The 113,528-nt window shown below is 69.3% G+C and carries 94 protein-coding genes, 1 tRNA gene and 2 riboswitches (2 of these 97 only partly in view); of the genes, 47 read left to right on the forward strand and 48 right to left on the reverse strand.

Going from position 1 to position 113,528, the window contains the following annotated elements:
• Positions 1-434 carry the 5' portion of a 6,7-dimethyl-8-ribityllumazine synthase gene (locus ASF94_RS00715; RefSeq protein ID WP_056660086.1) on the reverse strand. Its footprint begins 103 nt before the window's first position, so the window shows 434 of its 537 coding nt (coding positions 1-434); its start codon is at positions 432-434; the stop codon falls past the left edge of the window.
• A 123-nt stretch (positions 435-557) separates the two neighbouring features.
• A riboswitch (FMN riboswitch) is annotated at positions 558-726 on the reverse strand.
• A gap of 240 nt (positions 727-966) precedes the next feature.
• Between ASF94_RS00715 and ASF94_RS00720 the strand changes: the two genes are divergently transcribed.
• Positions 967-1,161 carry a DUF2905 domain-containing protein gene (locus ASF94_RS00720; protein ID WP_056660732.1) on the forward strand — a complete coding sequence of 65 codons (195 nt, stop codon included), beginning with the start codon at positions 967-969 and terminating at the stop codon, positions 1,159-1,161.
• Positions 1,162-1,310: 149 nt separating this feature from the next.
• Here the strand turns inward: ASF94_RS00720 and otsA are convergent, their stop codons facing one another.
• The 4 genes from otsA to ASF94_RS00740 all read right to left on the reverse strand — a co-directional run bounded on the left by otsA (position 1,311) and on the right by ASF94_RS00740 (position 6,729).
• On the reverse strand, positions 1,311-2,723 hold the full coding sequence (otsA, locus tag ASF94_RS00725; RefSeq protein WP_056660087.1) for an alpha,alpha-trehalose-phosphate synthase (UDP-forming): 1,413 nt from the start codon (positions 2,721-2,723) through the stop codon (positions 1,311-1,313).
• On the reverse strand, positions 2,720-4,531 hold the full coding sequence (locus ASF94_RS00730; protein ID WP_056660735.1) for a glycoside hydrolase family 15 protein: 1,812 nt from the start codon (positions 4,529-4,531) through the stop codon (positions 2,720-2,722). The genes otsA and ASF94_RS00730 overlap by 4 nt, the downstream gene beginning before the upstream one ends.
• Before the next feature lie 137 nt (positions 4,532-4,668).
• Positions 4,669-5,406 (reverse strand): trehalose-phosphatase, encoded by a 738-nt coding sequence (otsB, locus tag ASF94_RS00735; RefSeq protein WP_056660090.1) that lies wholly within the window; start codon positions 5,404-5,406, stop codon positions 4,669-4,671.
• Positions 5,407-5,484: 78 nt separating this feature from the next.
• Positions 5,485-6,729, reverse strand: a complete 1,245-nt coding sequence (locus tag ASF94_RS00740) for a multifunctional CCA addition/repair protein (RefSeq protein WP_056660093.1) — start codon at positions 6,727-6,729, stop codon at positions 5,485-5,487.
• 74 nt (positions 6,730-6,803) lie between these two features.
• Between ASF94_RS00740 and ASF94_RS00745 the strand changes: the two genes are divergently transcribed.
• Positions 6,804-7,256: a hypothetical protein gene (locus tag ASF94_RS00745; protein ID WP_056660096.1), complete on the forward strand. Its 453-nt coding sequence runs from the start codon at positions 6,804-6,806 to the stop codon at positions 7,254-7,256.
• Between the two features lie 130 nt (positions 7,257-7,386).
• Here the strand turns inward: ASF94_RS00745 and ASF94_RS00750 are convergent, their stop codons facing one another.
• The 3 genes from ASF94_RS00750 to ASF94_RS00760 all read right to left on the reverse strand — a co-directional run bounded on the left by ASF94_RS00750 (position 7,387) and on the right by ASF94_RS00760 (position 9,245).
• Positions 7,387-7,710 (reverse strand): NIPSNAP family protein, encoded by a 324-nt coding sequence (locus tag ASF94_RS00750; protein WP_056660100.1) that lies wholly within the window; start codon positions 7,708-7,710, stop codon positions 7,387-7,389.
• A gap of 4 nt (positions 7,711-7,714) precedes the next feature.
• The gene (locus ASF94_RS00755) at positions 7,715-8,407 is read right to left on the reverse strand and encodes a glutathione S-transferase family protein (protein WP_056660103.1); all 693 of its coding nucleotides are present in this window, start codon (positions 8,405-8,407) and stop codon (positions 7,715-7,717) included.
• 265 nt (positions 8,408-8,672) lie between these two features.
• Positions 8,673-9,245 carry a 5-formyltetrahydrofolate cyclo-ligase gene (locus ASF94_RS00760; RefSeq protein WP_056660106.1) on the reverse strand — a complete coding sequence of 191 codons (573 nt, stop codon included), beginning with the start codon at positions 9,243-9,245 and terminating at the stop codon, positions 8,673-8,675.
• Between the two features lie 14 nt (positions 9,246-9,259).
• Between ASF94_RS00760 and ASF94_RS00765 the strand changes: the two genes are divergently transcribed.
• Positions 9,260-11,242 carry a lytic transglycosylase domain-containing protein gene (locus ASF94_RS00765; RefSeq protein WP_056660108.1) on the forward strand — a complete coding sequence of 661 codons (1,983 nt, stop codon included), beginning with the start codon at positions 9,260-9,262 and terminating at the stop codon, positions 11,240-11,242.
• A 102-nt stretch (positions 11,243-11,344) separates the two neighbouring features.
• Here the strand turns inward: ASF94_RS00765 and ASF94_RS00770 are convergent, their stop codons facing one another.
• From ASF94_RS00770 to ASF94_RS00805, 8 genes are all read right to left on the reverse strand, one after another.
• A complete protein-coding gene (locus ASF94_RS00770; protein WP_056660111.1) occupies positions 11,345-12,028 on the reverse strand; it encodes a Fe2+-dependent dioxygenase in 684 nt (227 codons plus the stop codon).
• 85 nt (positions 12,029-12,113) lie between these two features.
• Positions 12,114-14,483, reverse strand: coding sequence for a catecholate siderophore receptor Fiu (locus tag ASF94_RS00775; protein WP_056660114.1), 2,370 nt, complete (start codon positions 14,481-14,483; stop codon positions 12,114-12,116).
• A 393-nt stretch (positions 14,484-14,876) separates the two neighbouring features.
• Positions 14,877-15,464, reverse strand: a complete 588-nt coding sequence (locus tag ASF94_RS00780; RefSeq protein WP_235505195.1) for a cytochrome b/b6 domain-containing protein — start codon at positions 15,462-15,464, stop codon at positions 14,877-14,879.
• Positions 15,451-15,732: a PepSY domain-containing protein gene (locus ASF94_RS00785; protein ID WP_056660117.1), complete on the reverse strand. Its 282-nt coding sequence runs from the start codon at positions 15,730-15,732 to the stop codon at positions 15,451-15,453. Before ASF94_RS00785 ends, ASF94_RS00780 begins: the two co-directional genes overlap by 14 nt.
• Positions 15,733-15,815: 83 nt before the next feature.
• The gene (locus ASF94_RS00790; protein WP_056660120.1) at positions 15,816-16,499 is read right to left on the reverse strand and encodes a Fe2+-dependent dioxygenase; all 684 of its coding nucleotides are present in this window, start codon (positions 16,497-16,499) and stop codon (positions 15,816-15,818) included.
• Entirely contained in the window at positions 16,493-17,719 is a 1,227-nt protein-coding gene (locus ASF94_RS00795) for an alpha-hydroxy acid oxidase (protein WP_082492875.1), read from the reverse strand. The genes ASF94_RS00790 and ASF94_RS00795 overlap by 7 nt, the downstream gene beginning before the upstream one ends.
• Before the next feature lie 154 nt (positions 17,720-17,873).
• A complete protein-coding gene (locus tag ASF94_RS00800) occupies positions 17,874-20,201 on the reverse strand; it encodes a TonB-dependent siderophore receptor (protein ID WP_056660123.1) in 2,328 nt (775 codons plus the stop codon).
• Positions 20,202-20,477: 276 nt separating this feature from the next.
• Entirely contained in the window at positions 20,478-21,437 is a 960-nt protein-coding gene (locus ASF94_RS00805; RefSeq protein WP_056660125.1) for an MBL fold metallo-hydrolase, read from the reverse strand.
• 210 nt (positions 21,438-21,647) lie between these two features.
• On the opposite strand from ASF94_RS00805, the gene ASF94_RS00810 reads away from it, so the two are divergent.
• A complete protein-coding gene (locus ASF94_RS00810; protein ID WP_056660129.1) occupies positions 21,648-22,865 on the forward strand; it encodes a class I SAM-dependent rRNA methyltransferase in 1,218 nt (405 codons plus the stop codon).
• A 6-nt stretch (positions 22,866-22,871) separates the two neighbouring features.
• Here ASF94_RS00810 and ASF94_RS00815 read toward each other — a convergent pair whose 3' ends face one another.
• Entirely contained in the window at positions 22,872-24,341 is a 1,470-nt protein-coding gene (locus ASF94_RS00815) for a sensor domain-containing diguanylate cyclase (RefSeq protein WP_082492876.1), read from the reverse strand.
• Positions 24,342-24,581: 240 nt separating this feature from the next.
• Here ASF94_RS00815 and ASF94_RS00820 point away from each other — a divergent pair, with 240 nt between their 5' ends.
• The 23 genes from ASF94_RS00820 to thiC all read left to right on the forward strand — a co-directional run bounded on the left by ASF94_RS00820 (position 24,582) and on the right by thiC (position 52,578).
• Positions 24,582-25,670: a GTP-binding protein gene (locus ASF94_RS00820; RefSeq protein ID WP_056660132.1), complete on the forward strand. Its 1,089-nt coding sequence runs from the start codon at positions 24,582-24,584 to the stop codon at positions 25,668-25,670.
• A gap of 356 nt (positions 25,671-26,026) precedes the next feature.
• On the forward strand, positions 26,027-26,524 hold the full coding sequence (gene dksA / locus ASF94_RS00825; protein WP_056660134.1) for an RNA polymerase-binding protein DksA: 498 nt from the start codon (positions 26,027-26,029) through the stop codon (positions 26,522-26,524).
• A gap of 80 nt (positions 26,525-26,604) precedes the next feature.
• Positions 26,605-28,497 carry an STAS domain-containing protein gene (locus ASF94_RS00830; protein WP_056660137.1) on the forward strand — a complete coding sequence of 631 codons (1,893 nt, stop codon included), beginning with the start codon at positions 26,605-26,607 and terminating at the stop codon, positions 28,495-28,497.
• A 91-nt stretch (positions 28,498-28,588) separates the two neighbouring features.
• The gene (gene hslV, locus ASF94_RS00835) at positions 28,589-29,134 is read left to right on the forward strand and encodes an ATP-dependent protease subunit HslV (protein WP_056660140.1); all 546 of its coding nucleotides are present in this window, start codon (positions 28,589-28,591) and stop codon (positions 29,132-29,134) included.
• Between the two features lie 127 nt (positions 29,135-29,261).
• Positions 29,262-30,608, forward strand: a complete 1,347-nt coding sequence (gene hslU, locus ASF94_RS00840) for an ATP-dependent protease ATPase subunit HslU (protein ID WP_056660143.1) — start codon at positions 29,262-29,264, stop codon at positions 30,606-30,608.
• Positions 30,609-30,871: 263 nt separating this feature from the next.
• Positions 30,872-31,300 (forward strand): division/cell wall cluster transcriptional repressor MraZ, encoded by a 429-nt coding sequence (mraZ, locus tag ASF94_RS00845; RefSeq protein ID WP_056660146.1) that lies wholly within the window; start codon positions 30,872-30,874, stop codon positions 31,298-31,300.
• 8 nt (positions 31,301-31,308) lie between these two features.
• Positions 31,309-32,238, forward strand: a complete 930-nt coding sequence (gene rsmH / locus ASF94_RS00850) for a 16S rRNA (cytosine(1402)-N(4))-methyltransferase RsmH (protein WP_056660149.1) — start codon at positions 31,309-31,311, stop codon at positions 32,236-32,238.
• A 49-nt stretch (positions 32,239-32,287) separates the two neighbouring features.
• A complete protein-coding gene (ftsL, locus tag ASF94_RS00855) occupies positions 32,288-32,623 on the forward strand; it encodes a cell division protein FtsL (RefSeq protein ID WP_056660152.1) in 336 nt (111 codons plus the stop codon).
• Positions 32,620-34,368 (forward strand): penicillin-binding protein 2, encoded by a 1,749-nt coding sequence (locus ASF94_RS00860; RefSeq protein WP_056660155.1) that lies wholly within the window; start codon positions 32,620-32,622, stop codon positions 34,366-34,368. Before ftsL ends, ASF94_RS00860 begins: the two co-directional genes overlap by 4 nt.
• The gene (locus ASF94_RS00865; RefSeq protein ID WP_056660159.1) at positions 34,365-35,873 is read left to right on the forward strand and encodes a UDP-N-acetylmuramoyl-L-alanyl-D-glutamate--2,6-diaminopimelate ligase; all 1,509 of its coding nucleotides are present in this window, start codon (positions 34,365-34,367) and stop codon (positions 35,871-35,873) included. The genes ASF94_RS00860 and ASF94_RS00865 overlap by 4 nt, the downstream gene beginning before the upstream one ends.
• Positions 35,870-37,333 carry a UDP-N-acetylmuramoyl-tripeptide--D-alanyl-D-alanine ligase gene (gene murF / locus ASF94_RS00870; RefSeq protein ID WP_056660162.1) on the forward strand — a complete coding sequence of 488 codons (1,464 nt, stop codon included), beginning with the start codon at positions 35,870-35,872 and terminating at the stop codon, positions 37,331-37,333. Before ASF94_RS00865 ends, murF begins: the two co-directional genes overlap by 4 nt.
• Positions 37,327-38,508 carry a phospho-N-acetylmuramoyl-pentapeptide-transferase gene (mraY, locus tag ASF94_RS00875; RefSeq protein WP_056660165.1) on the forward strand — a complete coding sequence of 394 codons (1,182 nt, stop codon included), beginning with the start codon at positions 37,327-37,329 and terminating at the stop codon, positions 38,506-38,508. The genes murF and mraY overlap by 7 nt, the downstream gene beginning before the upstream one ends.
• Positions 38,505-40,607, forward strand: coding sequence for a UDP-N-acetylmuramoyl-L-alanine--D-glutamate ligase (gene murD / locus ASF94_RS00880; RefSeq protein WP_235505196.1), 2,103 nt, complete (start codon positions 38,505-38,507; stop codon positions 40,605-40,607). The genes mraY and murD overlap by 4 nt, the downstream gene beginning before the upstream one ends.
• Positions 40,604-41,896, forward strand: a complete 1,293-nt coding sequence (gene ftsW, locus ASF94_RS00885) for a putative lipid II flippase FtsW (protein WP_056660168.1) — start codon at positions 40,604-40,606, stop codon at positions 41,894-41,896. The genes murD and ftsW overlap by 4 nt, the downstream gene beginning before the upstream one ends.
• Positions 41,897-42,058: 162 nt before the next feature.
• On the forward strand, positions 42,059-43,129 hold the full coding sequence (gene murG / locus ASF94_RS00890; protein WP_056660171.1) for an undecaprenyldiphospho-muramoylpentapeptide beta-N-acetylglucosaminyltransferase: 1,071 nt from the start codon (positions 42,059-42,061) through the stop codon (positions 43,127-43,129).
• Positions 43,126-44,559: a UDP-N-acetylmuramate--L-alanine ligase gene (murC, locus tag ASF94_RS00895; protein ID WP_056660174.1), complete on the forward strand. Its 1,434-nt coding sequence runs from the start codon at positions 43,126-43,128 to the stop codon at positions 44,557-44,559. The genes murG and murC overlap by 4 nt, the downstream gene beginning before the upstream one ends.
• Complete coding sequence (locus tag ASF94_RS00900; RefSeq protein WP_056660177.1) at positions 44,556-45,557, forward strand: D-alanine--D-alanine ligase; 1,002 nt, start codon at positions 44,556-44,558, stop codon at positions 45,555-45,557. The genes murC and ASF94_RS00900 overlap by 4 nt, the downstream gene beginning before the upstream one ends.
• Complete coding sequence (locus ASF94_RS00905; protein WP_082492877.1) at positions 45,554-46,432, forward strand: cell division protein FtsQ/DivIB; 879 nt, start codon at positions 45,554-45,556, stop codon at positions 46,430-46,432. Before ASF94_RS00900 ends, ASF94_RS00905 begins: the two co-directional genes overlap by 4 nt.
• A 15-nt stretch (positions 46,433-46,447) precedes the next feature.
• Positions 46,448-47,677, forward strand: coding sequence for a cell division protein FtsA (gene ftsA / locus ASF94_RS00910; RefSeq protein WP_056660180.1), 1,230 nt, complete (start codon positions 46,448-46,450; stop codon positions 47,675-47,677).
• Between the two features lie 188 nt (positions 47,678-47,865).
• Positions 47,866-49,095 (forward strand): cell division protein FtsZ, encoded by a 1,230-nt coding sequence (gene ftsZ, locus ASF94_RS00915; RefSeq protein ID WP_056660182.1) that lies wholly within the window; start codon positions 47,866-47,868, stop codon positions 49,093-49,095.
• Between the two features lie 176 nt (positions 49,096-49,271).
• Positions 49,272-50,195 carry a UDP-3-O-acyl-N-acetylglucosamine deacetylase gene (gene lpxC, locus ASF94_RS00920; protein ID WP_056660185.1) on the forward strand — a complete coding sequence of 308 codons (924 nt, stop codon included), beginning with the start codon at positions 49,272-49,274 and terminating at the stop codon, positions 50,193-50,195.
• Positions 50,196-50,219: 24 nt separating this feature from the next.
• Entirely contained in the window at positions 50,220-50,396 is a 177-nt protein-coding gene (locus ASF94_RS21495) for a hypothetical protein (protein WP_200932991.1), read from the forward strand.
• A gap of 74 nt (positions 50,397-50,470) precedes the next feature.
• Positions 50,471-50,578, forward strand: a riboswitch (TPP riboswitch).
• A 134-nt stretch (positions 50,579-50,712) separates the two neighbouring features.
• Positions 50,713-52,578 carry a phosphomethylpyrimidine synthase ThiC gene (gene thiC, locus ASF94_RS00925; protein ID WP_056660188.1) on the forward strand — a complete coding sequence of 622 codons (1,866 nt, stop codon included), beginning with the start codon at positions 50,713-50,715 and terminating at the stop codon, positions 52,576-52,578.
• A 54-nt stretch (positions 52,579-52,632) separates the two neighbouring features.
• Here the strand turns inward: thiC and ASF94_RS00930 are convergent, their stop codons facing one another.
• Positions 52,633-54,183 (reverse strand): methyl-accepting chemotaxis protein, encoded by a 1,551-nt coding sequence (locus ASF94_RS00930; protein ID WP_235505198.1) that lies wholly within the window; start codon positions 54,181-54,183, stop codon positions 52,633-52,635.
• A gap of 382 nt (positions 54,184-54,565) precedes the next feature.
• On the opposite strand from ASF94_RS00930, the gene ASF94_RS00935 reads away from it, so the two are divergent.
• Positions 54,566-56,209 carry a methyl-accepting chemotaxis protein gene (locus ASF94_RS00935; protein ID WP_056660191.1) on the forward strand — a complete coding sequence of 548 codons (1,644 nt, stop codon included), beginning with the start codon at positions 54,566-54,568 and terminating at the stop codon, positions 56,207-56,209.
• A 232-nt stretch (positions 56,210-56,441) separates the two neighbouring features.
• Complete coding sequence (locus ASF94_RS00940) at positions 56,442-56,921, forward strand: RcnB family protein (RefSeq protein WP_056660194.1); 480 nt, start codon at positions 56,442-56,444, stop codon at positions 56,919-56,921.
• A gap of 54 nt (positions 56,922-56,975) precedes the next feature.
• Here ASF94_RS00940 and ruvC read toward each other — a convergent pair whose 3' ends face one another.
• Genes ruvC through ASF94_RS00955 form a run of 3 tightly spaced genes read right to left on the reverse strand, consistent with a single transcriptional unit; the run spans position 56,976 to position 59,370 of the window.
• Positions 56,976-57,524: a crossover junction endodeoxyribonuclease RuvC gene (gene ruvC, locus ASF94_RS00945; RefSeq protein ID WP_056660197.1), complete on the reverse strand. Its 549-nt coding sequence runs from the start codon at positions 57,522-57,524 to the stop codon at positions 56,976-56,978.
• 58 nt (positions 57,525-57,582) lie between these two features.
• Positions 57,583-58,590 carry a phosphatidate cytidylyltransferase gene (locus tag ASF94_RS00950; RefSeq protein WP_056660200.1) on the reverse strand — a complete coding sequence of 336 codons (1,008 nt, stop codon included), beginning with the start codon at positions 58,588-58,590 and terminating at the stop codon, positions 57,583-57,585.
• Between the two features lie 3 nt (positions 58,591-58,593).
• Positions 58,594-59,370 carry a 1-acyl-sn-glycerol-3-phosphate acyltransferase gene (locus tag ASF94_RS00955; RefSeq protein WP_056660744.1) on the reverse strand — a complete coding sequence of 259 codons (777 nt, stop codon included), beginning with the start codon at positions 59,368-59,370 and terminating at the stop codon, positions 58,594-58,596.
• A gap of 282 nt (positions 59,371-59,652) precedes the next feature.
• Between ASF94_RS00955 and ASF94_RS00960 the strand changes: the two genes are divergently transcribed.
• Positions 59,653-60,681, forward strand: a complete 1,029-nt coding sequence (locus ASF94_RS00960; protein WP_082492879.1) for a tripartite tricarboxylate transporter substrate binding protein — start codon at positions 59,653-59,655, stop codon at positions 60,679-60,681.
• A gap of 246 nt (positions 60,682-60,927) precedes the next feature.
• Positions 60,928-61,773: an IclR family transcriptional regulator gene (locus tag ASF94_RS00965; RefSeq protein WP_082492880.1), complete on the forward strand. Its 846-nt coding sequence runs from the start codon at positions 60,928-60,930 to the stop codon at positions 61,771-61,773.
• 97 nt (positions 61,774-61,870) lie between these two features.
• On the opposite strand, the gene mtgA is transcribed toward ASF94_RS00965, so the two are convergent.
• From mtgA to ASF94_RS00985, 4 genes are all read right to left on the reverse strand, one after another.
• On the reverse strand, positions 61,871-62,605 hold the full coding sequence (mtgA, locus tag ASF94_RS00970; RefSeq protein ID WP_056660750.1) for a monofunctional biosynthetic peptidoglycan transglycosylase: 735 nt from the start codon (positions 62,603-62,605) through the stop codon (positions 61,871-61,873).
• A 67-nt stretch (positions 62,606-62,672) separates the two neighbouring features.
• Positions 62,673-63,530, reverse strand: coding sequence for a shikimate dehydrogenase (gene aroE / locus ASF94_RS00975; protein ID WP_056660753.1), 858 nt, complete (start codon positions 63,528-63,530; stop codon positions 62,673-62,675).
• Between the two features lie 349 nt (positions 63,531-63,879).
• Positions 63,880-64,740, reverse strand: a complete 861-nt coding sequence (locus ASF94_RS00980) for a TonB family protein (protein ID WP_056660203.1) — start codon at positions 64,738-64,740, stop codon at positions 63,880-63,882.
• A 37-nt stretch (positions 64,741-64,777) separates the two neighbouring features.
• On the reverse strand, positions 64,778-66,862 hold the full coding sequence (locus ASF94_RS00985) for a ribonuclease catalytic domain-containing protein (RefSeq protein ID WP_056660206.1): 2,085 nt from the start codon (positions 66,860-66,862) through the stop codon (positions 64,778-64,780).
• Positions 66,863-67,009: 147 nt separating this feature from the next.
• On the opposite strand from ASF94_RS00985, the gene ASF94_RS00990 reads away from it, so the two are divergent.
• Complete coding sequence (locus tag ASF94_RS00990; RefSeq protein WP_056660209.1) at positions 67,010-68,620, forward strand: Wzy polymerase domain-containing protein; 1,611 nt, start codon at positions 67,010-67,012, stop codon at positions 68,618-68,620.
• Positions 68,621-68,639: 19 nt separating this feature from the next.
• Here the strand turns inward: ASF94_RS00990 and ASF94_RS00995 are convergent, their stop codons facing one another.
• Positions 68,640-69,227 (reverse strand): YqiA/YcfP family alpha/beta fold hydrolase, encoded by a 588-nt coding sequence (locus ASF94_RS00995; protein WP_056660212.1) that lies wholly within the window; start codon positions 69,225-69,227, stop codon positions 68,640-68,642.
• Between the two features lie 256 nt (positions 69,228-69,483).
• On the opposite strand from ASF94_RS00995, the gene rodA reads away from it, so the two are divergent.
• Positions 69,484-70,650 (forward strand): rod shape-determining protein RodA, encoded by a 1,167-nt coding sequence (rodA, locus tag ASF94_RS01000; RefSeq protein ID WP_056660215.1) that lies wholly within the window; start codon positions 69,484-69,486, stop codon positions 70,648-70,650.
• A gap of 32 nt (positions 70,651-70,682) precedes the next feature.
• Here the strand turns inward: rodA and ASF94_RS01005 are convergent, their stop codons facing one another.
• Positions 70,683-72,080, reverse strand: a complete 1,398-nt coding sequence (locus tag ASF94_RS01005; protein WP_056660218.1) for an amidase — start codon at positions 72,078-72,080, stop codon at positions 70,683-70,685.
• Between the two features lie 176 nt (positions 72,081-72,256).
• On the opposite strand from ASF94_RS01005, the gene tldD reads away from it, so the two are divergent.
• The gene (tldD, locus tag ASF94_RS01010; RefSeq protein ID WP_056660221.1) at positions 72,257-73,717 is read left to right on the forward strand and encodes a metalloprotease TldD; all 1,461 of its coding nucleotides are present in this window, start codon (positions 72,257-72,259) and stop codon (positions 73,715-73,717) included.
• A gap of 118 nt (positions 73,718-73,835) precedes the next feature.
• On the opposite strand, the gene ASF94_RS01015 is transcribed toward tldD, so the two are convergent.
• The gene (locus tag ASF94_RS01015; RefSeq protein WP_056660224.1) at positions 73,836-74,852 is read right to left on the reverse strand and encodes a hypothetical protein; all 1,017 of its coding nucleotides are present in this window, start codon (positions 74,850-74,852) and stop codon (positions 73,836-73,838) included.
• A 442-nt stretch (positions 74,853-75,294) separates the two neighbouring features.
• Between ASF94_RS01015 and ASF94_RS01020 the strand changes: the two genes are divergently transcribed.
• On the forward strand, positions 75,295-76,416 hold the full coding sequence (locus ASF94_RS01020) for a 3-deoxy-7-phosphoheptulonate synthase (RefSeq protein ID WP_056660227.1): 1,122 nt from the start codon (positions 75,295-75,297) through the stop codon (positions 76,414-76,416).
• Positions 76,417-76,496: 80 nt separating this feature from the next.
• Complete coding sequence (locus tag ASF94_RS01025) at positions 76,497-76,808, forward strand: hypothetical protein (protein WP_056660230.1); 312 nt, start codon at positions 76,497-76,499, stop codon at positions 76,806-76,808.
• Between the two features lie 40 nt (positions 76,809-76,848).
• Here the strand turns inward: ASF94_RS01025 and mpl are convergent, their stop codons facing one another.
• Complete coding sequence (gene mpl, locus ASF94_RS01030) at positions 76,849-78,261, reverse strand: UDP-N-acetylmuramate:L-alanyl-gamma-D-glutamyl-meso-diaminopimelate ligase (RefSeq protein ID WP_056660233.1); 1,413 nt, start codon at positions 78,259-78,261, stop codon at positions 76,849-76,851.
• A gap of 193 nt (positions 78,262-78,454) precedes the next feature.
• On the opposite strand from mpl, the gene ASF94_RS01035 reads away from it, so the two are divergent.
• The 7 genes from ASF94_RS01035 to ASF94_RS01065 all read left to right on the forward strand — a co-directional run bounded on the left by ASF94_RS01035 (position 78,455) and on the right by ASF94_RS01065 (position 85,324).
• Entirely contained in the window at positions 78,455-79,057 is a 603-nt protein-coding gene (locus ASF94_RS01035) for a hypothetical protein (RefSeq protein WP_056660236.1), read from the forward strand.
• Positions 79,058-79,077: 20 nt separating this feature from the next.
• The gene (locus tag ASF94_RS01040) at positions 79,078-79,638 is read left to right on the forward strand and encodes a TlpA disulfide reductase family protein (RefSeq protein WP_056660239.1); all 561 of its coding nucleotides are present in this window, start codon (positions 79,078-79,080) and stop codon (positions 79,636-79,638) included.
• 111 nt (positions 79,639-79,749) lie between these two features.
• Positions 79,750-80,199 (forward strand): acetyl-CoA carboxylase biotin carboxyl carrier protein, encoded by a 450-nt coding sequence (gene accB, locus ASF94_RS01045; RefSeq protein ID WP_056660242.1) that lies wholly within the window; start codon positions 79,750-79,752, stop codon positions 80,197-80,199.
• Positions 80,200-80,207: 8 nt separating this feature from the next.
• Entirely contained in the window at positions 80,208-81,557 is a 1,350-nt protein-coding gene (accC, locus tag ASF94_RS01050) for an acetyl-CoA carboxylase biotin carboxylase subunit (protein ID WP_056660245.1), read from the forward strand.
• A gap of 135 nt (positions 81,558-81,692) precedes the next feature.
• Positions 81,693-82,595, forward strand: coding sequence for a 50S ribosomal protein L11 methyltransferase (prmA, locus tag ASF94_RS01055; RefSeq protein WP_056660248.1), 903 nt, complete (start codon positions 81,693-81,695; stop codon positions 82,593-82,595).
• 71 nt (positions 82,596-82,666) lie between these two features.
• The gene (locus ASF94_RS01060; protein WP_056660251.1) at positions 82,667-84,373 is read left to right on the forward strand and encodes a zinc-ribbon and DUF3426 domain-containing protein; all 1,707 of its coding nucleotides are present in this window, start codon (positions 82,667-82,669) and stop codon (positions 84,371-84,373) included.
• A 27-nt stretch (positions 84,374-84,400) separates the two neighbouring features.
• Positions 84,401-85,324, forward strand: coding sequence for a carbohydrate kinase family protein (locus ASF94_RS01065; RefSeq protein ID WP_056660254.1), 924 nt, complete (start codon positions 84,401-84,403; stop codon positions 85,322-85,324).
• Between the two features lie 97 nt (positions 85,325-85,421).
• Here the strand turns inward: ASF94_RS01065 and ASF94_RS01070 are convergent, their stop codons facing one another.
• The 8 genes from ASF94_RS01070 to ASF94_RS01105 all read right to left on the reverse strand — a co-directional run bounded on the left by ASF94_RS01070 (position 85,422) and on the right by ASF94_RS01105 (position 95,809).
• A complete protein-coding gene (locus ASF94_RS01070; RefSeq protein WP_056660756.1) occupies positions 85,422-86,141 on the reverse strand; it encodes a hypothetical protein in 720 nt (239 codons plus the stop codon).
• 180 nt (positions 86,142-86,321) lie between these two features.
• Positions 86,322-87,497 (reverse strand): ribonucleotide-diphosphate reductase subunit beta, encoded by a 1,176-nt coding sequence (locus ASF94_RS01075; protein WP_056660257.1) that lies wholly within the window; start codon positions 87,495-87,497, stop codon positions 86,322-86,324.
• 138 nt (positions 87,498-87,635) lie between these two features.
• Positions 87,636-90,587 (reverse strand): ribonucleoside-diphosphate reductase subunit alpha, encoded by a 2,952-nt coding sequence (locus ASF94_RS01080; protein WP_056660260.1) that lies wholly within the window; start codon positions 90,585-90,587, stop codon positions 87,636-87,638.
• Between the two features lie 374 nt (positions 90,588-90,961).
• The gene (gene ampD / locus ASF94_RS01085) at positions 90,962-91,549 is read right to left on the reverse strand and encodes a 1,6-anhydro-N-acetylmuramyl-L-alanine amidase AmpD (protein ID WP_156382375.1); all 588 of its coding nucleotides are present in this window, start codon (positions 91,547-91,549) and stop codon (positions 90,962-90,964) included.
• Positions 91,539-93,041, reverse strand: coding sequence for a sigma-54 dependent transcriptional regulator (locus ASF94_RS01090; protein WP_056660265.1), 1,503 nt, complete (start codon positions 93,039-93,041; stop codon positions 91,539-91,541). The genes ampD and ASF94_RS01090 overlap by 11 nt, the downstream gene beginning before the upstream one ends.
• Before the next feature lie 15 nt (positions 93,042-93,056).
• Positions 93,057-94,760 (reverse strand): nitrogen regulation protein NR(II), encoded by a 1,704-nt coding sequence (locus ASF94_RS01095; RefSeq protein WP_235505201.1) that lies wholly within the window; start codon positions 94,758-94,760, stop codon positions 93,057-93,059.
• A 19-nt stretch (positions 94,761-94,779) separates the two neighbouring features.
• A complete protein-coding gene (locus ASF94_RS01100; RefSeq protein WP_056660268.1) occupies positions 94,780-95,007 on the reverse strand; it encodes a PP0621 family protein in 228 nt (75 codons plus the stop codon).
• 4 nt (positions 95,008-95,011) lie between these two features.
• Positions 95,012-95,809 carry an inner membrane protein YpjD gene (locus ASF94_RS01105; RefSeq protein WP_056660271.1) on the reverse strand — a complete coding sequence of 266 codons (798 nt, stop codon included), beginning with the start codon at positions 95,807-95,809 and terminating at the stop codon, positions 95,012-95,014.
• Positions 95,810-95,895: 86 nt separating this feature from the next.
• Here ASF94_RS01105 and ffh point away from each other — a divergent pair, with 86 nt between their 5' ends.
• Positions 95,896-97,281 (forward strand): signal recognition particle protein, encoded by a 1,386-nt coding sequence (gene ffh / locus ASF94_RS01110; RefSeq protein ID WP_056660274.1) that lies wholly within the window; start codon positions 95,896-95,898, stop codon positions 97,279-97,281.
• Positions 97,282-97,490: 209 nt separating this feature from the next.
• On the opposite strand, the gene mdoH is transcribed toward ffh, so the two are convergent.
• The 11 genes from mdoH to ASF94_RS01165 form a co-directional block, all read right to left on the reverse strand.
• Positions 97,491-99,539: a glucans biosynthesis glucosyltransferase MdoH gene (gene mdoH, locus ASF94_RS01115; RefSeq protein WP_056660277.1), complete on the reverse strand. Its 2,049-nt coding sequence runs from the start codon at positions 99,537-99,539 to the stop codon at positions 97,491-97,493.
• A 289-nt stretch (positions 99,540-99,828) separates the two neighbouring features.
• Entirely contained in the window at positions 99,829-101,241 is a 1,413-nt protein-coding gene (locus ASF94_RS01120; RefSeq protein ID WP_056660280.1) for a sigma 54-interacting transcriptional regulator, read from the reverse strand.
• A 14-nt stretch (positions 101,242-101,255) separates the two neighbouring features.
• Positions 101,256-101,942 carry a hypothetical protein gene (locus tag ASF94_RS01125; protein WP_235505203.1) on the reverse strand — a complete coding sequence of 229 codons (687 nt, stop codon included), beginning with the start codon at positions 101,940-101,942 and terminating at the stop codon, positions 101,256-101,258.
• Entirely contained in the window at positions 101,932-103,380 is a 1,449-nt protein-coding gene (locus ASF94_RS01130; RefSeq protein ID WP_082492882.1) for an ATP-binding protein, read from the reverse strand. The genes ASF94_RS01125 and ASF94_RS01130 overlap by 11 nt, the downstream gene beginning before the upstream one ends.
• Before the next feature lie 32 nt (positions 103,381-103,412).
• The gene (gene miaB, locus ASF94_RS01135) at positions 103,413-104,756 is read right to left on the reverse strand and encodes a tRNA (N6-isopentenyl adenosine(37)-C2)-methylthiotransferase MiaB (RefSeq protein ID WP_056660283.1); all 1,344 of its coding nucleotides are present in this window, start codon (positions 104,754-104,756) and stop codon (positions 103,413-103,415) included.
• Between the two features lie 123 nt (positions 104,757-104,879).
• Positions 104,880-105,320 (reverse strand): hypothetical protein, encoded by a 441-nt coding sequence (locus ASF94_RS01140; protein WP_056660767.1) that lies wholly within the window; start codon positions 105,318-105,320, stop codon positions 104,880-104,882.
• Between the two features lie 119 nt (positions 105,321-105,439).
• Positions 105,440-105,516: transfer RNA gene (locus ASF94_RS01145), tRNA-Met, on the reverse strand.
• 25 nt (positions 105,517-105,541) lie between these two features.
• Positions 105,542-106,321, reverse strand: coding sequence for an enoyl-CoA hydratase (locus tag ASF94_RS01150; RefSeq protein WP_056660286.1), 780 nt, complete (start codon positions 106,319-106,321; stop codon positions 105,542-105,544).
• Between the two features lie 73 nt (positions 106,322-106,394).
• Entirely contained in the window at positions 106,395-108,170 is a 1,776-nt protein-coding gene (locus ASF94_RS01155) for a M61 family metallopeptidase (protein ID WP_056660289.1), read from the reverse strand.
• 271 nt (positions 108,171-108,441) lie between these two features.
• Complete coding sequence (locus ASF94_RS01160) at positions 108,442-109,194, reverse strand: DsbC family protein (RefSeq protein WP_056660770.1); 753 nt, start codon at positions 109,192-109,194, stop codon at positions 108,442-108,444.
• A 64-nt stretch (positions 109,195-109,258) separates the two neighbouring features.
• Positions 109,259-110,413 (reverse strand): FAD-dependent monooxygenase, encoded by a 1,155-nt coding sequence (locus ASF94_RS01165; protein ID WP_056660292.1) that lies wholly within the window; start codon positions 110,411-110,413, stop codon positions 109,259-109,261.
• 130 nt (positions 110,414-110,543) lie between these two features.
• On the opposite strand from ASF94_RS01165, the gene ASF94_RS01170 reads away from it, so the two are divergent.
• The 3 genes from ASF94_RS01170 to ASF94_RS01180 form a co-directional block, all read left to right on the forward strand.
• Positions 110,544-111,425, forward strand: coding sequence for an MOSC domain-containing protein (locus tag ASF94_RS01170; RefSeq protein ID WP_056660773.1), 882 nt, complete (start codon positions 110,544-110,546; stop codon positions 111,423-111,425).
• A gap of 115 nt (positions 111,426-111,540) precedes the next feature.
• Positions 111,541-112,635 carry a redox-regulated ATPase YchF gene (ychF, locus tag ASF94_RS01175; protein ID WP_056660295.1) on the forward strand — a complete coding sequence of 365 codons (1,095 nt, stop codon included), beginning with the start codon at positions 111,541-111,543 and terminating at the stop codon, positions 112,633-112,635.
• A 50-nt stretch (positions 112,636-112,685) separates the two neighbouring features.
• Positions 112,686-113,528, forward strand: the 5' portion of a protein-coding gene (locus ASF94_RS01180; protein WP_056660298.1) for an HPP family protein. Its footprint extends 306 nt past the window's final position; only the first 843 of its 1,149 coding nucleotides appear in the window; the start codon lies at positions 112,686-112,688; the stop codon falls past the right edge of the window.

Below are 113,528 nucleotides of genomic sequence, written 5' to 3' on the forward strand. Positions count from 1 at the left end.
AAATAGTCGCGGTGCTCGGAATGCTCGTGGAAGTTGTGGGGCGTGAGCACCACCGACAGCACCGGCACGTCGGTGTCGATCTGCACGTCCATCAGCGCGCTCACGACCGCCTGGGCGACGAAATCGTGGCGGTAGATGCCGCCATCGACGACCAGCGCGCAGCCGGCGATGGCGGCGTACCGGCCCGAGCGCGCCAGGCGCTTGGCATGCAGCGGGATCTCGAAGGCGCCGGGCACCTTGAAAACATCCACCTGGTCGGAAGGAATGCCCAGCGCGGCCAGTTCGGCCAAGAAGCCCGCCTGGGCTTCGCCCACGATCTCGGCGTGCCATGAGGCTGCGATGAACGCATAGCGCTTGCCTGCGCCCCCGGGGGGTGGGCTGGCATCGCTGCTGGGGGAAAGAACGGAGAAAGGAAGGTCTTGGAGCTGACTCATGGTTGCCTACGGATGCCGCAGCTGCGGCGGATGGACCAGAATCAGGGCGCACGATCCCTCAGCGCGCCGACGACGCCGCAACCATCCCGGAGGACGTGCGGACACCCATGGCACCTGGCAGGTTCGCGCTCTCTTGCATCCGGACTGTGACCGTCGGCCCCGGAATCACACCGGGTCTGCTGACCCCGCCGGCGCAGACGGCTAGCGGGCGCTCGCGGGCTCGTGCGGATGGAGGAAGCCTCCGTTCGCCATGACCGCCGGTGGGGAATTCCACCCCGCCCTGAGAACGCTTTTCCGGCCTCCTGCGCGAAACGAAATCGCGTCGGTAGGCCGGAGCGGCAATTCTAGGCCACGGGCCCAGGTGGATGCGGTGGTGGTGTCTTGTCCACGTCGGGTGCTGCAGCTTCTCCTTCCGGTGGCTACGAGCCTGGGTCTCGCCCGTCATGGTTTCGACCTCCACCCGCTGAGCGGGAAGGCATTGCGCGGCAGCGTCCGGCCCCGGGTCGACTCTCGCCCCACCTACACTCCCCGCATGCTGCGCTGGTTTATCGTCGTCTTCCTGGCCCTCATGTGCATCAGCTGGCTGTCGCCGCTGTTGCGGCGGATCGGGTTCGGGCGGCTGCCGGGGGATTTCCGGTTCCGGCTGGGCGGGCGCGACTGGGATGTGCCGCTGGCGTCCACGCTGCTGCTGAGCTTCGTCGCCAGCCTGATCGCCAAGTGGATCTGAGCGGGCAGGGCGGCCAGCCGCAAGTCGAGCGCCCCGGCCGCTACGTCAGTGGGCTTTCCGGAAGGTGCTCTGGGCGGATGGCCGGGTGCTGCCCTGCTGCAACGGCCATGCCGGCCCGGCGTGGTGCCACCGCACGGGGCCCCGGCGCCTCAGGACCGTATCGCCAGGTGGCTGCGGTCGTCGTCCTCGCCAGCATCGGCCAGCGCGGCCAGATAGGTCTTGCGCCACCAGTGCACGTCGTGTTCGCGGATGCGTTCCATCAGCCGCTGGTGCCGGCGCTGGCGTTCGGCCAAGGGCATCTGCAGCGCGGTCTGGATGCTGTCGGCCATGCCCTGCGTGTCGTACGGGTTGACCAGCAGGGCTTCCTTCATCTGCTCGGCCGCGCCTGCGAAGCGCGACAGCACCAGCACGCCCGGGTCTTCGGGGTCCTGCGCGGCCACGTATTCCTTGGCGACTAGGTTCATGCCGTCGCGCAACGGCGTGACCAGGCCCACGGCGGCGGCGCGGCACAGGCCCGGCACGCGCTTGCGCGCCACGGTGCGGTGGATGTAGCGCAGCGGCATCCAGTCCAGGTCGCCGAAGTCGCCGTTCACGGCGCCGCACAGGCCCTCCAGCTCGGTGCGCAGGTCGGCATAGGCATTCACGCTGTCGCGCGAGGGCGAGGCGATCATGATCATCGTCGCGCTGTGCTGGTTCTCCGGGTAGCGCGACAGCAGCTCGCGGAAGGCGCGCACGCGCTGCGGAATGCCCTTGGAGTAGTCGAGCCGGTCCACGCCCAGCAGCAGGCGGCGGCGGGAATATTCCTCGCGCATGGCGGTGAAGGTGTCCATCGCCTCGGGGGCCTCGGTCAGCCGCGTGAATTCGTCCACGTCGATGCCGATGGGAAACGCCGCCACCTGCACCGTGGCGCCGAAGGCGCGCAGGCGCTGGGCGCCGACCGACTGTGCGTCGGCCTCCTTGTCGAGGTAGCGGATGAAGTGGGCGACGTCGGCCTCGCTCTGCAGGCCCACCAGGTCATAGGCGAAGAAGGAGCGCATCAGCCATTCGTGCTGCGGGATGGCCGCCATGATGAGCGGCGGCGGCACGGGAATGTGCAGGAAGAACCCGATCTTCTGGCGGCAGCCCAGCGCACGCAGCTCCGCCGCCAGCGGGATGAGGTGGTAGTCGTGCACCCAGATGGTGTCGTCTTCCTTCAAGAGCGGCAGCAGCTTGCGCGCGAACATCTGGTTCACGCGCCGGTAGCCGGCGATGTAGCCCGCGTTGAAGTCGGCCAGGTCGAGCCGGTAGTGGAAGACGGGCCACAGCACGCTGTTGCTGTAGCCGTAGTAGTAGCTGTCGTGGTCCTCGCGGCACAGGTCCACCGTGGCCAGCGTCACGTTGCCGGCCTGGCGGGTGTGCAGCGTGCCCTCGCCGGGCAGGCCGTCCTCGGTGACGGTGCCGCTCCAGCCGAACCAGAGGCCGCCGGTCTGGTTGAGCGTTTCGCCCAGCGCCACGGCCAGGCCACCGGCGGCGGGCTTGCGGGGGTCGGCCAGGCGGTTGGAGATGACGACGAGGCGGCTCATATGACGGTGTCCCAGGGGGCGGAAAGGCGCATGGCGGCGTTGATGATGCCGACCATGGAATAGGTCTGCGGGAAGTTGCCCCACATCTCGCCGGTCTCGGCGTGCGTGTCTTCCGACAGCAGGCCCAGCGGATTGCGGGCGGCCAGCATGGCCTCGAAGATCTCGCGCGCCTGGCTGCGGCGGCCGATGCGCGCGAGGGCGTCGATGCGCCAGAAGGTGCAGATGTTGAAGGCCGTGTCGGGCTTGCCGAAGTCGTCGGCCGCCTCGTAGCGGCGCATGTAGGGGCCGTCGCAGAGCGACACCTCCATCGCGTCCACCGTGCTGACGAAGCGCGGGTCGCGCGGGTCGATCAGGCCCACCTCGGCCATCAGCAAGACGCTGGCGTCCAGCTCATGGCCGCCGAAGCTCTCTGCGAAGGCCTGGCGCTTGTCGCTCCAGGAACGGGTGAGGATCTCTTCGCGCATGCGGCTGGCGTGCGCCCCCCAGTGGTCTGCGCGGTCGGGCAACCCCAGCTTGGCGGCGATCTTTGCCAGCCGGTCGCAGGCCGCCCAGCTCATCAGCGCGGACGAGGTGTGCACCCGGGCGCGGGTGCGCAGCTCCCACATGCCCGCGTCGGGCGTGCCGTAGACGCGCACGGCCAGCTCGCCGATCTGTTCCATGCGCGTGAACTCGGCTTCGCCCGCCGGGTGCAGCAGGCGCTTGTCGTGGAAGGCCTGGGCGGCGCCCAGGATGATGTTGCCGTACACGTCGTGCTGGAAGTGCTCGGCCGCTTGGTTGCCCACGCGCACCGGGCCCATGCCGCGATAGCCCTTGAGGTGGGGCACGAAGAATTCGGGCAGCTCGCGCTCCAGTCCGATGCCGTAGAGCGGCTGGATGTGGCCCTCGCTGGCCTCGGCCACCACGCTGCTCAGCCAGCGCAGGTAGTCCTCCATGGTCGCCGTTTCCGACAGGCTGTTGAGCGCGCGCACCACGAAGAAGGCATCGCGCAGCCAGCAGAAACGGTAGTCCCAGTTGCGGCCGCTGTGGGCCGATTCGGGAATGCTGGTGGTCATGGCCGCGACGATGGCGCCCGTGTCTTCGTAGAGCGAGAGCTTGAGGGTGATGGCCGCGCGGATCACCGCTTCCTGCCATTCCAGCGGCAGCGCCAGCCGCTGCGTCCACTGCCGCCAGTAGGCCACGGTGTCCTGCTCGTACGAGCGCGCCGTGTCGGCGATGCCGGCGGGCAGGGCCTCGTCCGCGCCCAGCAGGAAGTTGTATTCGCGGGACAGCACGAAGGGCTGGCCCGACAGCACGTGCGACACCGGCGCATCGGTGTTGAGCCGCAGCGTCAGCGCCGCGCCGACGAAGCGCACGTGGTTGCTGCCGCGCGTGATCTCCGGCTGCTCGCTGCCCCAGCCGTAGCGCACGTTGGCGGTCACGCGGATGCGGGGCGAGCCCTTGACCGGCCGCACGCGCCGCACCAGCAGCATGGGGCGGAAGAAGCGCGAGCGGGCGTAGAAGCGCGGCGCGAAGTCGGTGATCTCGATGCTGTTGCCGGCCTGGTCGGTGAGCTGGGTGCGCAGCACGGCCGTGTTCGGCTCATACCACTGGCGGCTTTCGACCTGGTTCTCCAGCTCGATGGCGAAGCGGCTGCCTTCCTCGCCCGGCTGGATCAGCGCGTTGAAGACCGGGTCGCCGTCGAAGCGCGGCATGCACGACCAGACGATCTGGCCCTGCGCGTCCACCAGCGCGCTGATGGAGCAGTTGCCGATCATGCCGAGCTGGAGCGAGCCCTCGATGGGCGGCGCGAAGGTGGCCGGCCGCGCCATGGGCTGGACGGGCAGGCCGCGCATGGCATCGGCCAGCGGCAGCGCGGGCTCGCCCAGGGCGCGGGCGTCCGCCGTCGTCGGCGGCTGCGAGGGCGAGGAAGCGCTTGCGGGCGCGGAGTCTTCGGGGGGCGTGGTCGTCATGCGGGAAGTCCCTGGGGAGAGGCCATCTGAAAAATCCATTCGCGCAGCTCGGTGGTGTCGGTGCAGCGGGCCTGGGCCTGGGTTTCGCCCGGCCCGACCTTGACGCCGATGCCGCCCAGCGCCCGCACGGCGGCGAAGCCGTGTTCATCGGTCACGTCGTCGCCCGCAAAGACGGGAATGCGGCCCTGGAACGGTGCATGGCGCATGAAGTCGGCAATGGCGCGGCCCTTGTTGGGGCCGGCGGGCTTGATCTCCAGCACGCACTTGCCCTGCAGCACCTCCAGGCCCGGCGCCTGGGCCAGCGCATGGTCGACGGCCGAGCGGCAGCGCGCTTCCAGCTCGGGCGCCTGTCGATAGTGCAGCGCGACGCCGGCGCTCTTGCGTTCCAGCACCAGCGCGGGGTGGCGGTCGAGCATGGGCTGCAGCACGCTCAGCACGGGCGCCAGGTCGGGTGCCGGCACGCCGCGTTGCACGCCGTCCGCCAGCCGGTACTGGGCGCCGTGTTCGGAGGCCAGCGGCAGCTGCAGCGGGCTCAGGAAGTGGTCGATGTCGGCGCGGGTGCGCCCGGTGGCGATGGCGAGGGCGCCGCCCAGGTAGCCGGAGAGGGTGCGCAATGCGGGCACCACGCCGGGGTGGACCTGCACCGCATCGGGGTGCGAGGCGATATCGGCCAGCGTGCCGTCGAAGTCGAGAAAGAGCGCATGTCGCGCCGTCAGCAACGGGGGCTTTTGCATCGGCGGAACCTTAGCAAAATGCTTGCCGCGGCCATGTAGGCCGGCGGCTACTGTCCAGGCAGCGGCGCGGTGCGGGCGCTACTGCGCCGCTGCGAGATGCGCCTGCAGCGCGGCAGTCCGGGCGCGCCGGATGGCCTCGCCCACCTGCGGCCCGGTCATGCCGGCCTGAGCCGCCTGCGCGGCGATGGGGGCAGTGGCCACGGCCCGGGCGGCAGCCAGCGCCGCCGCCAGCCGGTCGCGCTGCGGATAGGGCGCTTCCTCGAAGCCCAGCCGGCCGCGCGCATCGCATTCGCAGGCCAGCAGCACGTCGGCGAAGCGCTCGGGCTTGCGCAGCGCGTCGCAGCGCTCCAGCAGGCGCAGCAGGGCGGCGGCGTTCAGTTCGCCGCTGCGGTGGATGTTGCCGTGCTCGCGGGCCACCACGTCGGCCGTTTCGCGGCAGTCCACCGGCACGCGCAGGCGCTCGGCTACGCCTTGCAGCAGCCGGGCGCTGCGCATTTCATGGCCTATGTGGCGCGGCAGCACGTCGGCGGGTGTGGTGCCCTTGCCCAGGTCGTGCGTGAGGCAGGCGAAGCGCACGGCCAGCGGCGCCTGCAGCCGCGCGGCCATGTCCAGCACCATCATCAGGTGGATGCCGGTGTCCACCTCGGGGTGGTATTCGGCGCGCTGCGGCACGCCCCAGAGCCGGGCGACCTCGGGCAGCAGCACGGCGAGCGCGCCGCAATCCCTCAGCACCTCGAACATGCGCGAGGGGCGCGCTTCCATCAGCCCGCGCGCCAGTTCCTGCCAGACGCGCTCGGGCACCAGGTGGTCGGCCTCGCCGTCCTCCACCATCTCGCGCATCAGCTGCAGGGTTTCGGGCGCGACGCTGAAGTCGGTGAAGCGCGCGGCGAAGCGCGCCACGCGCAGGATGCGCACCGGGTCTTCGCGGAAGGCGTCGGTCACATGGCGCAGCACGCGGGCTTCAAGGTCTCGTACGCCGTTGTAGGGATCGAAAAGGCCCGCAGCGCTTGATCCGTCTGTGCTGGATGCTATCGAATTGATAGTAATGTCGCGGCGTGACAGGTCTTCTTCCAGCGTCACGTCGGGCGCGGCGTGCACGGTGAAGCCCCGGTAACCGTGGCCGCTCTTGCGCTCGGTGCGGGCCAGGGCGTATTCCTCGCGCGTCTCGGGGTGCAGGAAGACGGGAAAGTCGCGCCCCACGGGCAGGAAGCCGCGTGCTTCCATGTCGGCCGGCGTGGCGCCGACGACGACCCAGTCGCGGTCATGAATGGGGCGGCCCAGCAACCTGTCGCGCACCGCGCCGCCCACCAAATAGATCTGCATGCGGGCAGTGTAGCCAGGGGCTTGCCTATAGTCGGGAGCTTTCTCGCCCAGCGACCCTTGCGCCTTCCATCGCCATGACCCTGCCTCCGCTCACCATCGCCCAGCTGAATCCCGACGGCAGCCTGCCCATTCCTGCGCCGGCGCCCCCGGCGGTGGACGCCGCCGCCGAGGCCGCCCAGGCGCAGCTGCGCCTGGAGGAATTGCAGGAAAAGCTCGACGCCCTGCAGGCGGTGCTGGACAAGCCGCTCAGCGCCATCCTGGCCGAGCAGGCCCAGGCGCAGGAGGCCGCCACCGCCTGGGACGCCTTCGGCGCCATGTGGATGCTGTCGCAGCGCGCCATGCGCCGCGTGGCGATGGACCTGGCCGCCGCCCAGGGCGTGAGCGAGCAGGAGGTGGTGCAGCGCGCCATGGCGCACGCGCGCAGCGTGCTGAACGTGGAGGACGAGGACCTGGGCGGCAGCGTGGCCCCGGCGCAGCTGGCGCACATCGCACGGCACAAGGCGTTCCTGCGCAAGCAGTTCCGGTGAGGGCCGAAGATCAAAGAGAAGGTGGCGCGGGCACTGCTGCTGGCCCGGTGACGGCCCATTCGCCATGGGCTTGCCGGAGGGCTGGCCAACCCAGGCTTCGACCCCTCGGCCGACGCGGCACAGGCCCCGCTCAGTCCGAACCCACGCCCTCGAACACCGGCCGGAAGAAGCTGCGCTCGTAGCTCACGATGCAGCCCGTCTCTTCGGCATAGCGGAAGGCCGCCTGGCACTCCGCGTCCTCCATCGACCGCTGCCGGTACACCTCGTAGGCGGCCAGGCTGTCGAAGGTGAAGAGGGCCAGCGCGATGTTGTTGGCGCCTTCGCTCGGCATGAAGTAGCCGTGGTGCCTGCCGCCGAATCTCTCGACCAGCGGAATCCACAGCCGTCCGTAGTGCTCGAACTCACGCAGCTTCGCCGTGTTCAGCACGTAGCGCAGGTAGATAGTGACGGCCATGGCCTCAGCCCCGCCCGCCGCGCAGGCGATAGGGTTCCTCGAAGTCGCGGAAGTCGTTCTCGGCCAGCGCACCCTGCACCCAGGCCTGCACGCCGGGCAGGGCCATCACCCGGTCCACATAGGCCTGGATGTGCGGCGGCAGCGGCAGCGCGTAGGTGACGAGGCGGGTGCACACCGGGGCGAAGAACGCATCGGCGACCGTGAAGCCGCCGAATAGCATCGGCCCGCCGTGCGCGTCCAGCAGCTGCGTCCACAGGCTGACCAGCCGGGCGACGTCGGCACGCACGGCGGCGTTGTCGCGCCAGAGCAGCGCGCCTGTGCCCTGCAGGCGCGCCTCGATGTTCATCGGGCAGGCACCGCGCAGGCCGGTGAAGCCGCTGTGCATTTCGGCGCAGGCGCTGCGGGCCACGGCGCGCGCGCGGGCATCGGCCGGCCAGAGGGCGCGGTCGGGAAAGCGCTCGGCCAGGTATTCGGCGATGGCCAGCGTGTCCCACACCACCAGGTCGCCATCGACCAGCGCCGGCACCTTGCCCGTAGGCGACACGGCGGCGATGCGCTGCTTGAAGGCCGAATCGGCCGCGAAGCTGTCGAAGCGCACCAGCACTTCCTCGAAATCGATGCCGGCCTGGCGCATCAGCACCCAGGGGCGCATGGACCAGGAGGAGTAGTTCTTGTTGCCGATATAGAGCTGGAGCATGGCGGGCTTTTCAGAAAGGAGAGTGACGAGCCCAGTCTAGCCAGGCCGTGCCACGCCAGTGATGCATTGCGCAGCCCCGTTTGATGCCTGGGGCGCATCATCCCGGTCGGCCCCCGTCCTTGAACCGTCGAGCGGCCGCGGAGCAGGCCAAGCCAGTGCAACCGCGGAACTGGCTCTGCCAGGCCGCCGGTTGCGTCCCCCTTCCCGCCTCGCACAGCGAGGCGAGAGAAGGGGGAAGCGGCGCAAGCCGCTCAAGGGATCGCCTTTAAATCGGCCAGACCACGCCGTTGTCGTTCAGGATGGCATCCAGCGGCAGATCGTGCGCCTCGTGCTCGAAGTCTTCGAGGAAGCCGTTGGTGAAGCCCAGGCCCACGGTGGTCGGGCGCGGCTGCAGCGTGGCCAGGGTGCGGTCGTAGAAGCCGCCGCCATAGCCCAGGCGGTAGCCGCCGGCGCCATAGCCCACGCAGGGCACGAACAGCAGGGTGGGCACGATCACCTCGGTGTCCTTGGGCTTGGGAATGCCGTAGGCGTCTTCCTCCATCTCGCAGCCCGGGTACCAGGCATGGAAGGTCAGCGTCTTGTGCTGCTTGTTCACCACCGGCAGGCCGATGCGGCGGCGCAAAGGCTGGTCCAGCAGTTCTCCGTCCTCCTTCCAGCGGTGCAGGGCGGGCAGGGGGTCGAACTCGCCCTTGATGGGCCAATAGGCGCCGATGACCGTGTCCGGGCGGTCCACCAGCCAGATGCGCATCACGCGCTGCAGCAGGTCGGCGCGCCGCAGGCGGTCGGGCAAATTCAGACGCTCTTCAATCAGTGCGCGGCGCAGGGCTGCTTTGTCCATCACATAATTCCCGAATGCAATTGCTCAAGATTCTGACACCGCTGTGCGCCAGCGCCGTGATGATGGCCTTGGCCGCGCCTGTTCTGGCCCAAAACCGGGGCGACGAAGCCGTGCTGGAGATGCAGAAAGCCTTCCGAAAGGGCGACCGCCAGTCGCTGACCGGCCTGCTGCCCTACGCCCGCGGCAACGCCCTCGAACCCTGGGCCGCCTACTGGGAGCTGAAGGCCCGCCTGGTCGACGCCCAGCCGGCCGAGGTCGGCGCCTTCCTGCAGCGCTATGCCGGCAGCTACCAGGAAGACCGCCTGCGCAACGACTGGCTGCTGCTGCTGGGCCAGCGCCGCGACTGGGCGCAGTTCGCCGACATGCACCCGGCCTACCGCATGTCCGACGACCGCGAGGTGCGCTGCTATGCCATCACCATCGACCAGATCAAGGGCAACGCGCCTGCCAGCGCCGCCGATGAGGTGCTGCGCCTCTGGTATGCCCAGCGCGAGGCCGACGACGGCTGCACGCATGCCGCGTCCGAGATGTTCTCGGCCCGCAAGATCAAGCCGGTGGAGGTGTGGCGCAAGGCCCGCCTGGGCGCCGACGCCAACCGCTCGCGCGTGGTGCGCGACGCGGTCGAGATCGTCGCGCCCGAGGCCCTGCCGCAGCTGCGCGAGGTGCTCGACAGCCCGATGAAGTACCTGACGGGCCGCGCCAGCGCCGCCACCAAGGTCAGCCACGAACTGGTGGTGCTGGCGCTCATCAAGCTGGCGCGCACCGACGTGGGCCAGGCCGCCCGCCTGCTCGACAGCAAGTGGGGCGTGCAGCTCTCGCCCGAGGAACGCAACTGGGTCTGGGGCGCCATCGGCCGGCAGGCGGCCAGCTCGCTGTCGGACGACGCGCTGGGCTACTACGCCAACGCCAACCGCGACAGCGACCTGACCGACGACATGCTCGGCTGGAAGGTGCGCGCCGCCCTGCGCGCCGGCCAATGGAAGGTGGCCGGCCGCGCCATCGACGCCATGAGCCCGGAGGCGCGCAGCGAACCCACCTGGACCTACTGGAAGGCGCGCACGATGCTGGCCCAGCGGCCGGGCGACGACGACCGCGCCGAGATCAAAAAGCTGCTGGAACGCATCGCCGGCCCGAGCGGCTTCTACGAGCAGCTGGCGCTGGAAGAGCTGGGCCAGCGCGTGACCGTGCCGCCCGCGCCGCAGCCGCTCACGCCTGAGGAAAAGGCCGCCGCCCGCGCCAACCCCAGCCTGGCGCGCGGGCTCTACGCCATCGCCCTGGGTCTGCGCAGCGAAGGCGTGCGCGAATGGAACTACGGCACCAACCTGCACACGCCCGGCGGCCTGGCCGAGCGCGAACTGCTGGCCGCGGCCGACCTGGCCTGCAGCCAGCAGGTGTGGGACCGCTGCATCAACACCAGCGAGCGCACCAAGGCCTCGTTCGACGTGAACCAGCGCTTTCCCATGCCGTTCCGCGACACGGTGGTGGCCCGGGCGCAGGGCATCGGGCTGGACCCGGCGTACGTCTACGGCCTCATCCGCCAGGAAAGCCGCTTCATCATGGACGCCCGCTCCGGCGTCGGCGCCTCGGGCCTGATGCAGGTCATGCCCGCCACGGCGCGCTGGACGGCGCGCAAGATCGGCATGGCCGGCTTCACGCCCGACCAGATCAACGACCGCGACACCAACATCACCATTGGCACCGCTTACCTGAAGCTGGCGCTGGACGACTTCGATGGCTCCATGGCGCTGGCCGCCGCCGCCTACAACGCCGGCCCGGGCCGGCCGCGCAGCTGGCGCAACGGCCCGGTGATCGACGCCGCCATCTGGGCCGAGAACGTGCCCTTCGCCGAGACGCGCGACTACGTGAAGAAGGTGCTGTCCAACACCACCATGTATTCGGCCATGCTCACCGGCCAGCCGCAGTCGCTGAAGGGCCGGCTGGGCACGGTGGGGCCGCGCGACATGGCCAAGCCGGAGCCGAACAAGGATCTGCCTTGAGGGATAATGCTATAAAATATATAGCATGGTTCCATTGTGGGTAGAGCGCTGGAGCCTGATTTGGCTTGAAAATCGGGCCGGCTGCGGCAGGTCACACCTCGGTCACACCTCGGCCCACAGGCGCAGCAGGTTGTGATAGTGGCCGGTGAGGGCCACGGTCTGCGGCGTTTCGCCCAGCTGCGCGCGCAGCTGCTGGATGGTCTGGTCCAGCTCCAGCAGCATGCTGCGCTGCGCGTCGCTGCGCACCATGCTCTGCGTCCAGAAGAAGGAGCACACCCGCTCGCCGCGCGTCACCGGCTCCACCCGGTGCAGGCTGCTGGAGGGGTAGACGATCAGGTCGCCCGCCGGCAGCTTGACCTCGTGCGTGCCGTAGGTGTCCACCACCACCAGCTCGCCGCCGTCGTAGTCCTCGGGGTCGCACAGGAACAGCGTGCTCGACACGTCGGTGCGCAGCCACGGCGCCGCCGCCCCTGGCACGCTCCGCACCGCGCCATCGACATGCAGGCCGTAGGTTTCGCCCGCCGTGTAGCGGTTGAAGAGCGGCGGCATCTGGCGCGCGGGCAGCGCGGCGCTGAAGAAGGGCGCGTTGGCCGCCAGCGCCTGCTGGATGATGCGGCCCTGCTCCAGCGCCACCGGGTCGCTCTCCGGCAGCTGGCGGTTGTGCTTGACCAGCGCGCCCTGCGCGCCCACCGTGGCGCGGCCGTCCACCCAGGCGGCGGCGTCGATGGCCGCGCGCATCTGGCGCACCTGCTCGCGGGTGAGGACGTTGGGGATGTGCAGCATCATGGGAGGAAGCCTCCAGTCAAAGAAAGAAACGCAAAAAAGCCCGGACCTGGCTGGCCCGGGCTGTCCACGACGGGGCCGGCGGTGGTCAGAACTTCACGTTGGCCGTCAGCAGCGCCGAGCGCGGCGCGCCCAGCATGTAGCGGTTGCCGGCGTTGTTGACCCGCGCCAGGTAGAACTTGTCGGCCAGGTTGAACACGTTGAGCTGCAGCGACACGTTGCGGTTGATTTCATAGCCCAGCATGGCGTCGAACACCGTGTAGCTCGGCACCTTGGGGAAGAACGAGGTGGCGGTGATCGCCGCGTTGCTGGTCGATCGCATCTGCGTGTCCACATAGCGCACGCCGCCGCCCACCGTCAGGCCCATCGGCAGCTTGTAGGTGGTCCACAGCGTGGCCGTGAGCTTGGGCGAATAGCGGATCACGGCCAGGTTCTGCGTGCTGGGGCCCTCGACGATCTTGGTGTCGATGCGCGCCACGCCGCCGACCACCTGCCAGGCCGGCGTGATCTGCCCGGCGGCGGACAGCTCCAGGCCCTGCACGCGCGTCTTGCCGAACTGGATCGTTTCGTTCGTGACGGGGTCCGGCGTCACCTGCTCGTTGCGGTTGATGGTGTGGAAGGCGGCGGCTGTCAGCGTCAGCTGGCGGTCGAGCACTTCCCACTTGGTGCCCAGCTCGGCCGTGCGGGCCTTCTGCGGGTCGCGGTTGGGATTGTTGATGTTGGCGTCCACGGTGGACAGCGCGAAGTCGCTGCCCGGCGGCTTGGCCGAGGTGGCGTAGGCCGCATAGATGCTGCCGTTGTCCGCCGGCTTGTAGACCAGCCCCAGCTTGCCGGTGAAGAGGTTGCCCGAGCCGTCGGCGTTGACCGGCGCCGTGGTGGTGCCGGTGGCGGCCACGCTGTGGAAGTCGGTGCGGTAGTGCTCATAGCGCAGGCCGCCGTTCAACTGCCACTGGCGGTTGAATTCCACCGTGTCGAAGGCATAGAGCGCTGCGGTGGAGACCTTGCCCTCGGTGCGCGCGCCCGAGTCGACGACCGGCACGAAGGCGCGGTTCGGGTCGGGGTTGTAGAGGTTGACGTACGACTGGTAGGAGGCCGTGCCGTTGGACACCACCCGCACGCCGCTGCTGGCGTCGATGACGGCGGCGCGCGCGCGGCTCACCTGCTCCTCGCGGCCCAGCTCCAGGCCGGCCGTCACGTTGTGCCTGAGGCCGCCCACGTCCAGGTCGGCCGTCAGGTTGGTCTGGTTGGCCAGCACGGTGTTGCGCTGGTGCTTGCCCTGGGGCAGCACGCGCATCGTCCAGGTGGCGGGGTCGTTCACGTTGGGGGTGATGAGGCCGCTGGAGAACGCGCCCGTCAGCACCAGGTCCTGCGTGGAGCGGCCCCAGCGCGTCAGGTTGCGCAGCGTGACGCCGGGCGCCAGGTCGCGCTCGAATCTGGCGGTCAGCTGGTCGGCCTTGACGTCGTCGTGGTCCGACAGCCAGCCGTAGTAGTTGCTGGTGTCCACCTTCGGGCCGGTGCCGCCGCGCGCGGCCAGTTGCGCCAGGTAGTAGCCGGCCAGGCCCGTGGTGGGCAGGCCGCCGTCGGGGCGGTTGCTCTGGTCCATGTGCAGGTATTGCAGCGTGGTGCGCGTGTCGGTGCCCAGGCCGAAGGCGACGGAGGGCGCGAAGCCCCAGCGCTGGTCGCGCACGTAGTCGCGGCCCGGGGTGCCGCTGTTTTGCGCCATCAGGTTCAGGCGCACGGCCGAGGTGTCGCTCAAGCTGCGGTTGATGTCGGCGGTGACGCGCTTCTGGTCGTCGGTGCCCACGCTCAGGCTGGCGCTGGAGACGTCGCCCCGCACCGGCTGCTTGCTGCTGAGGTTGATGTAGCCGGTGGGCGCGCCCCGGCCGATGTCGGCGCCCGCCGGGCCCTTGATGACTTCGACCTGCTCGATGTTGAACATGTCGCGGGCGATGGTGCCCACGTCGCGCACGCCGTCCACGAAGATGCTGCCCTGCGTGTCGTAGCCGCGCAGGAAGACGGCGTCGCCGGTGGCGGTGTTGCCGTTCTCGCCCAGCTGGAAGGTGATGCCGGGCGTGTTGCGCAGCGCGTCGGTCAGCGTGGTCGCGGCCTGGTCCTGCAGCACCTCCTTGCGGATGACCGTGATGGTCTGGGGGGTGTCCACCAGCGGCTGGGTGTACTTGGGCGACGACGGGGCGCCCGGCTGGTAGCCGGCGTCGCGGCTGGATTCGACCTTCACTTCCTTGAGCGTGGCGCCGGTCGCGACCGGTGCGGCGGCCAGGGTGGTGGCTGTGGTGGTGGTGGTGGTTGCCGTGCCGTCGGCTGGGCTCTGCGCCTGGACCGGAAGCCCCAGCGCCAGCAGTGCGGCGGCCGAGGTGGCGGTGGCCAGATGGGTGATGGACGCCTGCCGCGTCGCGGTCAGGTGTTTGCGGCTCTTGATGTAGGTAGTGTTGTGTGCCATGGAATGCCCCGGATGGAATCGCGCATTGGCTGGCTGGTCGGGGCGATCAAGGGCATGACGTGCGGCGCCACGAAGCGGCGCCTCTCCGAAGGGCTGGCTGCTGTCGAGCAGGGCCGGCAGCTCTCTCCTTCCACACGGCCCGGCTCGATTCGGCAATGATATTCATTCTCAATTGCGAAGTCCAAGGCGGTACGGTGTCCGGCCGCATCGCTGTGGCGAAGGCGCCACAGGCTGTGGTTCCGCCAGAACGCGGCTTGCTATCGAATGCATAGCTGGAGGTGCGTGTCATTCAAGCGCGGGGGCCTGATCGGCTGGCTGATCCGGGCCGCGGCCGGGTGCGCTTCCTCCGCCGCGCCGCGCCGGGCCGGGCTGCCGTCCGGCACCCGCAGCGCGTCAGTGGTCGCCCGGCTCCGCGGGCGGTGCCTTGCGTCCGGTGAACATGGCGGCCACCAGGTTCTCGCGGTGCTGCCAGCTGGTGAAGGCCACGCCCGCCACATGCAGTGCGACGAGTCCCAGCAGCGTCCAGCCTAGTCCGCTGTGCAGGGCGGCCAGCCAGCCATAGCCCCAGAACAGGTCGGTGGTGTAGAGCCAGCCGGTCAGGCCCAGCGCGGCCGTGCAGGCCAGCAGGGCCAGCACCATCCAGCCGCCCAGCGGGTTGTGGCCCACGAAGCGCTGGGCGCGGCCCGCCAGCACGTCCCGCGCATAGCGCCAGGTGGCGGCCGGCGCACGCACGAAGCTCGCGAAGCGGGCGTGGCGGCTGCCGGCCCAGCCCCAGGCGGTGCGCGCCGCCACCAGCGCCGCCGCAGCGTAGCCGGCGATCTCATGGACCTCATGCAGCACGCCCAGGTCGCTGCGCGTCAGCCAGGCCGTGGCCACGCTCGCGGCCAGCGCCCAGTGCATCAGCCGCACGGGCCGGTCCCATACACGCACCCGGGGCTGCGCCGGGGGCGGCGGCACGGCCGCAGGGTTATCGCTCTTCAACGCGCTCGAAGGTCTTGGGGTCGAAGAAGGCCTCGATGCGCTTGCCCTGCGGGTCCTTCGCATAGACCTCGTAGCAGGTCGGCGTCTTCTCCATGCGGCGCACCACCCAGCCTTCCTTCTCCAGCTTCTGCTGCAGTTCGGTGTGGGGGCGCCATTCCGCCTTGGGGTGTTCGGGGCATTCGACCTTGCCGTGGGCGAAGGCGCTGCTGCAGGCGCCCAGCGCCAGCAGGGCGGCGGTGGCGAGACGGGAGGCGGTGAGGGTCTTCATGGTGGCTTTCGTGGACGTGGTGGCGTATGGGGCGTACGGGGTTGTGGTCGTGGTTGGCAGGGAGGGGCCGGTCCGGGCGCCGCTCACTGCCGCACCCAGCGGCGCAGCAGGTTGTGATAGACGCCCGTCAGCTGCACCAGCCGCGCATCGTCCGCCGCCAGCAGCGGGGTGATGCGCTGGATCGACTGGTCCAGGTCGAACAGCAGGGCGCGGTCGGTGGGGTCGGCCACCAGGCTCTCGATCCAGAAGAACGAGGCGACGCGCGCGCCGCGCGTGACGGGCGTGACGCGGTGCAGGCTGCTGGACGGGTACAGCACCAGGTCGCCGGCCGCGAGCTTGACGCTCTGCACACCGAATGGCCCCTCGATCTCCAGCTCGCCGCCGTCGTATTCCTCGGGCGCGGAGAGGAACAGCGTGGCCGACACGTCGGTGCGCATCTGCTGGTGCGTGCCGGGCACGGCCATGACCGCGCTGTCGACATGCGCGCCGTAGCTGCCGCCGCCGGCGTAGCGGTTGAACTTCGGCGGGTAGATGGTGCGCGGCAGCGCGGCCGAGACGAACAGCGGGTGGCCGGCCAGCCGCGCCAGGATCTGCCGGCCCAGCTCGGCCGCCAGCGGCAGCCCGTCGCTCAGCTGCTGGTTGCGCTTGACGCCCTGCGCCAGCGTGCCGGCGGTGGCGGCGCCGTCGGTCCACGGCGCGGCGTCCAGCGACTGGCGCAGCTGCCGCACCTCGGCGGCGGAGAGGACTTGGTCGATGGAGATCAGCATGGCGGGGCGTTCGTGTCGTGGGCGTCGATGCAGGTGCCGGGGTGGGCGGCGGTGTCGCCAGGGGGCGAGGGCTGGGCGGCGAGGCAGTGCGCGCCGATGTCGGCCAGGCTGGCGCAGCCGGCCTGCGCCATGCAGGCCTGCAGCTCCTCGACCAGCAGGGTCAGCATGTGGGCCACGCCCACGGCGCCGGCCACGGCCAGCGCGTACACCTGCAGGCGGCCGACCAGCACCGCGTCGGCGCCCAGCGCCAGCGCCTTGAAGGCGTCGTGGCCGGTGCGCACGCCGCCGTCGAACAGCACCGGGTAGCCCGGCCCCACGGCCGCGCGCACGGCCGGCAGCACCGCCAGGCTGGCGGGTGCGCCGTCCAGGCTGCGGCCGCCATGGTTGGACACCACCACGCCGGCGACGCCTTCGGCACGCAGCGCCACCGCATCGTCCGGGTGCATCACGCCCTTGACCCACACGGGCAGGCGCGTGTGCGCCTGCAGCCAGCGCAGGTCGTCCCAGGTCGGGGCGTGGCGCATGGCGCCCTGGAAGATCCGGCTCTCGCCCTCGGCCAGCACCGTGGCCGCGCCGGCCGGGTAGCCGGCCAGGTTGCCCGCCAGCCCGTCCGCCGCCGGCATGCGAAAGCCCGCGCGCAGCGCGCTGCGGCTGGCCAGCTGGATCGAAGCGTCCAGCGTGACGACGAGGGCGGTGTAGCCGGCCGCATCGGCGCGCCGCACCAGGTCGAGCGTGGTCTCGCGCGCGGGCTGGAAATACAGCTGGAACCAGCGCACCGGTCCGGCGGCCTGGGCGATGGCCTCGAGCGGCAGCGAAGACAGCGTGCTGGCGATGAAGCCGGCGCCGGTGGCGTGGGCGGCCCGGGCTGTGTCCGCCTCGCCGCGCGGGTGGGCCAGCCGCTGGAAGGCGACGGGCGCCAGCAGCAGCGGGTGCGCCAGCGCCTGGCCGCCCAGCGACAGCCGCGTGTGGCCGGCGCGCACGTCGCGCAGCAGGCGGGGCACCACCGCCCAGCGCCCGAACGCCGCCCGGTTGGCCGCGACCGTGGTGTCCCAGCCGCTGCCGCCGGCCACGTAGGCCCGGTGCGCTGGCGCCAGGTGGCGCGCGGCCAGGCTTTCGTAGTCGGCCGCGTTCCAGGCGCCCTCGGGCACACGCTCCAGCGGCGCGAGGGGCGGCGCCGAGGGGGGGCTGGTCGGTGGCGGCAAGGGCGGGGTGGGCTTCATCGGTGGAAACAGGTCCGGCCCCGCGCGGGCAGGGCCGGTTGAGAGGTCCCGCCCTGCGCTGGCAGGGCGGGGTGCAAGGCCCTGCCCTGCGCTGGCAGGGCGGGGGGCGGCAGGCGCTGCCGTGTCATGGCCAGCGCGCGCGGCCCAAGCCGGGTCACAGATCGTAGTTCAGCGTCAGGCGCACGGCGCGTGCGTCACCCTTGTAGAGGAATGCGCCCGAGCGGTACACGGCGGTGTAGTAGTCCTTGTTGGTCGCATTCAGCACGTTCAGCCGGATGTCGAACTGCTTGTTCACGCGGTACGACGCGAACAGGTCGTACACGGTGAACGAGGGCACCGGCTGCGAGCAGACGCCGTTCACATGGCCCGCCGCCGTGTCGGGCTGGCCGCCGCAGCGGTTGCTCTCATGGCGTGCAGCGGCGCCGACCGACAGGTCGCGCGTGAGCTGGTACTTGCCCTGCACCGACAGCGAGCGGTCGGCGAAGTTGCTCAGCGGCTGGCCCACGTTGGCGGGGGTGGACGAGCGCAGCACCTTGGACTTCATGAACGCGACGCCGGCCTGCAGCTGGAAGTCGCGCGTGAGGTTGCCGGCCAGGCCGAACTCCACGCCGTGCACGCGGTTGCGGCCGCTGTTGAAGGTGCCGGTGGTGTCGTAGTTGGCGCCTTCCATCACGTCGCGCTTGGTGGTCTGGAAGACCGCCGCCGTCGCCAGCAGCTTGTCGTCCAGCAGGTTCCACTTGGTGCCGATCTCGAAGTTGCGCGAGGTCTCGGGCTTGGCGCCGGCGGCGTTGCCGTTGTAGAGCACCAGGCCGCCGTAGCCGCTGCTGGTGCCGGCATCGGGTTCGCCGCCGTTGATGTCCTGCGCGCTGCCGTAGCTGGCGTAGACCATGCCCATCGGGTTGATCTTGTAGCTCACGCCCAGGTGGCCGTTGAGCAGCGTGTCGTTGAAGCTGTAGTCGCCCGTCTGCGCGCCGCTGGCGGCGTTGCGGGTGAGCATGTCCAGCTGGTAGTAGTCGGCCCGCAGCCCGCCGAAGGCCGTCCACCGGTCGGTCAGGTCGACCGTGTCCATGGCCGACAGCGCGAAGGTCTTGACTTGCCAGTCGCGGCTCCAGGCCGTGCGCGAATAGCTGCGGCCGGCCAGCGATCCCAGGTTGCTCACCGCGTTGCCGTTTGCGTCGGTGATGCACCAGGCATTGTTGGCGGTGGCATTGGCGGCGCCGCGGCAGTTGAAGGCGCCGCTGTTGGCGATGGCGTAGCTGCCGGACTTGACGCGGTGGTCGGTGTACTCGGCGCCGAAGATGAATTCGTTCTTCTTGCCGCCGATCAGCGTGTCCCAGCGCACGTTGCTCTGGTGGGCGAAGTACTTCACGTCCTGCCAGCCGGTGTGGCCGCTGTCGAGCGCCGCAGTGGCGAACAGCGGCTGGCCGTTGGCGAACGCGGTGCGGCTGGAGGCGCCGGTGGTGGCGTAGCCGTTGTCGGACGTGCCGTAGCGCGTCAGGCTGGTCAGCTTCAGGTCGGGCGCGAAGCGGTAGGCGATGCGCGCGGTGACGGTGTCCACGTCGGATTGCACGAAGTCGTTGTCCTGCGCGTAGACCGGCACGCCGCGGGCGGGCACGCGGCTGGGCACGGTGCCCACCAGGTAGGCACCCAGGTCGGGCCGCTTGTCCTTGGCGCGCAGGCCGTAGTAGTCGAGCGTGACCGACAGGTCGCGGTTGACTTCCCAGAGGCCCGAGAGCGCCAGGCCGTTGCGCCGCCGCTCGGAGGGGCTGCGGTCGGGCACGTCCTCGCTGCCCACCAGGGCATTGGCGCGCAGGGCGAACTGGTCGGTGAAGCCCTTGTTGACGTCCAGCGTCAGGCGGCGGTGGCTGTCGGTGCCCAGGCCCAGCGAGGCGCGGGTGAAGTCGTAGTCCAGCGTGGCCTGCTTGGTGATGGCGTTGATGGCGCCGCCCGCAGAGCCCCGGCCGGCGAAGCTGGAATTCGGGCCCTTGGTGATTTCAACTTGCTCGACGGCGAAGCTCTCGCGTGTGGTCATGCCCGGGTCGCGCAGGCCGTCCACGAACACGTCGCTGCGCGCTTCCTGGCCGCGGATGATGTAGCGGTCGCCGAAGGCGTTGCCGTTCTCGCCGGTGCCCAGCGTGATGCCGGGCTGCGCCGCCAGGATCTGCTTGAGGTCGGTGAAGCCCGAGTCGTCGATGGCGTTCTTGGTGACCACCGAGATCGTCTGCGGCGTTTCGGCCAGCGGCCGGGTGTGCCGCACGTCGGCGGAGGTCTTGGCCTTGTAGGGGGCGCCGACCTCGGCGTTCGGGTTCGGGTCGATGGCCTGTTCCTGCACCGTGACGGTGGGCAGGGCGACGTCCGCGGCTGGAGCGCCCGTCTGGGCCAGGGCGGCCCATGGCAGCAGGGCGGCGGTGGACAGGGAGGCGGCGACACCGCCCGTCAGGCGCAGGCTGCGCGGTTTCTTGAAGGAACTGGAGTGTTTCATGATGTTCTCGGACGTAACACGGGCGGCCGGATTATTAGTAAGAATCAAATGCATTTGCGATTCCGTCTGAGAGGTCTCTGGCGATTTCCGCAATTGCCTGGTGAAAAACGGGGGATTTGTCGTGATGGCGCAACATTCCGGGCGCGCTGCCGGGATGCGCGGGTGCCCACCGGGCGGGGAATGGCCGGTGCGTGGCGTGGCGGCGCGGCAATGCGGCTCTGCGTCAGCTGCGCGCGGGGCCCCCAGCGGGCGCGGGCCGGTGGAAGGCGTGCGCCGTCAGGCGTTGTGCAGCCAGGCGCCCTCGCGCCGTGCGGCGCCGCTGGCTTCCAGCGCCTGCACCAGCGACTCCGCCCAGCCGTCGAAGGGCGTGCCGGCGAAGTACCGCGCATGCAGCATGCCGAAATAGGGCGTCGCCGCGGCCCAGCCCTGCACCTGGGCCAGGGGCGCGCGCTGCCATTCCAGCAGCTTGTACTTCAGCAGCACCTTGGCCGCGTAGAGCGCGTGGCGGTCCGGAGCGCGCACGAACCCATCCAGCCGGCGGCGGGCGGTGGCGAGAGCCTGCGCCACGTCGGTGAACACCGGGCCATGGCCCGGAATGACGATGCGCGGCGCCAGCGCCTCGATGCGGTCCAGCGTGGCGGCGACTTCGGCGAAGGCGTGCTCGCCCTCCAGCTCGGGAAAGACCACGCCGAAGCCGTTCTCCCACAGCGCGTCGGCCGAGATCAGCACCGCATGCTCCGGCTCGAACAGCACGACGGAATGCGTGTCGTGCCCCGGTGCCGCATGCACCTGCCAGTCGCGCCCGCCCAGGCGCACGCTGCTGCCGGGCTGCAGCACGCCGTCCAGCCGGAACGGCGGGCAGTCCTGCCCGGTGGGGGTGTAGCTCAGGGCGTCGGGGTTCCAGTCGCGCACATGGGCCGCCTGGCCGGGCGGCACCAGCGTGCGCAACGCCGGGAACGCCGCCTGCAGCGCCGCGTTGCCGCCGCAGTGGTCGCTGTGCAGGTGGGTGTTGACCAGCGCCCTGAGCGGCAGCCCGCCCAGGCTGGCCGTGACCAGCGCCACGGTCTGCGCGGCGTGGGTGCAGTAGCCGCTGTCGACCAGAGCGGCGTCGTCGGCGTCGTCGGCGCCGGTCAGCAGGATGTTGTTGGCCGACAGCCAGCCGCGCTCCAGGACGGTGATGCCGGCGGGCAGGAGCGCGGCGGGGGACGAGGCAGCAGATGGCGCAGATGGGGACATGGCGCGACCAGCGTAGCTCGGCAGGCGGTGGCCGGCAGCAAGAAAAACCCGCAGCCGGCCGCTGCGTGCGCGCCAGCTGGCTGTCTCTTTCTTAGTGAAAAATGCCTCCAGCGCCTGTATATGCTGGGTCTTTTGCTATTAAAAGTATAGCAAACAGGTGCGGCGCGCCGCCCGCTCCCGCCACCGGCCGAGCCGCGACAATACGCCCCCATGAAAACCATTCGCTTGCGACCCGGCAAGGAGCGCTCGCTCCTGCGCCGCCACCCCTGGATCTTCGAGTCGGCCATCGCCAAGGGCGGCGGCGACAGCGGCGAGACGGTGCGGGTCGAATCCGCCGACGGCCAGTTCCTGGCGTGGGCCGCGTTCAGCCCGCAGTCGCGCATCCGGGCCCGGGTCTGGAGCTTCGACGAGCGCCAGCGCATCGAGGCGCCCTTTTTCGTCGCTGCCTGCGAACGTTCCATCGCCGCCAGGGCCCGGTTCGACATCGAAAGCGATGGCGTGCGTCTGGTGCACGGCGAATCGGACGGGCTGCCCGGGCTGATCGTGGACCGCTATGGCGACGGGGACGATGCCGTGCTGGTGGCGCAATTCACCAGTGCCGGCACCGAGCGCTGGAAGGATGTGCTGGCCGATGCGCTCCTGCAGGCCACCGGCGCGCGGCACCTCTACGAGCGCTCCGATGCCAGCGTGCGCCAGCTGGAGGGCCTGGAGCCCGCCACCGGCTGGCTGCGCGGCGGCACCGCCGCAGACGGCGCGCCGGTGCCGGTGGAGCGCTCGCTGCGCGAGCACGGCTGGCGGCTCACCCTGAACATCGCCGAGGGCCACAAGACCGGCTTCTACCTGGACCAGCGCGACAGCCGCCAGCGTTTTTTCAGCACCGTGCGGCGGCTGGGTTCGCAGCGCGTGCTGAACTGCTTTTGCTACACCGGCGGCTTCTCCGTGGCGGCGCTGGCGGGCGGGGCCGGGCATGTCACGTCGATCGACTCGTCCGGCCCGGCGCTGGAGCGGGCGCGCGCCCACGTCGCGCTCAACGGCTTCGACGCATCGCGCGCCACCTTCCTGGATGCCGACGTGAACGCCTCGCTGCGGCAGTTCCTGAAGGAAGGGCGCACCTTCGACGCCATCGTGCTCGATCCGCCGAAGTTCGCCCCCACCGCCGCGCACGCCGACCGGGCCGCGCGGGCCTACAAGGACATCAACCGCCTGGCGCTGCAGCTGCTGGAGCCGGGCGGCGTGCTGTTCACCTTCTCGTGCTCGGGCGGCATCAGCGCCGACCTGTTCCACAAGATCGTCGCCTCGGCCGGTGCCGACGCGGGCGTGGACGGCTACATCCAGGAACGCCTGGCGGGCGCTCCCGACCATCCGATGACGCTGGAGTTTCCGGAGGGCGAGTACCTCAAGGGACTGTCGGTGATGCGCAAGGGCTGACCCGCGTCAGCGCGGGCGGCCGGCGGGCGAGGGGGCCGAGGCAGGCGCGGCGGGCTCGGCAGGCGCGGCGGGCTCGGCAGGCGCGGCGGGGGGCGGGGCAGGCGCGGCAGGCGCGGCAGGCGCGGCAGGCGCAGCGGGGGCCGAGGCCATCTCGACGCGGCTGCGTCCGGCCCGCTTGGCGGCATAGCAGGCGGCATCCGCATCGGCGAGCAGGTCTTCGACGGCCTCGGCCGACCCCGCCGCGCCGCCGAAGAGGCGCAGTCCGATGCTGGCGCCAATGCGGAAGCCGCGTCCGTCCTCCAGCGTGAAGGGCTTGTCGTGGAGGGCATCGACGATCTGCCGGGCCGTCCGCCGGGCCGGCTCCTCGGGGCAGTGCGGCAGCACCATCACGAATTCGTCGCCACCCAGCCGCACCAGCGTGTCGCCCTGACGCACGCAGCGGGTCAGGCGCGCGGCCACCTGCTGCAGCACCTGGTCGCCCGCGGCGTGGCCGGCCTGGTCGTTCACGGACTTGAAGCCGTCCAGGTCGATGAACAGCAGCGCATGCCGCCCCGGCTGGCTGCACAGCTCCTGCAGCAGCGCATGCAGGCTGCGGCGGTTGAGCAAGCTGGTCAGCATGTCGCGCTGCGTTTCGCTGCGCAACTGCTCCGCCAGGATGCGCAGCTGCTGCTCGCTGGCGCGCAGCTCGCTCTCGTTGCGCTTGATGCCGCTGATGTCGGTATGCAGCGCATAGCTCTGGCCACCGGCGCTGCGGTTCATGGACACGCGCAGCCAGCGATGCCCCGGCAGGGGCAGCTCGAAGGGGGCGCCTGCGAAAAGGGCGGCATCGCGCAGGGCGGCAGCCAGATCCTGGTCGCGCTGCGCGCGCTCCTGCGCATGCTGGGGGGCGTCCCACAGCTGCTGCACGATCTGGGAGTAGGTGCTGACTTGGAGGGCCGACCTGGACGGCACGCCGTACAGCCTGAGGAAGCGGTCATTCGCCAGCAGGATGTGGCCTTCTCCGTCCATCACCGTGGCGGCTTCGCCCATGTCTTCCAGCATCTGTTGCGTGTTGGCGGGCAGCACCAGCGGGGGGTGGGGCAGGCTCGCTGGAGCCAGGGACCCTCCCGGGAACTCGCCGTCCGTCGCCACTTGCAGCCAGACGCGCAGCTGCCCGCCGGCGGGCAGCGGCCCCACGGCGACGCGCAGCCAGCGGCCGTGGTGCAGGAACACGAAGGGCTGGGTCTGCGAGCGGAATCGCTGCAGCCCATCGGCGATGAAACGGTCGATGTAGGGCAGGTCTTCGGGCGCCAGCCGCCGCAGGTAGAAGCGCCGCAGGTTGTCGACATAGGGCTCGCCCGCATGCACGTGGCCATCGTGTTCGGGAAAGAGCCGCAGGAACGAGGCATTCCACAGGACCGTCCGTTCCTGGGAGTCGAAGGCGCACAGCGCGATGCCGAGAGAGTCCAGCAGGTCGGCGGTCAGTTGAAGTTCCATGGCCGGCACGTTGGGGGGAAAGAAATTGGCGATCCATTCTGGCGATCGATAGCGAACTATGTAACCAAGTGCATAGGTCCAAGCCGTTTGATGGCGGGATTCCCGGGCGCTTCTGGGGCTTGACAGCTTCGCTAAACTTTGGAAATCGCCTGCCTCGCCCCGTTCCGCTCCGGTGCCGCGCCGTCCAGGCCGCAGTCCTTCTTCCTCTTTCCTTCTTCCTTCCCGAAAGCGCCGTCGACCATGTCCCTCATTCCCGTCACCATCCTCACCGGCTTCCTGGGCTCCGGCAAGACCACCCTGCTCAAGCGCCTGCTGACCGAGGCGCACGGCCAGAAGATCGCCGTCATCGAGAACGAGTTCGGCGAAGAGAACATCGACAACGACATCCTGGTGACCGACTCGAAAGAGCAGATCGTGCAGATGAGCAACGGCTGCATCTGCTGCACGATCCGCGAAGACCTGCGCGAGACGCTGCAGCTGCTGGCGGCCAAGCGCCGCAAGAGCCTGCTGGAATTCGACCGCATCGTGATCGAGACCACCGGCGTGGCCGACCCCGGCCCGGTGGCGCAGACCTTCTTCATGGACGAGGAAATCGCCGAGACCTACCTGATCGACTCGATCATCACGCTGGTGGACGCCAAGCACGCGGCCCAGCAGTTGAACGACCGCCAGGAGGCGCGCCGCCAGGTCGGGTTCGCCGACCAGATCTTCCTGTCCAAGACCGATCTGGTCACGGCGGAGGACACCGACGCGCTGATCCACCGGCTCAAGCACATGAACCCCCGCGCACCGATCAAGGCCGTGCATTTCGGCGAGGTGCCGATCGCCGAAGTGCTGGACCTGCGCGGCTTCAACCTGAACGCCAAGCTCGACATCGACCCCGAATTCCTCAAGGAGGACGGCCACGGGCACGGCCATGGAGACCACGGCCACGACCACGACCACCACGGTCACGACCATGCGCCCGGCGAGGCCTGCAACCACCCGTCGCATGCCCACGACCACGGCCAGGGGCACCATCACCACCATGACGACGACGTCAAGAGCTTCGTCTTCCGGGCCGAGCGGCCGTTCGACCCCGCCAAGCTGGAAGACTTCCTGGGTGCCATCGTCAACATCTACGGCCCGCGCATGCTGCGCTACAAGGGCGTGCTCTACATGAAGGGCACCGAACGCAAGGTGATCTTCCAGGGCGTGCACCAGCTGATGGGCAGCGACCTGGGCCCGCAGTGGGCCGAGGGCGAACAGCGCATGAGCAAGATGGTGTTCATCGGCATCGAGCTGCCCCGGGACATCTTCCTGCAGGGGTTGGAGCAGTGCCTGGTCTGAGGAGCTGATCGGCCGGTGGGCGAGCCGCGGGCAGGGCGCCTGGCGTAGGAGAGCGCCGCGTTTTCCGCCAGGGGCGCCGCAGGGGGTTTCCCCCCGGGCGCAGGTGGATACAATCGCGCCCCGGCAAAACCCCGGGAGCGCCCACCGGGTCAGCCCCTTCACGGGCCAGGAGACAGGAGACGAAGCAGCAGCGGAAACTTCCTTGCATTCCACTCGACGCGCGGTGGCCCCACCGGCCGCTCGCGCTGTTTCGGAATGCTTGAATTCGCCAAGCCGTCCCCTCCGAATGACCGTACCATCTTTGGAACCCACGGTGGCTTCCCTTTCGGATCGCCACAGCCAGCTCAATACCTACCATGCCTACCACCCTGCAAGCCCAATCCCCCGTGGCGGCCGCCAAGAAAGATCCCAAGCTGGCCAACAACTGGAAGACCAAGGCGGTCGAAGAGCTGTCCGATGCCGAAGTCATGGCCATGCCTGACAGCGAATACATGAACGACAAGCAGATGGCGTTCTTCCGCCGCAAGCTCGTTCAGCTCAAGCAGGACATCCACAACAGTGCCGGTGAAACCACCGAGCACCTGCGCGAAGACACCGTCGTCGTGCCCGATCCGGCCGACCGCGCCACCATCGAGGAAGAACACGCCCTCGAACTGCGCACCCGCGACCGCGAGCGCAAGCTGCTCAAGAAGATCGAGCAGTCCATCGCCCGCATCGACGCCGGCGACTACGGCTACTGCGACGAAACCGGCGAGCCCATCGGCGTCGGCCGCCTGCTGGCACGCCCCACCGCCACGCTGTCGCTGGAAGCCCAGCAGCGCCGCGAACTCAAGCAGAAGATGTTCGGCGACTGAGGGCGCCGTACGGCTTCCCGGGCGACCGCCAGATCGATACGCTGCCACAACCGTCTCACACGCTCCGCGCGCCCTACTGCATGACCAAGGAAGATTCGCCTGGTGGCCTGCTGTCCAAGATGGCGCGGTTCGTGCGCAACCCGACCGTCAACTGGGCCGAGCTGGACTCCATCGACGAGGACCGGGAAAGCCAGTACAGCAAGCAGATGCTCAAGGAGATGATCGAGCGCAAGCGCCGCAACGACTTCGTGCGGCGCCGTGAGTTCGATCAGCTGCGCAAGCTGCGCCAGCGCGAAGCCCTGCAGGGCCAGCGCATCGAAGACCCGACCGCGCGCCCCTCGTTCTTCCAGAGCAGCTTTTCGCCGCAACCCGATGACCGGGCCGGCACGCTCAAGAAGATCGACGAGATCGAGGCGCAGATGTCGCAGCAGTGGTGGAAGGGCGGCGGCCCCGAGGTGCCTTCCCGTCAGTCCCCTCCCTCCGCCGCCTCGGCGGCGCTGGCTGCGACGGCGGGCGACTCGAACCCCGCACCGTCCCTGGCGTCCGCGAGCGCCCTCGGAACCGCATCCGCGCAGGGCGACGTCCTGCAGCCTGCGGCCCGGCCGCTGCCAGGCCTGTCAGGCCCCCCCGCCCACGACGCCCAGGCCTTCGCGCCCACGGAGCCCGCCAGCCTGCCGGCCGACCTGGGGCGCTATCCCGAGTCCGCGACCGCAGCTCGCGCGCCCGAGGCGCAGGCGCTGTTCCCGCACGACAGCCGATTGGGCGCCCCCGGCTCGTCCAGCGCGCGTGCACCGCTGTCGCCGCCCGACGCATTCCGCACGTCGCCCGCGGACGGCGACGCCGAGCAGGCCGCCGCAGGGCAGCAGCGCGCCGAACTGGAGGCGGCGCCCGAATTCGTGCACGAGCCCGATCTTGAGGAAGCCGCCATCCGCTTCGCCAACGGCGACCATGCCGGTGCCGAGGCCGCCTTGCGCGACGTGCTGGCACTGCATGCCGGCGACGCACCGGCGCAGCAGCTCGAGATCTGGATGACGCTGTTCGATCTCTACCGGGCGACGGGCGAACATGAGCGCTTCGACGCGCTCGCCATCGATTTCGCGGCGATGTTCCACCGCTCCGCGCCGCTCTGGTTTTCGCTGCCGGCGCTGGTCGGTGCCGAGGCCGCCACGCCGGGCGACGCTGCGGCGGTGCCGTCGCCCCGCGAATTCAAGTGGTCTGCACCTCCCACCCTGGCACTGCAGTCGGTGGCGGCGCTGCAGGCCTCCGTCCAACGCGCCGTCGGGCCGTGCGTGCTCACCTGGTCCCGCCTGCACGCCATCGAGCCGGCGGCCGTGGCTGCGCTGGCCGACCTTTTCGGGCAGTGGGCGGACCAGAACCTGCAACTGGTGTTCCACGGCGTCGGCAGTCTGCTCGGTGTGCTGCAGCAGATCACGCCTTCGGGCGACCGCACGGCCGAACCCCAGGGCTGGCGCCTGCACATGGCGGCCCTGCGGCTGATGAACCGGCCCGAGGAATTCGAGCTGGTGGCGCTGGACTACTGCGTCACCTACGAAGTGTCGCCCCCGTCATGGGCCGCGCCACGCTGCAGCTACAGCGACGACGGCGAAGGCGCCACCGGCGGCCTTTCGCTGGCGCCGATGGACGATCCGCACTCGGGCCCCGGCTTCGAGATTTCGCGCCCCGCGCACATCGACGAGCCGATGCCCGAGTTGCGCGGCCGCGTGGAAGGCGACGCCGGTGCGCTGCTGGCCCCGCTGCTGGACATGGTGCCGGCAGGCGCGCCGCTGGTGGTGGTCTGCGACAAGCTCATCCGCGTCGATTTCGCGGCCGCCGGGTCGGTGCTGAACTGGACGGCCGACCTGGAGGCGCAGGGTCGCAGCGTGCACTTCGTGCGGCTGCCCCGGCTGGTGGCGGTGTTCTTCAACGTGATCGGCATCAACGAACACGCCCGCGTCGTGCCCCGCACGAATTGAGCCCCGGTCCGTTCCAAGCGGAGCCTTCCCGGGATTGTCCCGGCGCCCGTTGCGCTTGCAAAACGCCGTTCCGCCCCGATCTGCGGGCGCTATGGAACAGTTTCACGGCACCACCATTCTCAGCGTTCGCCGCCAGACGGCGGACGGCATCCAGGTCGCCATCGGCGGCGACGGCCAGGTCACCCTGGGCAACATCGTGGTCAAGGGCACGGCGCGCAAGGTGCGCAAGCTCTACCACGGCAAGGTGCTGGCGGGCTTTGCCGGCGCCACGGCGGATGCGTTCACCCTGTTCGAGCGATTCGAAGCCAAGCTGGAAAAGCACCAGGGCCACCTGACCCGCGCCGCCATCGAGCTGACTAAGGACTGGCGCACCGACCGCGTGCTGCGCCGCCTGGAGGCCATGCTGGCAGTGGCCGACGCCAGCGCCTCGCTCATCATCACCGGCAACGGCGATGTGCTGGAGCCCGAGCAGGGCATCGTGGCGATCGGCTCGGGCGGCGCTTACGCCCACTCGGCCGCCAAGGCGCTGCTGAGCCACACCGAGCTGTCGGCCGAGGACGTGGTGCGCAAGTCGCTGGCGATTGCCGGCGAGCTGTGCATCTACACCAACATGAACCACACCATCGAGACGCTCTGAGCGCCCAGGCGGACCGGCCGTGCCGCTGCGCCGCCTTGCTTTTGCTATCGAATGAATAGCTGTCTGCCCTGATTCGACGGGCGCAGGCGGCACTTTTCACATTGAATCCCTCAAAGGAAGGCGCTGCATGTCCTCCATGACCCCCCAGGAAATCGTCTCCGAACTCGACCACCACATCGTCGGCCAGAAGGGCGCCAAGCGCGCCGTGGCCATCGCACTGCGCAACCGCTGGCGCCGCCAGCAGGTGGAAGGCAGCCTGCGCCACGAGATCACGCCCAAGAACATCCTCATGATCGGGCCCACCGGCGTCGGCAAGACCGAGATCGCGCGCCGCCTGGCCCGCCTGGCCGACGCACCCTTCATCAAGGTCGAGGCGACCAAGTTCACCGAGGTGGGCTATGTCGGCAAGGACGTCGATTCGATCATCCGCGACCTGGTGGAGATGGCCGTCAAGCAGACGCGCGAAGCCGACATGAAGGGCCTGCGCGCCCGTGCCGAGGACGCGGCCGAGGACCGCATCCTCGACGTGCTGGTGCCGCCGGCACGCCATGCGCTGGCCGAACAGCCCGCGCGCTCCGGCGAACCCGTGCCCACCGACAACACGGCCCGGCAGGTGTTTCGCAAGAAGCTGCGCCAGGGAGAGCTGGACGACAAGGAGATCGACATCGAGGTGGCCGACGCCCGGCCGCAGCTGGAGATCATGGGTCCGCAGGGCATGGAGGACATGGCCGAGCAGCTGCGCGGCATGTTCAGCCAGATGGGCCAGGAGCGCCGCAAGACGCGCCGGCTCAAGATCGGCGAGGCCCTCAAGCAGCTGACCGACGAGGAAGCCGCCAAGCTGGTCAACGAGGAAGACGTGAAGACCCGGGCTTTGCAGAACGCAGAGCAGAACGGCATCGTCTTCATCGACGAGATCGACAAGGTGGCCACGCGGCAGGAAGCCAGCGGCTCGGACGTGTCGCGCCAGGGCGTGCAGCGGGACCTGCTGCCGCTGGTGGAGGGCACCACCGTGTCCACCAAGTACGGCATGGTCAAGACCGACCACATGCTGTTCATCGCATCCGGCGCGTTCCATCTGAGCAAGCCCAGCGACCTGATCCCCGAGCTGCAGGGGCGCTTTCCGATCCGCGTGGAGCTGGAGTCGCTGTCGGTGCAGGATTTCGAGGCGATCCTGACGCAAACCCATGCGTCGCTGGTCAAGCAGTACCAGGCATTGCTCGCCACCGAAGGTGTGACCCTCGAATTCACGCCCGAAGGCATCACCCGCCTGGCGCGCATCGCCTTCGAGGTGAACGAGCGCACCGAAAACATCGGCGCGCGCCGGCTCTCCACCGTGATGGAGCGGCTGCTGGACGATGTGAGCTTCGACGCTGCCCGGCTGTCGGGCCAGCACGTGAGCATCGATGCCGCCTATGTGGACGAGAGGCTGCAGACTCTGAGCCAGGACGAGGACCTGTCCAGATACATTTTGTAGTGCTGACGGCGGCGCAGTAGCCACTGCTTCAGGTTTCACATGCACACCACCACCTAAGTGCTTGCAAGATAAGGATTTTGTCGGTTTCCAACCTCAGGAATACCGCCTAAGTCGTTGATTTCATTGCAAAATTTTGTTGCACCCGTCCGGGATCGCTGTGCGTTTGCTGCTACAGTGGGAAAAAGTGCAATTAAGTGGTGAGAAGTGCCTTTTGAGTTCCATTCCGGGCTCAAGCGGTCGCCACCCATCTGGGGTTCCAAACCGTGTTTCAAGGGGCGTCATCGCTGAGTCTCGATGCCAAGGGGCGGCTGTCCGTGCCGACCCGGCATCGTGACGTCCTCTCGGCCACGGCGGGCGGCCAGCTCACCATCACCAAGCATCCGCATGGCTGCCTGATGCTGTTCCCACGTCCCGAATGGGAGAAGTTCCGCGAGCGCATCGCCGAGCTGCCCATGTCGGCCCAGTGGTGGAAGCGCATCTTTCTCGGCAATGCGCAGGACGTCGACATGGACGGCACCGGCCGGGTGCTGGTGTCGCCCGAACTGCGGCAAGCCGCCGGCATCAGCCGCGACACGATGCTGCTGGGCATGGGAAACCATTTCGAGCTCTGGGACAAGGCCACCTACGAGGCCAAGGAGGCCGAAGCCATGCAGGCGGCCATGCCCGACGTCTTTCAGGATTTCTCTTTCTAGGGCTGCCGGTGGATTCCTCTTTGCAACACACCACCGTTCTGCTCGCGGAAGCGGTCGATGCCCTGTTGGGCGCCGCCGGCCCTTCGCCGTCCGGCACGTTCGTCGATGGCACCTTCGGCCGCGGCGGGCATTCGCGCCGCATCCTGCTGCGGCTGGGGCCCGCGGGGCGGCTCATCGCGTTCGACAAGGACCCTGAAGCCATCCAAGAGGCAGCGCGCATCACCGATGCGCGTTTTGCCATTCGTCATGAAGGTTTCCGGAACCTGTCCGAGCTGCCGGAAGGCAGCGCCGCCGGCGTGCTGCTGGACCTGGGCGTGAGCTCGCCGCAGATCGACAGCCCCGAGCGCGGCTTCAGTTTCCGGTTCGACGGCCCGCTCGACATGCGCATGGACACCACGCGTGGCCAGAGCGTGGCCGAGTGGCTGGCCGAGGCCGAAGTCGGCCAGATTGCGGAGGTGATACGTGAATACGGCGAAGAGCGGTTTGCTGGCCCCATTGCAAAGGCGATTGTTGCGCGTCGGCAGGAACGCGGCCCACTCGCAACCACCGCAGAGCTGGCCGACCTCGTGGCTGGCGCGGTCAAGACCCGCGAAGCCGGCCAGAACCCCGCAACGCGCACTTTCCAGGCTCTTCGGATTTTCATCAACGCCGAGCTTGAAGAGCTGCAGCAGGCGCTAGAAGCCAGCCTGCGCCTGCTCGCGCCCAGCGGTCGGCTGGTGGTGATCAGCTTCCACTCGCTGGAAGACCGCATCGTCAAGCAGTTCATCGCCCAGCATTCCAAAGAGGTGTATGACCGGCGCGCGCCCTTCGCGCCGCCGCAGGCCATGCGTCTCGTCGCGCTGGACCGCATCAAGCCGGGTGCCGACGAAGTGGCGGCCAACCCCCGCTCGCGCAGCGCCGTGATGCGCGTGGCCGAACGCACCGGGGTGCCGGCATGACCGCTGCCCGTCTCGAACGCCATCCGGTGGCCGCCAAGGCGGTTCAGCCATGACGCGGCTCAACCTCATGCTGCTGCTGGCCGTCATGGCCAGCGCCATGTACCTGGTGCGCACGCAGTACGAATCGCGGCGCCTTTTCACCGAGCTCGACCGTGCCGTAGCCGAATCGCGCCGGCTGGAAACCGAACACCAGCGCCTGCAGGTGGAAAAGCGCGCCCAGGCCACGCCGCTGCGGGTCGAGAAACTCGCGCGCGACCGCCTGCAGATGCGCACGGCCACGCCCGCCATCACGCAATACGTCACCGACAGCGGCGACATCGTGCCGCCCGTGGCGCCGCCGCCGCCCACCACGCCCGCAGCCCATGCCTCCGGGAGGCGGCCATGAGCACGCGCAGCGTCAACTACACCTCCAGCCCGCTGCTGGCCGCGCGCACGCCGCTCTGGCGCAGCAAGTTCGTGGTCGCGCTCGTTGCCCTCGGATTCCTGGGGCTGGTGGGCCGCGCGGCCTATGTGCAGGTGATCGGCAATGCCTTCTTCCAGCGGCAGGGCGAGGTGCGCTTCGCCCGCACGCTGGAGCTGCCGGCCAACCGGGGCCGCATCCTCGACCGCAATGGGTTGATCCTGGCGTCCAGCGTGCCGGCCGCCAGCATCTGGGCCATTCCGGAAGACGTGGACCAGGACAGCCCCGACGTGCAGGCCAAGCTGCGCCAGCTGGCCAAGCTGCTGGAAATGCCGCTGCCCGCGCTCAAGTCCAAGCTGGCGGATGAAGACAAGACCTTCGTCTGGATCAAGCGCCAGCTCGACTGGGACGTCGGCCAGCAGATCGCCGCGCTCGACATCAAGGGCATCTACCAGCGCAAGGAATACAAGCGCCAGTACCCGGAGGGCGAATCGGCCGCGCACGTGGTCGGCTTCACCAACGTGGAAGACCAGGGCCAGGAAGGCATGGAGCTGGCCTTCAACAAGGAGCTGGGCGGCAAGCCCGGTTCGCGCCGCGTCATCAAGGATCGCATGGGCCGCGTGGTCGAGGGCGTCGGCGCCGAAGTGCCGCCGGTGGACGGGCAGGACATGCAGCTGTCCATCGACAGCAAGGTGCAGTTCTTCGCCTACCAGAAGCTGCGCGACCAGATCGCCCTGCACAAGGCCAAGGCCGGCAGCGTGGTGGTCATCGACGCGCACACGGGCGAGCTGCTGGCGCTGGCCAACTACCCGAGCTACGTGCCCGACAAGCGGCAGAACCTGACCGGCGAGCAGTTGCGCAACCGTGCGCTGACCGACGTGTTCGAGCCCGGCTCGACCATGAAGCCGTTCACCATCGGCCTGGCGTTGAACACCGGGCGGGTGAAGCCGGAAACCATCGTGGACACCAACCCGGGGCGCGTCACCGTCACGGGCTCGACCATCTCCGACACCAGCAACCACGGCGTGTTGACCGTCGAGGGTGTGATCCAGAAGTCCAGCAACGTCGGCACCACCAAGATCGCGATGCAGCTGCCGGCCAAGGAGATGTGGGAAACCTTCTCCGCCGCCGGTTTCGGCCAGAAGCCGCAGCTGCACTTCCCCGGCGTGGTCAGCGGCCGGCTGCGGCCCTACAAGACCTGGCGGCCGATCGAGCAGGCGACCATGTCTTACGGCTACGGCCTCTCGGCCAGCCTGGTGCAGATGGCGCGCTCCTATACGGTGTTCGCCAACGGCGGCAAGATCATTCCCGCCACCATGCTGAAGACGCATGAGCCGGCCGTGGGCGTGCCGGTGTTTTCCGAGCGCACGGCCGACCAGGTGCGCAAGATGCTGCAGATGGCGGCCGGCCCCGGCGGCACGGGGCAGAAGGCGCAGACCGTCGGCTATTCGGTGGGCGGCAAATCCGGCACGGCGCGCAAGCAGGTCGGCAAGCACTATGCCCAGGGCAAGTACCGCTCCTGGTTCACGGGCCTGGCCCCCGTCGACAATCCCCGCATCATCGTGGCCGTGATGATCGACGAACCCAGCGCCGGCGTGTACTACGGCGGTGCCGTCGCCGGGCCGGTGTTCGGTGAAGTCGTGCAGCAGACGTTGCGCATGATGGGCGTGCAGCCCGACATGGCGATCAAGCCGCAGATCGTCGCCAACCCGGTGGAGGAATCGCTATGAGCACCAGCCTCTCGCTCACTTCCGCGCAGGACGCCGTGCAATGGCTGCAGCAGCGCGTGACCGGCACGCTGCAGACCGACAGCCGCCGCGTGTCGCCCGGCGACGGCTTCATCGCCTGGCCCGGCGCCGCCACCGATGGCCGCGCCCACGTGGGCGATGCCCTGGCCCGCGGGGCTGCGGCCTGTCTGGTCGAGCAGGAAGGCATCGACGCCTTCGGTTTCGACCTGCCGCAGATCGCGGCGCTGCGCGGCCTCAAGGCCGCCACCGGCACCATCGCGGCCGAATGGTTCGGGCTGCCCACGCAGCGGCTGGACGTGCTGGCCGTGACCGGCACCAACGGCAAGACCAGCACCGCCTGGTGGCTGGCCGATGCGCTGAACGTGCTGTCCGCCCAGCAACTGGCCGCGCCCGGCGGCTGCGCCGTGGTCGGCACGCTGGGCCTGGGCGTGCCGCCCGCGCTCGAATCCACCGGCATGACCACGCCCGACCCGGTGCAGCTGCAGCGCGCTTTCCGCCGCTTTGCCGACACCGGCCATGTGGCCTGCGCCATCGAGGCGTCGTCCATCGGCCTGGCCGAGCACCGCCTGGCCGGCACCCGGGTGCGGGTGGCGCTCTTCACCAATTTCACGCAGGACCACCTGGACTACCACCCCAGCATGGCCGCCTACTGGCAGGCCAAGGCGATGCTGTTCGACGCGCCCGGGCTGCAGGCGGCGGTGCTCAACATCGACGACATGCGCGGCGCCGAGCTGCATGCCACGCTCTCCGAGCGCCCGCTGGACCTGTGGAGCGTCTCCATCCGCCAGCCCGCACGGCTGCAGGCGCGCGACATCGTCCATGGCGACTCGGGCCTCTCGTTCACCGTGGCCGAAGGCGCGCAGACGCATGTGCTGCAGACACGGCTGATCGGCCTCTACAACGTGTCCAACCTGCTGGGCGTGCTGGCGGCCCTGCGCGCCGTCGGCGTGCCGCTGGAACATGCGCTCTACGCCTGCGCCCAGCTCACCCCGGTGCCGGGCCGCATGGAGCAGGTCGCCCTGCCGGGCCAGCCCCTGGTGGCGGTCGACTACGCCCACACGCCCGACGCGCTCGACCAGGCCCTGCAGGCGCTGGCGCCGGTGGCCACCGCGCGCGGCGGACGCCTCTGGTGCGTGTTCGGCTGCGGCGGCAACCGCGATGCGGCCAAGCGGCCGCTGATGGGCGGCGTCGCGCAGCAGCGGGCCGACCAGGTCATCGTCACCAGCGACAACCCGCGCGGCGAGGATCCGGCGGAGATCATCCGGCAGATCCTGCAGGGCACGATCGCCGGCCTGACGGTGCGCGCCGAGCCCGATCGCGCCACCGCGATCGCCACGGCGCTGCAGGAAGCGGGCGCAGACGACGTGGTGCTGATCGCCGGCAAGGGCCACGAGGAGTACCAGGAGACGGCAGGCCAGCGCCACGCCTTCTCCGACCTGGAACACGCCCGCGCGGCGCTGCACCGCCGTCAGGGAGCCGCCGCATGAGCGCCGCTGCTTCTTCGCCGCCAGGCATGTTCACGCTGCAGCAGGCGCACGCCCTGCTGGCCGCGCGCGTGCCCGGCGCCCGACTGGTGGGCGACGGCGCCACGCCGCTCGGCCGCGTCCACACCGACACCCGCACCCTGGCGGCCGCAGACCTGTTCGTCGCGCTCAAGGGCGAGCGCTTCGACGCCAACGCCTTCCTGGCCGCTGCCCGCGCCGCAGGCGCCGCCGCTGCCGTGGCGCACGGGGGGCTGGAGGCCGCGGGCCTGCCGGGCATCGAAGTGCCCGACACGCTGCAGGCCCTGGGCGCCCTGGCCACCGGCTGGCGCGCGCAGTGGACGCTGCCGCTCATCGGCGTCACCGGCAGCAACGGCAAGACCACCGTGACGCAGATGACGGCCTCCGTGCTGCGCGCCTGGCTGGCAGACGCCGCTTTCGCCACGCAGGGCAACTTCAACAACGACATCGGCGTGCCGCTGATGCTGCTGCGCCTGCGGGCGTCGCACCGCGCAGCCGTGATCGAGCTGGGCATGAACCACCCCGGCGAGATCGCCTGCCTGGCCACCATGGCCGCGCCCACGGTGGCGCTGGTGAACAACGCCCAGCGCGAGCACCTGGAGTTCATGCACACGGTGCAGGCCGTGGCAGAGGAAAACGGCTCGGTGCTGGCCGCGCTGCCGCCAGACGGCGTCGCCGTGTTCCCGGCAGAAGACGAATACACCGCGCTCTGGCAGTCGCTGGCGGCCGGGCGCCGCTGCATCACCTTCGGCGGCGCCACGGGGCACGTGCGCTGCGCCGCCGCCGATTGGACGGGCGGCGGCTGGCGCGTGCGCATCGCCACGCCCCAGGGCGCGTTCGACACCACCCTGCACATCGCCGGCCGCCACAACGTGACCAACGCCCTGGCGGTGACCGCCTGCGCCGTGGCTGCCGGCGCGCCGCTGGCCGCCATCGCCGAGGGCCTGCGCGCCTTCGTGCCCGTCAAGGGCCGCTCGCGGGCCTTCGCGCTGGCGCAGGGCGGGAGCACCATCACCGTGGTGGACGACACCTACAACGCCAACCCCGATTCCATGCAGGCCGCCATCGACGTGCTGGCCGAGCTGCCCGGCCCGCGCCTGCTGGTGCTGGGCGACATGGGCGAGGTGGGCAACGACGGCCCGCGCTTCCATGCCGAGGCCGGCGAACACGCGCGCACCAGCGGCATCGGGCAGCTGTTCGCGCTGGGCGCACAAAGCGCGCACGCCGCGGCGGCCTTCGGCCCGGCGGCGCGGCATTTCGACGACATGGCATCGCTGCTGGCAGCGGTGCACAAGGCGCTGCCCGCCGTGGACAGCGTGCTGGTGAAGGGATCTCGGTTCATGAAGATGGAACAGGTGGTGCAGGCGCTGGAAGCCGGCATGCAACAGGACACGGCCAGCGCGGCCAGGACGGCGCCCGCGGCGCGCGAGGTGCCCGCATGCTGATCCTGCTGGCGCAATGGCTGCACGGCACGGGCAATCCCGAGCTGAGCTCGTTCCGCGTGTTCCAGTACCTCACCTTCCGCGCCGTGATGGCGGCGGTGACGGCGCTGCTCATCGGCCTGGTCGCCGGGCCCAAGGTGATCCGCATGCTGACCGCGCTCAAGATCGGCCAGCCGGTGCGCGGCTACGGCATGCAGACGCACCTGGCCAAGAGCGGAACGCCCACCATGGGCGGGGTGCTGATCCTGGGCGCCATCACGCTCTCCACGCTGCTCTGGGCCGACCTCTCCAACCGCTTCGTCTGGATCGTGCTGGCCGTGATGCTGGGCTTCGGCGCCATCGGCTGGGTGGACGACTGGCGCAAGGTCGTCAACAAGGACCCGGAAGGCATGCGCTCGCGCGAGAAGTATTTCTGGCAGTCCGTCATCGGCCTGCTGGCGGCGCTCTACCTGGTGTTCAGCATCTCCGAGAACTCCAACGCGCGCGTGTTCGAGCTGTTCGTCTCGTGGGTGCAGTCGGGCTTCTCGCTGGACCTGCCCCCGAAGGCCGGCCTGCTGGTGCCCTTCTTCAAGGAAGTCAGCTACCCGCTGGGCGTGCTGGGCTTCGTCATCCTGACCTACCTGGTCATCGTCGGCTCCAGCAATGCCGTGAACCTGACCGACGGGCTGGACGGCCTGGCCATCATGCCGGTGGTGATGGTGGGCGCCACGCTCGGGCTGTTCGCCTATGTGGGCGGCAACGTCGTGTTCTCCAAGTACCTGCTGTTCCCGCACATCGCGGGCGCGGGCGAACTGCTGGTGTTCTGCTCGGCGATGGCCGGCGCAGGCCTGGCGTTTCTGTGGTTCAACACCCATCCGGCGCAGGTCTTCATGGGCGACGTGGGCGCGCTGGCGCTGGGCGCGGCGCTCGGCACCGTCGCCGTGATCGTGCGCCAGGAAATCGTGCTGGCCATGATGGGCGGCATCTTCGTGGTCGAGGCGCTGTCCGTGATGATGCAGGTCGCCTGGTTCAAGCTCACCAAGCGCCGCTACGGCACCGGCCGCCGCCTGCTCAAGATGGCGCCGCTGCACCACCACTTCGAGAAAAGCGGCTGGACCGAAACGCAGGTCGTCGTGCGCTTCTGGATCATCACCATGCTGCTGTGCCTGCTCAGCCTGTCCACGCTGAAACTGCGATGAACGCTCCCGCCCCGCACCGCCCCGAAGACGACAACGAGATGCTCGCCAGTGACCCCACCGGCGGGCACGCCGCCGTGGGCGACTCTGCGGCGCACGGGTTGGCCGCGCCTGCCGTTCCTGCCGTGAGTGCAGCTGCTGCCGGGCCGGAGTCCGACGCCACCGACGCCGACGGTTCCCACGACGGCAACGACGGCAACGACGGCAACGACGCGTTCGATGGCACCCCCGCCACCGCCGCAGCCGGCACCGACCAGGACGCGGAACCTGTTGCCGCTGCGCCCGCAGGGGCGGAGTTGCCGGCGGACGGCTATGTGGCTCCCGCCATGTCGGCCGCGCAGTCGGCGGCGGAATTCGTGGCGCGCATCTTTGCCGACGTGGAGGCGCCGCCAGCCCAGGCCCTGGCTGCGGCTGCGGCAGCGGCGTCGTCCCCCGAGGGCGCCGATGCCGGCGACGGCCGCAGCGACGAGCCCGCGCCCCCGCTGGCTCCCCTGGGCGAGGCGCTGGCCGGTTCGATGCAGGGCCGCCAGGTGCTGATCCTGGGCCTGGGCGCATCCGGCCTGGCCATGGCGCGCTGGTGCGCGCGCTGCGGCGCGGGCGTCACCGTGGCCGACACGCGCGACGCGCCGCCCCAGCTCGCCACCCTGCGGGCCGAGCTGCCGCAGGTGCGCTTCATCGCCGGCGCCTTCGACGCGGCCCTGGTGCAGGCGCTGGAGCAGGGCGCCGGCCTGGACGCCGTCTACCGCTCGCCGGGGCTGTCGCCCCAGACGATTGCTCCTGTTTTGATAGCTGCAAGCGCCCATGGAATCGGCGCTGCAGGTGAATTGGCCTTGTATTCCCAGGCGCTGGCCGGCCTGCGCGCGTCGCACGGCTATGCCCCGGCCGTGCTGTGCGTCACCGGCACCAACGGCAAGACCACGGTCACCTCGCTCACCGGCCTGCTGGCCGACTGCGCCGGCCGCAGCGTGGCCGTGGCCGGCAACATCGGCCCGACGCTGATGGACACACTGGCCCAGCACATCGATGCCGACACGCTGCCGGAAGTCTGGGTGCTGGAGCTGTCCAGCTTCCAGCTGGACGACGCCGCCGGCTTCGAGCCCACCGCCGCCACCGTGCTCAACATCAGCCAGGACCACCTGGACTGGCATGGCGACCTGGCTGCCTATGCTCGGGCCAAGTCGCGCATCTTCGGCCAGACCGGCCTGATGGTGCTCAACCGCGACGACCCGTCGGTGATGGAAATGCTGGACGCCGCGCAGGCCCCCGCACCCGCAGCCCCGCCCGAAGGTGCTGCCACCGCGAAGAAGTCCGCCAGCCGCGCCAAGGCGCCCAAGCCGGTGCTGCGCAACCACGTCACCTTCGGCGGCGACATGCCCCGGCGGCCGGGCGACTTCGGCATCGAGGTGGTGGGCGGCATGGCCTGGCTGGTACGTGCGCAGGAGGCCGACGAAACCGCGCGCCGCCCGCGTGCCACCGCCGCGGCGGCCGACGACCTCTTCATCCAGCGCCTGATGCCGGCCGATGCGCTGCGCATCCGCGGCCGGCACAACGCCGTCAACGCGCTGGCCGCGCTGGCGCTGGCGCATGCCGCCGGCTGCGCGCTGGGGCCCATGCTCTACGGCCTGCGTGAATACCGGGGCGAGCCCCACCGGGTCGAACCCATCGGCATGGTCGGCGGCATCGAATACTTCGACGACAGCAAGGGCACCAACGTGGGCGCCACCGTGGCCGCGCTGAACGGACTGGGCGCCGACCGGCGCGTGGTCGTCATCCTGGGCGGCGACGGCAAGGGCCAGGACTTCACACCGTTGGCCGCACCGGTCGCCCGGTATGCCCGTGCGGTCGTGCTGATCGGCCGCGACGGCCCGCAGATCGGCGACGCGCTGCGGTCCGCGTGCGTGCCGGTCGAAACCGCCGCCACGCTGCCCGAGGCCGTGCAGCGCGCCACGCAACTGGCGCAGGCCGGCGACGCGGTGCTGATGTCGCCGGCCTGCGCCAGCTTCGACATGTTCACGGGCTACGAGCACCGTGCCCGCGTGTTCTGCGAGGCGGTGCGCGATATGGCGCACGAGGCCGGCCACGAACTGGAGGGCATGGCATGAACGGCAGCAGCTCCACCCACGCCACGCAGCGCGCTCCCGGCCTGCTGCAGCGGCTGCGCAGCTGGGCGGGCGGCGCGCCATCGGCCGCGGCCGACGTGCTGCCGGTGCGCGTGGGCGGCACCGAATACCGCCAGACCACCACCACGCCGGCCAGCGTGCTGGGGTTCGACCAGGCGCTGGTCTGGGTCGTCATCGGCCTGCTGGCCTGGGGCTTGGTGATGGTGTATTCCGCCTCCATCGCCATGCCCGACAACCCGCGCTTCGGCAAGATCGCGCCCACCCACTTCCTGGTGCGCCACACCATGGCGCTGGTGATCGGCTTCGTCGCTGCATTGCTCGCCTTCCAGGTGTCCATGGCCACCTGGGAGCGCATCTCGCCGTGGCTCTTCGTCGGCTCCATCGTGCTGCTGATCGCGGTGCTGGTGCCGCACGTAGGCACGGTGGTCAACGGCGCGCGCCGCTGGCTGTCGCTGGGCATCATGAACTTCCAGCCGTCCGAGCTGGCGAAATTCGCGGTGGTCATCTACGCCTCGGGCTATATGGTGCGCAAGATGGAAGTGAAGGAGCGGTTCTTCCGCGCCGTGCTGCCCATGGGCGTGGCGGTGGCGGTGGTCGGCGCGCTGCTGCTGGCCGAGCCCGACATGGGCGCCTTCATGGTGATCGCCGTGATCGCCATGGGCATTCTGTTCCTGGGCGGCGTGAACGCCCGCATGTTCTTTCTCATCGCCGCCGTGCTGGTGGGCGCATTCGCCATGATGGTCATGCTCAGCCCCTGGCGGCGCGAGCGCATCTTCGCCTACCTCGACCCCTTCAGCGAAGAGCATGCGCTGGGCAAGGGCTACCAGCTGTCGCACTCGCTGATCGCCATCGGCCGGGGCGAGATCTTCGGCGTGGGGCTGGGCGGCAGCGTGGAGAAGCTGCACTGGCTGCCCGAAGCCCACACCGACTTCCTGCTGGCCGTGATCGGCGAGGAATTCGGCCTGATCGGCGTCGTGGTGCTCATCATTCTCTTTCTCTGGCTCACCCGCCGCATCATGCACATCGGCCGCCAGGCCATCGCCCTGGACCGCGTCTTCAGCGGCCTAGTGGCGCAGGGCGTCGGCATGTGGATGGGCTTCCAGGCCTTCATCAACATGGGCGTGAACCTGGGCGCACTGCCCACCAAGGGCCTGACCTTGCCGCTGATGAGCTTCGGCGGCTCGGCCATCCTGATGAATTTGGTGGCGATCGCGGTGGTGCTGCGCGTGGACTATGAAAACAAACATCTCATGCGCGGAGGCCGCGCATGAGRTGTTTGTTTCGCCAAAACACAGCACCTGCCGCGCGCCAGCGCGGCGAGGCGCGCAGCGCCTTGCGCGGAGGCCGCGCATGAGGTGTTTGTTTCGCCAAAACACAGCAYCTGCCGCGYGCCAGCGCGGCGAGGCGCGCAGCGCCATGTGCGGGGGCCGCGCATGAGCGCCGTACAGAAAACCGCCCTGGTGATGGCCGGTGGGACCGGCGGCCACATCTTCCCCGGCCTGGCCGTGGCCGAGGAGCTGCGCGCACGCGGCTGGCGCGTGCACTGGCTGGGCACGCCCGGCAGCATGGAGTCCCGCCTGGTGCCGCCGCGCGGCTTTGCGTTCGAGCCCATCGATTTTTCCGGCGTGCGCGGCAAGGGCCCCGTCACGCTGGCACTGCTGCCGATGCGCCTGCTGCGCGCCTTCTGGCAGTCGCTGGCGGTGCTGCGCCGGGTGCGTCCGGACGTGGTGATCGGCCTGGGCGGCTACGTCACCTTTCCCGGCGGCATGATGGCCACGCTGCTGGGCAAGCCGCTGGTGCTGCACGAGCAGAACTCGGTCGCGGGCCTGGTCAACAAGGTGCTGGCCGGCGTGGCCGACCGGGTGTTCACTGCCTTTCCGGGCGTGTGGGCCAAGGCCCGCTGGGTGGGCAACCCGCTGCGCGAACCCTTCCTGCGCCAGCCCGACCCGGCGGTGCGCTTTGCCGGCCGCAGCGGCCCGCTGAAGGTGCTGGTGGTGGGCGGCAGCCTGGGCGCCAAGGCGCTCAACGACATCGTGCCCCGGGCCGTCGGACTGATTCCTGCCGCCCTGCGTCCCCAGGTCACGCACCAGAGCGGCGCCGCGCAGATCGACGCGCTGCGCGCCAACTACGAAGCCGCCGGGGTGCAGGCCACGCTCACGCCGTTCATCGACGACACGGCCACGGCCTTCGCCGAGGCCGACCTGGTCATCTGCCGCGCGGGCGCCAGCACGGTGACCGAGATCGCCGCCGTGGGCGCGGCGGCGCTGTTCGTGCCGTTCCCGCATGCGGTGGACGACCACCAGACCACCAATGCCCGCTTCCTGGTGCAGGCGGGCGGGGGCTGGCTGGTGCAGCAACGCAACCTGACCCCCGAGGGGCTGGCGGAGATGCTACAAAATACGGAGCGGCCCGCGCTGATGCAGCGGGCGCTGGAAGCCAAAAAGATGCAGAAAACAGAAGCCACCCACGCGGTGGTGTCGGCGTGCGAGGAACTCACCGCATGAAACACGCCATCCGCCACATCCATTTCGTCGGCCTGGGCGGCGCCGGCATGTGCGGCATCGCCGAGGTGCTGTTCAACCTGGGCTATGAGATCTCCGGCTCCGATCTGTCGGACAGCCCCACGCTGCGCCGGCTGGCGGGGCTGGGCATCCGCACGCACGTGGGCCATGCGGCCGCGCACATCGAGGGCGCGGACGCAGTCGTCACCTCCACGGCCGTGCAGGAGGGCAACCCCGAAGTGCTGGCCGCGCGCGTCAAGAAGATTCCGGTGGTCCCCCGCGCGCTGATGCTGGCCGAACTGATGCGCCTCAAGCGCGGCATCGCCATTGCCGGCGCGCACGGCAAGACCACCACCACCAGCCTGGTGACCAGCGTGTTGGCCGAGGCCGGGCTGGACCCGACCTTCGTGATCGGCGGGCGCCTGAACAGCGCCGGTGCCAACGCCAAGCTGGGGCAGGGCGACTACATCGTGGTGGAGGCGGACGAGTCCGACGCCTCGTTCCTCAACCTGCTGCCCGTGATGTCGGTGGTGACGAACATCGACGCCGACCACATGGAAACCTACGGGCACGACTTCGGCCGGCTCAAGGGCGCGTTCGTCGAATTCCTGCACCGCATGCCGTTCTACGGCACGGCCATCCTGTGCATCGACAGCCCGGCCGTGCGCGACATCGTGCCGCAGGTCACCTGCCCCATCACCAGCTACGGCTTCAGCGAGGACGCCCAGGTGCGCGCGGTGGACGTGCGCGCGTTGGGCGCGCAGATGCATTTCCGCGTGCAGCGCCGCAACGGCGTCGTGCTGCCCGACCTGGACGTGGTGCTGAACCTTGCCGGCGAACACAACGTGCTCAACGCGCTGGCGGCCATCGCCATCGCCGCCGAGCTGAGCATTCCGGACGACGCGCTGCTGCGCGCGCTCGCCGGCTTCCGCGGCGTGGGCCGGCGCTTCCAGGGCCATGGCGACCTGCCGGCGAAGGACGGCGGCACGTTCACGCTCATCGAAGACTACGGCCACCATCCGGTGGAGATGACTGCCACGCTGGCCGCCGCGCGCGGCGCCTTCCCCGGCCGCCGACTGGTGCTGGCGTTCCAGCCGCACCGCTACAGCCGCACGCGCGACTGCTTCGAGGATTTCGTGAAGGTGATCGGCAGCGCCGACGCCGCGCTGCTGACCGAGGTCTATGCGGCGGGCGAGTCGCCCATCGTCGCCGCCGACGGCCGTGCGCTGGTGCGTGCCGTGCGCGTGGCCGGCCAGGTGGAGCCGGTGTTCGTGGAGGCCGTGGCCGACCTGGCGGAGCGCATCGCCGACACCGCCCGGGACGGCGACGTGGTGGTGTGCATGGGGGCGGGCTCCATCGGCGGCGTGCCCGCGAAGGTGGTTGGTTTGCTACAAAAAAATGAGCATAATGCGCTGCAGGAGAGGGCGCCATGAGCATGAATGACCTGAATATCGACGTGCGAGCGCTGGGCAAGGTGGCGGTGCTGATGGGCGGCTCGTCCGCCGAACGCGAGGTGTCGCTGATGTCCGGCGGCGGCGTGCTGCAGGCGCTGCGCGCGCGCGGCGTGGACGCGCATGCCTTCGACCCTTCGCAGAGCCCGCTGGGCGAGCTCAAGCGCCATGGCTACACGCGCTGCTTCATCGCACTGCACGGCCGGCATGGCGAAGACGGCACGGTGCAGGGCGCGCTCGAACTCATGGGCATTCCCTACACCGGCCCGGGCGTCATGGCCTCCAGCATCGCCATGGACAAGATCATGACCAAGCGCATCTGGCGCTTCGAAGGCCTGCCCACGCCGGACTGGCGCCTGGTCTCCAGCGCGGCGGAAACGGCGCAGGCACTCGAGGCCCTGGGCGCGCCGATGATCGTCAAGCCGTCGCGCGAAGGTTCCACCATCGGTCTGACCAAGGTCACTTCGCCCGGCCAGTGCGAGCAGGCCTACCTGCTGGCCTCGCGCTACGACCCCGAAGTGCTGTGCGAGGAATTCATCGAAGGCGAGGAAACCACCTGCCCGATCCTGGGCCAGGGCGCACAGGCGCATGCGCTGCCGGTGATCCGCATCGTGGCGCCCGAGGGCAACTACGACTACCAGAACAAGTACTTCACCGACGTCACGCAGTACCACTGCCCGAGCGGCCTGCCCGAGGCCGAGGAGCGTGAGATCCAGCGCCTCGTGGTGGAGGCCTTCCGCACGCTGCAGTGCCGTGGCTGGGCGCGTGCCGACATCATGATCCGCGCCAGCGACCGCAAGCCGTTCCTGCTGGAGATCAACACGTCCCCCGGCATGACGGGCCATTCGCTGGTGCCCATGTCGGCGCGTGCGTCGGGCATCAACTACGAAGCGCTCTGCCTGCGGATCCTGGCGAGCGCCTCGCTCGACAGCGCGCAGGGCCAGCCGGCCGGCGACGGCACCTCGCAGGACTGCGCATGAACAACGCGCTGCCCGCACCGTTCGACGTCAAGCTCATGAACTGGACCGCCTCGGCCCTGTTCGTGGGCTGCGCCGCGCTGGTGCTGGCGGCGGCCGGCTCCTGGCTGCTGCGCCTGCCGGTGTTTTCCATCGGGCGCATCGTGGTGCAGGGCGAGCTGGTGCACAACAACCCGGTCACGCTGCGCGCCAACGTGGGCCCGCACCTGGTGGGCAATTTCTTCACCGTGGACCTGCAGGCCGTGCGAGAAGCCTTCGAGCAGGTGCCATGGGTGCGCAGCGCCATGGTGCGCCGCGAATTCCCCAACAGCCTGCGGGTCGAGCTGCAGGAACACCAGGCCGCAGCGGTCTGGGGCGCCGAGGGCGGCAACAAGCTGGTCGACAGCCGGGGCGAAGTGTTCGAGGCCAACAGCGACGACGTGGAGGGCGACGATCTGCCGCGCCTGGTCGGCCCCGAGGGACGATCGCTGGAAGTGCTGCAGATGGTGCGCAGCCTGGTGCCGGTACTCAAGCCGCTGGGGCCCGAAATCGACCAGCTGGAGCTGACCGGACGCGGCGGCTGGCGGGTGACCCTCGAAGGAGGCGCGCTGATCGAGCTGGGCGGCGGAACCCCGGCGCAAGTGCTGGCGCGGGCGCAGCGTTTCGTGCAGACCGTGCCGCAGGTCGCTGCGCAACAGGGCCGCCGCATCGATGCGCTGGAGCTGGCCGATCTGCGGCACGACAACGGCTACGCGCTGCGACTGCGCGGCGTGAGCACCGTCACCGCCGAGATGGCCGCCAAGCCCCGGCCCGTGCGTGCGCCGGTGCGCTCCGGCGCCGCCGGCGCGCGGCCGGCCACCACCGTCGCACCGGCAAGAACAACAGGGCAGACCCGCTGAGGGCAGGACACAGTTATGGCAAGAGAATTCAAAGACGTGGTGGTAGGGCTGGACATCGGCACCGCCAAGGTGATGGCGGTGGTGGCCGAGGTGCTGCCGGGCGGCGAACTCAAGCTCGCCGGACTGGGCGTGGCGCCCAGCAACGGCCTCAAGCGCGGCGTGGTGGTGAACATCGACGCGACGGTGCAGAGCATCCAGCAGGCGCTGAAAGAAGCCGAGCTGATGGCCGACTGCAAGATCCAGCGCGTCTACACCGGCATCACCGGCAGCCACATCCGCGGCCTCAATTCCAGCGGCATGGTCGCGGTCAAGGACAAGGAAGTCACCCAGGCCGACGTGGCGCGCGTGGTGGAGACGGCCAAGGCCATCAACATCTCCAGCGATCAGCGGCTGCTGCTGGTCGAGCCCCAGGAATTCGTGATCGACGGCCAGGACGTGCGCGAACCCATCGGCATGAGCGGCATCCGCCTGGAGGCCAAGATCCACATCGTGACCGGCGCGCAGAGCGCGGCCGAGAACATCATCAAGTGCGTGCGCCGCTGCGGCCTGGAGGTCGAGCAGCTCATGCTGAACCCGCTGGCCTCCAGCCAGGCCGTGCTGACCGACGACGAGCGCGAGCTGGGTGTGGCGGTGGTGGACATCGGCGCCGGCACGACCGACGTGGCGATCTTCACGGGCGGCGCGATCCGCCACACCGCGGTGATCCCGATCGCCGGCGACCTGATCACCAGCGACATCGCCATGGCGCTGCGCACGCCCACGAAGGATGCGGAAGACATCAAGGTCGAGAGCGGCTATGCCAAGCAGCTGCTGGCCGACCCCGAGGCGCAGGTGGAAGTGCCGGGCCTGGGCGACCGCAGCCCCCGCATGCTGTCCAAGCAGGCGCTGGCCGGCGTGATCGAGCCGCGCGTGGAAGAGATCTTCTCGCTGGTGCAGCAGGTGATCCGCGAATCGGGCTACGAAGAAGTGCTGTCGTCGGGCATCGTGCTCACGGGTGGCAGCGCCGTCATGCCCGGCATGGTCGAACTGGCGGAAGACATCTTCCTCAAGCCCGTGCGCCGGGGCGTTCCGAAGTATTCCAGCGCCTTGTCCGACATGGTGGCACAGGCCCGTGCTGCTACTGTCATGGGTTTGCTGGAAGAGGCACGCCTGGCCCGCCAGCGCGGCTTCAAGGTGGCGCAGAAAAGCGGTTCCGTAAAGACCGCCTTCGGCCGGTTCAAGGACTTCATCGTGGGGAATTTCTGACATGGCCAGCCATCGGCTCTGGATCGCCCGTGGAAGTCCCCATGCCCGCTCGCGCGAGCGATGGCGAAGCACCGGACCGCCGCCGTCGCCGCCCCCGATTTCGATTGCGACAACCGATTCAGACAAACCCCAACGGCGTGGCACCGGCCACCCACCACACTTTCACGTGAACAGACCAGGAGCACCACATGTCCATCGAAATGATTGAAGCCGAAGAGTTCAACCAAGGCACCCAGATCAAGGTGATTGGCGTGGGCGGCGGCGGCGGCAATGCCGTGGAACACATGATCGCGCGCAGCGTGCAGGGCGTGGAATTCGTCTGCGCCAACACCGACGCGCAGGCCCTCACGCGCAGCTCCGCGCACCGCACCATCCAGCTGGGCCACAGCGGCCTGGGCGCCGGCAGCAAGCCCGAGAAGGCGCGTGAAGCGGCAGAAGGCGCGCAGGAAGACATCCGCCAGGCGATCGCCGGCGCGCACATGCTGTTCATCACCGCCGGCATGGGCGGCGGCACCGGCACGGGCGCCGCGCCCGTCATCGCCCGCGTGGCCAAGGAAATGGGGATCCTCACCGTCGGCGTGGTCACCAAGCCCTTCGACTGGGAAGGCGGCCGCCGCATGAAGAACGCCGACGACGGCCTGGCCGAGCTGGAAGCCAACGTCGATTCGCTGATCGTCGTGCTGAACGAGAAGCTGCTGGAGGTGCTGGGCGACGACATCAGCCAGGACGAAGCCTTCGCCCACGCCAACGACGTGCTGAAGAACGCTGTCGGCGGCATCGCCGAGATCATCAATGAATACGGCCACGTGAACGTCGACTTCGAAGACGTGCGCACCGTGATGGGCGAGCCCGGCAAGGCCATGATGGGCACGGCCACCGCCAGCGGCCCGGACCGCGCCCGCATCGCTGCCGAGCAGGCCGTCGCCTGCCCGCTGCTGGAAGGCATCGACCTGTCGGGCGCCAAGGGCGTGCTGGTGCTGGTGACGGCCGCCAAGGGCAGCCTGAAGCTGTCCGAATCGCGCCTGGCGATGAGCACCATCAACGCCTACGCCTCGCCCGATGCCCACGTCATCTACGGCGCGGCCTACGACGACAGCCTGGGCGACGACATCCGCGTGACCGTGGTGGCCACCGGCCTGTCGCGCGCCAATGCCCGCCGCCAGCCGATCTCGGTGGTGCAGGGCGGCCTGCGCACCGGCACCGACAACATCGCCTACCAGATGCCCATGGCCGGCTCGGCCGTCGGCGTGGCGGGTGGCCTGATGGGCGGCGCGGCGCAGGCGGACTACGGCAGCATGTCGGTGCCCAGCGTGTGGCGCACCAACCGCACCCAGGCCGCTGCCCGCGTGGACGCGCTGTCCTCCGGCGGCATGGACGACCTGGAGATCCCGGCGTTCCTGCGCAAGCAGGCCGACTGAGCTGGGTCTTGCCCGCAGGCGCCGTCTGCGCCTGCGTGCCCGTACCGCCGCCGCCGCCGCAGCCTTCACGGGCCGGCGGCTTTTCTTGTTGGGGGGGGCGTTCCGGCCACGGAACCTATCGCCGCCATAGGTGGGGTTATGCACCAGGCAGGTGCTGCGCCCTTTAAACTCGGCGGATGCTCCAGCAACGTACGATCAAGACCCTGACCCGCGCCGTGGGCGTGGGCCTGCACAGCGGACAGCGGGTCGAGTTGACGCTGCGGCCGGCGCAGCCCGACACGGGCATCGTGTTCCGGCGGGTGGATCTGCCCGAGCCGGTGGACATTCCCATCACCGCCGAAGCCGTGGTGGACACGCGCATGGCCTCGACCATCGGCGTGGGCGGCGCCAAGGTCCACACGGTGGAGCACCTCATGTCCGCCTGTGCCGGGCTGGGGCTGGACAACCTCTACATCGACATCACCGCCGAGGAAGTGCCCATCCTGGACGGCTCATCGGCGTCGTTCGTCTTCCTGCTGCAGAGCGCCGGGGTCGAGCTGCAGAACGCGCCCAAGCGCTTCATCCGCGTGACGCGCCCGGTCGAGATCCGGCAGGGCGAGGGCGCCGGCCTGAAATGGGCGCGGCTCGATCCGTACCACGGCTTCAAGCTGCGCTTCGAGATCGACTTCGCCCACCCGGCGGTCGATTCGACCGGCCAGAGCGTGGAGTTCGATCTGGGCGCCGGCAACTACACGCGCGACATCGCCCGCGCCCGCACCTTCGGCTTCACCAAGGACGTGGAGATGATGCGCGCCAGCGGCCTGGCCCTGGGCGGCGGGCTGGACAACGCCATCGTCATGGACGACTACAAGGTGCTCAATGCCGACGGCCTGCGCTACGACGACGAGTTCGTGAAGCACAAGATCCTCGACGCCATCGGCGACCTCTACATCGTCGGCCGCCCCCTGCTGGCGGCCTACAGCGCGTTCCGTTCCGGCCATGCGATGAACAACCTGCTGCTGCGCGAGCTGCTGGCACAGGAAGACGCCTGGGAGATCGCCACCTTCCAGAACGAGCGCCATGCGCCCGCCGGCTTCCTGCAGCCGGCGCGGGCCTGGTAGCCGCACCGCCGCAGGGTCGCGCCCATGCTGCTCTTTCGCTGGGCCATCACGATGCTGCTGCTCATGGCGGCGGTGTCTTTCCTCTTCTACGTGGGAACGGGGCAGGTGCGCTATCGGCGCTTCGGCCTCGTCATCGTGAAGTGGACGGTGATCGCCGCGCTGTTCTTCTTCGCGGTGCTGTTCATCCAGCGCATTCTCTGAGCCTCCGCCCGCCACCCGCGTCGCCGGGCGGCCAGGCAGGGCTCTCGCGCCGGCCGCCGCAAGTCCCTATACTCGCCCTTGCTCCGGGGTGCACGTGTGCGTGCTGAGACGGCGGAATCAACCGCCGGAACCGCGAACTTGATCTGGTTAGTACCAGCGTAAGAAGAGCTGCAGTCGACAGGCCCGCATGATGGATCGCGTGCGCAGGTCGCCGCGTCCCGAGGGGGCGATGGCGCCTTGCCGCACGCGCGACCGGCGGACCGGCCGGCCCATGGCGGAGCACCTCCCTCCCATCCACCATGAGGACCGTGCCGCCATGAATGCCCCCGACAAGTTCGCCCAGCTGCTCGCGCTGACGCGTGAACCCTTTCCCGCTTCCACCAAAAGTTACCTGACCGGCAGCCGCCCGGACGTGCGCGTGCCCGTGCGCGACATCGCGCTCACGAACGGCGAGCGGGTGAGCGTCTACGACACGTCCGGCCCCTACACCGACCCCACGGCGGACATCGACGTGCGCCGGGGCCTCGCCAGCGTGCGCGGCGCCTGGATCGAGGGCCGGGCAGACACCGAGCGCTATGAAGGCCGCAAGCAGCAGGCGCTGGACGATGGGAGCCGCAGCGAAGATGCCGCCCGCCTGGCCGCGCTACGCGCCGAGGCCGCCGCCCTGCAGCGCACGCCCCTGCGCGCCCGCAGCGGCCCCCACGGCACCGGCAACGTGACCCAGATGCACTACGCCAGAAAGGGCATCGTCACGCCCGAGATGGAATACGTCGCCCTGCGCGAGAACGGCCGCCGCGAATGGATGGCGCAATACCAGCAGGACGCGGCGCGCGAACACCGGCTGGCCGGCAACCCGATGGGCGCGAGCATTCCGAAGATCATCACGCCCGAATTCGTGCGCGACGAAGTGGCGCGCGGACGGGCCATCATCCCCGCCAACATCAACCATCCCGAGATCGAGCCCATGGCCATCGGGCGCAACTTCAGGGTGAAGATCAACGCCAACATCGGCAACTCGGCCGTCACCTCCAGCATCGAGGAAGAGGTCGAGAAGCTGGTCTGGGCGATCCGCTGGGGCGCGGACAACGTGATGGACCTCTCCACCGGCAAGAACATCCACACCACGCGCGACTGGATCGTGCGCAACAGCCCCGTGCCCATCGGCACCGTGCCGATCTACCAGGCGCTGGAAAAGGTGGGCGGCGTGGCCGAGGACCTGACCTGGGCGATCTTCCGCGACACGCTGATCGAGCAGGCGGAGCAGGGCGTGGACTATTTCACCATCCACGCCGGCGTGCGGCTGGCCTTCATCCACCTCACGGCCGAGCGGCGCACGGGCATCGTCTCGCGCGGCGGCTCCATCATGGCCAAGTGGTGCATGGCGCACCACAGGGAGAGCTTCCTCTACGAGCACTTCGAGGACATCTGCGACATCATGAAGCAGTACGACGTCAGCTTCAGCCTGGGCGACGGCCTGCGGCCCGGCTGCGCATCGGACGCCAACGACGAGGCCCAGTTCGCCGAGCTGCGCACGCTGGGCGAGCTGACGCAGACGGCCTGGAAGCACGACGTGCAAACGATGATCGAAGGCCCCGGCCACGTGCCCATGCACATGATCCAGGCCAACATGACCGAGCAGCTCAAGACCTGCCACGAGGCGCCGTTCTACACCCTCGGGCCGCTGACCATCGACATCGCCCCCGGCTACGACCACATCGCCAGCGCCATCGGCGCGGCCATGATCGGCTGGATGGGCACGGCCATGCTCTGCTACGTGACGCCCAAGGAGCACCTGGGCCTGCCCGACCGCGACGACGTGAAGCAGGGGATCATCGCGTACAAGATCGCCGCGCATGCGGCCGACGTGGCCAAGGGCCACCCCGGCGCCCGCGCGCGCGACGACGCCCTCAGCCAGGCGCGCTTCGACTTTCGCTGGCAGGACCAGTTCAACCTGGGCCTGGACCCGGACACGGCCAAGGAATACCACGACGAGACGCTGCCCAAGGACTCGGCCAAGGTGGCGCACTTCTGCTCGATGTGCGGGCCGAAGTTCTGCTCGATGAAGATCACGCAGGAGGTGCGCGACTTCGCCGCCCAGGGGCTGCAGGGCAAGGCGGCGGAGTTCCGGGGCACGGGCGGCGAGCTGTACGTGCCCATCCAGCCGGTCAAGCCCCAGGCGTGACCGCACGCGGGCGCGGCTGGCTGCGGCACCGCCGCGCCGGCGCGGCCCGCCGGATCAGGCGGCCGCCGGCAGCGCCTCGCGTTCGGGCAGCAGGAACCGGCTGACCAGTACCGACAGGTCGTGGGCCTGGGCGCGCAGGCTGTCGGCCGCGGCGGCCGATTCCTCCACCAGCGCGGCGTTCTGCTGCGTCATGTCGTCCAGCCGGGACATGGCGCCGTGGATGGCCGCGATGTCCTCGTTCTGCGACCGGTGCGCGGCCTTGATCTCCACCATGGTGTGCGCCGCCTGCTGGATCGAGGCGACCACCTGGCCCATCGTGCGGCCGGCCTCGCCCGCCAGGCGCGAACCGCCCTGCACCTGCGCCAGCGACGCGGCGATCAACGCCTTGATCTCGCGCGCGGCCTCGGCCGAGCGCGTGGCCAGCGAGCGCACTTCGCTCGCCACCACGGCGAAGCCCCGGCCCTGCTCGCCCGCGCGGGCCGCTTCCACCGCCGCGTTCAGCGCGAGGATGTTGGTCTGGAAGGCGATGGAGTCGATGACGCCCGTGATGTCGGCGATGCGGTGCGCGCTCTGGGACACCTGTTCCATCGTTCCCACCAGCTCGGTCACCACGCCGCTGCCGGCCTGCGCGGTGGCGGCCGCCTGGGCGGCCAGGGCCTCGGTGCGTTCCGTGGTGAGTTCCGATTCCTGCACCTTGCGTGTCACGTGCTCCAGCGCGGCGGCGGTTTCCTGCAGGTTCGCGGCCGTGGCTTCGGTGCGTTGCGACAGCTCGGCATTGCCGTTGGCGATCTCGGCGGAGGCCGTGCGCAGATTCTGCACCGACAGGCTCACGCGGCCCACCAGCGTGCGCAGCGCGGCCTGCATGACCGACAGCGAGTGCAGCATGCGGCCGGTTTCGTCCCGGCCGTGGCCGGCGATGTCGTGCCGCAGGTCGAACCCCGCCACGCGGTCGGCCGTGGCGCCGGCCAGCGCGATCGGGCGGGTGATGCTGCGCACCAGCCAGAGCGCCAGCACGGTGCCCAGCACCAGCGCCAGCGTGCCGAAACCCAGCAGCGAAAGCCGCGCCAGCCGGCTTAGCTCGGCCACCTGGCCGGCGGCCTCGTCTATGCCCTGCCGCTGCGATTGGGTGAGCCCGTTCAGCGACTGCAGCAGCGTCTGCGAGGCGGGCAGGAAGTGGTCGGCGTATTCCTTGCGGATGCGCTCCGTCAGGCCCGAGTCACGGGCGGCGATCAGGTCGGTGCGGGCCTTCGCGAACGCAGCGCCGCTGGCCGCCACCTGCTGCAGCTGCTCCCGCTCTGTAGGCGTGGACAGCCGCTCGGCCAGGGCCGCGATGCGGGCGTCGTAGTCCTGCTGGGTCCGGGCGATGTCGGCGCCGAGAATCTCGCCCACCTCGGGTTCCGAACTCAGGGCCACGGCCTTGTAGCGTTCGGCATTGATGGCCTGCAGACGGAAAGCGTCGGCCACCAGGCGCTCGTTGGCCACGCTGCGATCCACCATGGCCTCGGTCGATGCATGGATGCGCAGCAGCGACCAGCCGCCAATGGCCGAGCCCACCAGGCTGAGGGCCAGCACGGCGAGGAACACGCCGACCAGCCGTCGTTTCAACGATCCCGCACGCGTCGTTGCTGCGGCAGCCAGCGGGCGCGAGGCGGTATCCACGACCGATGTGTCCGTCAAAAACAACGGCGCTGGGTGGTCGGGGGCGGAAGGGGAGGCGGACAAGGCAGTCATGAGCGCAGCGAAAGGCGGGCCGAAAGGCGAAAAACGGAGTGCTGCGCCCGACTGTCGCGTCTCAATGTGACAACTTGTTGTCGCGCCCCGGCCTGCCTGCTGCGAATGGGGGCTTCTCCGCTATCCGGGGCAACCCCCGGAGGCCGGGCCCGTGGGTAGCATAGAGTTACAGATGCACGCTGGTCACAAGCCAGAGCGGGTGCTATGGCGCGTTAATTGCGTGCCGCTGTGCGAATCGTTTTGCTTGAGGAGCGCCATGAACGCATTGGGTCGTCTGTCCATCCGTACCCGGTTGTATTTCGGTACGGTTTTTTCGCTGCTGCTGCTGGTCGTGATCGGTGCCATGGGCTATGGGGCTTTGCAGCGCACGCAGGGCACGCTGCAGGAGCTGTTTTCCCAGCGGGTGCAGACACTCACCGACATGGCCGACCTGCGCACCAGTCTGGGGACGCTGCGGCGCGCCGAAAAAGACATCATCATCAACTTCAACAACTCGGTGGAGGTGTCGGCGCTGCGGGAGGGCTGGGGCAAGACGCTCGCCAGCCTGCGCAAGAGCCTGGCGGACGTGCGGCAGGTGCAGTCGGGCGATGCGGAGTTCGTGGCCGCCATCGACAAGTCCCTGGCGGAGATCAAGCAGTACGAGGATGGCATCTCCCCCGTCTTCGAACAGATCGAGCGCGCCCAGCTCGACGGGGCCGGTGGCGGCGCCTATGCAGACCGCCTCAAGGGCCACATGGAGGCCACCGACCAGCTGTTCGCGTCGCTCGCCAGCACGGCACGCCAGCGCATGGACGAAGCACGGCAGGCGCTGGAAGAGCGCACCGCCACCATGGCCGCGCTCATCGCCGGCGCGCTGGTGCTGGGGCTGGCGGTGCTGATTCCACTCACTTTCTTCAGCGTGCGCTCCATCACCCGGTCGCTGGGCCAGGCGCGCGAACTGGCCGAGCGCATCGCGGGCGGCGATCTGTCGCGGGAGGTGCGGCCACTGCAGCAGGACGAGGTCGGCCAGCTGGTGGTCGCGATGGGGCTGATGCAGGATTCGCTGCGCTCCCTGGTGAGCCAGTTGCAGCAGGCGTCGAGCAACATCTCCACCGCCAGCACCGAAATCGCCAGCGGCAACCACGACCTCAGCCAGCGCACCGAGCAGACCGCCGCCAACCTGCAGGAGGCCGCATCGTCGATGGAGCTGCTGACCAGCACCGTGCAGCAGAGCGCGCAGTCGTCGCGCCAGGCCAGCGAGTTCGCCGCCTCTGCCGCCGAGGTGGCCGGGCGGGGAGGTGCGGTGGTCTCGCAGGTGGTGAGCACCATGGGCGCCATCGCCGACAGCTCGCGCAAGATCGGCGACATCACGGGCGTGATCGACTCCATCGCCTTCCAGACCAACATCCTGGCACTGAATGCCGCCGTGGAAGCGGCCCGGGCGGGCGAGCAGGGGCGGGGCTTCGCCGTGGTGGCCAGCGAAGTGCGGTCGCTGGCGCAGCGGTCGGCCGAAGCGGCGCGGGAGATCAAGACGCTGATCGCCGCATCGGTGGAGCGCGTGGAAGGCGGCTCGCGCCTGGTGGGCGAGGCCGGCGCCACCATGACGGAGATCGTCGGCAGCGTGCGCCGGGTGCACGGCATCATTGCCGAGATCACCGCCGCCTCGTCCGAGCAGAGCGAGAACATCGGCCAGATCAGCCAGTCGGTCAGCCAGCTCGACCAGATGACGCAGCAGAACGCGGCGCTGGTGGAGGAATCCACCGCGGCCGCCGAGTCGCTGCGGGACCAGGCGCGCAGCCTGACGCAGGCCGTGGCACGGTTCCAGCTGGGCGGCGCAGCCGCTGCGGTGCCTGCCGCGTCTGCCGCGTCTGCGGTCGCATACGCACCGCCGGCCGCGTTGCACCGGCTGGCGTCGCGCTAGCCCCCCTAGCCCCGCTAGCCCCACCAGCCCCGCTGGGCGTTGACCGGGAGGTACCGGGGGCGCTGGCGGGTGCGGGACAAGTGCGTGGCAGGTGCCAGGCAGGTGCGAGGCCGTTCCGACCGCCCCGCTGGAACGCGGCTGATAGCCGCACCTGAGGGTGCGAACTACGATGGACGTTCCGGCCGGGCGCGCTACGCCCGGCACGTCCACAGCAGCACGCGAGGAGCCGCCCATGCACCTGTCCCCCCACCGCATCGTTCACCGCCTCTCGACCGCCTGCGCGGTGCTGACCCTGGGGCTGCTGGCCGCCGCCAGCGCACAGGCCCGGCCGGATGACCGCCGGCACGGCCCGGGCGCCCAGGGCGGCCCGGCACACCACCAGCACGGCCAGCCGGGCAAGCCTGGCAAGCCGCACCAGGCCCACAAGGCGGGCAGGAAGGGCCCGCACCACGGCCACGCCCATGCCGGCGGCCCGCCCCCGCACGCACCGGCCCATGGCCTGCGGCGCGGCGCCGGCCCCCAGCACGACTGGTACCGCGGTGGCCGCGTGCCGCCCATGTACCGCACGCCGCACTATGTGGTCTCCGACTGGCGGGGGCACCACCTGGCGGCGCCTCCCCGGGGCTACCACTGGGTGCAGTACGGCAGCGACTACCTGCTGATCGCGGTCGCCACCGGGGTCATCGCCCAGCTGGTGCTGGGCAGCCGATAGCGCTGAAGCCCTGGTGCGCGGGGAGCGGCGGCCTGCGCCGGCCCCGGCAGCGCTTCAATAGCTGCGCCCGCCCTTGTACATGGCGTGCTGGCGCCGGGCCAGCGTGCCGGCCTCGCCCAGCCGGGCCATCGCGGCGCCCGCGTGGGCATGGGTGATGGCCATGCCCAGCGCGTCCGCCGCGTCGGTGCCGGGCAGGCCCGGCAGGTGCAGCAGGCGCCGCACCATTTCCTGCACCTGCGACTTGGCCGCACGGCCGTGGCCGACCACGGCTTTCTTCATCTGCAGGGCGGTGTATTCGGCCACCGGCAGGTCGCCGGACACCAGCGCGGTCACGCAGGCGCCGCGCGCCTGGCCCAGCAGCAGGCTGGACTGCGGGTTCACGTTGACGAAGATGATTTCCACCGCCGCCATGTCGGGCGCATAGCGTGCCGTCACTTCGGTGATGCCGTCGAACAGCACCTTCAGCCGGCCCGGCAGGTCGCCCAGCGCCAGCGCGGTGGTGCGGATGGTGCCGCTGGCCACGTAGCTGAGCGCGTGGCCGTCCACGTCGATCACCCCGAAGCCCGTGGTCTGCAGGCCGGGGTCGATTCCCAGAATTCTCATTTGCTATTAATTTGATAGCTACTTGCGCTTATATATCAAGCGCTAGAGGCCGTTTTGACTATAAACCGAAGTACCAGCGCACCGAATGGAAGAAGACCGGTGCCGCGAAACAGAGCGCATCCACCCGGTCGAGCAGCCCGCCCGCGCCGGTGACCGACTGGCCCTGCATGCCCCAGCTGGTGATGCCCCGGTCGCGCTTGATGGCCTTCATCACCAGATGCCCCAGGCTGCCCGCCAGGCAGGCCAGCAGCGACATGCCCAGCGCCTGCCCCAGCTTGAAGGGCGTGATGAACGACAGCAGCACGCCGGCCAGCCCGCCGATGCCCACGCCCGCCAGCCAGCTCAGCCACTGGAAGCTCTGGCTGACCTGCGGCGCCACCGGCCGGTGCGGAAAGCGCTGGCCCAGCAGGTGCTGCGCGATGACGCTGGCCTGCACGACCACGACGAGGAAAAAGACGAGGAAGGCGCCCTTGCCCTGGTAGCCGGGAAAGTCGAGCAGCAGCAGCGCGGGCACATGGCTCATGCCGTAGACGCACACCATGATGCCCCATTGCAGCTTGGCGTTGCGTTCGAGGAAGCGTTGCGGGTCGTTGGCCAGTGCGCTCACGGCCGGCAGCGCCAGGAAGACGTAGACCGGAATGAACACGGTGAACAGGTCGAACTTGCGCAGGCCCACGATCACGAACTGCAGCGGCAGCACCACGAAGAAAGCCAGCACCAGGCTGCGGTGGTCGCCCCGCCGCGTGGGCGACAGGGTGATGAATTCGCGCAGCGCGAAGAACGCCACCAGCGCGAACAGCACCGTCGCCACCGTGTCGCCCAGCGCCCAGCCCACCCAGAAGATGGTGGCCATGAACCATGAGGTCTTCAGCAGGCTCCAGAAGCGCCGCCATTCCTGCTGATGCGCCTCGTGGCGGGCCTGCTCGGCCGGGTCGCCGCCGCCGTTGCCCTCGCGCAGCGTCTGCACGAAGGCGTAGGCCGTCACCAGCGACAGCAGGCCGAACAGCACGACGAAGAGGGCGCCGATCTGCTGGGTGGTGGAGAGATTGCGCAGGAAATCCATCATGGGTCAGACATCCCGCAGGGCGATGACGGCGCTGCGGGCGCGGTCGAGGAAGGGCCGGCGCTCTTCGCCGGGCGCCAGGGCGATGGGCGCGCCGAAGGTCACCGAGCACAGGATGGGCACCGGCACCACTTCGCCCTTGGGCATGACGCGCTGCACGTTGTTGATCCAGGCGGGCACCAGCACCACCTGCGGGAACATGCGCGCCAACATGTAGAGGCCCGACTTGAACGGCTGCGGCTCGTCGCCGTGGCCGCGCGTGCCTTCCGGGAAGATCACGATGGAATCCCCGCTGGCGAGGGCCTGCACCAGCGGTGCCAGCGGATCGTCGGGCTGCACCGCCGCCCGCAGGGCCTCCGGCGAAGGCTCGGCCTGGGGCCTCTCGGGGACCGGGTCGGGGCCGCCGGCCGTGGCCAGGTCGGCCAGGTCGGCCGGTGGGGCGGGCGGTGCCGCTGCCGCCTCCGCCGCCGGCGAGGGGGCGGCGCCGGCCGCTGCCGCAGGCGCCGCCTGCCGCGTGACGTAGACGGCGTTGAAGACCGCAGTGGTGATCCATTGGCGAAAGGGCGTCTGCGTCCAGTAGTCGCGCGCGGCGATGGGCCGCGTGATGCTGCGCAATTCCTGGGGCAGCGCCGCCCAGATCATCACCAGGTCGGCATGGCTCTGGTGGTTGGCGAAGTAGATCCGCTGCTCGGCCTTGGGCGGGCAGCCGTACCACCGCGCCTGGGAGCCGGTCAGGAAGCGCACCAGTGCCAGCAGGAAAAAGCTCATCAACTTGGACAGCAGCATGCGGCGGATGATACGGGGCCGGCCCCGGCACCCGCCGGCCGGGGTGGGGCCGGCCTTTGCCCGGGCGGTGCGGCGCATGTTTTCGCAGCAAAGTGACTGCTGCGTCACTTTTCAGCATCATGAGTTTCCATTGGGCGGAAACGCGTATCGATCGCATGCCGTATCGCTTTCGCAGCCCTAGACTGCGCCCCCATCAGCCCTTGGCTGCCGCCCCTGGCGTGCGGCTCGGTTTCCTCTTTCCGTTTCTTTTCTCCCCGCTTCATCGACTGTCACCTTCCCATGGCCCCGCCGATCACTGCCTCGCGACGCCGTCTGCTGGCACGCAGCCTCGCTGTGTCCGGTGCGTTGGCGGGCGCGGGCCTGGTGCCGGTCCATGCCCGGCGGCCGCACCGCAGCGGCGCCTTTCCCGCGCGGCCGATCCGTCTGATCGTGCCGTTCGCACCCGGCGGCTCGACCGACCTGCTGGCCCGGCTGATCGCGCGGCACCTGTTCGAGCCCTCGCGCGCGGCTGCAGGCCATTCGGTCTGGGTGGACAACGTGGCGGGCGCCGGCGGCAATACCGGCGCTGCCATGGTGGCGCGCGCGCCGGCCGATGGCCATACGCTGGAGATCGGGGCCATGTCCACGCACGCGATGAACGCCAAGCTCTATCGCGGCTTGCCCTTCGACCCGATCCAGGACTTCGACACCGTCGCCATGCTGGCCTACGCGATCAACGTGATCGCGGTGTCGGCAGACCTGCCGGTGCATACCTTCCCCGAGCTGCTGGCCTACCTGCGCGCCCATCCGGGCCGGGTCAACTACGCCTCGGGCGGGGTCGGCACGCACAACCACCTGACCCTGGCGCTGCTGGCCAAGACCCAGCAGCTGGACATGGTGCATGTGCCCTATCGGGGCGGCGGCCCGGCCGTGGCTGCGCTGCTGCAGGGTGAGTGCCAGCTGTTCGCCGGCGGCGCGTCCCTGCTGCTGCCGCATGTGCCGTCGGGCCGGGTGCGCCTGATCGCCGTCACGGAAGGCCAGCGCTCCGCGCTGCTGCCCGATGTGCCCAGCGTTGCAGAGACGCTGCCCGGCTATGAGGTCACCAACTGGTACGGCGTCTTTGCGCCGCGTGGGCTGGACCCGGCGGTGCGCCAGCAGCTCAACCGCGAGATCAACCGCGTCACCGCCTTGCCCGACGTGGCTCGTTACTTGCGAAGCCTCGGGCTCATGACCTCCCAACTGGACGCGGACCAGGCGCACGCCATCCTGCAGGCGGACCAGCAGCTCTGGAGCGCCACCATCGACGGGCTGGGCATTCATGCCGAATGACCCGCCCCGGTGCCGACCGCCACGCCACAGATCCCTTACAGCCCGTTTCGGCCATCGCCTTGAGGGCGGCTGTGCGGGTTTTCCCTTCCGCCTCGGGGTGCAAGAGGCGAAATTCCCCTACACACATCGCTCGCGACCTCGCGAAAACCTTGTTGCCCACATGCTTTCGCTTTCCGATTCATTTACTGTGCCGTTCCCTGTCCGTGACGCCCTCTGCCAGGCACGCCGCCTGAGAGCGAGCCATCCATGAGCACCGAAGTCCGCTCCGTGCAGCGCGCGCTCCTGATCCTGCGCGTGATGAACGAGCGCTCCAACTGGAGCCTGCAGGAACTGCACCAGCGCACAGGCCTGGCCAAGTCCACGCTGCACCGGCTGCTGAGCACACTGGAAGCTGAAAAGTACGTGCGTACCGACCCGCACGCCTATGGCCAGTACCAGCTCACGCCCATCGTCGGCAACCTCAGCAGCGGCGTGACGGAGCAGTCGCGCCTGGTGCAGGTGGCCGGCCCGCTGATGATCGCGACCACGCGCGAAATCAAGTGGCCGCTGTCGCTGGGCGTGGTCGACCGCCACCAGATCCGCGTGGTGTTCTGCACCATGCCGTACAGCCCCTACGCCATTCGCCCGTCCAGCGTGGGGCGGCGCTATGAATTTCCGATGTCGGCCCTCGGCCGCATCTACCTGGCCTTCTGCGAGCCGGCGGAGCGCCGCATCCTGATCGAGGCCGTGAACCGGCGCGAGGACAACGGACCGCGCTTCACCGACCTGTGGGCGATGCGGTCCATGGTGCGGCAGGCGCGCCGGCAGGGCTATGCCATTCGCTACGCCCAGGACAACTCGGAAACCACGGCCTTCGCCGTGCCGGTGTTCAGCAACGGGCAGCTGCGCGGTGCGCTGGTCTATTCGACCTTCGCCGGCCAGATGAGCGAGCGCATGCTGGAACGCTTTCTGCCGCTGGTGCGTGCCACGGCCGACCGCATCGGGCAGGCGGCGGGCAGCGAACCGCTGCAGTCGGCGCACGCATCGCCGCCGGTGCCGCCCGTGCAGTCGCTGGGCCAGTTCGATCCGCGGGGTGTGACGGGCGGCGCTTGAGCGGCTCGCCGGCAGCGCAGCCGGTGTGTATCTCCAGTGCTTCCGGTGTCTCCGGTGCCTCCGGTGCGGCGCCCCGGTGGGCCTGGCGCACGCAGCCTCAGGGCAGTTCGGCGCTGGCCATGCGCCCCACGATCACGCGGGTGCGACCGCTCAGGTAGGCCGACTGCGGTGTCTTCTCGAAGCGCTTGGGCTGGGGCAGCATCACCGCCAGCCGCGCGGCCTCGCTGGCCGTGAGGCGTGAGGCGCTCTTCCTGAAGTAATGCTGCGCGGCGGCTTCGGCGCCGAACACGCCGTCGCCCCATTCCACGCTGTTGAGGTAGATCTCGAGGATGCGCCGCTTGCTCAGCAGGTGCTCCAGCGCCAGCGTCAGCACGAATTCCTGCCCCTTGCGCACCAGCGTGCGCTCGCCCGAAAGCAGCAGGTTCTTGGCCAGCTGCTGGGTGATGGTCGATCCGCCCACGATCCTGGCCGGGCGGGCGGGGCGGGAGGGGGCTGCCTCCATGCGCTGGGCGGCGCGTTCCGCCGCGCGGGCGTTCCTGTCCCAGGCCTTCTCGACCGCCTCCCAGTCCACCCCGTCGTGGTTGACGAAACCATCGTCTTCCGACGCAATGACGGCGCGCTTGAGGTTGTCGCCGATGTCGGCGTAGGGCAGCCACTGCTGGCGCCAGTGCAGGCCCTGCCGGCCAGCCAGCTGCGACCAGGCTTCGGAGCGCTGGAACGCCGTCGATTCCGGGTCCAGCACCGCCATGGCGGCGATGCGGCCCACAAAGAAGATCTGCAGCGCCAGGCCCGTCAGCAAGACCAGGCCGATCCAGCGGAGCAAGGCCTTCATGCCGCCCGCCTGGGCACCATCGCCGTCGCCATCGGCATCGCCTTCACCGTCACCGTCACCATTCCCGTCACTGGCCTGCGGCAATGGCTGCGCGCAGCTCGTCGAGTACCCGGGCACTGTCGGGCCGCACGCCGCGCCAGCCCAGGAAGGCTTCCGCCGCCTGCTCCACCAGCATGCCCAGTCCGTCGCGCGGCACGGCGCCATGGCTGCGCGCCCAGTCCAGAAAACCCTGGGCGGCCGGGCCGTACATCATGTCGTAGGCCAGGCTGGCGGCGCGCAGCACCTGGGCGCCCACGGGAGGGCCGTCGCCGCCCAGGCTGCTGGCCGTGGCATTGATGATCACATCGAAATCGGGCTCCAGCGCTTCTGTTTCCTGCGCAACAAGCTCTGTTTTTTGTAGCAAGTGCGGCAGCGCATGGCGTTGCACCAGCGCCTCGGCCCGGGCATGCGTGCGGTTGGTCACCACGATGCGGCGCGGGCCCTGCAGCAGCAGCGGCCCCAGCGCGCCCGCCGCCGCGCCGCCCGCGCCCACCAGCAACACGCTGGAGCCCGCCAGCGTCACGCCGGCGTTGCGGGTGATGTCGGCCACCAGGCCCAGGCCATCGGTGTTGTCCGCCAGCGTGGTGCCGTCCGGCCGGAAGGTCAGCATATTGGCCGCCCCCGCCAGCTCCACGCGCTCGGTGCGCGCCGTGGCCCGCTCTGCCGCCTCCAGCTTGAACGGCACCGTCACGTTGCAGCCGCGCCCGCCACCGGCCTGGAAGTCGCGCAGCGCCTCGGCGAAGCCGTCCACCGGCACCAGCCGGCGCTCATAGACGATGCGCTCGCCCGAGAGCTCCGCGAAACGGGCATGAATCCACGGCGAGCGGCTGTGGGTGATGGGGTTGCCCATGACGCAGTAGGCGTCGGGCGGCAGGGGATGGGTCATGTCGATGTTCCAGAGCGATGCGGGTGCCGCAGGCGACGCAGGGTTCCAGCGCACGGCGGATGCTTGGCACGCGGCGCCGCCCGTCCGATGGCCGCGGAGCAGGCCGCGCCAGCGGACGCCGTGGAACTGGCTTTGCCAGGCCACTGGCGTCGTCCCCCTTGAGGGGGAAGGCGCCGCAGGCGACTCAGGTTTTCGGCGCACGGCGGATGCTTGGCACGCGACGTCACCCGTCCGATGGCCGCGGAGCAGGCCACGCCAGCGGACGCCGTGGAACTGGCTTTGCCAGGCCACTGGCGTCGTCCCCCTTGAGGGGGAAGGCGCCGCAGGCGACTCAGGGGGTGCTTCTTGTTCACCGCACGCTCGTTTCCAGGGTCTGGTCGCGCGTGAACTTGAAGCGCGACACCACGGCGATCTGGTCGGCCTTGGCGCGCATGCCGCTGCTGAACGGCCCGAACGGGCCGGCGGCGCGGGCGATGGCCTCGGCCCGGCGGTCGAGCAGCGGGTTGCCCGAGCCCTGCACGATCTCGGTGGCCAGCACGCGACCATCGTGGTTCACCGTCAGGATCATGGTCAGCTCGCCATAGAGCTTCCTGCCGCCCTGCTCGGGGAAGTTGTCGGTGCCCTTGTCTTCCACCTTGCGGCGCAGCGCGTCGTAGTAGACGGCATACACCTCCTCGCGCGTCGCCGGGCTGATGTAGCGCTTCTTCGGCCGGGCGTTCTCTTCGTTGATGCGCTTTTCGATCTCGGCCAGCAGCTTGACCAGCTGGCGGCGCTTTTCCTCCTGGGCCAGCAGCTCCGCGCTCTGGCTGGCCTTGCGCGGGTCGGGCACGGGCAGGGTGGCCAGCTGCTTGCGCAACTGGGCCAGCAGCTGGCTCTGCTGCTCCTGCATGGCGTCCATCTTGCGCTGGGCTTCCTCGAAGTCGTCGCCCACGGCCGTGAGTGCGGAATAGGGCAGGGGGCTGGTGGCGCGCCCCTGGGGCCCGTCGCCGCCGCCGGCCAGCGAAGACTGCGCGATCGCCTGGGCCTTGTCGGGCCGCTCGTTCGACCGCGCGTTGACCAGGATCACCTCCAGCGGCGTGTCCTGGAACACGCGGTTGAAGGCTTGCGGATCGACGAAGCGCACCGACAGCAGCGCGGCGTGCGCGAGCACCGACACGCCCAGCGCGATCTGCAAGGTGCTGAAGCGGGCAAGGAACGAGGGCGTTTTCACGGCGGCCGATTATCGGTGGGCGTACGTCGCGGCCTGCTCAGTTCGCAGGAGCGGGCGCCTCGGCTTCGTTCACGTCCACCGCGATGGCGATCGGGCCGGCCATGGCGTCGCCGTCGTCCTCGTTCTCGCCTTCGTCCTCCGGCTCGGGCAGCGGACCGTCGTCGCCGGCATCGGCCGGGTCGTCCAGCCGCGCCACCAGGGTGCCGTTGACGTCCAGGGTGATGTCGTCGATCTCGCCCAGCTTCACCCGCACGCGGGCGCCGCGCGGCAGGCCCTGCGCGCCCAGCACGGGCAGCACCAGCGGCAACTCGTCGGCCCGCACCAGGAAGCTGCCGCCCGGGCCTTCCTTGAAGACGGTGGCGTCGATCTCGGTGATGCCGTTCTGGCGCAGGTACTGCAGCGTCCAGAAGCGCTCCATGCCGGCCTGGTAGCCGTTGTAGGCGCCGTAGGCGGCGTCGAAGCTGCTGATGATCGAGAACAGGTCGGCGTCCTTGGGCTTGAACGGCGCCGCGAGCGCGGCCGTCTTGCCGTGGCGCACGCAGGCGATGATCTGCCACTGGTTGACCAGATCGACATAGCGGCGCAGCGGCGAGGTCGCCCAGGCATAGCTCTTCACGCCGATGCCCGCATGCGGCAAGGCCTTGGTGCCCATGCGCACCTTCATGCCGGGCGCCAGGCTCGCCTGGCTGCGGTAGATGCCGGGCACGCCGTGCTCGGCGAGCAGGCCGCCCCAGGTGCTGTTGGCCACGATGGCGGCCTCGGCCACGATCAAATCCAGCGGCGCGCCGCGCTTGCGCGTGGTGATGCTGACCGTTTCGCTGCCCGTCGGCTCGGCGCCGTCGTTGCCGGCCAGGCGGAAGTTGTAGTCCGGCCGGTTGAAGGTCTCGGGCTTGCCGCGCACCGCTTCGCGCTGCGCCTTGAGCTTTTGCGCCAGGCGGTACAAAAAGGAGAGCTGCTCGCGCCGATCCAGCAGGGGCTGAGGGGTGTTGTCCACCTGGATCGACGGGTCGGCCAGCCAGGCCTCGGTCACGATGTGGTCGAGCTGGTCATGGCGCAGGTTCACGGCCACGGGCACGCGTTCGAGCTTCGTCTCGGTGCCGGTGATCTCCAGCGTGGCCTCGTCGATTGTCACGTAGAGCGACACGGCCGGGTTGGCGCGGCCTTCGTCCAGCGTGTAGATCTGCACCACCTCGTCCGGCAGCATGGTGATCTTGTAGCCCGGCATGTAGACCGTGGACAGGCGGTTGCGGCCCAGCTGGTCGATGGGCGAGCCCGGCGCGATGGCCAAACCCGGCGCCGCGATGTGGATGCCCAGCGTGACGGTGCCCGTGCCCAGGCCCTGCACCGACAGCGCATCGTCGATCTCGGTGGTCTGCGAATCGTCGATGGAATAGGCCTCGACCGGCGCCAGCGGCAGGTCGGCCGGCGGCTGCGGCGCGGTGACGGCCGGGAAGGCCGTGCCCTTGGGGAAGTTGTCGAACAGGAAGCGCTTCCAGTGGAACTGGTAGGGCGAGTCGATGGCGCCGGCCTGCGTCAGCAGGTCGAGCGGCGCCTTGTGCGTGGCGCGGCTGGCGTCCACCACCGCCTTGTATTCGGGCGCGTTCTTGTCGGGGCGGAACAGGATCTTGTAGAGCTGCTCGCGGATCGGCTGCGGGCATTCGCCCCGGCCCAGCTGCTCGGCCCAGGCGGCGATCTGCTCCTGGATCAGGCGCTTCTTCTCGATGCCGGCCAGCGCCTGCTGCAGGATCTCGGCGGGCGCCTTCTTGAAGCGGCCCTTGCCGGCGCGGCGGAAGTAGTGCGGTGCCTCATAGAGCGCGAACAGCGCGCCGGCCTGCTCGGCCAGCGTGGCGTTGGCGGAAAAATAGTCGCGCGCCAGGTCGGCAAAGCCGAATTCGTCTTCCGGCGCGAACTCCCAAGCCAGCGGCAGCTCGATGGTGGCGGCCACGGCCTGGGCCTCGCGCACCAGCTCGGCCGGCGCGGGCTTCTCGAACTTCAGCAAAACATGGGCGGCCTTGACCTTGACCCGTTTGCCGGAGTCGAGTTCGACTTGGGCGGAGCTTTCGGCCTCGGAAAGGATGCGGCCGGCCATGAATTTGCCGGCTTCTTCGAACAGTGCGTGCATGGCGGGGATTCTCCCATGGGCCGCGAGGCGGTCCGGCGGCCCGCCATGCCGAGGTGGCCGAGGGGGCTGGTGGCACAGCGCCCTGGCGGCGGCGGCGCCTATCATCGGAGCCCCTCCTGGTTATTTCCTCCCTCCAAGCTCCCTTCCATGCCCCTGCCGAAATCGATCGTGTCGCCGCTGGCCGTGCTGGCCATCGCGCTGCCCTTCCTTTTCGCGTGGACGCAGGCCCCGCTCTCCAACTTCTGGCCGCTCATGGCGACCGCAGCCTGCGCCTGGCTGCTGGCCGCCATCGCCTGGGCGCGCTGCGGCTGGCCTGCCCAGGGCATGGCTGCCCACGGCGCGCCCCGCGACGGCCTGGCCCGGCTGGTGGCCGCCGGGCTGGTGCTGGCCGGCACGGCGGCGGCGGTCATCGGGCTGGTGCAGTTCTTCCAGGGCGACGTGGGCGGGTCGCCCTGGGTGTTTGCCGCCACGCCGGGCCAGGCCCCGGGCAACCTGCGCCAGCGCAACCAGCAGGCCACGCTGCTGATGATGGGCCTCTGGGCGCTGCTCTGGTGGCGCGCGCGGCAACCCGCAGGCGGCAATGGGCACGGGGATGGGCGCGGTGACTGGCGCGGCGTGCTGGCCGCGGTGGCCGGCGGGCTGATGGCGGTATCGGCCGCCGCCACGGCCTCGCGCACTGGCGCGCTGGAGTGGTTCGTGCTCGGCATGCTGGCCCTCTGCTGGCGCCGCAGCCTGGGCACGCGCACCCTGGGCTGGGCGGCGGCGGCCCTGCTGGCCTACGCCGCCGCCTGCGCGGCGCTGCCCCTGCTGCTGCACTGGTGGACGGGGCTGGAGACGAACAGCCTCTTTGCGCGCGTGACGGGCGAGATGCCCCTGTGCGCCAGCCGCCGGTCGCTCTGGTCGAACATGCTGCATCTCATCAACCTGCGGCCCTGGACCGGCTGGGGCTGGGGCGACCTGGGCTATGCGCATTACGTCACGCTCTTTCCCGGCGAGCGCTTCTGCGCGCTGCTGGACAACGCGCACAACCTGCCCCTGCACCTGGCCGTGGAGCTGGGCCTGCCGGCCGCGCTGCTGCTCTGCGGGCTGGCGCTGGTCGCCACGCTGCGCGCGCGGCCCTGGGCCGAGACGCGGCCCGCCCGCCAGCTGGCCTGGGGCGTGCTTGCCCTGATCGGCCTGCACAGCCTGCTGGAGTTTCCACTCTGGTACGGCCCCTTCCAGCTGGCCGCCGCCTTGGCCGTGCTGCTGCTGACGCCCTGGCCTGCGGCGGCGGCCGGGCCGCGCAACGCCATGCCCTGGCGGGTGGGCGGGGCCGTTCTGGGCGTGGCCGCCCTGGCGCTGGGGGCGTGGGTGGCGAGCGACTACGTGCGCGTCAGCCAGCTCTACCGTCCGGCGGCCGACCGGCTGGCCGTCTATCGCAACGACACCCCTGCGCTGGTGTCGCGGCAGGTCACGTTCTTCCAGGGCACGGCGGAGTTCGCCGATCTCACCACCACCGACGTCACCGCCCGCAACGCGGCCCGGCTCAACCCCATGGCCCGGCGGCTGCTGCATTACTCGCCCGAGCCCCGCGTGATCGAGCCGCTGATCGCCAGCGCGCGGCTGCTCGAAATGCCGGCCGAGGTGGCCTTTCACACCGAACGCTACCGACTCGCCTATCCGCAGGACTTCGCCCGCTGGCAGCAGGCGAACGCGGCAGCGGCGGCATCCACTCCGGTGGCATCTTCGGCATCGGCCACGAAGAAGCCGCTCAGGTGAGCGGCGCGGCCTGCGGCCTTTAGGCGAGGCCCAGGAACCGGTCGATATCGGCCAGGTAGTCGGCGAACGTACCCAGGGCGTGGTCGCCGCCTTCCAGCAGGCGCAGGTCCGCCTGCGGATAGCGCGCCGCCATCTCGCGCCAGTCCAGCAGTTCGTCGCCCTTGGCGATGATCGCCAGCTGCGGTGCCGGGGCTGGCTGGCCGCTCACGTCGAGGGCGCGCAGCTCCCTGATGTATTCGGGGCGGAAGTAGAACGATTCGGCCGGGTCGTGCCAGGCGGTCTGCTGGCCGATGTAGCGTTCCAGGTCGCGCGCCGGGTCGACGGCCGGGTTCAGCAGCACGCTGGGGCAGCCGCATTGCTGGGCCACCCAGCTGGCATAGAAGCCGCCCAGCGACGAGCCCACCACGGCCATGCTGCTGCGCGGCCAGTCCGCAATGCCGCCGGCCACCAGCGCCATGGCGGCCTGCGGCGAGGGCGGCAGCTGCGGACACCACAGCTGCACGCCAGGGTGGTGGCGCTCCATGTGCTGCGCCATCTGCCGCGCCTTGGCGGACCGGGGCGACGAGCGAAAGCCGTGCAGGTAGAGCAGGTGGGTGGTGCGGGGCATGGCGGCGGAGGGTGGAGGCAAGGGCTTGGAGCATTGTGCCTTCCACCCCCTGGGGAGCGTCTGCACGAATCGCCGCGCCGCGTGCCTCTGCGGATTCGGGCAGTCTGCGGCGCTGCAAATCCTCGCCATAGCCCCGCCATGGCTGTGTTTGCGCCTTGCAGCCCCTCCCGATCCGCAGCGCTCGCTTTCCGCTCGATTCGTGCTGAGCTTTCCCTGGGCCGGCTGCCCGCCTGCCGCGCGCCGATAATCGCGCCCCATGTCCGCTGTCTTCGACAAACCTTCCCTGCTGCAGCGCGTGCTGCCTCTTTTTCGCGGATTCGACTGGATTCTCATCGGGCTGCTGCTGATGCTGGCGTCCATCGGCCTGGTGGCGATGTATTCGTCCGGCTACGACCATGGCACCCGGTTCTACGACCACGGCCGCAACATGCTGCTGGCGGCCGGCATCCTGTTCGTGGTGTCCCAGGTGCCGCCGCAGCGGCTGATGATGCTGGCCCTGCCGCTCTATGCGGCGGGCGTGGCGCTGCTGGTGGCGGTGGCGCTGTTCGGCATCACCAAGAAGGGCGCCCAGCGCTGGGTGAACCTGGGCATCGTGATCCAGCCCAGCGAGATCCTGAAGATCGCCATGCCGCTGATGCTGGCCTGGTGGTTCCAGAAGCGCGAAGGCCAGCTGCGGCCGCTCGATTTTCTGGTGGCGGGCGCGCTGCTGGCGGTGCCCGTGGGCCTGATCATGAAGCAGCCCGACCTGGGCACCTCGCTGCTGGTGCTGGCGGCGGGCCTCTCGGTGATCTTCTTCGCCGGCCTGCCCTGGAAGCTGGTGGTGCCGCCGGTGGTGCTGGGCGGCATCGGCATCGTGCTGATCGTGTGGTTCGAGCCGCAACTGTGCGCCGACGGCGTGCGCTGGCCGGTGCTGCACGACTACCAGCAGCAGCGCATCTGCACCCTGCTCGATCCGACGCGCGACCCGCTGGGCAAGGGCTTCCACATCATCCAGGGGATGATCGCCATCGGCTCCGGGGGCTTCTGGGGCAAGGGTTTCATGGCCGGCACCCAGACGCACCTGGAATTCATCCCGGAGCGCACCACCGACTTCATCTTCGCCGCCTATTCCGAAGAGTTCGGCCTGGCCGGCAACCTGCTGCTGATCGTCTGCTTCCTGCTGCTGGTGTGGCGCGGTCTGGCCATCGCCATGGGGGCGACCACGCTGTTCGGCCGGCTGATGGCGGGGGCCGTGTCGATGATCTTCTTCACCTACGCCTTCGTGAACATGGGCATGGTGAGCGGCATCCTGCCGGTGGTGGGGGTGCCGCTGCCGTTCGTGAGCTATGGCGGCACGGCCATGGTCACGCTGGGGCTGGCCCTGGGGGTGCTGATGTCGATCGCGCGGGCGCAGCGCCAGCCGCTGGCCGAGCGGGGCGGGTAGCCAGCCCCGGGGTAGCCACCCGGTGGGCGGAATCAGGCCGCCCGCAGGCAGGCCTCCACCGCGCGCCCCACCTGCAGCACCCGCGCATCGGCGCCGTGCAGCCCGCCCACCGACAGGCCCACCGGCAGGTCGCCCGCTGCCTGGCAGGGCAGGCTGAGCGCGCAGCCGTCGAGAAAGTTCAGCACCGAGGGGTTGCGCAGCACCTTGGCATTGGTGGCGAAGAAGCTTTCGTCGTCGGTGGCCATGTCCGCCAGCCGCGGCGCCAGCACGGCCACCGTGGGCATCAGCCAAGCGTCGAGCCCCTGCAGCCGCTCCCTGGCGACGGCCTGCAGCCGGGCGCGGGCGTCCAGCAGGTCGATGTAGTCTGCCGCCGAGATGGCTGCGCCGCGCCGGGTGCGCTGGGCCACGCGCGGGTCGTAACGCGCGGCGAGGGCCGCGTCTTCCAGCCGGGCCCGGTGCACGTGCCAGGCTTCGGCGGTGACCAGCCCACCTGCGGCATTGATGCGGGGCAGCTCCTGCAGTTCGGCGAAACCGAAGCGCACGATCTGCGCGCCGGCGGCCGACAGCCGCTCGAGTCCCCGCTCGAAGGCCTGCGCGACGGCGGCGTCCAGGCCGTCCAGCACGAAGTCCTCCGTCACACCCAGCCGCAGGCCGGCGAGCGGGGCTGCGGCGCTGTCCAGCGTGGCTCCACTCAGCACCGCGTCCAGGATCGCGCAGCAGTCCACGCTGCGCGCCAGCGGGCCGATCGAATCCAGGCTGCGCGAGAGCGGATAGGCGCCTGCCAGCGACACGCGGCGGGCCGTCGGCTTGAAGCCGGTCAGCCCGCAGAAGGCCGAGGGAATGCGGATGGAGCCGCCCGTGTCGGTGCCCAGGGCCGCGTCGGCCAGCCCCAGCGCCACCGTCACGGCGGCGCCCGACGACGAGCCGCCCGTGATGCGCGCGGCATCGCTCGGGTTGGCGGGGTGTCCGTGGTGCGGGTTCAGCCCCAGGCCGGAGAAGGCGAATTCGCTCATGTTGGTGCGGCCCAGCAGCACGGCCCCCGCGGCGCGCAGCCGGGCCACGGCGTCGGCGTCGGCCAGGGCCGGCTGCGGTCCAGGCACCCCGCCGGCGGAACCGGCCTGGGTGGTCTGGCCCTGCACGTCGAACAGGTCCTTGATCGACACCGGCAGCCCCGCCAGCAGCGAAGGCACCTGGCCCGCGGCGCGGCGCCGGTCGCTGTCCCGTGCCGCCTGCAGGGCGGCGTCCGCGTCCACCCTGCCGACATAGGCGTGGCCGCCGCCGGCCTGGTGCACGGCGATGCGCTCCAGCGCCTCGGCCACCAGCTGCTCGCTGGTGGTGGCGCCGCGCGCCAGGGCGTCGGCCTGTTCGCGCAGGGTGGGGTGGCGGGCGAAGTCGGCGCTGGCGCCGGAAGAGGGAGTGCGTTGCGGCATGGTCTGGAATATCACACAGTCCCGCGCACCGAGGGGTGACCGGGCGCCATGACGCCCCGTGGGCGCTGCGTGGCCGCAACGGTCGCTCATCCCCAACCCTGTCGATGGCCGTGCTGCCTGCCGGGCTGCTGCGGATCGCCCGGGCGCGCTGCACCCGGGGCTTCTAGAATCCGCGCATGATCTCCCGCGAACCCACCATCGAACGCCTGTCCATCGCCCGCCAGCTGTTGCTGGAACCCTTCGGACTGGACGAAACCCACCTGACGCGCGCATTGGGCGAGATCCGCGCCCACCGCGTGGACGATGCCGACCTGTACTTCCAGTACACCCGCAGCGAGGGCTGGAGCCTGGAAGAGGGCATCGTGAAGACGGGCTCCTTCAGCATCGACCAGGGCGTGGGTGTGCGGGCGGTGAGCGGGGAGAAGACGGCGTTCGCCTATTCCGACGACATCTCCGAGGCCTCGCTGCTGGATGCCGCGCGCACGGTGCGGTCGATCTCCTCCGTGGCGCAGACGGGCCGGGTGAAGGTTGCTCCTCAAAACATCGCAAAGAGCCGCTCGCTCTATGCCGGTATCGACCCTATCGCGTCGATGGACAGCACGGCCAAGGTGGCGCTGCTGGAAAAAGCTGAGCAGCAGGCCCGTGCCAAGGACCCGCGCGTGGCGCAGGTGATGGCGGGCCTGGCCAGCGAATACGACGTGGTGCTGGTGGCCCGTGCCGACGGCACCCTGGCGGCCGACGTCCGCCCGATGGTGCGCCTGTCGATCACCGTGATCGCCGAGCAGAACGGCCGGCGCGAGGTGGGTTCGGCCGGCGGCGGCGGACGCTTCGGGCTGGCGTACTTCGATGATGCGCAGATCACGCAGTATGTGAACGATGCGGTCAACGCCGCCCTGGTCAACCTGGAGTCGCGCCCCGCGCCGGCCGGCGAGATGACCGTGGTGCTCGGCCCGGGCTGGCCCGGCGTGCTGCTGCACGAAGCCATCGGCCACGGGCTGGAAGGCGACTTCAACCGCAAGGGCTCCAGCGCCTTCAGCGGCCGCATCGGCGAGCGCGTGGCGGCCAAGGGCGTGACGGTGCTGGACGACGGCACCATCACCGACCGGCGCGGCTCGCTCAACGTGGACGACGAGGGCCATGCCAGCCAGCGCAACGTGCTGATCGAGGACGGCATCCTGAAGGGCTACATCCAAGACGCGATGAACGCCCGCCTGATGGGCGTGGCGCCCACCGGCAATGGCCGCCGCGAAAGCTATGCGCACATCCCCATGCCGCGCATGACCAACACCTACATGCTGGGCGGCGACAGGGAGCCCGCAGAGATCGTCGCCAGCATCAAGCGCGGCCTCTACGCCACCAACTTCGGCGGCGGGCAGGTGGACATCACCAGCGGCAAGTTCGTCTTCTCCGCCAGCGAAGCCTTCTGGGTCGAGGACGGCAAGATCCTCTACCCCGTCAAGGGCGCCACCATCGTGGGCAGCGGCCCCGAGTCGCTCAAGAAGGTGACGATGATCGGCAACGACATGGCGCTCGACAGCGGCGTCGGCACCTGCGGCAAGGAAGGCCAGAGCGTGCCCGTGGGCGTGGGCCAACCCACCCTGCGCATCGACGGGCTGACGGTGGGCGGCACGGCCTGACGCGGCGCCCCATGCCGGCCGGCGTGACGGCCCCCTGACGAAAAAAAGCCCGGCGGACTGCTACCGCCGGGCTTTCTGGTTTCAGTGGCAAGCAGGGCCGCTGCGGCGGCCCTGGGCGTCAGGGCGTGACGACCACGGCGACCGGGCGCTGGCGGCGGAAGCCCAGCACGCCGGCACCGGCGGCGACGGCGGCGCCGATCAGCAGCACCACCAGCGTCGCCCAGGAGCCACGGGCCACGTTCTTGGCCGCTTGTTCGCCGGCTTCGCGGGCCTTCTGTTCGGCCTGCTGCTTGGCTTCCTCGATCTTGGCGCGGGCCTGGTTGTAGGTCTGCTCGTAGTTGGTGGCGATCTGCTCGGCTTCGGCGCGGCTCTTGCCCGTGCGCGCCACGATGATGTTGACCAGGGCTTCCTTGTCGGCTGCGTTCAGCACGCGTTCGCCACGCTGCATCACGCTGGCCAGCCAACCCTTGGCATCGGTGTCGGCGGTCTGGGGCGTCTGGGCGGCAGCCTCGGCGCGGGCCTGGCCTTCATTGGCGGCAGCCTGCGTCTCGTTCTTGATGTTCTCGGGCTGCAGCTCCGGCTTGCCGGTCTGGCGCAGCAGCTTCTCGAGTTCAGCCTGCAGGCTGTTCACGTCGAGCGAGATGCCGGCCTGGTCGAGCTGGCGCTGGACGGCGTTGCCCACGGCGGGCGCTGCGGCAGACACGCCCGCCCCGGCAACGGCGCCGACGGTGGTCAGACCGGTCTTGGCGGCGCTGCCGGCCACGTTCAACGCACTGCCGGTGGCGCTGATCAGCAGGTACACGGTGACCAGCGTGGTCATCGCCCAGGCCAGCAGGCCGTGCAGGCCGCCCGAGCGGCGGGCCAGGAAGCCCGCCACGAAGCCGCCGACGGCGATCGCCAGCAGCGTGGTCACGCCCGCCCAGATGCCGGCGCCCACGCCGAAGCCGCTGAAGGGGTTGCGGTCACCCATGGGGTCGATTGCAGAGGCACCGATGGCGGTGCCCAGTACCGACAGCACGAGGTAGACGATGAGGGAGAGAACGAGACCGGCGAAGACGGCGCCCCAGGAGACGGTGGCTGTCCATGGGCGCTCGTCGTAAGCGGCGGCAACGGCGGTGGTGGTGTGCAGGGGCATGAAGGCCTTCTTTCAAGTGTTGGAGCAGTGGTCTGGATAGACGGCTGAAGAATAGAAAGCCGTGTGGCCCTGTTACGTCTGTAAACGCGATCTGCCGGCGTAGGACAAGCGCCGAAATCCCCCCATTTCCGCCCGTTGAGGGCTGCCCGTGGCGCCCGATGGCCTGCCGGGCCTGCGGCAGGCGTGTCGTCAATCGGCAACGCGAGACTTTCCGTCACCCGAAAGGTCGTGTTACATTGAATCTCATGCAAGTGCGTAGCGCGTTTTATTTTGGTTTTTGGTTCTCTGTCCTGGCGGACGAGAGGTAAGCGCGCACCCACTGAGCACTGACCCCCGAGAACCGCCGAAGCTGAAAAGCCCGGCGGTTTTTTGTTTTTCCCCCTTCGTTTTCCTTCTTCTTTCTTCTTTCTTCTTTTCACCCTGACCCCACGAGGAAGCAACCATGACGGCTCCTGCCCACATTGCCAGCGACACCTGGTACCGCGACGTCGAGAAAACCAGCCAGACCGACGACGAACGTATCAAGGACATCACCGTGTTGCCTCCTCCGGACCATCTGATCCGCTTTTTCCCGATCCACGGGACGGCGGTCGAATCGCTCATCACCGGCACGCGCCAGGCCATCCACCGCATCATGGGCCGCGAGGACGACCGGCTGCTGGTGGTCATCGGCCCCTGTTCCATTCATGACCCCGCCGCCGCGCTGGAGTACGCCCGCCGCCTGAAGGCCGTGCGCGAGCAGTACAAGGACACGCTCGAGATCGTGATGCGGGTCTACTTCGAGAAGCCGCGCACCACGGTGGGCTGGAAGGGCCTGATCAACGACCCGTACCTGGACGAGAGCTATCGCATCGACGAGGGCCTGCGCATCGCGCGCCAGCTGCTCATCGACATCAACCGCCTGGGCGTGCCGGCCGGCAGCGAGTTCCTCGACGTCATCTCGCCCCAGTACATCGGCGACCTGATCAGCTGGGGCGCCATCGGCGCGCGCACCACCGAGAGCCAGGTGCACCGCGAACTGGCTTCCGGGCTGTCGGCGCCCATCGGGTTCAAGAACGGCACGGACGGCAACATCCGCATCGCCACCGATGCCATCCAGTCCGCCAGCCGCGGCCACCACTTCCTGTCGGTACACAAGAACGGCCAGGTCGCCATCGTCAACACCAGCGGCAACCAGGACTGCCACGTCATCCTGCGCGGCGGCAAGGCGCCCAACTACGACGCCGCCAGCGTGCAGGCCGCCTGCGCCGACCTGGAAAAGGCCGGCCTGCCGCCCACGCTGATGGTGGACTGCAGCCACGCCAACAGCAGCAAGCAGCACGAGAAGCAGCGCGACGTGGCCCGCGACATCAGCGCGCAGATCGCAGGCGGCTCGCACAGCGTGTTCGGCCTGATGATCGAAAGCCACCTGACCGCCGGCGCGCAGAAGTTCACGCCGGGCAAGGACCAGCCGTGCAACCTGGAATACGGCAAGAGCATCACCGACGCCTGCCTGGGCTGGGACGACTCGCTGGCCGCCCTGGCCGACCTGTCGGCCGCGGTGACGGCGCGCCGCGCCCGCTGAAAACCCGGGCGGTGCAGCGGGAGGGGCGGTGTAAGCTGCCCCGTTTCCGACCCCACCATTTTCAGGAAAGCGACGAATCCATGCCCAGTGAAGTCTTGGTCACCGTGCCACCCCGCCAGCAGTTCCGCTGCGATCTGCAAGGGGCCGAGCCCCTGGCCCACGAGGCCGCGCGCCGCTGGCTCGACGATGAATTCAACCGGCTGGAATGCGAACCGCTGCGCGCCAGCGGCAAGGTGCTGCTGGCCGACAAGGTGCTGACCGTGGCCCAGGCCGCCGGTCCCGCGCTGCTGGGCGACGACGCCTGGTTCAAGGCTTTCGCCCTGGCGACCAGCGCAGCGTTGGCCAAGCCCATCGTCCATGTCGACTTGCCGGCCATGGCCGTGAGTTTCTAAAGAAAAGTGCCAGTAGCGCCCATGGAATATGGGCTTTTTGCTATTTATTTGATAGCGATTGCAGCAGCAGGGCGTGCACCCCGCCGAAGTTGCCGTTGCTCATGCAGACCACATGGTCGCCCGGGCGCGCAGACTGGGTGATCTGGGCGACCAGTTCCTCGACGGTGCCAGCCGTGCGGGCGCTGGCTCCCAGCGGCGCCAGCGCTGCGGCGGCGTCCCAGTCGAGCCCGGCGGTATGGCAGAACGACAGATCTGCCGCTTCCAGCGCCCAGGGCAGCTGGGCCTTCATGGTGCCGAGCTTCATGGTGTTGCTGCGCGGCTCGAAGGCCGCCAGGATGCGCGCCTCGGGCCCGACCCGGCGGCGCAGGCCGTCGAGCGTGGTGCGCAGGGCCGTGGGGTGGTGGGCGAAGTCGTCGTACACGGCCACGCCGCCGACCGTGCCGCGTAGCTCCATGCGGCGCTTGACGTTGCGGAACCGGCCGAGCGCCGCCGCCGCATCGGCGGGCGAGACGCCCACGTGCTCCGCCGCCGCGATGGCGGCCAGGGCGTTGAGCTGGTTGTGCACGCCGCCCAGCGCCCATTCCACCCGGGCCACCACGCGGTCGCGCTGCAGCACGTCGAACGCATGGGGTTCGCCCCGGGCGGTGAAGTCGCTGACCGCCGCGCCGAAGCTCGACACCTCGCTCCAGCAGCCTGCGTGCAGCACCCGCGTCAGGCTCTCTTCCAGCCCGTTCACGACCACGCGGCCGGATGGCGGCACGGTGCGCACCAGGTGATGGAACTGCCTTTCGATGGCGGGCAGGTCGTCGAAGATGTCGGCGTGGTCGAACTCCAGGTTGTTCAACACGGCCGTGCGGGGGCGGTAGTGCACGAACTTGCTGCGCTTGTCGAAGAAAGCGGTGTCGTATTCGTCCGCCTCGATGACGAACACCGGCGCCTGGCCTGACAGTCCGGCACCCGCCACCGGCCGCCTGGCCGCGCCGAGCCGCGCCGACACGCCGAAGTCCAGCGGCACGCCCCCCACCAGGAAGCCGGGCTGCAGGCCGGCGCATTCCAGCACCCAGGCCAGCATCGACGTGGTGGTCGTCTTGCCGTGCGTGCCCGCCACCGCCAGCACGTGCCGGCCTTGCAGCACATGTTCGGACAGCCACTGCGGGCCGCTGGTGTAGGGCGCGCCTGCATCCAGAATGGCTTCCATCAGCGGAAACTTGGGCGATCCGTCCGGCAGGCGCGCCCGGCTCACCACGTTGCCGATCACATACATGTCGGGTTGCAGCGCCAGCTGGTCGGCGCCGTAGCCTTCGATCAGGTCGATGCCGAGCGCGCGCAGCTGGTCGCTCATCGGCGGATAGACGCCCGCGTCGCAGCCGGTCACGCGATGGCCGGCCTCGCGCGCCAGCGCTGCCAACCCGCCCATGAATGTCCCGCAAACGCCCAAGATGTGAATGTGCATGGGCGCCGATTCTAAGGTTGGAGCCCAACCGGCCGCCGACGCTCATCCTGTCAGCGCATGGCGCTACAAATTAGATAGCTAGCGGCGGTGGAGGCGGGGGCAATGCCCCTGGGCTGCACGCTGCCGTATCGGCGTTCTGATCGCGGTGGCAGGCCTTGGACGCGACAATGCGGTGTTCAACCGGAGGCCCGCCATGGAAACCGCACTCGCTACCGAGATCGCCAGTACCGCTGCCCGCCTGGTCGTTGAAGAGGGGCTGGAATGGGGCCCCGCCAAGCGGCGCGCCGTCAAGCAGTTGGGCCTGCCGGCCCGCACCCCGCTGCCCGACAACGACCTCGTGGAAGATGCGGTGCGTGAATACATCGGGCTCTTCTGCGCCGACACGCAGCCTGCCGAACTGCGCGCCCTGCGCGAGTTGGCGCTGGTCTGGATGGAGCGCATGGCCCAGTTCAGGCCGTATCTGGCGGGCGCCGTCTGGCACGGCACGGCCACCCGGCTGTCCGATATTTACCTGCAGTTGTTCTGCGATGACTGCAAGTCTGCCGAGATCGCGCTCATTGACCATCACGTGGATTACGAGCCGCGCACCGTGACCGGTTTTCGCGGCGAATCGGTGGAGGCGCTCAGCCTGAGCAGCTTTTCGCAGGCCCTGGGTGAAAACGTGGGTGTGCACCTCATGGTCTACGATCTCGACGACCTGCGCGGCGCTTTGAAACCCGACGCGCGGGGCCGGACCCCGCGGGGCGATGCGAAGGCCGTGCGCCAAGTGCTCGCCGACACCGCTGCCATCTCTTGACCCATTGCCCACCGCACCGCATGACCTCGCCCGAAACCGCTGCCCCCGAGACGCCCGCTCCCCGTTCCCGCCGCTGGGTGCTGGCGGGCGCCGGGGCTGCGGCGGCAGCGGCCGGTGCCGGACTGGCCTGGTGGCGTTTCCAGCCGCATGCGGTGGCTTCTGAGGCCGAAGCTGCCCTGTGGGCAGCGAACTTCACCGGCCCCGGTGGTGAGGCCGTGGCGATGCAGGCCTTCCACGGCCGGCCGCTGGTGCTCAATTTCTGGGCCACCTGGTGCCCGCCCTGCGTGGAGGAGCTGCCCCTGCTCAACACGTTCTACCGGGACCAGACCGCGCGCGGTTGGCAGGTGGTGGGCCTGGCGATCGACCAGCCCTCGGCGGTGCGCCAGTTCCTGCAGCGGCTCCCGCTCGATTTTCCGATCGCGATGGGTGGGCTGGGCGGTACCGATCTGGCCCGGTCGCTCGGCAACCTGACAGGCGGCCTGCCTTTTACGGTGGTGTTCGGCAAAGATGGCAACATCTTGCACCGTAAAATGGGCCAGGTGACCTCGGCAGACTTGAAGGCCTGGTCACAGCTGGCTTGAAGGGCTCGCGATTTCCACGGCACGATCACGTTAATTGCGCCAGATTCGGCGAACAAGGGCGAAATTCAGGTAAATTCGCGCCTCTTTCGTTTTTAGGCGCTGGAGCTCCCCATGGATTTGCGAAAACTCAAGACCCTGATCGACCTCGTGTCCGAGTCGAATGTCTCTGAACTGGAGATCACCGAGGCCGAAGGCAAGGTCCGCATCGTGAAGGGCGGCGGCGCCGTGGTGCAGCAGTTCGCCCCCGCACCTATGCAAGCCGCTCCGGCAGCCGCGGCGCCGGCAGCCGCCGCTCCGGCCGCGCAGGAAGCCGCACCCGCCCAGACCGGTCATGTCGTCAAGTCGCCCATGGTCGGCACCTTCTACCGCGCCGCGAGCCCGGGCGCCAAGGCGTTCGTGGAAGTGGGCAGCCAGGTCAAGGAAGGCGAGACGGTCTGCATCATCGAAGCGATGAAGATCCTCAACGAGATCGAAGCCGACAAGTCCGGCACCATCACGCGCATCCTGGGCGAGAACGGCCAGGCAGTGGAATACGGCCAGCCTCTGTTCGTCATCGAGTAAAGCACCGCATGTTCAAGAAGATTCTGGTTGCGAATCGCGGCGAGATCGCGCTGCGGATTCAGCGCGCGTGCCGTGAACTGGGCGTCAAGGCCGTCATGGTGTATTCCGAGGCCGACCGCGAAGCCAAGTACGTCAAGCTGGCCGAAGAGGCGGTGTGCATCGGCCCGGCACCCTCGCCGCTGTCGTATCTGAACATGCCGGCCATCATCTCGGCCGCCGAGGTGACCGACGCCGAAGCCATCCACCCCGGCTACGGGTTCCTGTCCGAGAACGCCGATTTCGCCGAACGCGTCGAGAAGAGCGGTTTCCAGTTCATCGGCCCCACCCCCGAATCGATCCGCATCATGGGCGACAAGGTGTCGGCCAAGCAGGCGATGATCCGCGCGGGCGTGCCCTGCGTGCCGGGCTCGGAAGGCGAATTGCCCGACGATCCGGTGCAGATCCGCCGCATCGCCAAGGCAGTTGGCTATCCGGTCATCATCAAGGCCGCAGGTGGCGGCGGTGGCCGCGGCATGCGCGTGGTGCACACCGAAGCCGCGCTGGTCAACGCCGTGCAGATGACCAGGGCCGAAGCGGGCGCCGCCTTCGGCAATCCTGCGGTGTACATGGAGAAGTTCCTCCAGAACCCGCGCCACATCGAGATCCAGATCCTGGCGGACAAGCACCGCAACGCGGTCTACCTGGGCGAGCGCGACTGCTCCATGCAGCGCCGCCACCAGAAGGTGATCGAAGAGGCGCCGGCGCCGGGCATTCCGCGCAAGCTGATCGAGCGCATCGGCGAGCGTTGCGTGGCGGCCTGCAAGAAGATCGGCTATCGCGGCGCGGGCACGTTCGAGTTCCTGTACGAGAACGGCGAGTTCTACTTCATCGAGATGAACACGCGCGTGCAGGTGGAGCATCCGGTGACCGAGTGGATCACGGGCGTGGACATCGTGAAGACGCAGATCATGGTGGCGGCCGGCGAAAAGCTGCCATTCACCCAGCGTCAGATCGAGATCCGTGGCCATGCCATCGAATGCCGCGTGAACGCCGAAGATCCGTACAAGTTCACCCCGTCGCCCGGCCGCATCACGACCTGGCACGCTCCCGGCGGCCCCGGAGTGCGGGTCGATTCGCACGCCTACACCAACTACTACGTGCCGCCGAACTACGACTCGATGATCGGCAAGATCATCGTGCACGGCGACACGCGTGAGGAAGCATTGGCGCGCATGCGCACGGCCCTGTCCGAGACCGTGATCGAAGGCATCAACACCAACATCGCGCTGCACCGCGAATTGATGGTGGACGCCAAGTTCACGACCGGCGGCACCAACATCCACTACCTGGAAGAGTGGCTGGCGCATCACAAGCGCTGAGAAGACCGGGGCCACGCCCGACCGGTTCGCGCGAGCGAGCGGCTGAGCGTTGCCTTGAGCGATGATTGCCATGCTGGCCTCCGGCGACGGACGCCAGCATTTTTATTGCGGGGGTCGCCCCGAGGAGTGCCCGAGATGTTTGAACTGAGCCTGTTGTGCCCTGAAGACCGCGTGGAAACCGTGAGCGATGCGTTCGATGCGCTGGAAGCGCTCAGCGTGTCGGTGGAAGACGCCGACGCCCAGACCGATGCGGAGCAGGCGCTGTTCGGCGAGCCCGGCATGCCGCCCCCGAAGGACGGCTGGCAGCGCAGCCGCGTGGTGGCACTGTTTCCCGACCAGGCTGCAGCCGATGAGGCGCGGCGGTTGCTGGAGGCGCAGGATTTCTTCGAGGGCTGCGTGGTGCTCGGCGTCACGTCCGTTGCCGACCAGGACTGGGTGCGCCTGACGCAATCGCAGTTCGCGCCGGTCGAGATCACGCCCGATTTCTGGATCGTGCCCACCTGGCATGACCTGCCCGAAGCGGCGGCGCGCAGCATCCGGCTGGACCCGGGCCTGGCCTTCGGCACCGGCACGCATCCGACCACCCGCATGTGCCTGCGCTGGATCGCGCGGCAGGGCGCGGCGCGGCAGTCGTCCGCCGAGCCGTGGGGCCGGGTGCTCGATTACGGCTGTGGCTCGGGCATCCTGGCGATCGGCGCTGCGAAGTTCGGGGCGCAGGCGATCGACGCGGTGGACATCGATCCCGCCGCGGTCGAGTCGACGCTGCAGAACGCCGAGGCCAACGGCGTGCAACTGGCCGCAGGCCTGCCGGACCGGGCGCAGGGCAGCTACCAGACCGTGCTGGCCAACATTCTCGCCACGCCGCTGAAGGTGCTGGCGCCGCTGCTGTGCGGCCACGTGGCACCCGGTGGTCACCTGGTGCTGGCCGGCATCCTGGAGCGGCAGGCGGACGAGCTGAAGCAGGCCTATGCGCCCTATGTCGCGCTGGAAGTGGCAGATACGGAAGACGGCTGGATCCTGATGACGGCCCGGCGCTGATCGCAAGCCCCCCCATGGCCGGGCGGGCTGGAGTCTGAGCGCGCGAAGTGCGCACCTACAATCCTCAGCCGATGAGCCAGATCACCCGCTGCCCCTCCTGCGAAACGACCTTCAAGGTGGTCGCGGACCAGCTGCGCATCTCCGACGGGTGGGTCCGCTGCGGGCAGTGCAAGGAAGTCTTTCACGCCGCCTCCAACCTGCAGGCCACACCGGCCGAACCGCTGCTGCCCGAATTGCCGCTGGACCAGTGGCGGTCGGCAGACGACAGGAGCGGCCCGGCGCCTGACGATGCGCGCGGTTCGCGGACGGATGCGGTGGCGGGCCCGGCAAGCGCTCCATCCGCCGCAGGGCCGGTGCCCGCCGTCGGTGCCGCTGGTGGACTCAAGGTCTGGAGCAGCCCCCGCGCGGCTGCCAGCGGTGCCCCCGAAGCACATCCCGGCACCGTCACGAGTTCGGGCGCACCCACGCTGTGGGCCACGCCCGCCGTGCCGGCTGAGGCGCGTGGGTTCCCCGATGCCGATGCCGATGCCGATGCCGATGCCGATGCCGATGCCGATGCGGCCGCCGGGCGCGACGCTGAGGAAGTGCCGGCATTCCTGTCTGCGGCGAAGCGCGCGCAGGCGGTGGAAACACCGGCCTGGAACCTGGAACCCCTGACGCCTTTCGGCTGGCGCACCCGGCAGGAGCTGCCTGCTGCCGAGCCGTTCGTTGCGCCTCCGCCGCCGAGCCCGGCCGAGGGGCCGGCCGATGCGAAGCTCCAGCCCGCCCCGGCCGCACCCCTGCCGATGCCTGAGCGGTCGCAGCCCGGGGACATGGCGCCGGATTCCGGCGGTTACGAGCTGCCATTCGCCGAATTGCGGGACTCCGGCTGGCCCGAGGACCTGGAGCTGGACCTGAACGACGCAGCCGCGGCAGCGATCGGCACCCACTCCGGTAACCAGCCGCTGGGCCAGGTGGTGGAGGGTGCCGAGCCGCCGTGGGCTGCCGACCCGCTGGATACCCTCGTCGCGCTGGAAGCGCAGGCCGCTGCCGAAGCAGGGCCGGTCGTCTCTGCCCGCTCGGTGGAGGGCGACGAACCGTCCGGCGCGGCACTGCTCCGCAAGGCGGATGCGGGCGACGAGGCTGCCCAGGCTGACGGCGCGCCATCGCTGATGCCGTCGCACGCTCCTGCAGCGCCGCGCAGGCGGTTGGGTGCAGCGCATCGCAACACGGCCGGCGGCGGCGGCGGTGGCGGTGGCGGTGGCGAAAGCATGGCGGAACAGGAGCCGGGTTTCATCCGCGTCGCGCGCCGGCAGGCGCTGTGGCGGCGTCCCGCCGTGCGTGCCGCTCTGGTGTCGGTCGTGGTGCTGCTGACCGTGTTCCTGGCGCTGCAGGTGGCGGTGCGGGAGCGCGACCGGATCGCCGCGCAGTACCCGTCCACGCGGGCCCCGTTGCAGGCCCTCTGCGCGGCGGCGGGTTGCAGCCTCGCACCGCCACGCAGCATCGCCGACGTGGTGATCGACAGTTCGTCGTTTGCCAAGAGGCGCGCAGAGGGCGCGTTCCAGCTGCAACTCTCGCTCAAGAACCGCAGCGCGATGACGCTGGCCATGCCGGCGGTCGAACTCACCTTGACCGATGCGCAGGACCAGCCAGTGGTTCGCCGCGTGATCCGTGCCGACGAACTGGGAGCGCCTGCCGCGCTGGCCGCGCAGGGCGAGTGGACGGGCGTCCTGCCGCTGACCGTCGATGCCGACGCGAACCGGGTCGCCGGCTACCGTCTGCTGGCTTTCTATCCTTGATTTTTTTCTGACTGGACTTTTTCTTCTATGGCTGCCCTGATTTGCGGTTCCCTGGCGTTCGACACCATCATGACTTTCGAGGGACGCTTTGCCGAGCAGATCCTGCCCGAACAGTTGCACATCCTCAACGTGTCGTTCCTGGTGCCTTCGCTGCGCCGGGACTTCGGCGGATGCGCCGGCAATATCGCCTACGGCCTGAAGCTGCTGGGAGGCGAGCCGCGCCCCATGGCCACGCTCGGCACGGATGGTGCCGACTATCTGCAGCGGCTGGTGAGCCTGGGCATCGATGCGCGGCATGTCGGCCAGGTGGACGATACCTACACGGCCCAGGCGCTGATCATGACCGACCGGGACAACAACCAGATCACCGCGTTCCATCCGGGCGCGATGATGCAGGCGCACCTCCACCGCATCGAGGCCGAGGCCGGAGTGAAGCTCGCCATCATCGCCCCCGACGGGCGCGATGCCATGCTGCAGCATGCCGACCAGCTGGTGCAGGCGGGCATTCCCTTCGTGTTCGATCCGGGCCAGGGCCTGCCCATGTTCAATGGTGAAGAACTGCGCCGGTTCGTGGAGCAGGCGAGTTGGGTGACGGTCAACGACTACGAAGGCAAGATGCTGTGCGAACGCACGGGCTGGAGCCTGGCCGACATTTCGCGCAAGGTGCGTGGCCTGGTGGTCACGCTGGGTGCCGAGGGCTGCGAGGTGTGGGAACAGGGCGAACACACGGTGGTTCCGGCCGTCCAGCCTGCGGCGGTGGTCGATCCCACGGGATGCGGCGACGCGTGGCGCGGTGCCCTGCTGTTCGGCCTGGAACGCGATTGGCCGCTGAGCCAATGCGCGGCCCTGGGCAACCGGCTGGGCGCCCTCAAGATCGCACAGCGCGGCCCGCAGAACTACACGCTGGACTTCTCCGTGGAGCAGTGGGCCGACGCTTCCGCTGACCGCTGACCGCTGACCGCGGGCCCGCCGCCCGGGTTGGCGGGCAGGCGAAAAAAAACCCGGTGCAGGCACCGGGTGTTCAAAGACGCTGAGGTCTTGTCGTTGCTTACGGCTTGCCGCCGGTAGGAAACGGCCATGCTGCCTGCGGGTTCAGCGTCGTCTGAGCCGTAGGAGCTGCCGCTGCGGGAGCGGGTGCCTTGGCGGCCTTCTTGGGCGCTGCAGCCTTCTTGGCAGCAGGAGCGGCAGCGGCCTTCTTCACCGAAGCGGAAGCGGCTGGCTTGCTCGAAGCGGCCTTCTTGGCAGCGGCGGGAGCAGCAGCGGCCTTCTTGGCTGGCGCTGCAGCCTTCTTGGCGGGGGCAGCGGCCTTCTTGGCTGGAGCTGGAGCCTTCTTGGCGGGAGCGGCCTTTTTCGCAGGCGCAGCGGCCTTCTTGGCGGGTGCTGCAGCCTTCTTGGCAGGTGCGGCCTTCTTCGCTGGTGCGGCGGCCTTCTTGGCAGGCGCTGCAGCCTTCTTGGTGGTGGCCGTGGCCTTCTTCGCCGGTGCAGCGGCCTTCTTGGTGGTGGCTGCGGCCTTCTTGGCAGGAGCTGCCTTCGTCGCCGATGCAGCAGCCTTCTTCGCCGGTGCGGCCTTGGCGGTCGTCGCGGCCTTCTTGGTGGCCGTGGTCGCCTTGCTCGCGGTCTTCGTCGCTGGCGCGGCGGCCTTCTTGACCGGTGCCGCCTTCTTGGCGGTGGCCGCGGTGGTCTTCTTCTCTGCCGTCACCTTCTTGGCAGCGGAAGTCGTCTTGGTCGTAGCAGCCTTCGTGGCGGCCGGTTTTTTCGCAGTTGCCATCATTTTCTCCTTGGGTCGATTGACAAAGAGCACTTCATGCCTGCATTGGGCACGCAGTGATCCATGGCCATGGGAAATGCCCCATGGCCATGAACGCGGAAACGCCCCAGGCCAGTGCGGTCCGCAAGGCGCACTGTCGAGGGGCGTGGAAGAAGGTGCATGGCCTGGAATACCGGGATGCTAGTCCCAGGACAGCGCGCCGCCGGATTGGTACTCGATGACCCGGGTCTCGAAGAAGTTGCGTTCCTTCTTCAGATCGATCATCTCGCTCATCCAGGGGAAGGGGTTCTCTTCGTTGGGGAAGAGGGTCTCCAGGCCGATCTGCGTGGCCCGGCGGTTGGCGATGTAGCGCAGGTAGCCCTTGAACATCGAGGCGTTCATGCCCAGCACGCCGCGCGGCATGGTGTCTTCGGCGTACTGGTACTCGAGCTCGACGGCCTGAAGGAACAGGCCCTTGATCTCTTCCTTGAACTCGGCGGTCCAGAGGTGCGGGTTCTCGAGCTTGAGCTGGTTGATCAGGTCGATGCCGAAGTTGCAGTGCATCGACTCGTCGCGCAGGATGTACTGGTACTGCTCGGCGGCACCGGTCATCTTGTTCTGGCGGCCGAGCGCGAGGATCTGCGTGAAGCCGACGTAGAAGAACAGGCCCTCCATCAGGCAGGCGAACACGATGAGCGACTTCAGCAGGGTCTGGTCGGTCTCGGGCGTGCCGGTCTTGAAGTCCGGGTCCATGATCGCTTCGATGAAGGGGATCAGGAACTGGTCCTTGTTGCGGATCGATGCGACCTCGTTGTAGGCGTTGAAGATCTCGCTTTCATCGAGGCCCAGCGACTCCACGATGTACTGGTAGGCATGCGTGTGGATCGCTTCCTCGAAGGCCTGGCGCAGCAGGAACTGGCGGCATTCGGGCGCGGTGATGTGGCGGTACGTGCCCAGCACGATGTTGTTGGCGGCCAGCGAATCGGCCGTCACGAAAAAGCCCAGATTGCGCTTGACGATGCGGCGCTCGTCTTCCGTCAGGCCGTTCGGATCTTTCCAGAGCGCGATGTCGCGCGTCATGTTCACTTCCTGCGGCATCCAGTGGTTGGCGCAGGTGGCCAGGTACTTTTCCCAGGCCCACTTGTACTTGAACGGCACCAGCTGATTGACGTCGGTCTGGCCGTTGATGATGCGCTTGTCGGCCGCGTTCACACGGCGTGCGACGGGTGCGGCGGGGGTGCTGGAAGGCTGCGCGGTGCCGGCAGTTTGCGGATGCGCAGCAGTGCTCGGAGAGGGCTCTGCAGAACGGTAGCCGGGCAGGCCGCCGTCCGTAGGTTTTTGCGATGAGGGCTTGACTTCTTCGTCCCAGGTCAGCATAGATTTTCCAGTGCTCTGATTATGGAAGCAGCGCTGCAAAATGGAAAGCGCTGCGCGGGGTGCTGCCGTGTTTTTTGTTGCTCTACAGCACATGCACCGCACCGCCGTTTTGGGCGGTGCGCGGTGCATGGCGTTGCATCACTGGCAGGCTTCGCAGGTGGGGTCGTCGATGGCGCAGAACTTCACATCGGTGGCGGGCAGCGCTGCGGCCTGGGCCTGCGCCGCTGCGGCGGCGGCTTCCAGTGCGCTGGGTGCTGCGGCGCCAGAAGCCGAAGCCTGGCTGGTGCCTTCGCTGCCCGACGCGACGGAGTTGAGCTGGCGGGTGTTGACCGTACTCATCTCCACGTGGGTGGCGCTTTGCGTGCGCAGGTAGTAGGTGGTCTTCAGGCCGCGGATCCACGCGAGCTTGTAGGTGTCGTCCAGCTTCTTGCCCGACGCGCCGGCCATGTAGATGTTCAGGCTCTGCGCCTGGTCGATCCACTTCTGGCGGCGCGATGCGGCTTCCACCAGCCAGGAGGGCGCCACTTCGAAAGCGGTGGAGTAGAGCGCCTTCACTTCCTGCGGCACGCGGTCGATGGCGTGCAGCGAGCCCTTGAAGTGCTTGAGGTCCATGACCATCACGTCGTCCCAGAGCTTGAGGCGCTTGAGGTCGCGCACCAGGTAGGCGTTGATGACCGTGAACTCTCCGGACAGGTTCGACTTCACCGACAGGTTGCCGAACGACGGCTCGATGGAGGCGTCCACGCCGACGATGTTGGAGATCGTCGCCGTCGGTGCGATGGCCACGCAGTTGGAGTTGCGCATGCCGTCGGCAGCGATCTTCTTGCGCAGGGCGTCCCAGTCCATGGTGGTGGAGCGATCCACTTCCACGAACCCGCCGCGTGCCTCTTCCAGCAGCTTCAGGCTATCGATGGGCAGGATGCCGCGGTCCCACAGGGAGCCGCTGTAGCTTTCGTAGCGGCCGCGCTCCTTGGCCAGCTCGGTCGAAGCCCAGTAGGCGTAGTAGCAGATGGCTTCCATCGAGCGGTCGGCGAATTCCACCGCTTCCTGGGATGCGTACGGAACGCCCAGTTCGTACAGACTGTCCTGGAACGCCATCAGGCCCAGGCCGACCGGGCGGTGGCGCATGTTCGACACGCGCGCCTTCTCGACCGCGTAGTAGTTGATGTCGATGACGTTGTCGAGCATGCGCATGGCCGTCGAAATGGTCTTGCGCAGCTTGGCGTGATCGAGTTCCCGGCCGTTCTGGCCGTCCTTCAGATGGCGCATCAGGTTGACCGAGCCGAGGTTGCAGACCGCGGTTTCGGTGTCGCTCGTGTTGAGCGTGATTTCCGTGCACAGGTTGGACGAGTGCACCACGCCGGCATGCTGCTGGGGCGAGCGGACGTTGCAGGCGTCCTTGAAGGTGATCCAGGGATGGCCGGTCTCGAACAGCATCGTCAGGATCTTGCGCCACAGATCGGTGGCCTGCAGCGTGCGCGAGGGCTTGATCTCACCGCGTGCCGCCTTCTCTTCATAGGCGACGTAGGCCTTTTCGAAGTCGGCACCGAACAGGTCGTGCAGATCGGGAACGGTGGACGGAGAGAAGAGGGTCCAGGTGCCCTTTTCCATCACGCGGCGCATGAAGAGGTCGGGGATCCAGTTGGCCGTGTTCATGTCGTGGGTGCGCCGGCGGTCGTCGCCCGTGTTCTTGCGCAGCTCCAGGAACTCTTCGATGTCCAGGTGCCAGGTTTCCAGGTAGGTGCACACGGCGCCCTTGCGCTTGCCGCCCTGGTTCACGGCCACGGCCGTGTCGTTGACGACCTTCAGGAACGGCACCACGCCTTGCGATTCGCCGTTCGTGCCCTTGATGTGCGAACCGAGGGCGCGCACCCGGGTCCAGTCGTTGCCCAGGCCGCCTGCGAACTTGGAGAGCAGCGCGTTTTCCTTGATGGACTCATAGATGCCGTCGAGGTCGTCCGGCACCGTCGTCAGATAGCAGGAAGACAGCTGGGAGCGCAGCGTGCCGCTGTTGAACAGCGTGGGCGTGCTCGACATGAAATCGAAGGACGACAGCACTTCGTAGAACTCGATGGCACGCGCTTCGCGGTCGGACTCGTTCAGCGACAGGCCCATGGCCACCCGCATGAAGAACGCCTGCGGCAGTTCGATGCGGTCCTTGCGCACGTGCAGGAAATAGCGGTCGTACAGGGTCTGCAGGCCGAGGTAGTCGAACTGCAGGTCGCGCTGTGCGTTGAGGGCCTTGCCCAGCTGGGCCAGGTCGAACTCCAGCAGGCGCGGGTCGAGCAGCTCGTTGTCCACGCCCTTCTGGATGAAGGTCGGGAAGTAGGTCTGGTAGGCCTCGGGCATCTCGGCCGGAGCCACATCGCGGCCCAGCACTTCGCGCACGATGGTGTGCAGCAGCAGGCGGGCGGTGGCGTAGGTGTAGTCGGGGTCTTTCTCGATCAGCGTGCGCGCGGCCAGGATGGAGGCCTTGTAGACCTCGTCCATGGGCACGCCGTCGTACAGGTTGCGCATCGTCTCGGCCACGATGGGCGCAGCCTGGACATCGGCGCCCAGATTGGCGCAGGCGGACTCGATCAGCTGGTGCAGGCGCAGGATGTCGAGGGCCACGCGCTGGCCGTTGTCGATCACGCTGAGCGCGGGCATGGCGGGCGCCAGCTTTTCCTGGTGCTGCACCCGCTCCTGGGCGCGCCGCTCGCGATAGAGCACATAGGCACGGGCCACTTCGTGGTGGCCGCCGCGCATCAGACCGAGCTCGACCTGATCCTGCACGTCTTCGATGTGGAAGGTGCCGCCGTTCGGGCGCGAGCGCAGCAGCCCGCGCACCACCGCCTGGGTCAGCGCATCCACCACCTCGCGCACGCTGGCCGAGGCCGCACCCTGGGTGCCATGCACGGCCAGGAACGCCTTCATCAACGCCACGGCGATCTTCTGGGGCTCGAACGGCACCACTGCGCCGTTGCGGCGAATGATCTGGTAGTGGGACAAGGTGTTCTGCGTGGGCAGACCGGTCGACTCTTCGGCATCGGGCGACGACGAAGGGGGGCGGTTGGCGTCAAGGGTGGGGGTGTTCAGCGCAGCTTGCATCGGATCCTCTGTGGCTGTCGGGAGAAAGGGCCATGCGGGCAGCGAAGTGCCGCACGGCGCGCGAAATGGGGGTGGCAGCAAGTGCCTGCCAACACTATATCTGGGGTGTGGGGGTGGCGCAAGACACTACCTGTAGTGTTTGGTGACGGTAGGGGCATTGCGCGTTTGTGGTCAGAAACCGACGGTTTCGAGCGCGTGCCCCGACCCTTGCGCCGGGAACGGGGGCGCTATTCTCGCAGCACTTCAGAGGGAAAAAACGGTTCCGGCTTCAGAAGATGCAAACTGAATGACGCCGGCAAGCGCGTTGGCGTCTTTTTCCTACTCCCGCCCGGCCCGGGATCGACGACGCACGGGTGCGCCCTTCGGCGCGGCGCTTAAACGACCGGAAAGGAGAGCCCCCGCAAGCCCAGTCGGGTGCGCAGCAGCGGCCATTCGAAGCCGGCTCCGGGATCTTTCTTGCGCCCGGGCGCCACGTGCTCGTGGCCGGCGATGTGCGCGATCGGAAAGCGATCGGCCACGTGGGCGCACAGTCTGGCCAGGGTGTCGTACTGCGGCGCGTCGAAGGTCATTCCTTCCAGGCCTTCCAGCTCCACGCCGATCGAATCGTCGTTGCAGTTGGTGCGGCCGCGGTAGGCGGAGGGGCCGGCATGCCAGGCACGCTGCAGGCAGTCCACGAACTGCAGCAGCGTCCCGTCGCGCCGGATCAGGAAATGCGCGGACACCTCCAGTCCGCGAATCGACTGGAAATAGGGGTGGGCGTCCCAGTCCAGCGTGTTGGTGAACAGCTGCTCGATGGCGGGCCCGCCGTACTGGCCCGGCGGCAGGCTGATGGAATGCACCACGATCAGATCGATCTCCGCGCCTGCCGGTCTCGGTCCGACATTGGGCGACAGGCAGCGCTGCGCCGGCAGATACCAGCCGCCGTCCCAAAGGGAGGCCACAGGCGTGCCTTCAGGGGGCATCGTCTGCCCCCTCGCTGGCATGCGGCGTGGCGATGTTGAGGCGGTCGATGCGGTAGCGGATCTGCCGAAGGCTGATGCCCAGGCGGGCCGCCGTGGCTGTGCGGTTGAAGCCCGTTTCCTTCAGCGCCCGCACCAGGATCTCGCGCTCCTGCTGGTCCAGCCACGCCTGCAGATCGGAGGGCAGGGTTTCGGGCAGGGCGCTGGTGCCGGGGTCCGCCACGGCCCGTTCCGCATCACCGACCAGGGTGGGCGGTGGGGGCAGCTCGGCCTCGGCAGCAGGCTGCGACGCCGGCCGCGCGGGGCTTTCCACCACCAGTTCTTCCCCGTCGCTCAGGGCCACCGCGCGGTGCAGCAGGTTTTCCAGTTCGCGGATGTTGCCGGTCAGCGGGTACTGGGCGATCTGCCGGAGAGCATGGTCCGTCAGGCGCGGCACGGGGCCGCCCGATTCCTGGCCGATGCGGCTCAGCAAGGCTGCACAAAGCGCCGGCAGATCCTCCAGCCGTTCGCGCAGCGGCGGAATCATCAGCTCGATGACGTTCAGGCGGTAGTAGAGATCCTGCCGGAAGCGGCCGGCCTGAACGTCGGCCGCCAGGTCGCGGTGGGTAGCGCTGACGATGCGCACATCGACGGGTTCTTCCTGCGTCGAGCCGAGCGGCCGGACGGACCGTTCCTGGATCGCCCGCAGCAGCTTGGACTGCATCGCCAGCGGCAGGTCGCCGATCTCATCGAGAAACAGGGTGCCGCCCCGGGCCGCCTGGAAGTAGCCGTCACGGTCCTGGGTGGCACCGGTGTAAGACCCCTTGCGGGCGCCGAAGAACTCAGCCTCCAGCAGGTTTTCAGGAATGGCCCCGCAGTTCACGGCGACCCATCGGCCTTCGTTGCGCTGGCTGCTGGCATGCAGGGCGCGTGCGACCAGTTCCTTGCCGGTGCCGGACTCCCCCCGGATCAGGACCGGCGCCATGCTGCGTGCCACCTTGGCAATGCGCTGCTTGACGTCCTGCATCGCGGCCGATTCGCCGACCAGGCGTTGCAGCGCGGACGCGGGCAGATGGGTCTCGCCCGTGCCCGCTGCCGCCCGCGGGGCGCCCGGCCCCCGGGTGAACCGAGGAGTGGCCGGATGCCCCGAGTCCTGCACCGCCGATGCGACCACCGAGCGGAACTGCCGCAGGTCCACCGGCTTCGTCAGGTAGTCGAATGCGCCGCAGCGCAGGGCTTCCACCGCGTTCTCGGCGGACCCGTAGGCGGTCATCACCACGCAGCGTTCGCGCCGGTTCTGTTGGCGCAGGTCCTGCAGCAGCTCCATGCCAAAGCCGTCGGGCAGCCGCATGTCGGTGATGACGGCGTCGAACCGCTTGGCGCCGAGCTGCTCACGGGCCTCCGCCACGCTGGCAGCGGTTTCGACCCGGTAGCCCTCGCGCAGCAACGTCAGCTCGTACAGCGTCCGCAGGTCGGGTTCGTCGTCGACGACAAGGATGGAGGCAGCGGCGTTCATGGTGGCGGGTGGGCGTCAGACCACGATTGTGTCAAACAGCGCCGTCTTTCCGGCGGTCGGCCGCACGGCCTTGCGGAAACTGACGATGAACGCGTTGCCGCTGACCGTGCCCCGGCCGGCCAGCTCGCGCGACGAGCGCTGGTAGCTGATGGAAGCGCCATGGCGGTGGCACAGCTCGCGGCAGATATAGAGCCCGAGGCCGCTGGAGCGGCTCTCCGACGAGAAAAACGGCTCGAACAGATGGCGCTCCACCGATTTGTCCAGCGGCGCGCCGTCGCTCCACACCTGCAGGCCGAGGTGCCCCGAAGAGGCCACGGCGGTTTCCACATGGAGCGAGTCGGGGTGGGGGCCCATGTAGCGCAGCGCGTTGTCCAGCAGGTTGACCAGCACCCGCCGCAGGTGGTCGGCGTCGAACTCGACCTGCATGTCGTCGGCCCGCAGCGACAGCTGGGCCACGCGGCGGGCGGGTTCCTGCGCGCGCCAGTCGTGCCAGATCTGGGCCACCGCATCGTCCAGCGCCAGCACGGCAGCGGGCGCGTGGCTGATCTGGTGCTGCACGCGCGCAATGTCCAGCACCTCTTCCGCAATGCGCGCCAGCCGGTCTCCGTTCTGCAGCACCATCTGGGCGAGGCGCTGGTGGGTGGGTTCGGTCAGGTCTTCTTCCAGCAGGGCGCTGGCCTGCATGATGGCGGCCAGCGGGTTGCGGATCTCGTGCGCGACTGCGGCCGACATCCGCCCCATGGCGGCGAGCTTCTCCGTGCGCAGCCGGGCTTCCATCTCCCGCAGATCGTGCAGGAACATGACGCACAGCGGCTGGCCGCCGCTGGAGGAGGGCGCATCGCCCGGGCTGGACGTGAGCCAGGTGCGGACGCGCAGCCCCAGCGGCCTCTGGCCGGCCTGGAGAATGTCCACATCCGCGGACTGGGACTGCTCGTGGCCGAAGGTGCGCCGCGCCAGGGTCAGCAGCGGCGCCCAGTCTTCGGTGGCCGCCAGGGCGAACGGCATGGTGAGCGGCGTTTCGTTGCCGAGCAGCAGCAGCGCGGCTGGGTTGGCCATGCGCACCACGTTGTCACGATCCAGCACCAGGACGCCATCCGCCAGGTTCTCGATGATGCGCGCGCTGACGGCCTCCTGTGCGCGTGCCGCCATCTGGCTCTGCTGGGCCGCCTGCTGCACGCTGATCAGCCGGGTCGCCAACTGGTGCACGAGATAGGCGACCACGAAGTAGCCCGTGCCGGTCAGGCCGGCCTGCAGGTAGCGCTGGGTCAGATCGCCGCCCGACTTGTCGCCGATCCACCAGACGCCGGCCAGCGTGAGCAGGGTGGCCGCCGCTGTCGTGCCGAGCGCCAGCGTCAGCGTGCCCATCACACCCGCCATCAGGATGGGCAGCCCGAAGAGGGGGGCGAAGTTCATCGCTCCCACATGCAGCGTCTGCAGGGCGGTGAACATGGCCAGATCGACGCCGACGGAGGGCAGCCAGTGGGGACCGGCATGGGGCGGCGGCGGCGCGTGTCTTGCCCAGACGCGCAAGGTGGCCGTGGCGACGAGATAGGCCACGCAGAGCGCCATGAGTTCGGGCTCATGCGTCTGGTTGAGCGCCACGCCCAGGCCCTGCAGGAAAAGCAGCGCCAGCGCCACCATCACGCGGCCCGTCAGAAAGCCGTGCCACAGGCGCAGGAACGGGCCGTCCGCAGGGCTGGGGCGCGACGGCGTCAGCACGGGATGACGCGCGGCGCCGTCAAGCGGGGCCCTGCAGCCGGTGCTGCGGGCTGCAGTAGGCGCGGGTGCCCTGCATCAGCGCTTCGGACTGCGGAACATGCGTGCCGCAGTGGGCGCAGGCCACCATCTGGTCCACCGGCAGGGCTGGCGGCGGCCGGCGCATGGCCGTAGGGGGTGGGCTGCGCCGCTGGTGCCGCCAGATCGCCCAGGCCACCACCAGCAGGACCGCCAGCAGAAGGTATTTCATGGCGTCATAGCGTGCGTCCCAGCACGACTTCGAGCACGAAGCGGGAGCCCGCATAGGCCAGCAGCAGCAGCGCGGCGCCGGTGTAGAGCACGCGCACCGCGCCGCGCCCCCGCCAGCCGAAGCGGGAACGCCCCACCAGCAGGATGGCGAAAGTGAGCCAGGAGAGCAGCGAGAAGATGGCCTTGTGGTCCCATCGCCAGGCGCGCCCGTAGAGCGTCTCGCCGAACAGCCAGCCGGCGACGAGCGTGGCCGACAGCAGGGCGAACCCGGCCGTGACGAAGCGGAAGGTCAGCCGCTCCAGCGCCAGCAGAGGAATGCCGCTCTGCGAGTCCGACGCCAGCCGGATGTGGCGTTCCGCCCGGGTCATCAGCCAGGCGTGCACCACCGCGGCGGCGAACAGCCCGTACGAGGCGATCCCGAGCGCGAGGTGCAGAGGGAGCCACGGCGACGCCGTCACGTGCAGGGGCTGGCCGGGAAAGACCATGGCCAGGATCACCGTGGCCGCGCCCAGCGCGGCGAGCGTCCAGCGGGCCTGCATCTGCGGAAAGAGCTGCCGCTCGACCACATAGACCGTCAGCACCAGCCATGCGGTCATCGACAGTGCCGGGCCGAAGCCGAAATGGGGCGTCTGCCCCACCAGGCCCCAGGTCAGCACCGCCCCGTGCAGCAGCCAGGCCAGCCCGAGGGCGACCCGCCCGCCCCGCGCGCCCAGCCGCGCACCGGCGGCAGCCGGCAGCGCGTAAGCCGCCGCCGCGGCCAGGGCCAGCAGCCAGCCGGGCAGGGACGTGCTGGGTAAAATCATGGGTTCACAGTTTAGCCTTTCGCCTGCCCCCGGCAGACAAGGCCGCCGGCCGCGAACCACGGGCCGGCCCATCGGAAATGATCCCTATGGCCTCCGCTCTTACCGACAAACTCACCCGACTCGTCAAGGAGATGCGCGGCCAGGCCCGCATCACGGAGTCCAACGTTCAGGACATGCTGCGCGAAGTCCGCATGGCGCTGCTGGAGGCCGACGTGGCGCTGCCCGTGGTGCGGGACTTCATCGCCCGCGTCAAGGAAAAGGCGCTGGGCCAGGAGGTGCTGGGCTCGCTCAAGCCCGGCCAGACACTGGTGTCCATCGTGAACCGGGAGCTGGCTGCGACGATGGGCGAGGGCATCGCCGACATCAACCTCGCCGCCCAGCCGCCGGCGGTGATCCTGATGGCCGGCCTGCAGGGCGCGGGCAAGACCACCACCACCGCCAAGCTCGCCAAGCACCTGATCGAGAAGCGCAAGAAGAAGGTGCTGACCGTGTCGGGCGACGTGTATCGACCGGCCGCCATCGAGCAGCTGAAGACGGTGACGCGCCAGGCCGGCGCCGAATGGTTTCCCAGCACGCCCGACCAGAAGCCGCTCGACATCGCGCATGCGGCGCTCGACTACGCGCGCAAGCACTACTTCGACGTGCTGCTGGTCGACACGGCCGGCCGCCTGGCGATCGATGAAGTGCTGATGCGCGAGATCCAGGAACTGCACGCCGCCCTCAAGCCGATCGAGACGCTGTTCGTCGTCGACGCCATGCAGGGCCAGGACGCCATCAACACCGCCAGGGCCTTCAAGGAGGCCCTGCCCCTGACGGGCATCGTGCTGACCAAGCTCGACGGCGACTCCCGCGGCGGCGCAGCGCTGTCGGTTCGGCAGGTCACCGGCGCGCCCATCAAGTTCGCCGGCGTGTCCGAGAAGATCGATGGCCTGGAGGTCTTCGACGCGGAGCGCCATGCCGGGCGCATCCTGGGCATGGGCGACATCGTCGCGCTGGTCGAGCAGGTCAGCGCGGGCGTGGACATGGAGGCCGCGCAGAAGCTCGCGGCCAAGGTCAAGAGCGGCGACGGGTTCGACCTGAACGACTTCCTGTCGCAACTGCAGCAGATGAAGCAGATGGGCGGCCTGTCGAGCCTGATGGAAAAGCTGCCCTCCCAGCTGACCGCCAAGGCAGGTCAGGTGGACATGGACAAGGCCGAGCGCGACATCCGCCGCAAGGAAGGCATCATCCAGAGCATGACCCCGCTGGAGCGCCGCAAGCCCGAACTCATCAAGGCCACGCGCAAGAAGCGCATCGCTGGCGGCGCGGGCGTGCAGGTGCAGGAAGTCAACCGGCTGCTCAATGAATTCGAGCAGATGCAGGGAATGATGAAGAAGATGAAGGGCGGCGGCCTGATGAAGATGATGAAGAAGATGGGCGGCCTGAAAGGCGGCCTGCCGGGCATGGGCGGCGGCGGCATGCCGCGCTTCTGAACCGATCCCCGGTCGCCTCGCATCCGCCAGAGCGCCCCGCATCGCGGGGCGTTTCTTTTTCTGCGGCCGCGTGGCGTGCCAGCGTGGGAGCGCAGGCCGCCGCAGACGCCCGCTGGCCCAAAAAGAAAGCCCGGCAGGTGGGAACCTGCCGGGCTGGAGGGTGAGGACAGCCGGGTATGAGGAACGCCCCCAGCCCGGCCGCGTGGCGCTCAGGCCACCTTCAGCACAGGCCTTGCCAGACGGGTGGCGTGCAGCCAGGCGCGGCGCAGCACGGGGGGCGACCACGATTCTTCCGGAATCAGCAGCAGGCGCTGCGAGCGGGCTGCCTCGCCCACGCCGATGTGGCTGGTGAGCACGGTCAGCGGGATCGACAGGGCCAGCGGCAGGCCGACTGGCAGCAGCCACACCAGCGCGCTGCCGTCGACGAAAGCCACGGCCACGGCCAGGGCGGCGACGATCAGGCTCATCGGTGCCAGCTTGCGGGCCGCTTCGCTCCATGGCACGGCAGCGGCTTCCCGGGGAGGCGACTTCCAGTCCAGCTTGATGCCGGTCAGCGCCACGGCCACGAAAAGCGAGTGGGCCAGCATGCGGATGGGGGCTTGCAGGATCGCCAGCACGCTTTCCAGCACCGCGCTCTTGAGCAGGCTGGCCGTACCGCCGTACTGCTGCTGTTCGCGGCGCATCAGGATGGCGGTCACGCCCAGGATGCGGGGCAGGAACAGCATGCACAGCGTCCAGGCCCACAGACCCACCAGTTCGCTCGGCAAGATGTTCCAGTCAGCCACCAGGCGTGCACCCGACAGCCACAGCGCCGTGCCGAGGGTGATGAAAGCCAGCCACAGCGGGGCGGACAGGTAGGCCATGGCGCCGGTGACGAACATGGAGCGGTGCACCGCATGGATGCCGGGCTCGGCCATCAGGCGGGCGTTCTGCAGATTGCCCTGGCACCAGCGACGGTCGCGCTGCAGTTCGGCCAGCAGGTCAGGCGGTTGCTGTTCGTAGCTGCCCACCAGGTCGGCGACCAGCCACACATGGAAGCCGGCGCGGCGCATCAGCGCGGCTTCGACGAAGTCGTGCGACATGATGCCGCCGGACATCCCGCCCGTACCCTTGATGGGGGCCAGGGCGCAATGCTGCATGAAGGGTTCCACGCGGATGATGGCGTTGTGGCCCCAGTAGTGGGACTCGCCCAGCTGCCAGTACTGCATGCCCAGGGTGAACAGCCGGCCGCCGACGCGGGAGGCGAACTGCTGAGCACGGGCGTGCAGCGTCACGTGGCCGATGGCCTGGGTGGCGGTCTGGATGATGCCGGCCTTGGGGTTGGCTTCCATCAGCTTGGCCATCGACACGATGCATTCGCCGCTCATCACGCTGTCGGCGTCCAGCACCACCATGTAGCGGTAGTCCTTGCCCCAGCGGCGGCAGAAGTCCGCCACGTTGCCGGCCTTGCGGTGGGTGCGGCGGGTGCGCAGGCGGTAGTACACCTCGACCTGCGGCTGCTTCGGGCTGTTCGCCAGCGCGGAGCGGAGTTCTTCCCAGGCAGCGCGCTCGGCGGCGGCGATGACCGGGTCGTAGCTGTCCGACAGCACGAACACGTCGAAGGTCTTGCCCTGGCCGGTCGCTGCGACGGATTCGCAGGTGGCGCGCAGCCCCGCAAACACGGTGGCCACGTCCTCATTGCAGATCGGCATGATGATCGCGGTGCGGGCGTCGGGCGCCAGCGTGTGGCTGTCCACGCTGCGGGCCGAGAGCGAGTGGCGGTCGCCCTTGAGCATGACCCAGAAGCCCATCAGGGCCGTCAGGAAGCCGGAGACGACCCAGGCCGAGAGCAGGGCGAACAGGGCCAGCTGGCCGTACTCGAGCCATGCGCTTTCGTAGTTGGGCTGCACGCCGGCGAACAGGGTGGTCGCCAGGGCACTGCTGACCAGGGCCAGCAGCAAAAACACGGTGCGGCGCTGGCGGGCGGCGCCTTGCCAGGTTTGCTCGGGCTCGGCAGTGCGCGCAGCCTTCGTGCGGCCGGTCAGGCGCATCAGGGCGGCGGTGCTCACGCTGTTCCAGAAACCGCGCCAGGGAAGGGCGGGCATGGAGCCGCGGTGCACTGGGGGCGCGGTGAGGGAGTTGGGGTGCCGATCCTCGCGCAGGGGGCTACGGGTCGAGGTGACGGGTGCGGGATAGCTGGAACCCAGGCGGGCGACAGCCGCAGCATCTGGAGCAGCTGCGTCAGCCAATCCAGTCCGGGAAGACATGTTGGGATCCATGGGGTGCTCACTGCGTTGAAGTTCGTTGGAAGGCAGCCAGGCGCCCGCTCCCACTGCCTCGGACGAGCCGGTGGAGACCGTTGGATAGGGGTTGCGCGCTTGGTTCATGCGTGACATAGGGCAAACCCCGTGCCAGCATCGAAAAGCCTTTAAGAATCAACCACTTGGGTGCGCAAGAGAGGCGGATTGCCGGCCGGGCTGCCTGGAAGTCACCGAAAACACCGGGTTTTGTCGCAAAACAGCGACCGGTCACGCGTTGCGGACGGCGATTTCCTTTGAAATCAACGACTTATTCGTGTCGCTCTTCAGCGACATCGTCTGGAGCGGCCCCATCGTTCTTGAATTGACCTGGGGTCAGGGCGTGCTTTTGCAGCAGCCGGTAGAACTCGGTTCGGTTGCGCTGTGCCAGCCGGGCCGCGTCGGCCACATTGCCGTCCGTCATCTTCAGCAGGTCCACCAGATACTCCCGCTCGAACCGCTGGCGGGCGTCGCTCAGGCTCAGAACCTGCACGGCCGGCGTGCGGAGTGCGCGTTGCACCAGGCCCAGCGGTATCAGCGGGGTGGTCGAGAGCGCGCAGACCTGTTCCACCACGTTGAAAAGCTGCCGTACGTTGCCGGGCCAGGAGGCGCCGGTCAGGGCCTTGAGCGCTTCCGGCGAGAAGCCGGACAGCCGCTTGGCGTACTTGCGTGCCAGCAGGTCGAGGAAATGGTTGGCCAGCAGCGGGATGTCCTCGCGCCGGTCGCCCAGGGTGGGCAGCGACAGCGTCACCACGTTCAGCCGGTAGTAGAGGTCCTCGCGAAACTGGCTGGCCGCCATCGCCGCTTCCAGGTCGCGGTGCGTGGCGGAGATGATGCGCACATTGACCGGCAGCGACTGGCTGGAGCCGACAGGGCGCACCGCGCGCTCCTGCAGCACGCGCAGCAGCTTGACCTGCAGGGCGGGCGGCATGTCGCCGATCTCGTCGAGCAGCAGCGTTCCGCCGTCGGCCGCCTGGAACAGGCCCTTGTGGTTGCTGACGGCGTCGGTGAACGCCCCTTTGACGTGGCCGAAGAGTTCCGACTCCAGCAGGGCCTCGGGGATGGCGCCGCAATTGACCGCCACGAACGGCTTGGCGGCTCGGGGGCTGGCCTTGTGGATGGCGCGCGCCAGCATTTCCTTGCCCGTGCCGCTGTCGCCGAGCAGCAGCACGCTGGCGTCCGACTGCGCCACCATGTGGGCCTCGGCCAGCACCTCCGCCATGCGGTTGGAGCGGCTCACGATGTCGGAACGCCACGTCTCGTTGGCATGGCTGTTCTGCGTGACCGGGGCGCTCAGTGCCAGCGCCTGGTGGATCTTCTCGATCAGCGCCTTGCCGTCGTACGGCTTGGTCAGGTAGGTGAAGACGCCGCGGGCCGTCGCCTCGACGGCGTCCGGAATGGTGCCGTGGGCGGTCAGCAGAATGACGGGCAGCGACGGGTGGCGCGCCCGCACCTCGTCGAACAGGGCCAGTCCGTCGCGGCCGGGCAGCTGCACGTCGCTCAGCACGAGCTGCGGGCGGTCGGTGTCGAGTTGCGCGAGGGCGGCCTCGGCCGATCCGACGGCCGTCACCTCGTAGCCGGCCCCCTGCAGGCGCAGGGACAGCAGCCGCAGCATGTCGGCATCGTCGTCCACCACCAGAATGCGGGGCTTGCCGGAAGACGGGGTGGGCTTGGTGACGGGCATGGCGGTGTCTCGGTTCAGGGCGTGGCCGGCCGGCCGGCGGGGGCCGCGGGTGCGCCCGGCCGGGCGTTGAGGCTGCGTTCGATGGCCCGCATCGCCTCCAGCCGCTCGTTCAGCTGGTCGTTGCGCCGTTGGGCGTCGCGCAGCTGCTGCGCCTGGCGGTCCAACAGATCCTCCAGCCGGCGGGTGTTCAGGAACCGCGTCTCCAGGAGCCGGCCGAACGCCTGCTGGCCTGCGGTGAGGCCCTTCTGGGACAGTGCCCGCTGCACCAGGCCCAGGGCGCGGGCCGTGTCCACCGGCTGGCGGGTCTGGCCCAATGCCAGGGCCAGTTCCAGCTGGCGCTGGATGGACTCGTCCTGCAAGGGCGTCAGCCGCCCGATTTCGGCCGAGAGTTCGGCGCCGCTCAGGGAAGCCACACGGACGGAGTAGGCGAGCAGCTGCGACACCATCGGGGCGGGCCGGGGCTCCGGCGGCGTGGCCGCGGGCGACGCTGCCGCGGCTTCTTCAGCCACCACCTCGGGCGCTGGGGCCGCCGCCAGGGCGGGCGGTGCCGCCTGGGTGGCGATGGCGGCGGGCGCGGCGGGTGGTGCGGGAGCGCTTTCGGGCTCTGCGGTGGCACAGCCCGTCAGCCCCACCGCGATCGCGGCGAGGGGCGCGGCCCACAGGGCGCGGAAGAGGCTCAGTGATCGAAGGCTAGGTGGCATGGGGGAATTCGATGCGAAAGGGGGTGCGGTCGCCGTCCTTCACCAGTTCCACCCGCCCGCCGTGGGCGGTGAGGTACTCCTGGACGATGGACAGGCCGATGCCCGTGCCGCGGGCGGCGTCTTGTGGCTGTCGGACGCCGCGGTAGAAGGGCTCGAAGATCCGGGATTGGTCATTCTCGTCCACGCCCGGGCCCTGGTCGATGAAGTCCACCCGAATGCGGCCCGGCAGATGTGACAAAACAATGCGGATCGCGCCCCCCTGGGGAGAAAAGCGGATCGCGTTGGAGAGCAGGTTGCCCACGGCCGATGCGATCTTCTCGGCATCCAGGGGCAGTGTGACCGGCTTGCCTTCGACGGTGACTTCGAGCTTGCGCGCCTGCCACTGCAGCCGCTGGGCTTCCACCTGCGCTTCCAGCAGCGCCAGCAGATCCGTGTTGCTGCGGCGCAGCTGCCGCGCCTCGAAGGCGGCGGCGTTGAAGCGCAGCAGGGCCTCGATCTCGCCCTGCAGCACCAGCGTGTTCTGTTGCAGGATGGTCACCACCTCCCGCTGGCCGGCGCTCAACTCGCCCGTCACACCGTCCTGCAACAGCGCCACGCCTTCGCGCAGCGACGCCAGCGGCGTCTTCAATTCGTGCGACACGTGGCGCAGGAAGCGCGCCTTGTCGGCGTCCAGCTCCAGCAGCCGCACGCGCAGCCACTCCAGCTGCTGGCCCACCCGCCGGATGTCCACCGGCCCGGCGATGTGGACCGGCTTGTCCAGTTCGTTGTCGCCCAGCAGCCGGATGGCGGTCTCCAGCCGCTTGAACGGCCGGGCGAGCCAGACGCCCAGCAGCAGGGCCAGCACCAGCGCCAGCACGATGACCCCCACCACCTGGTGCGTCACCTCCCGGCGGCTGGCCTCGATCTGGTCCTGCAGCGCGCTGCTGCGCCGCGCGTTGATGTCCTGTACTTCCTGGGAGATCAGGGCGTTCAGCGCGTCGATCTCCAGGAACATCGCCGCCACCACGCGTTCGTTTTCCAGCGACTGGGCAGCGGGCGCATCCAGCAGCACGGCCACTTCGGCCAGATGAGCCTGCCAGCGGCGCGACTGCTCCAGCGGCAGTCCGTTGAGCTCCAGCCGCTGCAGGATCTCGCGCGCCTCGCGCGCGCCTTCCTCGAAGCGGCGCCGCAACTGCGCATCCGCCAGCACCAGCGACTGGCGTGCGGCCCGCTCCAGCGTCTGGCTGCGGGCGGTCAGGTTGCGGGCCGCCGCGCTCAGCTGAATGGCTTCCGCCGCCCCCTGCCGGCTCTGGCCCATCAGCTGCTCGAGCGTGAAGATGGCGCGCAGCGAACTGGCCCCCAGCAAGCCGGCGATGAGAAGGAAGGCCAGCAGCAGCAACTGCTGGAACGACAGGCCGTTCAGCGAAGCGACCTTGGGGTGACGTACGGACATGCTCATCGGAAGTGGGTCTCAGCCGGCAGGGCGCGTTGTCACGCCGCCAGCGGTGCCTCGGCCGTGACCACCTCGCCGCGCAGGGTGTAGGCCTTGGCTTCGGTGATGGTGACATCGACCATCTGGCCCACCAGCCGCGGCTGGCCGACGAAGTTCACCACGCGGTTGCACTCGGTGCGGCCCATCAGCTCGGAGCTGTCGCGCTTGGAGGCGCCCTCCACCAGAATGCGCTGCACCGTGCCCACCCGGCTTTCGCTGATGGACTTGATGTTGCCGTTGATCACCGCCTGCAGCTCCTGCAGGCGACGCAGCTTGACCTCGTGCGGCGTGTCGTCGTGCAGGCCCGCAGCCGGTGTGCCCGGGCGCGGGCTGAAGATGAAACTGAAGCTGTTGTCGAAATGCACGTCGTCGATCAGCTTCATCATCTTGCGGAAGTCGTCTTCCGTCTCCCCGGGAAAGCCGACGATGAAGTCGCTGCTCATCGCCAGGTCGGGCCGGATCGCACGCAGCTTGCGGATGGTGCTCTTGTACTCCATGGCCGTGTAGCCGCGCTTCATCGCCATCAGGATGCGGTCGGAGCCGTGCTGCACCGGCAGGTGCAGGTGGCTCACCAGCTTCGGGATGCGGGCATAGGCATCGATCAGGCGGGGCGTGAATTCGTTCGGGTGGCTGGTCGTGTAGCGGATGCGCTCGATGCCGGGGATGTCGGCCACGTACTCCAGCAGCAGGGCGAAGTCGGCCACCTCGGCGGTGCCGCCCATTTTGCCCAGGTAGGCGTTCACGTTCTGGCCCAGCAGCGTGACTTCCTTCACGCTCTGGTCGGCCAGGCCCGCCACTTCCACCAGCACGTCGTCGAACGGCCGGCTCACTTCCTCGCCGCGGGTGTAGGGCACCACGCAGTAGCTGCAGTACTTGCTGCAGCCTTCCATGATCGACACGAAGGCGCTGGCGCCCTCGACCCGCGCGGGCGGCAGGTGGTCGAACTTTTCGATCTCGGGAAAGCTGATGTCCACCTGGGGGCGCTGCAGGCGCTCGCGCTCGGCCAGCAGATCCGGCAGGCGGTGCAGGGTCTGCGGGCCGAAGACCACGTCCACATAAGGTGCCCGCTTGATGATCTCCTGCCCCTCCTGGCTCGCCACGCAGCCGCCCACCCCGATCTTCACGCCCCGGCTCTTCAGGTGCTTGATGCGGCCCAGGTCGCTGAACACCTTTTCCTGCGCCTTCTCGCGGACCGAGCAGGTGTTGAAGAGGATCAGGTCGGCTTCGTCCATGTTGCCGGTGGGCTCGTAGCCCTGCGCGGCATGCAGCACGTCGGCCATCTTGTCCGAGTCGTACTCGTTCATCTGGCAGCCGAAGGTTTTGATGAAGACTTTTTTGGGCATGGCGAAACTCCGGAAATTACGGGGCAGGCGCTGCGGCGCGTCGGCGCAGCGCATCGGTGGGGGGCGCCTCGTCAGCGCGTGCGTGGCGGCTTCCGGCGCCGGCGCGGGCACGGGCGTGCAGGGCTAGCGCCGGGCGGGCGCGTTGTCGGATTCGGCGCGGAAGTTGCGCTCGACCGCGTCGCCGCCTTTGCGTGGCTGCCTGGCTTCGCCCTCGCTCAAGATCCAGGCGCTCAGCAGCATGCCGGTGCTGGCTTCCAGCACGTAGTTCACGCGAAACCGCTGGCCGATGACCGTGTGCAGGAAGACCAGGCTGTTTTGCGGGCTGAAAAGGCGCATGCCAGGCGCCATGCGGATGGTCTGGCCATTGATCTGCGCTTCCACCGTGCTGTTGATCACCAGGGTGCCGCGCAGTGCCGCATCGGGGAAGTTGCGCACGATGCCCAGGCCGGGCGGCACGTCCTGCGCGAGGGCCGTGGCGGGCGCCGACAGGACGGCGAGCGCGCAAGCGGCACCGGCAAGCAACGCTCGGGCGGTGGGGGAATGCAAGGGCAGACAGCGGTTCATGGTGTACATCCAGGGGCTGAAGGCGTCGATTCTAGAAAGACCGGCAGGGCGCCGGCCGCGGGGCAGATCGGCCCGCCCAAAGAAAAAACCCACAGTGCGCGCACTGTGGGTTTCCTGTTTGGTGGTGGTAGGTGGACTTGAACCACCGACATCAGCATTATGAATGCTGCGCTCTAACCAACTGAGCTATACCACCGAAGCCCCGAATTATAGGGCAGTTTTTAGAGGTGCGTAAAGTTCGCGGGCCGTTTGTTCACGAAAGCGTCCATGCCTTCCTTCTGGTCCTGGGTGGCAAAGAGCGCCTGGAACAGGCGCCGCTCGAACATGACGCCATCGGAGAGCCCGCCTTCGAAGGCGCGGTTGACCGATTCCTTCGCGGCCATCACGGCGATCTGCGAGAAGCCCGCGATGATGATGGCCGCACCCAGGGCCTCCTCCTGGAGCTTGTCGAGCGGCACCACGCGGCTCACGAGGCCGGAGCGCTCGGCCTCCACGGCATCCATCATGCGGCCGGTGAGGGCCATGTCCATGGCCTTGGACTTGCCCACCGCGCGGGGCAGCCGCTGCGTGCCGCCGGCACCAGGAATGACGCCCAGCTTGATCTCGGGCTGGCCGAACTTGGCGTTGTCTGCCGCGATGATGAAGTCGCACATCATGGCCAGCTCGCAGCCACCGCCCAGCGCGAAGCCGCTGACGGCCGCGATCACGGGCTTGCGCACCGAACGGATGTGCTCCCAGTTGCGCGTGATGTAGTTGCCCTTGTAGGCGTCGGCGAAGCTGTACTTGGCCATCGCGCCGATGTCCGCGCCGGCGGCAAACGCCTTTTCGCTGCCGGTGATGATGATGCAGCCGATGGCTGCGTCCGCGTCGAAGGCCCGCAGCGCCTCGCCCAGCTCGTCCATCAGCTGGTCATTCAGCGCGTTGAGTTGCTTGGGCCGGTTCAGCGTGATGATGCCGACCTTGTCCGCCTCGGTGCGGACCTCGATGACTTCGTAGGCCAAGATGTCTCCGTCTTTCGTTGTGATGGTGCGGCAGACTATACCGAAGGCCCCTTCGCCTGCTCAAGCGGTTCCGTCAGCGGGTCGCCAGCCAGCGCTCGGCCTGCGCCGGGTCCGACACGGTGAGGCGCACGGTGTCGCCCAGGCGGCCTGGGGCGGGCTGCAGGCGCAGCGGCAGGCGGAACACCCGCCGGTCGCGCGAGATCCACGCCGTCACCTCGGCGGCCGGCCCCGCGTAGAGCGGCAGGTCGTCCATCTTCGTCATGCGCCAGGTGCCGCCCTCGGTTTCCACCGCCAGCCACTCGTCGCCGGCCATGAAGCCGGCCTGCTCGGCCAGCCCGCCGCGCAGCACGACCTTGACCTGCAGCCCCTGGGGTTCGCTCACCCGCAGGCCCAGCCGCTGGGCCCACTGCGGCGCCTCTTCCTGCAGGGTCACGCCGTGGGCGAGCAGCAGTTCCGCCAGGGGCAGGTCGTCCGTGCCATGCACCCACTGGGCGATCTCGCGCGACCAGTCCCGGCCCGAGAGCGATTTCAGCGTCTGCAGCAGGTCGGCCTCGGTCATGGGGCCGCCTGCGCAACGCTGCCAGAGGCCGCGCATCACCTCGTCCAGCGAGGTGCGGCCTTCCCGCCGCAGGGCCAGATCGAGGCACAGCGCCACCAGGGACCCCTTGGTGTAGTAGTTGACCGTGGCGTTGGCGGTGTTCTCGTCCTGGCGGTAGTACTTGACCCACGCGTCGAAGCTGGCCTGCGCCACCGACTGCACGTGCCGGCCCGGCGCCTGCAGCACCTGGTGGATGGCCTTGGTTAGCAGGCGCAGATAGGCCGTGTTGTCCAGCAGGCCGCAACGGCGCAGCAGCAGGTCGTCGTAGTAGCTGGTGAACCCCTCGAAGAACCACAGCAGCTGGGTGTAGTTCTCCTGGGCATAGTCGTAGCGGGCGAACTCGGATGGGCGCAGCCGCTTGACGTTCCAGGTGTGGAAGTATTCGTGGCTCACCAGCCCCAGCAGCGTGGTGTAGCCCTCCGGCGCGCGGGCCTCGCCCACACGGGGCAGGTCTCGGCGGCCGCAGATCAGCGCGGTCGAGTTGCGGTGCTCCAGGCCGCCGTAGCCGTCGTCCACCACATTGAGCATGAAGACGTAGCTGGCATGCGGCGCCTTGCCGCTGCCGTGCCAGAAGCGGATCTGGTGTTCGCAGATGCGCCGCATGTCCGCCACCAGCCGCTCGCCGTCGAAGGACGGCGCGGCGCCGGACACCACCACCCGGTGCGGCACGCCCGCAGCGGTGAACCGGGCGCTCCAGAACGTGCCCATCTCGACCGGGCAGTCCACCAGTTCGTCGTAGTCGGCCGCCAGGTAGGTGCCGAAGCCGGTGCGGGTGGCTTTGGCGGGCGTGAGGCCAGTGGCTGCCGACCAGCCGCTCGTCGCGGGCGTGCGAACGAGTTCCAGGGCATGGGGGCCATCTTCCTGGCCGTGCACCCGCAGGCACAGGCTGGTGCCGTTGAAGAAGCCCCGCGACGCATCCAGCCAGGCCGTGCGTACCGACGTGTCGTAAGCGGCCACCTCGTAGGTCAGCACCAGCGGCTGGCCCTTCTTGCACTGCGCCTGCCAGCGATGCTTGTCGAGCTGTGCCAGTGCCACGGGCCTGCCGCCCTGCGTGGCCCGCAGCGACTGCAGGTTCTTGGAGAACTCGCGCACCAGGTAGCTGCCGGGAATCCAGACGGGCAGGGAGAGTTCCTGGCGCGTGGCGGGGCGGTGCACCGTGAGCGTGACGGCGAAGAGGTGCGCGTGCAGATCGGCGGGCTCGACCCGGTAATGCACGGGGGCGGTGGAGGGCTGGGGGCGTGGAGCGGGCATGGATTGGGGCGAGGTTCGGGTCACCGGTGGCGTGGGCGATGCGCTGCGGGTGGAGGGGAAAAACAGCCGTCCGTGGGGCACATGCGAGGGGTGGACCCGTTCGCCCCGGGGCTGGCCTTGGGAGCGTTTCGGCCACTGGGCCTGATCTGAACCCAGGGCAGGCTCGGGACAGCCCCGGCTCGGGCCGCACGGACGGGGATCAACTCATTGGCACGGGCCGGCAAGGCGGCAGTGGGCCTGGGCCTGGGCCGGGCCCTGCTGCGGCCGGGGTTCAGCCACCGGCTGCAATCTCTGTGAAGCGCTTTTCGATGTCCGTTGCGCCGATGGCACCCGGCACGCGGGTGCCGTCGGTGAACAGCACGGTCGGCGTGCCGGTGATCTTGTGCTTCTTGCCGAAGGCCAGGTTGCGCTGCAGGGCGCCCGTGTCGCAGCTGGCGGCCTCGGGCGTCTTGTCGCGCACCATCAGGTCCTGCCAGGCGGCCACCCGGTCCTTGGCGCACCAGATGTTGCGCGACTTCTCCGCCGAATCCGGACTCAGGATCGGGTAGAGGAACAGGTACACCGTCACGTTGTCGACGTTCTGCAGGTCTTTCTCGAAGCGCTTGCAGTAGCCGCAGTTGGGGTCTTCGAAGACCGCGATCTTGCGCTTGCCGTTGCCTCGCACGATGGTGAAGGCGTCCTGGATCGGCAGCGCCGAGAAGTCCATCGCCGTCAGCTTGTTGATGCGGTCTTCCGTCAGGTTGCGGCGCGCCTTGGTGTCGATCAGCTCGCCCTGGATCAGGTAGTTGCCCTGGGCATCGGTGTAGAAGAGGTCGGTGCCCACCCGCACTTCGTACAGGCCCTTCATCGGCGTGGCCTTGACCTCGTCGACCTTGCCGAGCTGCGGGATGCGCTGTTCCAGCGACTTGCGGATGGCCGCATCCTGGGCGCTCGCGCCGAAGCTGCAGGTCAGCGCGGCCACTGCCAACAGCGCGGGGAGGAATTTGGAGGCTTGCAAAGTCGTGTCCTTGTTCTTTCGATTCATGCCCATCGCATCGTTACCGTCTTCATCTTCCACATCGTCGCCGTGGCGGCCCCGGCCAGCGCCGTCAGGGCGTGCCCATGGCCCGCCGGGCCACCCAGTCCTTCAGCGGTCCGCTGAACTGGAAACCCTGCATGCCCCAGTTGCGCAGGTTTTGCACCGCGCCTTCGCTGCGGGCAAACAGCTGCTGCAGACCGTCCATGGCCAGGCCGACCGGCACCAGTGCCGCCTTGCGCTCGCGCTCGTACTGGCGCAGCAGGCGCAGGTCACCCACCCCGCGCCAGTAGTCCCGCGTGCGCAGCGTGCGCGCCAGTGCCTCGGCATCGGCCAGGCCCAGGTTCAACCCCTGGCCGGCCAGCGGATGCACCGTGTGCGCCGCATCGCCCGCCAGTGCCCAGGTGCGCTGGGCGCCCTTGGCAGGCTGCACGGGCAGGGCGCCGCACCAGCGGCGGGCCCGGGCCTGTTGCAGCGGCCAGGTGGCTCGCGCACTGGTCAGTTGCAACGCACCCAGGGCGTTCTGGCTGGCGTCCTGCAGGCGCTGGGCGAAGGCTGGTGCATCCAGCGCCATGCGTTCGGCCACCTGGTCCTGCGAGACTGACCACACCACGGCGACGGAGTTCCCTTGGGCCCCATCCAGGGGCAGGAATGCCAGGATGCCGTCCGGCAGGAACCACTGCCGCGCCACCTCGCCATGCGGCCTTTCGCAGTGCAGCCGGGTGGCGATGGCGTGCTGCGCATAGGGCGTCACGTCGAATTCCACGCCCAGTTCCTCGCGGGTGCGGCTGGCACGCCCTTCGCAAATGACGGTGAGCGCGGCGGGCACCGGGGCCGGCACCATCTCCACCTGGGGCTGGAAACGCACCGCCTCGGCCAGCCGCGATTCGAGCGCCGGCACGTCCACGATCCAGGCCAGGGCGTCGCCGTCCTGCGGGCCGGCGTCGAACGTGACCCGGCCGCTCTGGTCGCCGTGCACTTCCATGTGCCGCACAGCCGTGGCGTGGGCGGCGTCGGGCCAGCTGCGCACCGATTCGAGCAGGCTGCGGGACGCGGCATTGAGCGCGTAGGCGCGGACGTCTTCGCCAGGGGGGGCGCCGGCCTCGGCCGGCGGGGCCGGCGGCGCGGCCACCAGGGCCACCCGCAGGCGCTCGCGGGCCAGCAGCAGCGCGAGGGTGCGGCCGACCACGCCGGCTCCGCGAATACAGACATCGAAAGTTTGCGCCATGGCAGGGATTGTAGGAGGCCCCATGCACGGCGCCCGATGACCGTGCGGCGCGGGCAGAATGCCGGGTTTCGACGCCGAGCCGCTTGCCTTGCGGTTCGGCGCTTTCTGCCTTCGCTGCCAGGACGCCCGCGTGACTTTCCGCTCCGACCATGATCTTTCCGGCACCATCGCGCGCCTTTTCGTCCACCCCATCAAGTCGTGCGCGGCCGTGGAGGTGCGCGAAGCCTTGCTGACCGAGACCGGCCTGCAATGGGACCGGGCCTTCATGGTGGTGGACGCCGAGGGCGTGTTCCTCACGCAGCGAGAGCACGCCCGCATGGCCCTGGTGCGGCCGCGCATCGGGCCGGACGCGCTCACGCTGGAGGCGCCGGGCCTGCCGACCCTGTCCGTGCCGCTGCGGCCGGCAGCCGGCACCGCCACCGTATCGGTCTGGGGCGAGGCGATGCCGGCGCGGGACATGGGCGCCGCCGCCGCGCAGTGGTTCAGCGACTTCCTCGGCCAGCCCTGCCGCCTGGTCGGCTTCGAGCCCACGCACCGGCGCCTCTCCAGCCGGCAGTGGACGGCGGGCATCGACGCCCTCAACCAGTTCTCCGACGGCTTTCCGCTGCTCGTGACCAGCCAGGCCTCCATCCACGGCTTGAACCAGCGGCTGCAGGCCCAGGGCTGCGGCCCGGTGGGGGTGGAGCGGTTCCGGCCGAACATCGTCATCGACGGTGTGGACGACCACGATGAAGACCGCATCGACACCCTCTACGTCGGCGGGGACGAGGGTGGGGCGGCGAACGAAGTCCACCTGCAGCTGGTCAAGCCCTGCGCCCGCTGCCCGATTCCCGACATCGACCCCACCACCGCCGAAAGCACCCCGGCGGTGGGCGACGCGCTGCGCCGCTACCGGCAGGACCGGCGGCTGGACGGCGCCATCACCTTCGGCATGAACGCCATCGTGCGCCAGGGCACGGGGCGGGTGCTGCGCGTGGGCCAGCCCATCGCGGCCGACCTGCGCTTCGACTGACGGCCGGGCTGGTGCCTGCCGTTCCCACGGCGGCCCTCCGCCCCCTGTTTCGGCATCGTTCGGGCCGGCGCCGTAAAATCGCCGGTTTGTCTCCCCGAACCCTGAAAGCCCTGCCATGAGCCTGAAATGCGGCATCGTGGGCCTGCCCAACGTCGGCAAGTCCACTCTCTTCAACGCCCTCACCAAGGCCGGCATCGCCGCCGAGAACTACCCCTTCTGCACCATCGAGCCCAACACGGGCGTGGTGGAAGTGCCCGACCCGCGCCTGCAGCAGCTCGCCGGCATCATCACGCCCGAGCGCATCGTCCCGGCCATCGTCGAATTCGTGGACATCGCCGGCCTGGTGGCCGGTGCCTCCAAGGGTGAAGGCCTGGGCAACCAGTTCCTCGCCCACATCCGCGAAACCGATGCCATCGTCAACGTGGTCCGCTGCTTCGAGGACGCGAACGTGATCCACGTGGCCGGCCGCGTCGACCCGATCGCCGACATCGAGGTCATCCAGACCGAACTCTGCCTGGCCGACCTGGCCACGGTCGAAAAGGCCCTGAACCGCTACAGCAAGGCCGCCAAGTCGGGCAACGACAAGGAAGCCGCCAAGATCGTCTCCCTGCTCACGCCCATCCAGGCCGCGCTGGACGAAGGCAAGCCGGCGCGCACCATCCCCGTCAGCAAGGAAGACGCGCCGCTGCTCAAGCAGTTCTGCCTGATCACCGCCAAGCCCGCGATGTTCGTCGGCAACGTGGCCGAGGACGGCTTCGAGAACAACCCGCTGCTCGACCGCCTGAAGGAATACGCCGCGGCCCAGAACGCCCCGGTCGTGGCCATCTGCGCCAAGATCGAGTCCGAGATGAGCGAGATGAGCGACGAAGACCGCGACCTGTTCCTGGCCGAGATGGGCCAGGACGAGCCCGGCCTGAACCGCCTGATCCGCGCCGGCTTCAAGCTGCTGGGCCTGCAGACCTACTTCACCGCCGGCGTGAAGGAAGTGCGCGCCTGGACCGTGCCCGTGGGCGCCACCGCGCCCCAGGCCGCCGGCGTCATCCACGGCGACTTCGAGCGCGGCTTCATCCGTGCGCAGACCATCGCCTTCGACGACTTCATCGCCCTCAAGGGCGAGCAGGGCGCCAAGGACGCGGGCAAGATGCGCGCGGAAGGCAAGGAATACATCGTCAAGGACGGCGATGTGATGAACTTCCTGTTCAACGTCTAAGCCCCGCCGTTGCACCGGCGCCGCATGCCGGCGCACACCGCCTTCGCCCCATGCCCAGCCGCCTGACCACGCGCCTGCGCCTCGCAGCCGCCGCCCTCTGGCCCGCCCCCATGCATGTGGATGGCCGCGAGCGGCTGCGGATGGTGGTGGGGGCTTTGCTCGGCCTGCTGCTGGCCGGGCTGCTCAGCCGCTGGCTGGGCGGGCACTGGAGCGTCTCGCCCTGGCTGGTCGCGCCGATGGGTGCCAGCGCGGTGCTGGTGTTCGGGGTGCCGGCCAGTCCGCTGGCGCAACCCTGGTCGGTGGTGGGAGGCAACACGCTGTCCACCCTGGTCGGCGTGGCCTGCGCCGCGCTGGTGCCCGATCCGGACGTGGCGGGTGCCCTGGCCGTGGCGCTGGCCATGGCCCTCATGGTGCCGTTGCGCTGCCTGCATCCGCCCGGGGGCGCGGCCGCGCTGTTCGTGGTGATGGCGCATGGCGCGAAGCCGCAGTTCGCGCTGTTTCCGGTGTTGACCAATTCCCTGCTGCTGGTGGCGGCGGGCATGGCGTGGCATGCGGCCACGGGCAAGCGCTATCCGCATGGGGCGCAGGCCCGGCCTGCTCCCGCCGGGCGCGCGGAGCGGGGCGCCGGGCGCTTCACGCCGGAGGACCTGGACGCCGCGCTGGCCCACTACAACCAGGTGCTGGACGTGAGCCGGGACGACCTGGAAGCGCTGCTGCACCACGCCGAGGCCGAGGCCTACCGCCGCACTTTCGGCCAGCTGCGCTGCGCCGACATCATGTCGCGCGAGCCCGTCACCGTGGCATTCGGCACCGATCTGCAGGAAGCCTGGGCGCTCATGCGCCGCCGCCGCATCAAGGCGCTGCCGGTGGTGGACCGGGCGCGCCGCATCGTG

Origin of the sequence: Acidovorax sp. Leaf160, from assembly GCF_001424265.1 — a bacterium.
GTDB lineage: Bacteria > Pseudomonadota > Gammaproteobacteria > Burkholderiales > Burkholderiaceae_C > Paracidovorax.

Excerpts from the sequence above, each read along its gene's own strand:
- ASF94_RS00720 (WP_056660732.1), top strand. The coding sequence starts at position 967 with ATGCTGCGCTGGTTTATCGTCGTCTTCCTGGCCCTCATGTGCATCAGC.
- otsA (WP_056660087.1), bottom strand. The coding sequence starts at position 2,723 with ATGAGCCGCCTCGTCGTCATCTCCAACCGCCTGGCCGACCCCCGCAAG.
- ASF94_RS00730 (WP_056660735.1), bottom strand. The coding sequence starts at position 4,531 with ATGGCGCGGCCGGCCACCTTCGCGCCGCCCATCGAGGGCTCGCTCCAG.
- otsB (WP_056660090.1), bottom strand. The coding sequence starts at position 5,406 with ATGCAAAAGCCCCCGTTGCTGACGGCGCGACATGCGCTCTTTCTCGAC.
- ASF94_RS00740 (WP_056660093.1), bottom strand. The coding sequence starts at position 6,729 with ATGCAGATCTATTTGGTGGGCGGCGCGGTGCGCGACAGGTTGCTGGGC.
- ASF94_RS00745 (WP_056660096.1), top strand. The coding sequence starts at position 6,804 with ATGACCCTGCCTCCGCTCACCATCGCCCAGCTGAATCCCGACGGCAGC.
- ASF94_RS00750 (WP_056660100.1), bottom strand. The coding sequence starts at position 7,710 with ATGGCCGTCACTATCTACCTGCGCTACGTGCTGAACACGGCGAAGCTG.
- ASF94_RS00755 (WP_056660103.1), bottom strand. The coding sequence starts at position 8,407 with ATGCTCCAGCTCTATATCGGCAACAAGAACTACTCCTCCTGGTCCATG.
- ASF94_RS00760 (WP_056660106.1), bottom strand. The coding sequence starts at position 9,245 with ATGGACAAAGCAGCCCTGCGCCGCGCACTGATTGAAGAGCGTCTGAAT.
- ASF94_RS00765 (WP_056660108.1), top strand. The coding sequence starts at position 9,260 with ATGCAATTGCTCAAGATTCTGACACCGCTGTGCGCCAGCGCCGTGATG.
- ASF94_RS00770 (WP_056660111.1), bottom strand. The coding sequence starts at position 12,028 with ATGATGCTGCACATCCCCAACGTCCTCACCCGCGAGCAGGTGCGCCAG.
- ASF94_RS00775 (WP_056660114.1), bottom strand. The coding sequence starts at position 14,483 with ATGGCACACAACACTACCTACATCAAGAGCCGCAAACACCTGACCGCG.
- ASF94_RS00785 (WP_056660117.1), bottom strand. The coding sequence starts at position 15,732 with ATGAAGACCCTCACCGCCTCCCGTCTCGCCACCGCCGCCCTGCTGGCG.
- ASF94_RS00790 (WP_056660120.1), bottom strand. The coding sequence starts at position 16,499 with ATGCTGATCTCCATCGACCAAGTCCTCTCCGCCGCCGAGGTGCGGCAG.
- ASF94_RS00795 (WP_082492875.1), bottom strand. The coding sequence starts at position 17,719 with ATGAAGCCCACCCCGCCCTTGCCGCCACCGACCAGCCCCCCCTCGGCG.
- ASF94_RS00800 (WP_056660123.1), bottom strand. The coding sequence starts at position 20,201 with ATGAAACACTCCAGTTCCTTCAAGAAACCGCGCAGCCTGCGCCTGACG.
- ASF94_RS00805 (WP_056660125.1), bottom strand. The coding sequence starts at position 21,437 with ATGTCCCCATCTGCGCCATCTGCTGCCTCGTCCCCCGCCGCGCTCCTG.
- ASF94_RS00810 (WP_056660129.1), top strand. The coding sequence starts at position 21,648 with ATGAAAACCATTCGCTTGCGACCCGGCAAGGAGCGCTCGCTCCTGCGC.
- ASF94_RS00815 (WP_082492876.1), bottom strand. The coding sequence starts at position 24,341 with ATGGAACTTCAACTGACCGCCGACCTGCTGGACTCTCTCGGCATCGCG.
- ASF94_RS00820 (WP_056660132.1), top strand. The coding sequence starts at position 24,582 with ATGTCCCTCATTCCCGTCACCATCCTCACCGGCTTCCTGGGCTCCGGC.
- dksA (WP_056660134.1), top strand. The coding sequence starts at position 26,027 with ATGCCTACCACCCTGCAAGCCCAATCCCCCGTGGCGGCCGCCAAGAAA.
- ASF94_RS00830 (WP_056660137.1), top strand. The coding sequence starts at position 26,605 with ATGACCAAGGAAGATTCGCCTGGTGGCCTGCTGTCCAAGATGGCGCGG.
- hslV (WP_056660140.1), top strand. The coding sequence starts at position 28,589 with ATGGAACAGTTTCACGGCACCACCATTCTCAGCGTTCGCCGCCAGACG.
- hslU (WP_056660143.1), top strand. The coding sequence starts at position 29,262 with ATGTCCTCCATGACCCCCCAGGAAATCGTCTCCGAACTCGACCACCAC.
- ftsL (WP_056660152.1), top strand. The coding sequence starts at position 32,288 with ATGACGCGGCTCAACCTCATGCTGCTGCTGGCCGTCATGGCCAGCGCC.
- ASF94_RS00860 (WP_056660155.1), top strand. The coding sequence starts at position 32,620 with ATGAGCACGCGCAGCGTCAACTACACCTCCAGCCCGCTGCTGGCCGCG.
- ASF94_RS00865 (WP_056660159.1), top strand. The coding sequence starts at position 34,365 with ATGAGCACCAGCCTCTCGCTCACTTCCGCGCAGGACGCCGTGCAATGG.
- murF (WP_056660162.1), top strand. The coding sequence starts at position 35,870 with ATGAGCGCCGCTGCTTCTTCGCCGCCAGGCATGTTCACGCTGCAGCAG.
- mraY (WP_056660165.1), top strand. The coding sequence starts at position 37,327 with ATGCTGATCCTGCTGGCGCAATGGCTGCACGGCACGGGCAATCCCGAG.
- murD (WP_235505196.1), top strand. The coding sequence starts at position 38,505 with ATGAACGCTCCCGCCCCGCACCGCCCCGAAGACGACAACGAGATGCTC.
- ftsW (WP_056660168.1), top strand. The coding sequence starts at position 40,604 with ATGAACGGCAGCAGCTCCACCCACGCCACGCAGCGCGCTCCCGGCCTG.
- murG (WP_056660171.1), top strand. The coding sequence starts at position 42,059 with ATGAGCGCCGTACAGAAAACCGCCCTGGTGATGGCCGGTGGGACCGGC.
- murC (WP_056660174.1), top strand. The coding sequence starts at position 43,126 with ATGAAACACGCCATCCGCCACATCCATTTCGTCGGCCTGGGCGGCGCC.
- ASF94_RS00900 (WP_056660177.1), top strand. The coding sequence starts at position 44,556 with ATGAGCATGAATGACCTGAATATCGACGTGCGAGCGCTGGGCAAGGTG.
- ASF94_RS00905 (WP_082492877.1), top strand. The coding sequence starts at position 45,554 with ATGAACAACGCGCTGCCCGCACCGTTCGACGTCAAGCTCATGAACTGG.
- ftsA (WP_056660180.1), top strand. The coding sequence starts at position 46,448 with ATGGCAAGAGAATTCAAAGACGTGGTGGTAGGGCTGGACATCGGCACC.
- ftsZ (WP_056660182.1), top strand. The coding sequence starts at position 47,866 with ATGTCCATCGAAATGATTGAAGCCGAAGAGTTCAACCAAGGCACCCAG.
- lpxC (WP_056660185.1), top strand. The coding sequence starts at position 49,272 with ATGCTCCAGCAACGTACGATCAAGACCCTGACCCGCGCCGTGGGCGTG.
- ASF94_RS21495 (WP_200932991.1), top strand. The coding sequence starts at position 50,220 with ATGCTGCTCTTTCGCTGGGCCATCACGATGCTGCTGCTCATGGCGGCG.
- thiC (WP_056660188.1), top strand. The coding sequence starts at position 50,713 with ATGAATGCCCCCGACAAGTTCGCCCAGCTGCTCGCGCTGACGCGTGAA.
- ASF94_RS00935 (WP_056660191.1), top strand. The coding sequence starts at position 54,566 with ATGAACGCATTGGGTCGTCTGTCCATCCGTACCCGGTTGTATTTCGGT.
- ASF94_RS00940 (WP_056660194.1), top strand. The coding sequence starts at position 56,442 with ATGCACCTGTCCCCCCACCGCATCGTTCACCGCCTCTCGACCGCCTGC.
- ruvC (WP_056660197.1), bottom strand. The coding sequence starts at position 57,524 with ATGAGAATTCTGGGAATCGACCCCGGCCTGCAGACCACGGGCTTCGGG.
- ASF94_RS00950 (WP_056660200.1), bottom strand. The coding sequence starts at position 58,590 with ATGATGGATTTCCTGCGCAATCTCTCCACCACCCAGCAGATCGGCGCC.
- ASF94_RS00960 (WP_082492879.1), top strand. The coding sequence starts at position 59,653 with ATGGCCCCGCCGATCACTGCCTCGCGACGCCGTCTGCTGGCACGCAGC.
- ASF94_RS00965 (WP_082492880.1), top strand. The coding sequence starts at position 60,928 with ATGAGCACCGAAGTCCGCTCCGTGCAGCGCGCGCTCCTGATCCTGCGC.
- mtgA (WP_056660750.1), bottom strand. The coding sequence starts at position 62,605 with ATGAAGGCCTTGCTCCGCTGGATCGGCCTGGTCTTGCTGACGGGCCTG.
- aroE (WP_056660753.1), bottom strand. The coding sequence starts at position 63,530 with ATGACCCATCCCCTGCCGCCCGACGCCTACTGCGTCATGGGCAACCCC.
- ASF94_RS00985 (WP_056660206.1), bottom strand. The coding sequence starts at position 66,862 with ATGCACGCACTGTTCGAAGAAGCCGGCAAATTCATGGCCGGCCGCATC.
- ASF94_RS00990 (WP_056660209.1), top strand. The coding sequence starts at position 67,010 with ATGCCCCTGCCGAAATCGATCGTGTCGCCGCTGGCCGTGCTGGCCATC.
- ASF94_RS00995 (WP_056660212.1), bottom strand. The coding sequence starts at position 69,227 with ATGCCCCGCACCACCCACCTGCTCTACCTGCACGGCTTTCGCTCGTCG.
- rodA (WP_056660215.1), top strand. The coding sequence starts at position 69,484 with ATGTCCGCTGTCTTCGACAAACCTTCCCTGCTGCAGCGCGTGCTGCCT.
- ASF94_RS01005 (WP_056660218.1), bottom strand. The coding sequence starts at position 72,080 with ATGCCGCAACGCACTCCCTCTTCCGGCGCCAGCGCCGACTTCGCCCGC.
- tldD (WP_056660221.1), top strand. The coding sequence starts at position 72,257 with ATGATCTCCCGCGAACCCACCATCGAACGCCTGTCCATCGCCCGCCAG.
- ASF94_RS01015 (WP_056660224.1), bottom strand. The coding sequence starts at position 74,852 with ATGCCCCTGCACACCACCACCGCCGTTGCCGCCGCTTACGACGAGCGC.
- ASF94_RS01020 (WP_056660227.1), top strand. The coding sequence starts at position 75,295 with ATGACGGCTCCTGCCCACATTGCCAGCGACACCTGGTACCGCGACGTC.
- ASF94_RS01025 (WP_056660230.1), top strand. The coding sequence starts at position 76,497 with ATGCCCAGTGAAGTCTTGGTCACCGTGCCACCCCGCCAGCAGTTCCGC.
- mpl (WP_056660233.1), bottom strand. The coding sequence starts at position 78,261 with ATGCACATTCACATCTTGGGCGTTTGCGGGACATTCATGGGCGGGTTG.
- ASF94_RS01035 (WP_056660236.1), top strand. The coding sequence starts at position 78,455 with ATGGAAACCGCACTCGCTACCGAGATCGCCAGTACCGCTGCCCGCCTG.
- ASF94_RS01040 (WP_056660239.1), top strand. The coding sequence starts at position 79,078 with ATGACCTCGCCCGAAACCGCTGCCCCCGAGACGCCCGCTCCCCGTTCC.
- accB (WP_056660242.1), top strand. The coding sequence starts at position 79,750 with ATGGATTTGCGAAAACTCAAGACCCTGATCGACCTCGTGTCCGAGTCG.
- accC (WP_056660245.1), top strand. The coding sequence starts at position 80,208 with ATGTTCAAGAAGATTCTGGTTGCGAATCGCGGCGAGATCGCGCTGCGG.
- prmA (WP_056660248.1), top strand. The coding sequence starts at position 81,693 with ATGTTTGAACTGAGCCTGTTGTGCCCTGAAGACCGCGTGGAAACCGTG.
- ASF94_RS01060 (WP_056660251.1), top strand. The coding sequence starts at position 82,667 with ATGAGCCAGATCACCCGCTGCCCCTCCTGCGAAACGACCTTCAAGGTG.
- ASF94_RS01065 (WP_056660254.1), top strand. The coding sequence starts at position 84,401 with ATGGCTGCCCTGATTTGCGGTTCCCTGGCGTTCGACACCATCATGACT.
- ASF94_RS01070 (WP_056660756.1), bottom strand. The coding sequence starts at position 86,141 with ATGGCAACTGCGAAAAAACCGGCCGCCACGAAGGCTGCTACGACCAAG.
- ASF94_RS01075 (WP_056660257.1), bottom strand. The coding sequence starts at position 87,497 with ATGCTGACCTGGGACGAAGAAGTCAAGCCCTCATCGCAAAAACCTACG.
- ASF94_RS01080 (WP_056660260.1), bottom strand. The coding sequence starts at position 90,587 with ATGCAAGCTGCGCTGAACACCCCCACCCTTGACGCCAACCGCCCCCCT.
- ampD (WP_156382375.1), bottom strand. The coding sequence starts at position 91,549 with ATGCCCCCTGAAGGCACGCCTGTGGCCTCCCTTTGGGACGGCGGCTGG.
- ASF94_RS01090 (WP_056660265.1), bottom strand. The coding sequence starts at position 93,041 with ATGAACGCCGCTGCCTCCATCCTTGTCGTCGACGACGAACCCGACCTG.
- ASF94_RS01100 (WP_056660268.1), bottom strand. The coding sequence starts at position 95,007 with ATGAAATACCTTCTGCTGGCGGTCCTGCTGGTGGTGGCCTGGGCGATC.
- ASF94_RS01105 (WP_056660271.1), bottom strand. The coding sequence starts at position 95,809 with ATGATTTTACCCAGCACGTCCCTGCCCGGCTGGCTGCTGGCCCTGGCC.
- ffh (WP_056660274.1), top strand. The coding sequence starts at position 95,896 with ATGGCCTCCGCTCTTACCGACAAACTCACCCGACTCGTCAAGGAGATG.
- mdoH (WP_056660277.1), bottom strand. The coding sequence starts at position 99,539 with ATGGATCCCAACATGTCTTCCCGGACTGGATTGGCTGACGCAGCTGCT.
- ASF94_RS01120 (WP_056660280.1), bottom strand. The coding sequence starts at position 101,241 with ATGCCCGTCACCAAGCCCACCCCGTCTTCCGGCAAGCCCCGCATTCTG.
- ASF94_RS01125 (WP_235505203.1), bottom strand. The coding sequence starts at position 101,942 with ATGCCACCTAGCCTTCGATCACTGAGCCTCTTCCGCGCCCTGTGGGCC.
- ASF94_RS01130 (WP_082492882.1), bottom strand. The coding sequence starts at position 103,380 with ATGAGCATGTCCGTACGTCACCCCAAGGTCGCTTCGCTGAACGGCCTG.
- miaB (WP_056660283.1), bottom strand. The coding sequence starts at position 104,756 with ATGCCCAAAAAAGTCTTCATCAAAACCTTCGGCTGCCAGATGAACGAG.
- ASF94_RS01140 (WP_056660767.1), bottom strand. The coding sequence starts at position 105,320 with ATGAACCGCTGTCTGCCCTTGCATTCCCCCACCGCCCGAGCGTTGCTT.
- ASF94_RS01155 (WP_056660289.1), bottom strand. The coding sequence starts at position 108,170 with ATGCCCGCTCCACGCCCCCAGCCCTCCACCGCCCCCGTGCATTACCGG.
- ASF94_RS01160 (WP_056660770.1), bottom strand. The coding sequence starts at position 109,194 with ATGAATCGAAAGAACAAGGACACGACTTTGCAAGCCTCCAAATTCCTC.
- ASF94_RS01165 (WP_056660292.1), bottom strand. The coding sequence starts at position 110,413 with ATGGCGCAAACTTTCGATGTCTGTATTCGCGGAGCCGGCGTGGTCGGC.
- ychF (WP_056660295.1), top strand. The coding sequence starts at position 111,541 with ATGAGCCTGAAATGCGGCATCGTGGGCCTGCCCAACGTCGGCAAGTCC.